92 protein-coding genes, 1 tRNA gene, 2 pseudogenes, 1 riboswitch and 1 other annotated feature (2 of these 97 only partly in view) are annotated in these 115,343 nt (G+C 50.5%); of the genes and pseudogenes, 77 read left to right on the top strand and 18 right to left on the bottom strand.

Annotated features, from left to right (window positions below):
- Nucleotides 1-238, top strand: the 3' end of a protein-coding gene (locus MHH78_RS09040; protein WP_341167193.1) for an RQC-minor-1 family DNA-binding protein. Its footprint begins 569 nt before the window's first position; the window shows 238 of its 807 coding nt (coding positions 570-807); its start codon lies off the left edge, out of view; it ends in the stop codon at nt 236-238.
- Nucleotides 231-617 (top strand): hypothetical protein, encoded by a 387-nt coding sequence (locus tag MHH78_RS09045; protein WP_076086483.1) that lies wholly within the window; start codon nt 231-233, stop codon nt 615-617. The genes MHH78_RS09040 and MHH78_RS09045 overlap by 8 nt, the downstream gene beginning before the upstream one ends.
- Nucleotides 618-2,211: 1,594 nt before the next feature.
- Here the strand turns inward: MHH78_RS09045 and MHH78_RS09050 are convergent.
- Nucleotides 2,212-2,285, bottom strand: a tRNA-Arg gene (locus MHH78_RS09050).
- Nucleotides 2,286-2,438: 153 nt separating this feature from the next.
- On the opposite strand from MHH78_RS09050, the gene MHH78_RS09055 reads away from it, so the two are divergent.
- The 5 genes from MHH78_RS09055 to ispG all read left to right on the top strand — a co-directional run bounded on the left by MHH78_RS09055 (nt 2,439) and on the right by ispG (nt 8,225).
- A complete protein-coding gene (locus tag MHH78_RS09055) occupies nt 2,439-3,368 on the top strand; it encodes a hypothetical protein (protein ID WP_076079371.1) in 930 nt (309 codons plus the stop codon).
- 95 nt (nt 3,369-3,463) lie between these two features.
- Nucleotides 3,464-4,807 (top strand): trigger factor, encoded by a 1,344-nt coding sequence (tig, locus tag MHH78_RS09060; RefSeq protein WP_076079372.1) that lies wholly within the window; start codon nt 3,464-3,466, stop codon nt 4,805-4,807.
- A gap of 282 nt (nt 4,808-5,089) precedes the next feature.
- Nucleotides 5,090-5,680 (top strand): ATP-dependent Clp endopeptidase proteolytic subunit ClpP, encoded by a 591-nt coding sequence (clpP, locus tag MHH78_RS09065; RefSeq protein ID WP_036726029.1) that lies wholly within the window; start codon nt 5,090-5,092, stop codon nt 5,678-5,680.
- A 12-nt stretch (nt 5,681-5,692) separates the two neighbouring features.
- Nucleotides 5,693-6,949 carry an ATP-dependent Clp protease ATP-binding subunit ClpX gene (gene clpX, locus MHH78_RS09070; RefSeq protein ID WP_036697574.1) on the top strand — a complete coding sequence of 419 codons (1,257 nt, stop codon included), beginning with the start codon at nt 5,693-5,695 and terminating at the stop codon, nt 6,947-6,949.
- Between the two features lie 130 nt (nt 6,950-7,079).
- Nucleotides 7,080-8,225, top strand: coding sequence for a flavodoxin-dependent (E)-4-hydroxy-3-methylbut-2-enyl-diphosphate synthase (ispG, locus tag MHH78_RS09075; RefSeq protein WP_341170299.1), 1,146 nt, complete (start codon nt 7,080-7,082; stop codon nt 8,223-8,225).
- A 91-nt stretch (nt 8,226-8,316) separates the two neighbouring features.
- Here ispG and MHH78_RS09080 read toward each other — a convergent pair whose 3' ends face one another.
- The 4 genes from MHH78_RS09080 to MHH78_RS09095 are packed head-to-tail and all read right to left on the bottom strand — an operon-like array spanning nt 8,317 to nt 12,367.
- The gene (locus MHH78_RS09080; protein ID WP_341167194.1) at nt 8,317-9,414 is read right to left on the bottom strand and encodes a GerAB/ArcD/ProY family transporter; all 1,098 of its coding nucleotides are present in this window, start codon (nt 9,412-9,414) and stop codon (nt 8,317-8,319) included.
- Between the two features lie 34 nt (nt 9,415-9,448).
- Complete coding sequence (locus MHH78_RS09085; protein ID WP_076079373.1) at nt 9,449-9,658, bottom strand: hypothetical protein; 210 nt, start codon at nt 9,656-9,658, stop codon at nt 9,449-9,451.
- On the bottom strand, nt 9,655-10,863 hold the full coding sequence (locus MHH78_RS09090) for a Ger(x)C family spore germination protein (protein WP_076079374.1): 1,209 nt from the start codon (nt 10,861-10,863) through the stop codon (nt 9,655-9,657). Before MHH78_RS09090 ends, MHH78_RS09085 begins: the two co-directional genes overlap by 4 nt.
- Before the next feature lie 40 nt (nt 10,864-10,903).
- Nucleotides 10,904-12,367 carry a spore germination protein gene (locus tag MHH78_RS09095; protein WP_143803723.1) on the bottom strand — a complete coding sequence of 488 codons (1,464 nt, stop codon included), beginning with the start codon at nt 12,365-12,367 and terminating at the stop codon, nt 10,904-10,906.
- A 188-nt stretch (nt 12,368-12,555) separates the two neighbouring features.
- On the opposite strand from MHH78_RS09095, the gene lonB reads away from it, so the two are divergent.
- The 24 genes and pseudogenes from lonB to MHH78_RS09215 all read left to right on the top strand — a co-directional run bounded on the left by lonB (nt 12,556) and on the right by MHH78_RS09215 (nt 39,892).
- Nucleotides 12,556-14,265 (top strand): ATP-dependent protease LonB, encoded by a 1,710-nt coding sequence (gene lonB, locus MHH78_RS09100; RefSeq protein WP_341167195.1) that lies wholly within the window; start codon nt 12,556-12,558, stop codon nt 14,263-14,265.
- Nucleotides 14,266-14,682: 417 nt separating this feature from the next.
- Nucleotides 14,683-15,186, top strand: coding sequence for a hypothetical protein (locus MHH78_RS09105; RefSeq protein WP_076079377.1), 504 nt, complete (start codon nt 14,683-14,685; stop codon nt 15,184-15,186).
- A gap of 250 nt (nt 15,187-15,436) precedes the next feature.
- Nucleotides 15,437-17,842 (top strand): endopeptidase La, encoded by a 2,406-nt coding sequence (gene lon / locus MHH78_RS09110; protein WP_341167196.1) that lies wholly within the window; start codon nt 15,437-15,439, stop codon nt 17,840-17,842.
- Nucleotides 17,843-17,854: 12 nt separating this feature from the next.
- Nucleotides 17,855-18,520 carry a ribosome biogenesis GTP-binding protein YihA/YsxC gene (gene yihA, locus MHH78_RS09115; RefSeq protein ID WP_341167197.1) on the top strand — a complete coding sequence of 222 codons (666 nt, stop codon included), beginning with the start codon at nt 17,855-17,857 and terminating at the stop codon, nt 18,518-18,520.
- Between the two features lie 30 nt (nt 18,521-18,550).
- Nucleotides 18,551-19,138, top strand: a complete 588-nt coding sequence (locus MHH78_RS09120; RefSeq protein WP_341167198.1) for a non-ribosomal peptide synthetase module — start codon at nt 18,551-18,553, stop codon at nt 19,136-19,138.
- 101 nt (nt 19,139-19,239) lie between these two features.
- Nucleotides 19,240-20,022: a tyrosine-protein phosphatase gene (locus MHH78_RS09125; protein ID WP_341167199.1), complete on the top strand. Its 783-nt coding sequence runs from the start codon at nt 19,240-19,242 to the stop codon at nt 20,020-20,022.
- An 86-nt stretch (nt 20,023-20,108) separates the two neighbouring features.
- A complete protein-coding gene (locus tag MHH78_RS09130) occupies nt 20,109-22,130 on the top strand; it encodes an S-layer homology domain-containing protein (RefSeq protein ID WP_341167200.1) in 2,022 nt (673 codons plus the stop codon).
- Between the two features lie 92 nt (nt 22,131-22,222).
- Entirely contained in the window at nt 22,223-23,005 is a 783-nt protein-coding gene (locus MHH78_RS09135; RefSeq protein WP_341167201.1) for a YveK family protein, read from the top strand.
- Nucleotides 22,986-23,672, top strand: coding sequence for a CpsD/CapB family tyrosine-protein kinase (locus MHH78_RS09140; protein ID WP_209876903.1), 687 nt, complete (start codon nt 22,986-22,988; stop codon nt 23,670-23,672). Before MHH78_RS09135 ends, MHH78_RS09140 begins: the two co-directional genes overlap by 20 nt.
- Before the next feature lie 41 nt (nt 23,673-23,713).
- Nucleotides 23,714-25,546 (top strand): polysaccharide biosynthesis protein, encoded by a 1,833-nt coding sequence (locus tag MHH78_RS09145; RefSeq protein ID WP_341167202.1) that lies wholly within the window; start codon nt 23,714-23,716, stop codon nt 25,544-25,546.
- Between the two features lie 23 nt (nt 25,547-25,569).
- A complete protein-coding gene (locus tag MHH78_RS09150) occupies nt 25,570-26,250 on the top strand; it encodes a hypothetical protein (RefSeq protein WP_341167203.1) in 681 nt (226 codons plus the stop codon).
- A gap of 2 nt (nt 26,251-26,252) precedes the next feature.
- On the top strand, nt 26,253-27,305 hold the full coding sequence (locus MHH78_RS09155; protein ID WP_341167204.1) for a stalk domain-containing protein: 1,053 nt from the start codon (nt 26,253-26,255) through the stop codon (nt 27,303-27,305).
- A gap of 109 nt (nt 27,306-27,414) precedes the next feature.
- Nucleotides 27,415-28,041 (top strand): sugar transferase, encoded by a 627-nt coding sequence (locus MHH78_RS09160; protein WP_341167205.1) that lies wholly within the window; start codon nt 27,415-27,417, stop codon nt 28,039-28,041.
- Between the two features lie 120 nt (nt 28,042-28,161).
- Nucleotides 28,162-29,013 carry a glycosyltransferase gene (locus tag MHH78_RS09165; RefSeq protein WP_341167206.1) on the top strand — a complete coding sequence of 284 codons (852 nt, stop codon included), beginning with the start codon at nt 28,162-28,164 and terminating at the stop codon, nt 29,011-29,013.
- A 25-nt stretch (nt 29,014-29,038) separates the two neighbouring features.
- Nucleotides 29,039-30,304 (top strand): O-antigen ligase family protein, encoded by a 1,266-nt coding sequence (locus MHH78_RS09170; RefSeq protein ID WP_341167207.1) that lies wholly within the window; start codon nt 29,039-29,041, stop codon nt 30,302-30,304.
- 43 nt (nt 30,305-30,347) lie between these two features.
- Nucleotides 30,348-31,343 carry a glycosyltransferase family 2 protein gene (locus tag MHH78_RS09175; RefSeq protein WP_341167208.1) on the top strand — a complete coding sequence of 332 codons (996 nt, stop codon included), beginning with the start codon at nt 30,348-30,350 and terminating at the stop codon, nt 31,341-31,343.
- The gene (locus MHH78_RS09180; protein WP_341167209.1) at nt 31,330-32,457 is read left to right on the top strand and encodes a glycosyltransferase; all 1,128 of its coding nucleotides are present in this window, start codon (nt 31,330-31,332) and stop codon (nt 32,455-32,457) included. Before MHH78_RS09175 ends, MHH78_RS09180 begins: the two co-directional genes overlap by 14 nt.
- A gap of 61 nt (nt 32,458-32,518) precedes the next feature.
- Nucleotides 32,519-33,556, top strand: a complete 1,038-nt coding sequence (locus MHH78_RS09185) for a glycosyltransferase family 2 protein (protein ID WP_341167210.1) — start codon at nt 32,519-32,521, stop codon at nt 33,554-33,556.
- A complete protein-coding gene (locus tag MHH78_RS09190) occupies nt 33,553-34,740 on the top strand; it encodes a polysaccharide pyruvyl transferase family protein (RefSeq protein WP_341167211.1) in 1,188 nt (395 codons plus the stop codon). The genes MHH78_RS09185 and MHH78_RS09190 overlap by 4 nt, the downstream gene beginning before the upstream one ends.
- A 62-nt stretch (nt 34,741-34,802) precedes the next feature.
- Nucleotides 34,803-36,344 carry an oligosaccharide flippase family protein gene (locus MHH78_RS09195; protein WP_341167212.1) on the top strand — a complete coding sequence of 514 codons (1,542 nt, stop codon included), beginning with the start codon at nt 34,803-34,805 and terminating at the stop codon, nt 36,342-36,344.
- 3 nt (nt 36,345-36,347) lie between these two features.
- The gene (locus MHH78_RS09200) at nt 36,348-37,760 is read left to right on the top strand and encodes a Coenzyme F420 hydrogenase/dehydrogenase, beta subunit C-terminal domain (RefSeq protein WP_341167213.1); all 1,413 of its coding nucleotides are present in this window, start codon (nt 36,348-36,350) and stop codon (nt 37,758-37,760) included.
- Nucleotides 37,761-37,910: 150 nt separating this feature from the next.
- The gene (gene galE, locus MHH78_RS09205; RefSeq protein WP_341167214.1) at nt 37,911-38,900 is read left to right on the top strand and encodes a UDP-glucose 4-epimerase GalE; all 990 of its coding nucleotides are present in this window, start codon (nt 37,911-37,913) and stop codon (nt 38,898-38,900) included.
- 213 nt (nt 38,901-39,113) lie between these two features.
- Nucleotides 39,114-39,242, top strand: a pseudogene (locus tag MHH78_RS09210) (dTDP-glucose 4,6-dehydratase); the annotation flags it as partial.
- 65 nt (nt 39,243-39,307) lie between these two features.
- A complete protein-coding gene (locus MHH78_RS09215) occupies nt 39,308-39,892 on the top strand; it encodes a YdcF family protein (protein ID WP_341167215.1) in 585 nt (194 codons plus the stop codon).
- Nucleotides 39,893-40,106: 214 nt separating this feature from the next.
- On the opposite strand, the gene MHH78_RS09220 is transcribed toward MHH78_RS09215, so the two are convergent.
- A complete protein-coding gene (locus MHH78_RS09220) occupies nt 40,107-40,802 on the bottom strand; it encodes a nuclear transport factor 2 family protein (RefSeq protein WP_341167216.1) in 696 nt (231 codons plus the stop codon).
- Nucleotides 40,803-40,976: 174 nt separating this feature from the next.
- Between MHH78_RS09220 and MHH78_RS09225 the strand changes: the two genes are divergently transcribed.
- The 6 genes from MHH78_RS09225 to MHH78_RS09250 all read left to right on the top strand — a co-directional run bounded on the left by MHH78_RS09225 (nt 40,977) and on the right by MHH78_RS09250 (nt 49,798).
- Nucleotides 40,977-41,903: a helix-turn-helix transcriptional regulator gene (locus MHH78_RS09225; protein WP_341167217.1), complete on the top strand. Its 927-nt coding sequence runs from the start codon at nt 40,977-40,979 to the stop codon at nt 41,901-41,903.
- Nucleotides 41,904-42,074: 171 nt separating this feature from the next.
- Nucleotides 42,075-43,475: a helix-turn-helix domain-containing protein gene (locus tag MHH78_RS09230; protein WP_340994163.1), complete on the top strand. Its 1,401-nt coding sequence runs from the start codon at nt 42,075-42,077 to the stop codon at nt 43,473-43,475.
- A gap of 444 nt (nt 43,476-43,919) precedes the next feature.
- Complete coding sequence (locus MHH78_RS09235; RefSeq protein ID WP_341167218.1) at nt 43,920-45,281, top strand: helix-turn-helix domain-containing protein; 1,362 nt, start codon at nt 43,920-43,922, stop codon at nt 45,279-45,281.
- A gap of 165 nt (nt 45,282-45,446) precedes the next feature.
- The gene (locus MHH78_RS09240) at nt 45,447-45,599 is read left to right on the top strand and encodes a hypothetical protein (RefSeq protein WP_155991469.1); all 153 of its coding nucleotides are present in this window, start codon (nt 45,447-45,449) and stop codon (nt 45,597-45,599) included.
- Nucleotides 45,600-45,676: 77 nt separating this feature from the next.
- The gene (locus tag MHH78_RS09245) at nt 45,677-47,461 is read left to right on the top strand and encodes an aminopeptidase P family protein (protein WP_341167219.1); all 1,785 of its coding nucleotides are present in this window, start codon (nt 45,677-45,679) and stop codon (nt 47,459-47,461) included.
- A 147-nt stretch (nt 47,462-47,608) separates the two neighbouring features.
- On the top strand, nt 47,609-49,798 hold the full coding sequence (locus MHH78_RS09250) for an S-layer homology domain-containing protein (protein WP_341167220.1): 2,190 nt from the start codon (nt 47,609-47,611) through the stop codon (nt 49,796-49,798).
- 91 nt (nt 49,799-49,889) lie between these two features.
- On the opposite strand, the gene MHH78_RS09255 is transcribed toward MHH78_RS09250, so the two are convergent.
- The 3 genes from MHH78_RS09255 to MHH78_RS09265 are packed head-to-tail and all read right to left on the bottom strand — an operon-like array spanning nt 49,890 to nt 54,981.
- On the bottom strand, nt 49,890-53,060 hold the full coding sequence (locus tag MHH78_RS09255) for a hybrid sensor histidine kinase/response regulator (protein ID WP_341167221.1): 3,171 nt from the start codon (nt 53,058-53,060) through the stop codon (nt 49,890-49,892).
- Between the two features lie 54 nt (nt 53,061-53,114).
- A complete protein-coding gene (locus tag MHH78_RS09260) occupies nt 53,115-53,987 on the bottom strand; it encodes a DMT family transporter (protein WP_341167222.1) in 873 nt (290 codons plus the stop codon).
- A gap of 25 nt (nt 53,988-54,012) precedes the next feature.
- Nucleotides 54,013-54,981 (bottom strand): metallophosphoesterase family protein, encoded by a 969-nt coding sequence (locus tag MHH78_RS09265; protein WP_341167223.1) that lies wholly within the window; start codon nt 54,979-54,981, stop codon nt 54,013-54,015.
- Nucleotides 54,982-55,616: 635 nt separating this feature from the next.
- On the opposite strand from MHH78_RS09265, the gene MHH78_RS09270 reads away from it, so the two are divergent.
- From MHH78_RS09270 to MHH78_RS09280, 3 genes are all read left to right on the top strand, one after another.
- Complete coding sequence (locus MHH78_RS09270) at nt 55,617-55,934, top strand: transposase (protein ID WP_076086950.1); 318 nt, start codon at nt 55,617-55,619, stop codon at nt 55,932-55,934.
- Nucleotides 55,935-55,945: 11 nt separating this feature from the next.
- Entirely contained in the window at nt 55,946-56,806 is an 861-nt protein-coding gene (locus tag MHH78_RS09275; protein ID WP_340827831.1) for an IS3 family transposase, read from the top strand.
- A 572-nt stretch (nt 56,807-57,378) separates the two neighbouring features.
- On the top strand, nt 57,379-58,149 hold the full coding sequence (locus MHH78_RS09280) for a DeoR/GlpR family DNA-binding transcription regulator (protein WP_341167224.1): 771 nt from the start codon (nt 57,379-57,381) through the stop codon (nt 58,147-58,149).
- Nucleotides 58,150-58,234: 85 nt separating this feature from the next.
- On the opposite strand, the gene bglX is transcribed toward MHH78_RS09280, so the two are convergent.
- Complete coding sequence (bglX, locus tag MHH78_RS09285; protein ID WP_341167225.1) at nt 58,235-60,400, bottom strand: beta-glucosidase BglX; 2,166 nt, start codon at nt 60,398-60,400, stop codon at nt 58,235-58,237.
- A gap of 29 nt (nt 60,401-60,429) precedes the next feature.
- The gene (locus MHH78_RS09290; protein WP_341167226.1) at nt 60,430-63,780 is read right to left on the bottom strand and encodes a GH36-type glycosyl hydrolase domain-containing protein; all 3,351 of its coding nucleotides are present in this window, start codon (nt 63,778-63,780) and stop codon (nt 60,430-60,432) included.
- Nucleotides 63,781-64,188: 408 nt separating this feature from the next.
- On the opposite strand from MHH78_RS09290, the gene MHH78_RS09295 reads away from it, so the two are divergent.
- The 5 genes from MHH78_RS09295 to MHH78_RS09315 all read left to right on the top strand — a co-directional run bounded on the left by MHH78_RS09295 (nt 64,189) and on the right by MHH78_RS09315 (nt 69,728).
- The gene (locus tag MHH78_RS09295) at nt 64,189-65,124 is read left to right on the top strand and encodes an ABC transporter permease (RefSeq protein ID WP_340950604.1); all 936 of its coding nucleotides are present in this window, start codon (nt 64,189-64,191) and stop codon (nt 65,122-65,124) included.
- Between the two features lie 27 nt (nt 65,125-65,151).
- A complete protein-coding gene (locus MHH78_RS09300) occupies nt 65,152-66,048 on the top strand; it encodes a carbohydrate ABC transporter permease (RefSeq protein WP_341167227.1) in 897 nt (298 codons plus the stop codon).
- A gap of 77 nt (nt 66,049-66,125) precedes the next feature.
- Nucleotides 66,126-67,700 (top strand): DUF3502 domain-containing protein, encoded by a 1,575-nt coding sequence (locus MHH78_RS09305; protein WP_341167228.1) that lies wholly within the window; start codon nt 66,126-66,128, stop codon nt 67,698-67,700.
- A 65-nt stretch (nt 67,701-67,765) separates the two neighbouring features.
- Complete coding sequence (locus MHH78_RS09310) at nt 67,766-68,788, top strand: LacI family DNA-binding transcriptional regulator (RefSeq protein ID WP_076079409.1); 1,023 nt, start codon at nt 67,766-67,768, stop codon at nt 68,786-68,788.
- Nucleotides 68,789-68,831: 43 nt separating this feature from the next.
- The gene (locus MHH78_RS09315; protein WP_341167229.1) at nt 68,832-69,728 is read left to right on the top strand and encodes a sugar phosphate isomerase/epimerase family protein; all 897 of its coding nucleotides are present in this window, start codon (nt 68,832-68,834) and stop codon (nt 69,726-69,728) included.
- Between the two features lie 72 nt (nt 69,729-69,800).
- Here the strand turns inward: MHH78_RS09315 and MHH78_RS09320 are convergent, their stop codons facing one another.
- On the bottom strand, nt 69,801-69,980 hold the full coding sequence (locus tag MHH78_RS09320) for a hypothetical protein (protein WP_341167230.1): 180 nt from the start codon (nt 69,978-69,980) through the stop codon (nt 69,801-69,803).
- Between the two features lie 237 nt (nt 69,981-70,217).
- Between MHH78_RS09320 and MHH78_RS09325 the strand changes: the two genes are divergently transcribed.
- The 13 genes from MHH78_RS09325 to MHH78_RS09385 all read left to right on the top strand — a co-directional run bounded on the left by MHH78_RS09325 (nt 70,218) and on the right by MHH78_RS09385 (nt 84,301).
- Complete coding sequence (locus MHH78_RS09325; protein WP_341167231.1) at nt 70,218-71,405, top strand: hypothetical protein; 1,188 nt, start codon at nt 70,218-70,220, stop codon at nt 71,403-71,405.
- A gap of 657 nt (nt 71,406-72,062) precedes the next feature.
- Nucleotides 72,063-72,380 carry a hypothetical protein gene (locus MHH78_RS09330; protein ID WP_341167232.1) on the top strand — a complete coding sequence of 106 codons (318 nt, stop codon included), beginning with the start codon at nt 72,063-72,065 and terminating at the stop codon, nt 72,378-72,380.
- A gap of 116 nt (nt 72,381-72,496) precedes the next feature.
- Nucleotides 72,497-73,276: an SDR family NAD(P)-dependent oxidoreductase gene (locus MHH78_RS09335; protein WP_341167233.1), complete on the top strand. Its 780-nt coding sequence runs from the start codon at nt 72,497-72,499 to the stop codon at nt 73,274-73,276.
- Nucleotides 73,277-73,571: 295 nt separating this feature from the next.
- Entirely contained in the window at nt 73,572-73,904 is a 333-nt protein-coding gene (locus MHH78_RS09340) for a DUF3139 domain-containing protein (protein ID WP_341167234.1), read from the top strand.
- 129 nt (nt 73,905-74,033) lie between these two features.
- On the top strand, nt 74,034-74,300 hold the full coding sequence (locus MHH78_RS09345; RefSeq protein WP_076079418.1) for a hypothetical protein: 267 nt from the start codon (nt 74,034-74,036) through the stop codon (nt 74,298-74,300).
- 248 nt (nt 74,301-74,548) lie between these two features.
- Nucleotides 74,549-75,712, top strand: coding sequence for a GntR family transcriptional regulator (locus MHH78_RS09350; RefSeq protein WP_341167235.1), 1,164 nt, complete (start codon nt 74,549-74,551; stop codon nt 75,710-75,712).
- 249 nt (nt 75,713-75,961) lie between these two features.
- On the top strand, nt 75,962-77,248 hold the full coding sequence (locus tag MHH78_RS09355; RefSeq protein ID WP_341170300.1) for a glycoside hydrolase family 125 protein: 1,287 nt from the start codon (nt 75,962-75,964) through the stop codon (nt 77,246-77,248).
- Between the two features lie 49 nt (nt 77,249-77,297).
- On the top strand, nt 77,298-78,599 hold the full coding sequence (locus tag MHH78_RS09360; RefSeq protein ID WP_341167236.1) for an ABC transporter substrate-binding protein: 1,302 nt from the start codon (nt 77,298-77,300) through the stop codon (nt 78,597-78,599).
- Between the two features lie 75 nt (nt 78,600-78,674).
- The gene (locus MHH78_RS09365) at nt 78,675-79,562 is read left to right on the top strand and encodes a carbohydrate ABC transporter permease (protein ID WP_341167237.1); all 888 of its coding nucleotides are present in this window, start codon (nt 78,675-78,677) and stop codon (nt 79,560-79,562) included.
- Between the two features lie 33 nt (nt 79,563-79,595).
- A complete protein-coding gene (locus tag MHH78_RS09370; protein WP_341167238.1) occupies nt 79,596-80,483 on the top strand; it encodes a carbohydrate ABC transporter permease in 888 nt (295 codons plus the stop codon).
- 44 nt (nt 80,484-80,527) lie between these two features.
- Nucleotides 80,528-81,604, top strand: a complete 1,077-nt coding sequence (locus tag MHH78_RS09375; protein ID WP_341167239.1) for a glycoside hydrolase family 76 protein — start codon at nt 80,528-80,530, stop codon at nt 81,602-81,604.
- A gap of 19 nt (nt 81,605-81,623) precedes the next feature.
- Nucleotides 81,624-82,682 (top strand): glycoside hydrolase family 76 protein, encoded by a 1,059-nt coding sequence (locus tag MHH78_RS09380; protein ID WP_341167240.1) that lies wholly within the window; start codon nt 81,624-81,626, stop codon nt 82,680-82,682.
- Between the two features lie 56 nt (nt 82,683-82,738).
- A complete protein-coding gene (locus tag MHH78_RS09385; RefSeq protein ID WP_341167241.1) occupies nt 82,739-84,301 on the top strand; it encodes a glycoside hydrolase family 76 protein in 1,563 nt (520 codons plus the stop codon).
- A 111-nt stretch (nt 84,302-84,412) separates the two neighbouring features.
- Here the strand turns inward: MHH78_RS09385 and hpt are convergent, their stop codons facing one another.
- The 3 genes from hpt to MHH78_RS09400 are packed head-to-tail and all read right to left on the bottom strand — an operon-like array spanning nt 84,413 to nt 87,078.
- The gene (gene hpt, locus MHH78_RS09390; RefSeq protein ID WP_076079431.1) at nt 84,413-84,940 is read right to left on the bottom strand and encodes a hypoxanthine phosphoribosyltransferase; all 528 of its coding nucleotides are present in this window, start codon (nt 84,938-84,940) and stop codon (nt 84,413-84,415) included.
- 30 nt (nt 84,941-84,970) lie between these two features.
- On the bottom strand, nt 84,971-86,485 hold the full coding sequence (locus MHH78_RS09395) for an IMP dehydrogenase (protein ID WP_341167242.1): 1,515 nt from the start codon (nt 86,483-86,485) through the stop codon (nt 84,971-84,973).
- A 32-nt stretch (nt 86,486-86,517) separates the two neighbouring features.
- A complete protein-coding gene (locus MHH78_RS09400; protein WP_076079433.1) occupies nt 86,518-87,078 on the bottom strand; it encodes a phosphoribosyltransferase in 561 nt (186 codons plus the stop codon).
- 124 nt (nt 87,079-87,202) lie between these two features.
- Nucleotides 87,203-87,305, bottom strand: a riboswitch (purine riboswitch).
- Nucleotides 87,306-87,636: 331 nt separating this feature from the next.
- On the opposite strand from MHH78_RS09400, the gene hemA reads away from it, so the two are divergent.
- From hemA to ypfJ, 12 genes and pseudogenes are all read left to right on the top strand, one after another.
- Nucleotides 87,637-89,028: a glutamyl-tRNA reductase gene (gene hemA, locus MHH78_RS09405; protein WP_076079434.1), complete on the top strand. Its 1,392-nt coding sequence runs from the start codon at nt 87,637-87,639 to the stop codon at nt 89,026-89,028.
- 5 nt (nt 89,029-89,033) lie between these two features.
- Nucleotides 89,034-89,858 (top strand): cytochrome c biogenesis protein CcsA, encoded by an 825-nt coding sequence (gene ccsA, locus MHH78_RS09410; RefSeq protein WP_076079435.1) that lies wholly within the window; start codon nt 89,034-89,036, stop codon nt 89,856-89,858.
- Nucleotides 89,859-90,210: 352 nt separating this feature from the next.
- Nucleotides 90,211-90,858, top strand: a complete 648-nt coding sequence (locus MHH78_RS09415) for a precorrin-2 dehydrogenase/sirohydrochlorin ferrochelatase family protein (protein ID WP_076079436.1) — start codon at nt 90,211-90,213, stop codon at nt 90,856-90,858.
- A 609-nt stretch (nt 90,859-91,467) separates the two neighbouring features.
- A complete protein-coding gene (gene hemC / locus MHH78_RS09420) occupies nt 91,468-92,412 on the top strand; it encodes a hydroxymethylbilane synthase (protein ID WP_341167243.1) in 945 nt (314 codons plus the stop codon).
- A 91-nt stretch (nt 92,413-92,503) separates the two neighbouring features.
- Nucleotides 92,504-94,051: a uroporphyrinogen-III C-methyltransferase gene (cobA, locus tag MHH78_RS09425; RefSeq protein WP_036726083.1), complete on the top strand. Its 1,548-nt coding sequence runs from the start codon at nt 92,504-92,506 to the stop codon at nt 94,049-94,051.
- Between the two features lie 142 nt (nt 94,052-94,193).
- Nucleotides 94,194-95,192 (top strand): porphobilinogen synthase, encoded by a 999-nt coding sequence (gene hemB / locus MHH78_RS09430; RefSeq protein WP_341167244.1) that lies wholly within the window; start codon nt 94,194-94,196, stop codon nt 95,190-95,192.
- Nucleotides 95,193-95,216: 24 nt separating this feature from the next.
- The gene (hemL, locus tag MHH78_RS09435; RefSeq protein WP_200869542.1) at nt 95,217-96,518 is read left to right on the top strand and encodes a glutamate-1-semialdehyde 2,1-aminomutase; all 1,302 of its coding nucleotides are present in this window, start codon (nt 95,217-95,219) and stop codon (nt 96,516-96,518) included.
- A gap of 125 nt (nt 96,519-96,643) precedes the next feature.
- Nucleotides 96,644-97,369 (top strand): annotated as a pseudogene (locus tag MHH78_RS09440) (RluA family pseudouridine synthase); the annotation flags it as partial.
- Nucleotides 97,370-98,011: 642 nt separating this feature from the next.
- Nucleotides 98,012-98,413 (top strand): IS200/IS605 family transposase, encoded by a 402-nt coding sequence (gene tnpA / locus MHH78_RS09445; RefSeq protein WP_143803733.1) that lies wholly within the window; start codon nt 98,012-98,014, stop codon nt 98,411-98,413.
- A 6-nt stretch (nt 98,414-98,419) separates the two neighbouring features.
- Nucleotides 98,420-99,493 (top strand): IS200/IS605 family element RNA-guided endonuclease TnpB, encoded by a 1,074-nt coding sequence (gene tnpB, locus MHH78_RS09450; protein WP_341167245.1) that lies wholly within the window; start codon nt 98,420-98,422, stop codon nt 99,491-99,493.
- 433 nt (nt 99,494-99,926) lie between these two features.
- On the top strand, nt 99,927-100,478 hold the full coding sequence (locus tag MHH78_RS09455; RefSeq protein WP_036725930.1) for a hypothetical protein: 552 nt from the start codon (nt 99,927-99,929) through the stop codon (nt 100,476-100,478).
- Nucleotides 100,479-100,672: 194 nt separating this feature from the next.
- Nucleotides 100,673-101,533 carry a KPN_02809 family neutral zinc metallopeptidase gene (gene ypfJ / locus MHH78_RS09460; protein WP_341167246.1) on the top strand — a complete coding sequence of 287 codons (861 nt, stop codon included), beginning with the start codon at nt 100,673-100,675 and terminating at the stop codon, nt 101,531-101,533.
- 259 nt (nt 101,534-101,792) lie between these two features.
- On the opposite strand, the gene MHH78_RS09465 is transcribed toward ypfJ, so the two are convergent.
- The 3 genes from MHH78_RS09465 to MHH78_RS09475 form a co-directional block, all read right to left on the bottom strand.
- On the bottom strand, nt 101,793-102,695 hold the full coding sequence (locus MHH78_RS09465) for an IS3 family transposase (protein WP_341167247.1): 903 nt from the start codon (nt 102,693-102,695) through the stop codon (nt 101,793-101,795).
- Nucleotides 102,696-102,730: 35 nt separating this feature from the next.
- Complete coding sequence (locus MHH78_RS09470; RefSeq protein WP_339310606.1) at nt 102,731-103,045, bottom strand: helix-turn-helix domain-containing protein; 315 nt, start codon at nt 103,043-103,045, stop codon at nt 102,731-102,733.
- Between the two features lie 290 nt (nt 103,046-103,335).
- Complete coding sequence (locus tag MHH78_RS09475) at nt 103,336-104,577, bottom strand: GGDEF domain-containing protein (RefSeq protein WP_341167248.1); 1,242 nt, start codon at nt 104,575-104,577, stop codon at nt 103,336-103,338.
- Between the two features lie 195 nt (nt 104,578-104,772).
- Here MHH78_RS09475 and MHH78_RS09480 point away from each other — a divergent pair, with 195 nt between their 5' ends.
- The 7 genes from MHH78_RS09480 to MHH78_RS09510 all read left to right on the top strand — a co-directional run.
- Nucleotides 104,773-106,194: a glycosyltransferase family 4 protein gene (locus MHH78_RS09480; protein ID WP_341167249.1), complete on the top strand. Its 1,422-nt coding sequence runs from the start codon at nt 104,773-104,775 to the stop codon at nt 106,192-106,194.
- A 135-nt stretch (nt 106,195-106,329) separates the two neighbouring features.
- Nucleotides 106,330-107,694 (top strand): LysM peptidoglycan-binding domain-containing protein, encoded by a 1,365-nt coding sequence (locus MHH78_RS09485; RefSeq protein ID WP_076079443.1) that lies wholly within the window; start codon nt 106,330-106,332, stop codon nt 107,692-107,694.
- Between the two features lie 199 nt (nt 107,695-107,893).
- Nucleotides 107,894-108,556 (top strand): stalk domain-containing protein, encoded by a 663-nt coding sequence (locus MHH78_RS09490; RefSeq protein ID WP_051478057.1) that lies wholly within the window; start codon nt 107,894-107,896, stop codon nt 108,554-108,556.
- 92 nt (nt 108,557-108,648) lie between these two features.
- Nucleotides 108,649-108,933 (top strand) — a binding site (T-box leader).
- A 159-nt stretch (nt 108,934-109,092) separates the two neighbouring features.
- Nucleotides 109,093-111,729 carry a valine--tRNA ligase gene (locus tag MHH78_RS09495; protein WP_076079479.1) on the top strand — a complete coding sequence of 879 codons (2,637 nt, stop codon included), beginning with the start codon at nt 109,093-109,095 and terminating at the stop codon, nt 111,727-111,729.
- Between the two features lie 5 nt (nt 111,730-111,734).
- A complete protein-coding gene (locus tag MHH78_RS09500) occupies nt 111,735-113,111 on the top strand; it encodes a bifunctional folylpolyglutamate synthase/dihydrofolate synthase (protein WP_341167250.1) in 1,377 nt (458 codons plus the stop codon).
- Between the two features lie 7 nt (nt 113,112-113,118).
- Nucleotides 113,119-114,495: a UDP-N-acetylmuramate--L-alanine ligase gene (gene murC, locus MHH78_RS09505; RefSeq protein ID WP_076079445.1), complete on the top strand. Its 1,377-nt coding sequence runs from the start codon at nt 113,119-113,121 to the stop codon at nt 114,493-114,495.
- A 226-nt stretch (nt 114,496-114,721) separates the two neighbouring features.
- Nucleotides 114,722-115,343, top strand: partial view of a glycosyltransferase family 4 protein gene (locus tag MHH78_RS09510; RefSeq protein WP_341167251.1) — the 5' portion only. Its footprint extends 560 nt past the window's final position; 622 of the gene's 1,182 nt are visible here — the first part of the coding sequence; its start codon is at nt 114,722-114,724; its stop codon lies off the right edge, out of view.

Consider the following 115,343-nt stretch of genomic DNA (forward strand, 5'->3'; position numbering starts at 1 on the left):
AATTGCAGACCTTAGAATGCGCTGCAAGATGGATGAAACAGCGTGGCAGCAACTGCTGGAGGAAAGAGCGCAATTGCTTATTATACGCCCGCGTGATCATGTTTTGCTGGCATGTCAGGAATGCGGGGAGCCGTTTGTGTTCGATCACCTTGATTTTAGCTGCTACCGGGCAGATGGCATTTATTTTCCGGAGAAGTGCGGGCGTTGCAGGAATACGGAGGACGGCATGCATGAATAGGCAGGAATTGAACAAGAAAGTGGGCGAAATTGTTAAGAAGCTCATTGCAGGAAAGGGCGTTGTCGCTCCGTTGGAAGTCTTCCTCAGACTTGGAGCAGTCAGTCCTGAACAGGTAGAAGAGTGGCGTCTGGGCAAAGTTCCTTATCTGGAACGGGTCCTTCGCGGCAACCTGTCGCAGTTCAACTTCATCCTCTCACTGATCCGTCAGAAGGCACGGGAGCATGAACTGAAGCCATCTCACACCGTTTATATGAAGTGGGGCAAGGGCCCCAAGCGTCCGCTTCGCTTCTCGAAGACCGGAGATCCAACCATGGAACAGCGTTATTCGACACATTATGTAATAACAAGCTCTGCGGACAGGCGTGATCCGCCGGAATAAGGGATCTCCAGTCCGCATAGTACGTGCACTGTTCGCTGTTACTCCGGCATCCTCCCCAGGTAGCCGGTTCAACGTGGACAACAAAGTGAACGAATAGAATGTAGCCACCAGCAGAGCTATCCGGACTGAGGGTACGCTATTCGTCGAAAAAACCAACTTTTCTGTCTTAAACGGACTCAGAGGACGTTAAACTGTGCATTCGAGCAGGAAATGCGGAGAAACAGGTTACTTAACGGCCATTGAGTCCGCATGGCCCTGCGGATAGGCGTGATCCGCCGGAATAAGGGATCTCCAGTCCGCATAGTACGTGCACGGTTCGCTGTTACTCCGGCATCCTCCCCAGGTAGCCGGTTCAACATGGACAACAAGGTGAACGAATAGAATGTAGCCACCAGCTGAGCTATCCGGACTGAGGGTACGCTATTCGTCGAAAAAACCAACTTTTCGGTCGTAAACGGACTCAGAGGACGTTAAACTGTGCATTCGAGCAGGAAATGCGGAGAAACAGGTTACTTAACGGCCATTGAGTCCGCATGGCCCTGCGGATAGGCGTGATCCGCCGGAATAAGGAATCTCCAGTCCGCATAGTACGTGCACGGTTCGCTGTTACTCCGGCATCCTCACCAGGTAGCCGGTTCAACGTGGACGACAAAGTGAACGAATAGAATGTAGCCACCAGCTGAGCTATGCGGACTGAGGGTACGCTATTCGCCGAAAAAACCAACTTTTCTGTCTTAAACGGACTCAGAGGACGTTAAACTGTGCATTCGAGCAGGAAATGCGGAGAAACAGGTTACTTAACGGCCACTGAGTCCGCATGGCCCTGCGGATAGGCGTGATCCGCCGGAATAAGGGATCTCCAGTCCGCATAGTACGTGCACGGTTCGCTGTTACTCCGGCATCCTCCCCAGGTAGCCGGTTCAACGTGGACAACAAAGTGAACGAATAGAATGTAGCCACCAGCTGAGCTATGCGGACTGAGGGTACGCTATTCGCCGAAAAAACTAACTTTTCTGTCTTAAACGGACTCAGAGGACGTTAAACTGTTCATTCGAGCAGAAAAAGCGGAGAACCGGGTTACTTAACGGCCCCTGAGTCCGCATGACCCTGCGGACAGGCGGGATCCGCCGGAATAAGGGATCTCCAGTCCGCATAGTACGTGCATGGTTCTTATTCCTCCACTACTAAAGAATGAGGGCGGGTCTGTGAAGTTCATTTCCCGCTCAAACAGCGGAGAGGACGGAACGATTGTGGAAAAGCGATAGCGTTCGTCTCCGGATTTTTACCGATTAGGGAAATAAATAAAATCTGGAGACAACAGCGATTGTAACAACGGTCCGTTCGCGCAGCGTTCACCCAAGCGACAAAAGAACATCCCGCTCAAAATAAAAGGGGGTTCTCATCCCCCGGACGACAAAACAGCCCTCCCGAAGGAAGGCTGTTTCTATGACGTCCCGGAAGGGATACAGCCAAAATTCGGCTGATTGCGAAGTAGTGCTATCGAAGCGTATGCTCCAACGTCCCCGGCTGTCGCCAAGGGTTCTCATCCCCCGGACGACAAAACAGCCCTCCCGAAGGAAGGCTGTTTCTATGACGTCCCGGAAGGGATTCGAACCCCTGACCGTGCGCTTAGAAGGCGCATGCTCTATCCAGCTGAGCTACCGGGACATGGACACTGACTTAAAAGCAAGCAAAAATTATGTTATCATACATAGTTAACTTTTTCAACTTGTTTTTTTGAAACCGGGCAGGGATATGCTATAATCTACAATTGATTAAGGTTCAGAAGCGATTACAGTTCGGAGAAAAGGAGGTGCCCTCATGAATCAATTCAATTCCCCCGCCAAAGAAAACATCGTGCTGTTTCCCAAGACCCTGGATTACTACCAGATTCAGCTCACAGTTATGCTGGAGAATGAACGTTACGGGGAAGCGATGGAGCTGCTGCGTTTTTTGCTGCAGTGCCAGGGACAGGAAGAGCGGCACTACGAGGAATGGCGGTCGCTGCTGGAATGGCTGGTGGCGGCCTTCCCCTACGCGGCGCAGGGCGGTGACGGGGACGATGCCCCGGATGCGGAGGAGATGGATCTGGGGGAAGAGGACATGGCCCGGATTCTGGCCAGATCCAAGCTGGAGGAGGATGCGGAGTACCCGGATAAGCTGCTGAAGCGGGTGATGAACGAACCGCTGTCTGAAGCGACAGTGCTGGCGCTGGAGCAGCTCTCCTACCTGGAGGGGAGCGGGGTGGATGAAGCGCTGACCGGCTGGCTGCAGCAGGCTGAGGTGCATCCGCTGCTGCAGTTCCGCACGCTGCAGACGCTGCGGCGCAGAGGGGCTCAGGGGGCAATCAGGCTGAGCCGGGGCCATGAGGCCGCTGAGGTGGAGATCGAGACCGTACCGCTGCAGAACGACGAGTTCCCGCCGCAGATCAGCCAGGTGCTGGAACGGGTGGCGGAGCAGGCGGAGGTGCATGAGCCGACGCTGTATTATTTTGCCCAGGAGCTGTGGGGGCAGTTCGTCATGTCCATCTACGGGACAGCGGATTACCGCAAGCTGCTGGACGGGGAGTATTCGCAGCTGGATATTTGGGCGGGGGCCCTGCACCAGATGGTGTCGGAGAGCCTGAACGGGAACCGCAAAGAAGAGGAAACACGGGGGATGTACGGCATCACCGATAGCATGCGCTTCCAATTTGAGGGGGCCTACCGTTCGCTCAGGGGATTCGTGAAGAGTTCTCTACTTGATAAATAAAGTAATGTTGTATATAATATAGTGGTTATTCTGTGCGTGAAATGTTGGACTATTTAAGTAAACATGTAACCTATTTTTGGAGGGAAAAGTATATTATGAAAGCAACTTGGGAAAAGATAGAGAAGAACCTCGGAGTTCTTGAAGTCGAAGTAGAAGCAGACCGCGTAGCTGCAGCACTCGACAAAGCCTTTAATAAAGTGGTAAAGAAAGCAAACGTACCTGGATTCCGTAAAGGTAAAGTACCGCGGCCGATTTTTGAATCCCGTTTCGGTGTTGAAAGCCTGTATCAGGATGCTATCGACATTCTTCTTCCTGAAGCTTACGGCGAAGCCGTTGAACAGACTGACATCTTCCCTGTAGACCGTCCTGAAGTGGACATCGAGCAATTCGCCAAGGGCCAGCCGTTCATCTTCAAAGCGAAGATCACAGTTAAGCCAGAAGTGAAGCTGGGCGAGTACAAAGGTCTGGAAGTACCAGTACAGAAGGCGGAAGTCACTGACGAAGAGCTGAATGCTGAACTGAAGCGTCTGCAAGAGCGTCACGCTGAGCTTGTTGTCATCGAAGAAGGAGCAGCAGCGAACGGCGACATCACAGTAATTGATTTTGACGGTTCGGTTGATGGCGTTCCATTCGAAGGCGGACAGGCTGAGCGTCATTCCCTGGAGCTGGGCAGCAATTCCTTCATTCCAGGATTCGAAGAGCAGGTAGTGGGCATGTCCACTGGAGACTTCAAGGATGTTGAAGTAACCTTCCCTGAGACTTACCACGCTGCTGAACTCGCAGGCAAAGCTGCTGTATTCAAAGTGAAGCTGCACGAAATCAAGCGCAAACAGCTTCCTGAGCTGGATGATGAATTCGCCAAGGATGTTAGTGAATTCGACACTCTCAAAGAATACAAAGCAGACCTGAAGGCACAGCTCGAATCCCGCAAGCAGGAAGAGCTGAAGAGCGTTCGTGAATCCGCGGTAGTTGACGCAGCAGCAGCAAATGCTGAAGTGGAAATTCCTGAGGCCATGATCGCCAGCGAAGTGGAGAACATGGTTCGTGACTTCGATACCCGTCTCCGCCAGCAGGGCATGAACATGGATATGTTCCTCAGCTTCTCGGGCCAGACTCGTGAAGACCTGCAGGGACAAATGAAGGGCGATGCTGAGAAGCGCGTTCGTAACAACCTTGTTCTGGAAGTTATTGCTAAGGAAGAGAAGATCGAAGTGTCGGAAGAAGAAGTTACGCAAGAGCTGGCTACTATGGCTGAAGCTTACAAGCGTACTCCTGAAGAAATCCGCAGCATTCTGGCAGCCAACGGTTCCCTGAGCAGCCTGAACGATGAGATCTCCCTGCGCAAGACCATCGAATTCCTCGTTAGCAACAGCGTGGAAGTTGAAGCTCCGGCAGCACCTGCAGAAGAAGCGGCAGCAGAAGAAGCAAAGGCTGAGTAAGCTTCAATCCTTTACCTAGAACGGCTATCCATTAGCCTCCATAGAGATTTGATAAGGCACGTAAGTTTTTGTTACGTGCCTTATTTTTATCGGGGGCCGGGCGTTTAGTAGTACATATCATGAACCCTTCAATTGGCATTGTCCGTGGAATTGCGTTATAATGGCATGCACATGAACAATGCGGTTTAGGGACCCAGTGAATAAATGACATCCCGCTTTGAACGTGTTAAAATATTTCTGAAACGGAAAGACTAATCTGTATAGAGAAAAGAGGTTGGTGGCATGAGTCTGGTACCAATGGTTGTGGAAACGACAAGCCGGGGAGAACGCTCATACGATATCTATTCCAGATTGCTCAAGGATCGCATCATCTTCCTGAGCAGTGCGATTGACGATGATGTCGCCAATCTGGTTATTGCGCAGTTGCTGTTCCTGGCAGCAGATGACCCCGAAAAAGACATTCACTTGTACCTCAACTCGCCCGGTGGTTCTGTCACAGCCGGCATGGGTATATATGATACGATGCAATATATCAAACCGGATGTTTCAACGATTTGCGTAGGGATGGCAGCCAGTATGGGATCATTGCTCCTGACAGCCGGAGCGCCCGGCAAGAGATATGCGCTGACCAACAGCGAGGTTATGATTCATCAGCCGCTTGGCGGCGTTCAGGGGCAGGCGTCCGACATCTGGATTCATACCGACTGGATTCTCAAGACCAAGGCGAAGCTGAATCAGATTTATGTAGAGCGCACAGGTCAGCCCCTTGACAAAATCGAACGGGATACAGACCGCGATAACTTCATGAGCGCGGAAGAAGCGAAGGAATACGGGCTCATTGACCAGGTACTCTCTTCACCGATCATATCTTAAAGGGGTGGTAAGATGTTTAAATTTAACGATGAAAAAGGACAATTGAAATGTTCCTTTTGCGGCAAATCACAAGAGCAGGTTCGTAAGCTCGTAGCGGGACCTGGCGTTTATATATGTGACGAATGCATCGAGCTGTGCACGGAGATTGTGGAAGAGGAGCTGGGCCACGAGGAAGAGCTGGATATGAAGGATATTCCGAAACCGAAGGAAATCCGTGATATTCTGGATCAATACGTTATCGGCCAGGAGCAAGCGAAGAAATCGCTCTCCGTCGCTGTATACAATCACTACAAGCGTGTGAACAGCCAGAGCAAGATTGAAGATGTGGAGCTGACGAAGAGCAACATTCTGCTGCTCGGACCTACAGGCTCCGGTAAGACCCTGCTGGCGCAGACGATGGCGAAGATCATCAACGTGCCTTTTGCCATTGCAGATGCCACTTCCCTTACGGAAGCCGGTTATGTGGGTGAAGATGTTGAGAACATTCTCCTGAAGCTGATTCAAGCGGCTGATTATGATGTGGAGAAAGCCGAACGCGGCATTATCTATATAGACGAAATTGACAAGGTAGCGCGTAAATCCGAGAACCCGTCCATTACCCGTGACGTATCCGGTGAAGGCGTTCAGCAGGCGCTGCTGAAGATTCTGGAAGGTACAGTCGCTTCAGTTCCACCGCAAGGCGGACGCAAGCATCCTCATCAGGAATTCATCCAGATTGATACTACGAACATTCTGTTCATCGTAGGCGGTGCCTTCGACGGCCTGGAGCAGATGATCAAGCGCCGTATCGGCAAAAAAGTCATCGGCTTCAACGCTGCGGTTGAAGGACAGAAGGACCTCAAGGCCGGTGAATACCTGTCCATGGTATTACCTGAGGATCTGCTGAAGTTCGGTCTTATCCCAGAGTTCGTCGGCCGTCTGCCGGTGATCTCGACCTTGGAGCCGCTTGATGAGAGCACCCTGGTACGTATTCTCTCCGAGCCTAAGAATGCGCTCGTGAAGCAGTATGTGAAGCTGCTGGAGATGGATAATGTAGCTCTGAAGTTCGAACCGCTTGCTCTTGAAGCGATTGCGAAGGAAGCGATCAAGCGCAACACCGGTGCCCGTGGACTGCGTGCCATCATTGAGAGCATTATGCTTGATGTGATGTACGAGGTGCCTTCACGGGATGACATTAAGGATTGTGTCATTACCGAGCAGGTTGTTAAGGAGAAGTCCCTGCCGGAGCTTAGTCTCAAGAAGGATAAGAAAAAAGAAGAAAGCGCGTAAGCCAGGCTTAAATAACCGGGCCTGACACGGCTTAACAATACAGCTCAGGGTCTCCACTTTCTCCCGCACACCCCGCATGACCTGCGGGGGCGGGGAGGGTGGAGCTTTGATCGTTATGGGGGAGAAAATCATGTTCCTGAGACACCAGACCCGTTCCGTCAATGTTGGCGGAGTGATTATCGGGGGTAACAACGAGGTTGCCATCCAAAGCATGTGTACGACCAAGACCGCTGATGTGGAGGCAACCGTGGCCGAGATTCTGCGGCTGGAGGAAGCCGGCTGTCAGCTCGTGCGTGTAACGGTCAACAATGAAGAAGCGGCAGCAGCGATTAAGGAAATCAAGAAGCAGATTCATATCCCGCTCGTAGCGGATATTCATTTCAATTACAAACTGGCCCTGCTGGCGATTGAGAACGGCATCGACAAGGTGCGTATCAATCCCGGCAATATCGGACGCCGTGATAAGGTGGAAGCTGTCGTTAAGGCCTGTAAGGAGAAGGGGATACCGATCCGTATCGGGGTTAACGCCGGTTCACTGGAGAATCACCTGCTGGAGAAATACGGTTATCCTACTCCGGAGGCGATGGTTGAGAGTGCCTTGTACCATATCGGCATTCTGGAGGAGCTGGACTTCCACGATATTATCGTATCGCTGAAGGCATCCGATGTGCCGATGGCCATCGAAGCCTACCGCAAGGCAGCGGAGGTCATTCCTTATCCGCTGCATCTGGGGATTACCGAGTCCGGTACTCTGTTCGCCGGAACAGTGAAGAGCTCGGCCGGGATCGGCGCGCTGCTCTCCATGGGCATCGGCAGTACAGTGCGGATCTCCCTGAGTGCTGATCCGGTGGAGGAAGTGAAGGTAGCGCGTGAGCTGCTGAAGACCTTCGGTCTGATCTCGAATGCGGCAACTCTGATCTCCTGCCCGACCTGCGGACGCCTGGATATTGACCTCTTCTCGATTGCGAACGAAGTGGAGGAGTACATCTCCAAGCTGAAGGTGCCGATTAAGGTATCCGTCCTCGGCTGTGCGGTGAATGGTCCGGGGGAAGCCAGAGAAGCAGACATCGGCATCGCCGGTGCGCGCGGAGAAGGGCTGTTGTTCCGTTACGGCAAGATGATCCGCAAGGTGCCTGAGGCGGAGCTGGTCTCCGAGCTGAAGAAGGAGATTGACATTATTGTGGAGCACTTTGAGGCGACTGGCGAGATTCCCGGCCGTAGTCATGCCGGACTGGCTCCGGCGGTAGTTGCCGGTAACCCGGAGAGCAGCAATTAACTGAACTCATTCTAGTCACTAGGTTATATACATGTAGCGCCCGGCCACAGCGGCCCTGATATCATCAGGGCGTCTGCGGCCGGGCGTTTTTTCATACGTTTTTTCGGAAGAAGACCTTCTTAAGCAGGGTTGTTACATAGACCAGGGAAGGGATCAGCACCAGGAACAGGAAGGCGAATTTCCCCCATACCGTGCCGATAATGTTGTTGACATAGACAGTATTGATATAGGTGCTCCAGGCGATGATGAGGAACAATACCGCCAGCGGATAAATTAGATGTCCAGGAGACTTGACCCGGAAGACGGTCTGAATTCCTTTCAGAATGGAGAGGTAGAGCAGTGAGATTTTGATGAAAAAGGTTAATACCCAGATGGTGATCAGTATGCCCTCAACGCGCTGCAGGATGTTCCCGATATTGATGGTTTTGGCCAAAGCGAAGGCAGGAAAGGTACTGTTCTCCGTCTGTTCAATGCCCAGGATAAGGATGCTGAGCAGCACGATCAGGAGCAGCGCGGCACCGCCTGTAATCGTACCCCAGAGGAAGGCCTTCTCCCCGCTTGACCGCTTATGGACCAGAGGCAGGAATGTCATCATTACGATAAGCTCCTGAAACATAGCCGCCTGACCCCCGGCCTGGAAGACAGGACGGATGCCACCCTCCAGAACAGGCTTGATATGATTCCACTCGATCTGGGGGATCAGGGTCAGCACAAGGATCAGGAATAGAAACACTACCCACGGAAAAAGCAGCTCCCCCAATCTGGCGAGGATGATCACTCCCATACTGGCACTCATCACCGCAGCGAACAGGAACGCGATCTGGATGGCCTCAATCGGGGTCTCCGGCATGATCTCACTGGAAATGAAGAATCCGAGGTCGCCCAGCAAAGTGCCGGTGAGAATGAAGAAATAGAACAGATACAGCAGGGAGATTATTTTACCGGGCCACTTGCCGAAGGCAGCTTCATGAATCTCAAAGAGATGTCTGCCAGGGTGAAGCCGGGCAATGAACAGATACAGCACCACCATGATGAGGTTGATCATAAGGCTTGCGAGCGAGGCGATCCAGGCATCTTCTCTGGCGGTATGCGCAAGTCCGCTCGGGATGACCAGAATGGAGGTGCCGATGGTTAAACCGAATGTCATGATGTAGAACTGCCTTGGGGCAATACCGGTATAGCTCTTCACCTCTAATTCTCACCTCCTGTACGCACAAAAGTATTCAGAGCAGCAGCTCCATGATGCTGCGGACCCAGTCGAGCGGTCTGAACTGGGGCAGCTTGGCCTGCTCTGCTAGAACGGCCATGACGCTCAGAGTCCAGATCCCATAGTAAATGGTGGCGTCCCGGACCGAGCGGAGCTTGAGGATGGCCGGGGTTTGCAGGAATAAGACAAACAGCAGGAAGCACAGCAGCAGCAGACTCCAGTTCATTTCTCCTCAAGCTCCCTTCGGAGCGGCTGGATGACCGAGCCTATGCGCCGGATCACCACATTGGACTGAACATGGACCTTAACCGTCTTGAAGCTGTCCTCCCAATGCTGGCGGTACTCCTTCCACAGATGGGGGTAGTGCCGGTGCAGCGCTTCTCCGAAGCCGAAGATATCCGAATTGTACCGCTGCTGGATCACTCGGATATCACCGGACAACCGCTCATTGTAGCGCTTCTCCAGATTCTTCTCAATACCCTCGATGCTGGAGGGCTTGTTCAGATCCAGCGTGCCCTCCACGGTCGTCAGATTTCCTTCTATGTTCAGCCGCACAGTGAATGCCGGTTTGTCCTGTTCATTCAGTCTGATCTTTATTGAGGTGTCTGCACGGGTAACAATGAATCCCGCAGTGCCGCCATCCGGGGCAGGAACATTTCCAGCCGTGGAATCCACGTTGTTCAGCGTATAATTGACAGTCTTGCTAAGCGGTTCTCCCAGCCATCCGACCAGCTTGTCTTTTTTGAATACAGCAATCCCGGCGTGCTCGATCAGCGCCTTCGGGCTGATGCTCCGTACATTCTCGGTCGTCTCTGCGTCCTGTACCTCTCCTTGTAACTGTACCCCTGACATGATCGGATTAGAGCCGCCGCGTTCAAGCTCGGTAATGAATTGCTGTAGCGTAACCTTCCCGGTGGCTGCCCATTTCTTATGGGAGACCAGAATCGAAGAGTACAGGGAGTTCGCCGGAATATGCTCGAAGGGCGTGATCACCTCCAGAATCTTTGAAGCTTTGGCATTCTTAGCTACGAGCAGATAAAAGTCGGTACGAAGCTGATTATCGCGTGAGATGTAATCCAGCGCATCGCTGACCCCGCTGCGGGCCAGCGCTTCCCCGAACACAAGCACGCGGATATGAGACAGGTATAACATACGGGGGGTTAAGCTGAGCATCCGCTGCAGGGCATCGGGGACGGTCTTGCCTACCGACTTGTAGGTAGCGACAGGTAGGCTTCCGGAGGAGGCACCCTTCTGGTTGCCGGCTTCGCTGGGATTCATAACCTGAACAGTAATCGCATAGCCTTCCGGGTCCAGATCAATCCCGAGCGCCATGACCAGAGCGAGATCATTCAGTTCCTTGCGGCTCCAGCATCCAGTTAGCGGCAGGAGACTCAGGAGCAAGAGAAGCGTAACTATGCGTCTTCCACGCATCAGGCAGCATTCCTTTCCAGTATGGATTCGCATATTTCCCCTAATTGCGTCCGAAATACTTCTTCATCCCGCGCCGCGAGACACGGATGAAGGTATCCTTCTGGCTCTGCCAGCGCATAGGGGCCAAGGAGGTCATGTAAGGAACGCCCACCGAGTCCAGGCTGCACAGATGCAGACCCAGCATAATCATTGCGATAATCATCCCGTACAGGCCGAAGGAAGCGGCAATCGCCATCAGCACAAAACGCAGCATCCGTACAGAGATTCCAACATTGAAGGCCGGCAGCGCGAAATTAGCAATGGCTGTGATAGACACCACGATGACCATAGCGGCTGAGACGAGTCCGGCATCGACAGCAGCCTGGCCAATAACCAGCGTTCCGACGATAGAGACGGACTGGCCGATCGACTTGGGCAGCCGGATACCCGCTTCGCGGAGAACCTCGAACGTAATCTCCATGATGAATGCTTCAAGGAAGGCCGGAAAGGGAATGCCCTCGCGCTGTCCGATCAGACTGATCAGCAGAGTGGTCGGAATCATCTCCTGATGAAAAGTAGTGATTGCGATATAGAAGGAAGGAGTCAGCAGCGCAACGGCGAAGCAGAAGTACCGGAGCAGCCGCACCAGACTGGCAAAATCACTCCGCTGATAATAATCCTCGCTGGACTGGAAGAACTGGACCAGCAGCGCAGGAACTACGAGTACGAACGGAGTGCCTTCGGTGAGAATGGCGATACGCCCTTCCAACAGTGCCGAAGCCGTAACATCGGGACGCTCTGTATTATAAACGGTAGGGAAAGGGCTATAATGCTTATCCTGAATGACCTCCTCGATATAATTGCTCTCCAGCACGCTGTCCAGTCTGGCCTTATCCAGCCGGCTGCGCAGCTCCTGCAAGACGACGGGGTCGGCATTGTCTTCTATATACATCACAGCTATATTGGTCTGTGTCTGTTCACCGAGCCTTCGCTCTTCAATGCGCAGCTTCGGGTTATGGATTCTCCGGCGGATCAGAGCGGTGTTCTCCCGCAGGGATTCCGTGAAGCCCTCGCGCGGCCCCCGCACCACGGATTGGGATACGGCATCTTCTACCGCACGCTGCTTCAGCGCTTCTGTACCGGCAGACAGCGCCACCCTGCTCCCTTCAATGAAGAGAATGGTGTTGCCGGACAGAATTTCATTCTCAGCTTCTGTATAGTTGCAGATCTCCCCCACCTTGCCGAGGGTAAGTGTCCGTTCCTGCAGCAGCTTAAGACAGGTCTGCGGATGGAAGTCGTCCATCTCATGGAACAGATTGGCATCCTCGTGGATGGCCTGGATCAACTCCCGCGGCTCCGACAGTCCTTCAATAAATATGATTACAGCGGACAAGGGGCCGAGCGAGATGAATCGGTAGATGATATCTGCGCTTTTGCCCATGCGGGCTTGCATTCCCTCAATCACGGAGGACAGAGATTCCGGCAGCTCCTCCTGCGGCGATTCTGCCTGTTCAAGTGGTGTCATGTGCATTCGCCTCCTGTTGTTCCGTATAGTCTTTCCGATTGTGGGAATCGTATGCAATTGAGGGACAACGAGGGCGGCGCTGGCTCTGTTTTTTTGGCGCAGGCGTTTACTAATGAGTGAAACGGCTATACTACCTAGTAGTAGTTGAATACAGGATAGATAGACGGAAGGATACAGGAGGGTGACCTATGGAACTAAGTATATTGCTGATGGTCGTGCAGCTCTTTTTCGCGCTGGTCATCGGCGTTTATTTTTGGAATCTGCTGCGGGGACAGAAGACCAATAAGACAGCGGTGGACCGGGAATCACGCAAGGAGCTGGACAAGCTGCGCAAAATGCGGATGATCTCACTGACCAAGCCGCTCTCGGAAAAGACGCGTCCGGCCTCCATCGACGATATCGTCGGACAGAAGGACGGGCTGCGCGCCTTGAAGGCCGCGTTATGCAGTGCCAATCCGCAGCATGTCATTATCTATGGCCCGCCGGGTGTGGGCAAGACGGCAGCGGCGCGGGTAGTTATGGAAGAAGCGAAGAAGAATGCGTTATCGCCATTCAAACGCGATGCCAAATTCACCGAGATCGACGCCACTACGGCGCGCTTTGACGAGCGCGGAATTGCCGATCCGCTGATCGGCTCTGTGCATGATCCGATCTATCAGGGTGCGGGGGCCATGGGGGTGGCTGGTGTTCCGCAGCCTAAGCCGGGAGCGGTAACCAAGGCGCATGGCGGCATTCTGTTCCTCGATGAGATCGGCGAGCTGCATCCGATTCAGATGAATAAGCTGCTGAAGGTGCTGGAGGACCGCAAGGTGCTGCTGGAGAGCGCCTATTACAACTCTGAGGATAACAATACGCCTGCGTATATCCATGATATCTTTCAGAATGGCCTGCCTGCCGATTTCCGGCTGGTTGGAGCCACTACAAGGTCGCCGGACGAGATCTCGCCTGCGCTGCGTTCGCGCTGCATGGAGATTTATTTCCGTCCGCTGCTGCCGGAGGAGATTGCCGTGATCGGACGGGATGCCGTCCAGAAGATCGGGCTGAAGCCAAGCCCCGAAGCGGTCGAGGTCGTGCAGCAGTATGCTACGAACGGCCGCGAGGCGGTGAATATGATTCAGCTGGCTGCGGGCCTTGCCTTGACCGAAGGCCGGGATACGCTGAGCGCTGCGGAAGTGGAATGGGTCGCCAGCAGCAGCCAGCTGCCGCTGCGGACGGAGCGTAAGATACCATCCGCCCCACAGGTCGGACTGGTCAACGGCCTTGCCGTCTACGGGCCCGGCATGGGCACACTGCTGGAGATTGAGGTCTCAGCCGCGCCAGCCCTTAACGGGCCGGGCAGGCTGAATATCACCGGGGTAGTCGATGAAGAGGAGACACGCGGAGGCTCGCGGACTGTGCGGCGCAAGAGCATGGCCCGGGGCTCGATTGAGAATGTGCTGACCGTCCTGCGCTCCATGAAGCTGGAGCCGGATAAGTATGACCTGCACATTAACTTCCCCGGCGGGACGCCGATTGACGGCCCGTCCGCCGGGGTGGCCATGGCGGTGGCCATTGTCTCCGCCATCCGGCAGCTGCCGGTGGACAACACGGTGGCGATCACCGGGGAGGTCGGCATCCATGGCCGGGTGAAGCCGGTGGGCGGTGTGGTCGCCAAGGTGGAGGCTGCCTTCCAGGCGGGAGCAACGACTGTGCTGATTCCGAAGGAGAACTGGCAGTCGCTGTTCGCCGATCTCGGCGCGCTGCGGGTGATCCCCGTGGACACGGTGGAGGAAGTCTTCCGCCACCTGTTCGGCACCGATACGGCGGACATCAGAATGCCCGCCGTATCCGGCGAGACGTTCTCCTCGTCGCCTTCGCTGCTGAAGGCGGATGCTTCGGGGGAGAGTCTGCCGGGATAGTGGACGGCTGAACATTGTTTACATGAAGGGAAGCCTCCGGAATCTCTGCCGGGGCTTCTTTTTGCCGAGAATTTATAGGCTCCACACGATCCTGAAATAGTAGTTGGATATTCTCCACTTGCTGATGAACGATAGAGCCCTGCTACAATAGGAGTTGGAAAAACAGCACTTAAATCCACCCGTTTCCCCCACAGTTGCTATAACCAACAATATTAGATGCTGTTTTTCCAATTACTTCAGTCTATCCCTCAGAAACGGGAGAATTAAGACACCTTTTTCCACTTGCTTGTTGATCTTGCTGATATGATATAATTATTAGATCAGTGTGTGGAGATATTAGTCTGCTTGACCGGCTAAAAATATATGTCTCAGGATACGTCTACCCTCTGAAATACTGTGTCAATGGAGATGACGTACATGCACGGAGAGACAAGACTGCCTAGAAACGCCAAGGAAGGTATTTTATTTTTACTCATTATTTCGATCCTATCGGTCAACACCATTGCGCCTGTGATTGTGGGACTGGAACTCGGGTTCAGCAAGGAAGTATATCTGGATACCCTGAAGGTCATTCCCTTCATGTGGATAATCGTCGTTCTGCTGGTGAAGCTGGTTGCCGGACCTCTGGTTGGCATCGTAATGCCGAGATTCATAGGACGCACCGATGGATTTAATGCCAGGGTTCTATTGAATATTGTACTGAATGTCACCGTATTATCCATACTGCTGTCTGTGATCGGGCCCTGGGTCGGCATGAGACGGATAAGCCTGGAGCCCATTAAGAACTTCCTTCACATCTGGCCGAGGAACTTCGGTGTAGCCTTCTGGATTGAACTGCTAGTGGCGCAGCCGATAGCCCGATTTGGTATGAAGCTTCTTCATGCCAGACAGGACCGCAAATCTGAAGGGTTCCAGGTATAGGGTATAACCGGACAGCCTGCTCTGCAAGACCATAATTCTGAAGGACGTCCGCAGGACGTTCTTTCTTTGTATGCAGACGGGCTTCCTCTGAATCCGGCAAACGGGATAGTCCTCTGAAGTTCAGCGAATACTAAAGGGCGACTATGCCAATAACGCCAATTGCGGACACGGGTTGTTGGTGTTTTCATGCGGCTTTTGTTAGAATGAATGCATATGACACTACTTATGAACCATGGGAGGTGCGAAAGCGATGATACAAAATAAATCCAAAGGTCGTCGTTTTCCTTTATTACCGCTTAGAGGTCTTCTTGTATATCCCAGTATGGTTCTGCATCTGGATGTAGGCCGTGAGAAGTCCGTCCGGGCACTAGAGAAAGCTATGGTTGAAGATAATCTTATTCTCCTCTGCTCCCAATCGGAAGTTAATATTGAGGAGCCGGGGCAAGAGGATATATTCCGCGTGGGTACGGTGGCGAATGTGCGGCAGATGCTGAAGCTTCCCAATGGTACGATCCGTGTGCTGGTGGAAGGCGTAGAGCGGGCTGAGATCATTCATTATACGGACAACGAGGAGTACTACGAGGTGATGGCGCGTGAGCTGCCGGAGCAGGAGGATGTGGACCAGGAGAGCGATGCCCTGATGCGCAGCGTACTGAGCCAGTTTGAACACTACATCACTTTATCCAAAAAAGTAACTCCAGAGACACTTGCTGCGGTCTCCGATATCGAGGAGCCTGGGCGGCTGGCGGATGTCATCACCAGTCATCTGGCGCTGAAGATCAAGGACAAACAGGAGATCCTGGAGACCATTGACGTCAGCAAACGTCTGGAGAAGCTGCTCGATATTCTCAATAATGAGCGCGAAGTGCTGGAGCTGGAACGCAAGATCAGCCAGCGTGTGAAGAAGCAGATGGAGAAGACACAGAAGGAATATTACCTGCGCGAGCAGATGAAAGCGATCCAGAAGGAGCTTGGCGAGAAGGAAGGCCGGGCCGGTGAAGCCGATGAGCTGCGCACCCAGATGGAAGAGAAGAATCTGCCGGAACGGGTGCAGGAGAAGATCCTGAAGGAGATCGACCGTCTGGAGAAAATGCCGGCAAGCTCGGCCGAAGGCAGCGTCATCCGCAACTATGTGGATTGGCTGCTCGGTCTCCCCTGGAGTGAAGCCACGGAAGATGATCTGGATATCCGCAAGGCGGAAGAGGTGCTGGACGCAGACCACTACGGTCTGGAGAAGCCGAAGGAACGGGTACTGGAATACCTGGCCGTGCAGAAGCTGGTCAAGGGTCTGAAGGGGCCGATTCTGTGTCTGGTAGGTCCTCCGGGCGTCGGCAAAACCTCGCTCGCCCGCTCCATCGCCCGCTCCCTGAACCGCAAGTTCGTCCGCATCTCGCTGGGCGGCGTGCGGGATGAAGCCGAGATCCGGGGTCACCGCCGCACGTATGTCGGCGCAATGCCGGGCCGGATCATCCAGGGGATGAAGACGGCAGGCAGCATCAACCCGGTCTTCCTGCTGGATGAGATCGACAAGATGGCAGCGGATTTCCGCGGCGATCCGTCGGCGGCCCTGCTGGAGGTGCTGGACCCGGAACAGAACAATACGTTCAGCGATCACTTCGTAGAGCTGCCGTTCGACCTGTCGAACGTCATGTTCGTCACTACGGCGAATGCCGTGCATAACATTCCGCGTCCGCTGCTGGACCGGATGGAGATGCTGTTCATTCCCGGCTATACGGAGCTGGAGAAGCTGCAGATTGCCAGCCGTTATCTGCTGCCGAAGCAGCGCAAGAGCCATGGCCTTGCGGAAGAGCAGCTGTCCATCGGAGACGATACGCTGCTGAAGATTGTCCGCGAGTACACCCGCGAATCCGGGGTGCGGAATCTGGAGCAGCAAATTGCTGCCCTCTGCCGCAAGGCGGCGAAGCAGATCGTCTCGGAAGAGAAGGAGCGCGTCAGCATTCTTCCGGAGGAGATCAAGGATTATTTGGGAGCCTCCAAGTTCCGTTATGGAATGGCTGAGCTGGAGGATCAGATCGGTACCGTTACCGGGCTGGCCTGGACAGAGGTTGGCGGCGATACGCTGCTGATTGAAGTCACAGTGGTTCAGGGCACCGGGAAGCTGACGCTGACCGGACAGCTTGGCGATGTAATGAAGGAGTCGGCGCAGGCCGCCTTCAGCTATACCCGCTCGAAGGCGGAGGAGCTGGGGCTTGCCCCTGATTTTCACGAGAAGAACGATATTCACATCCATATTCCCGAAGGTGCGATTCCCAAGGACGGCCCGTCCGCAGGGATTACAATCGCCACGGCGCTGATCTCCGCGCTCACCAAGCGTTATGTCTCCAAGCATGTGGCCATGACCGGCGAGATCACGCTGCGCGGCCGCGTATTGCCGATCGGAGGCCTGAAGGAGAAGTCCCTGGCCGCCCACCGTGCAGGCTACAAGAAGATTCTTATGCCGAAGGACAATGAACGCGACCTCAAGGATATTCCTGAGAGTGTCCGTAATGATGTCGAGTTCGTGCCGGTATCCCATATGGACCAGGTGCTGAAGCACGCGCTCGTAGATCATGCAGAAGACGTTAACACCGGCTCAGACTCAGATACAGATACAGATACAGAAATAAGCATTGAAGCGCCCAGTAGTGTGCATTAGAAAGGAAGTCTTATGAAAGTTAACAACGCCGAATTTATTATCAGTGCCGTAGGCCCTGACCAATACCCTGTGGATGCCTTGCCGGAGATTGCTCTGGCAGGGCGCTCCAATGTAGGGAAGTCCTCTCTGATCAACCGCATGATTAACCGCAAGAATCTGGCCCGCACCAGTTCTACGCCGGGCAAGACGCAGCATATGAACTATTATCTTGTGAATGAGAGCATGTATTTCGTTGACTTCCCGGGCTATGGCTATGCCAAGGTCTCGAAGACACAGCGCGCCTCCTGGGGCAAAATGGTCGAGAAGTACATGGCGGAGCGCGAGACGCTGAAGATGGTCCTGCTTGTCGTGGATCTGCGCCATCCGCCGACAGCCAATGACAAGATGATGTTTGACTGGCTGAAGCACTACGATCTGCCGCTCTGCGTAGTGGCTACCAAAGCGGACAAAATTCCGAAGACCCGCTGGCCGAAGCATATCAAGGTAATGAAGCAGGAGCTCGGTGTGCTGCCGGGAGACAGCTTCATTGCGTATTCATCAGAGATTGGACTTGGCAAAGACGAATTATGGGAACTTATAGATAGACATACTCTACCCACCGAAGAAGGGCTTCCGGCAGAACCGGATGATCAGGATTCCGGGGATGAACCGCAGCACGAAGCGCCTTCCGAGACTTAAGGGTTTGTCATTAAGAATTGAGGGATGTTTATGGCTCAGCGTCTGGCAATGGAATATGTGAATGCAACGATGCAAATGACCGAATTTCAGCTGAACCAGTTTCTGCTGACCGCGGATACCAGCTATATCAGTCACCGTGTGAAGGTACTAGGCGCGGGCGAACAGGAGATTGTGCTGGAGGAGGCCGGAGGCGAGGAGGTCCATCTGTCTTTTGAACGCAAAGGCGGCATCTATATGGGTTCCTTGTCCTGCAGGGTGGTGAATCCTCATCTGATTAATGCAGTCCGCAAACTATTCTTCATGTATAAGGGCTCGGGGACCGTAAACCGGATTTATAAGGATCTTACAATGATGTACTACTATGAAGGCGGCTCGGTGCGCCGGATCTCGGAAGTGAGGCCGGGCGGCACCAAGCTGATCTATCAGCATAAATATTCAGTGGCAGAGATGCTGGCTGTCTACAAGCGTCAGGACGTAGAATGTGAGATTGAGCAGCTCCGGCAAGAGATTGATAGACTGCTCGATATGCGCAACCGTAGTCAGCAAGAGGCAGTAATTAAGGAAGTCGATGAGAGACTTGCAGAGGCGGCCGGCCGGCTATTCCGACTGGAAGCATAAATGATATTGTTTTAAAATTTGGCAATCATTTCCTAGTGAAATGGTTGTATTTTTTTGCGAAAACTATACATATCCTCTACGAAAGGACCGATAAACAACATATGATAGATATCCATAGCCACATTCTACCCTTCATGGATGACGGAGCCGCTGATTACGACGCCGCTCTCGCCATGGCGCTTGACGCCCATAACGATGGTATTACAACTGTAGTGGCTACCCCCCACCATGCGAACGGAGTCTATATGAATCCGGCCCCGGAGATTGAAGCGGCGGTGCGGGTGCTGAATGCGAAGCTGAAGGAGGCAGGCAATCCGCTGGTCGTGCTGCCGGGGCAGGAGATCCGGATCTACGGAGAGCTGCTCGATGATCTGGAGCGCGGACAACTGCTGACGCTTGCCGGTTCCCGGTATATTTTGCTGGAGATGCCCTCTTCGCGGGTGCCCCGCACGATGGAAGAGACCTGCCATGAGCTGGTCATCCAGGGCATGGTGCCGGTTATCGCCCACCCGGAGCGTAATGCGGAGGTTGCTGCCGATCCGTCCAAGCTGCTGCGTTTAATAGAGCTTGGTGCTATGGGACAGGTTACCGCACAGAGTATGGCCGGCGTCTTCGGGAGTAAGCTGCAGAAGCTGTCGCTCGAATTATGCCGCCAGCATGCCGTGCATATTATTGCATCAGATGCGCATGATTCTGTGCATCGTCCCTTTGGATTAAGCGAAGCTTATGGAGTGGTGCAGCGGGAATTAGGAGAAGATTCAGTCGACTTTTTTCAGCAAAATGCGCGCGATATCCTTGCAAATAAAGAGATTATTCGAGTTAATTCTATTCAATCTAACAGCAAACTTCATAGATTGTTCGGATTTTTTTCTCGTAAAGGGTGACCTTCTGTGTCATTAATGGTAGAATGGGTATTACTGGATTCTTGCACTATTATTAATACAAATACATACCAAGAGGTGGATGACAAGTGACTTTGAAGAAAAAATTAGCAGTATCTACACTAGCAGTAAGCATGGCAGCGGCATCCGTTGCCGGATTCCCGTTCAGCAGCAAGGGGCTGGCTGAACATTTTGGAGTGAGTACAGCTTCCGCAGCAGCGGCAACTAATGCAGAGGTGAAGGCGAAGGTTGAGAAGATTTATGCTCAGCTTACAGAGACTGAGAGACAGGCACTTCTTGCTTATGAACAGGAAGCAGGCAATATCAGCGCTGAAGTTTTCGAACAGATTTTCCAACCAGTACTTTCCAAGCTTGCCTTAGAAGCTGATGATCTTGCAACTGCCCATAAGGCTTTCACAAGTGTATCCAGTGTAGTCTACGATGTGTATGACAAGGATTACACTGCAATTAAGGATATCCGTTACAATGTGGATAACGTGGCCCTGTTGAAGAAGATTGCGGACAAGGCTGGCGTAAAGAATCTTACAGCTGACGATTTCACTAAATTCCTGTTCAGCATTGAAGCTGAACTTGGCGCAATGATCAGCAGTAAGTCCACAACTGATTTGTTGAACCTGATCGCTAATGCTTCCAGCACTGATGATGCTCTGAATACATTGCTAGATGAAGCCATTACCAAGGTTCTGAATCACCACACAGTTGAAGGTGGCTTGACCGTAAGCCAGGTAGTGTACAACCTTAACATTACTCCTGGAGATATTAAGCTCAGTCTGAAGAACCTGAAGGATACCATCCCAACAGCTAAGCCAGCAGTGAAGGCTCTTGCGTTAGCTTATGTGAGAGCTTACCTTAACGATGGCGGAACTACTGAGCCTGGAACCCCTGGCGGCAACAATGGCGGAAACGGCGGCGGTGGCGGCACAGTAACTGCTCCGGTTACGAACCCTACAGCTACACCAGGTCTGTACGATGTATCTAAGCTGGTAACGGTTGTAGGCGATAAAGCAACCCTGAAGCTTGTAGATGCTGACGTACTGAAAGCCTTTGATGCACTGGTTGCTGCCAATGCTGGTAAGACAGGTCTTACCCTTACCCTGGACCTGGGTACAGTAAATGCGGCAACGGTAGAAGTGCCATTGTCCAAAGCAATTATCGAAGCAGCCAAGGCGAAAGGCATTGCCAACATCGCCATTACCTTCAACGGCTTGACCGTAACGATTCCGGTAGGACAGTTCAGTGAAGCTATTGCACTGACCACTTCCACTGTAGCAGATACAACCGTAACTTCCTTGTCCAGCATGAAGCTGGCATCCAGCGTATATGACTTCGAACTGACTGTGGGCGGTGTGGTTACAACCACTTTCAAGGAGCCAATCATCATCAAGCTGCCGCTTAAGAATACAGAAGGCCTTGACCGTGAACTGCTGTCCGTTGCGAAGGTAGTCTACGAAGAACTGCAATACCAGGGTGGTGTTGTAGACGGCGAACATATCATTGAACCGCGTCCTGTCTTCTCTTCCTATGCTGTACTGGAGAACAAAGTCAGCTTCAAGGATATTGCCAGTGTACAAGCCTGGGCTGGAAGACAGATTTCAGTCGTAGCAGCCAAGGGCGCTATTGAAGGCGTAGGCAACGGCAACTTTGCTCCGAAGAACAATGTAACCCGTGCAGAATTCGCCAAGATGCTGATCCGCGCACTGAACCTGGAGAACAACTCCGCGAAGCAGAGCTTCGGCGATGTAAGCTCCACTGCCTGGTATGCTCCTTACGTAGCTGTTGCTGCTGAGAAGGGAATCATTACTGGACGCAGTGCAGCCCAGTTCGATCCTAATGCAACGATTACCCGTGCTGAGATGGCAACGATGATTGCCCGTGCCGTGAAGTCGCAGAAGCCAGATGCTGCAACTAGTGTCAGCTCCCTGAGCCAGTTCTCCGATGCAGGCAAGATCGCTGCTTCCCTGAAAGACGGAGTAGCCTTCGCTGCCAGCAATAACCTGGTTATCGGTAACGCCGGCAAGTTTAATCCCAACAACACAGCTACACGTGCTGAAGCTGCAGTGATTATCTACCGTACGATCAACTTCAAGTAAGTAAATAGTATTGTGGAGAGCCTCCTCTCGTCGTTTAGAGAGGAGGCACTTTTTTAGGATATAGGGTATAAGAATTTACAGCTTGGAGGGAAATGCACTTGTCAGCACAAGAATTGGATTTGCGCGATTATTTCCAGATTGTCAGGAAGAGACTGTGGATGATTATCAGCATTGTTATCGTGGCTTGTGTTCTTGCCGGGATCTACAGCTTATATATCAAGAATCCGGTCTATGAAGCTTCAACGAAGATCATTGTTAATCAGACGCCTACCCAAGCTACGGCAGCACAGCTGGATCTGAATCAGATCAATACCAACATTCAGCTGATCAATACGTACAAGGAAATTATCAAGACTCCGGCGATCCTCGATGTTGTGGCTAAGAACTACCCGCAGTTCGGGATTACGGCAGAGGAAATGCTGAAGAAGGTTAACGTGAGTTCTGTAAATAATACGCAGGTGATGACACTTGTCGTTCGAGATAATTCATACGAGAGAGCCGCAGAGATCGTGAATGCCATATCACTTGTATTTAAGCAGGAGATTCCGTCCTTGTTCAACGTACAGAATGTGTCCATCCTCAACGAAGCCAAGCTTAATCCGCCAGTTGCACCCGGACCGGTAGAGCCGAATGTGGTCATGAACCTCGCCATTGCTTTTATCGTATCCCTGATGATTGGTCTGGGGATCGCCTTCCTGCTGGAGTATCTCGATGATACGCTGAAGACAGAAGACGACATTAAGAAATACCTGGGACTTCCGACTATAGCTATGATTACCCGGCTGGGGCAGGAAGAGACCAAAACCACCGGGCAGCAGGTTCAGACACAGAGCAGAAAGGCGGGGGAACTTGAGCATGTCACAGCAGCCAAATAAACAACGTCATCTGATCACCGTGACCAACCCGCGTTCGCCGGTATCCGAAGCCTTTCGGGCACTGCGCACGAATATAGATTTCTCCTCTGTAGATGAACAGATCCAGATTATTATGGTCACTTCTTCCGGACCGGAGGAAGGGAAATCAACCGTTACTGCTAACCTGGCCGCTGCGTACGCGCAAGCGGATAAGAAGGTGCTGCTGATCGACGGTGACTTGCGTAAGCCTACAGCGCATAAGACTTTTACACTGAGTAACCGGTATGGGTTGTCCTCCTTGCTCTCGCAGCAAGCGAATCTGTCCGATGTGATTCAGGAATCCGGTGTGAACAACCTGTATCTGATGACATCCGGCCCGATTCCTCCGAATCCTGCGGAGATGATGGCCTCCAACCGGATGAGTGCAGTGCTGCAGGAGCTGCGTCAGTTATATGATGTGATTCTGATTGATACTCCGCCGCTATTGGCCGTTACAGATGCACAGATTGTTGCCTCCAAGAGTGATGGCGTAATCATGGTGGTCAGCTACGGTAAGGTGAAGCGCGATATTGCAGCTAAGGCGAAGGCCAATCTGGACCGGGTCGGGGCCAAGATGCTGGGCGTGGTCCTCAACAATGTGAAGCGCAAGGCCAGCGAAGGCTACTACTATTACTACTACGGCAATTGAATTGTTTAATAGATAAAATGTTATTTTTGGAGGCACTGAAAATGACAGCGAAAACCAGAGTGTTGGTATTATTCATGATCGATGTTGCGATCATATGGTTCAGCATCGTGACGTCCTACCTGTTCCGGTTCTATAATGAGATTCCGCCGGAATATGTGGTACAGATGATCGTGTTCGGCGTAATCTCCACGGTGGCCATCGGGGGAAGCCTGGTCTATTTCGGACTCTACCGCAGAATGTGGCAATATGCCAGCATTAACGAGATTATCTCGGTCCTCAAAGCTATTGTAGTAGGATCAGTATTATCATATGCTGCTGCTTATATCATCCTGCCCGAGCGCGTGCCATTCAGCATAGAAGTCCGGTCGATGGAGACGGTTCTGCTGCTGGTGGGGGGCGTGCGTTTCTTCTGGAGAGTCTTCCGCAGTGACCGGAGCAATAATAAGAATACGGAGCTTCATACGCTTATTGTCGGGGCCGGAGATTGCGGAATCCTGATTGCCAAAGAACTGACGGGACCTTCCTTCGCGGGCACCCGGCTGGTTGGATTCATTGATGACAGCGCAGATAAATATCACCTGTCCATTCTGGGTGTACCTGTACTGGGTAACCGTTATGATATTCCGCGGATTGTGAAGGAGAAGGAGATTCACGAGATTATTATCGCGATGCCATCGGTCTCCAGAACCCAAATATCCGAGATTATTAATCTGGCCAAGGCTACAGGCGCGAAGCTGAAGATTATTCCGGCACTGAATGACCTGATCGCCGGCAAGATCTCTGTCAAGAAGCTCCGCGATGTCAGCGTAGAGGATCTTCTGGGCCGTGAGCCGATTGTTGCAGACATGAACAGTATTCTGGGCTATGTTCATAACAAGACCGTACTGGTTACGGGCGCAGGCGGTTCGATCGGATCAGAGCTATGCCGCCAGATCGCTCCTTTTGCACCGGACAAGCTGTTGATTCTAGGACACGGCGAGAACAGTATCTATACGATTGAGATGGAGCTGCGCAAGAGCTTCCCTTACCTGGAGATCGTGACCGTAATTGCTGATATTCAGGACCGCACCCGGTTAATGGATGTATTCCAGAGCTACAAGCCGCAGGTGGTCTTTCATGCAGCAGCACATAAGCACGTTCCTCTGATGGAGCGCAACCCTTCCGAAGCCATCAAGAATAATGTCTTCGGGACTCGCAATGTAGCCGACTGTGCGGACATGTATGGTGCAGAGCGCTTCGTGATGATCTCTTCCGACAAGGCCGTGAACCCGACCAGCGTCATGGGGGCTACGAAGCGGATTGCCGAGATGTATGTACAGAGTCTTAATGTAACAAGTCCTACCAAGTTCTCTGCGGTACGATTCGGTAACGTACTAGGCAGCCGGGGCAGCGTCATTCCCGCCTTCAAGCAGCAGATTGCAGCAGGTGGGCCTGTCACCGTAACGCATCCCGAGATGGTCCGGTACTTCATGACTATTCCCGAGGCGGTTCAACTGGTGATCCAGTCCGGTTCCTTCGCGAATGGCGGAGAAGTCTTTGTTCTGGATATGGGTGAACCGGTTAAGATCCTGACGCTTGCGGAGGACCTCATAACACTGTCCGGTTACGAGCCTTACAAGGACATCGACATCACCTTCTCAGGCATCCGTGAAGGCGAGAAGCTATATGAAGAACTGCTGACCGATGAGGAGAACCTGGGTTCCACTCAGCATGACCGGATTTTCATCGGCAGACCTAATGTCTTCACCCGGAGTCAAATGGAGCTTGAATTCAAACGATTGGAACGGGTTATCACCGAAGATGCAGAAGCCATCCGCGAAGTGATTAACCAGATCGTACCGATGCAGCCAGTCATCCAGGCAGCCATTAGCTAATTAGAGATGTGGAGGTACCTGAAGTGAAAAGATGGAAAAAAGTATTGATCTGGACGCTGTCGGTCATCGTGGTGTTAGGGGTTGGCGGGCTATTCGCGGCCAATTATGCTGTCGACAAGCTGATGAACTCCATGGCAGGCGGCTTCGATGTGGAAGCTGGTAATACGCCCAGTGTCCCTCAAGGACAAGTGATTGAGCCTGTGGTAGCAGATAGTGATCCGTCTGCGGAGCCAGCAGCTTCCGCTGATCCGGCTTCAAGCTCTACACCAGATAGTACGCCTGCAACCAGCGGGACCGGAGATCAGACTGCTAGTGGTAAGGACAAGCCTGCCAATACAGATAAGCCTGCAAGCACTCCGGCTCCAACACCTGCGGGTGTGGATGGACTAGCCCATATTTCAACGGATAAGGCCAAGGAAGTTCAAGAGAACGTAACGATCACAGATAAAGCGAATGTGGCAGGCATCGTAGCCAAGCAGCTCAGTGTATCAGATATTAAGAGATTGCAAGAGTTAGCCCAAGGCGGACTAACCAATGAAGAGAAGCGGGAAGCCCGCAGTATTATCCTCGGCAAGGTCACGGAAGAGCAGTATAACGAATTAGCTCAGATTGCCAAGAAGTACGGCGTTAGCCAAGGCAAGACCCGGGATCAGATCCTGGCTGAAGAAGAAAAGCTTAAAGCCCAAGAAAAAGGAAGTGAATAGGCATGTTCAAGATCAAGATTTCAGCAGCAGCACTTCTGAGCGTAGCCTTAATGGGCTGTGAGCCCCTGACAGCATCGGCCCCGGTTACCACCGTAGCGGCAGCTACTCCTGTAGCAACTGCAACAGCAGCGCCTCTCAAGGCGTCCAATTCTATCAAAGTACAGAATGTGGATGTAACCATGCTATTCGATGGTGTAGCCCTACAGCCGCCAGCCGGACAACATGTGTTCATGTACAATAACACGACCTATGTCCCTTTGCGCTTCATGTCCTATGCCCTGCAGAAGAGCGTAAGCTGGGATGCCAAGAACCTGAAGGTAACCGTAGCTGAGCCAAGCGGTTCAGAGATGGTAGTCATTAAGGAATACTTGATGAATGCGACTTCCAGTCCTTCTTTTGCAGCCAAGAATATTACGCTGAACAACGTTAAGGCAAGTTATGTATTTAGCGGGAGTACGAAGGCATTGCCCCAAGGCCAGTCCAGTTATCTGCTGAACGGCTCGATCTATGTCCCCCTAAGATTCTTATCGGAATCTGTAGGAAATTCCATTAGCTGGAATCCAAAAACAAAGACCATTACTGCAAATTCCAAGAACTACGAAGAAAATACGGCTTCTGCGAAACCAACCGACAAGGGTCCTAGCCCATCTGCAAGCCCGACTCCGGCACCAACAGCAACCCCAGCGGCTGAACCAGGTGGAGCAGCAGGCGGTTCAGGATCGGCAGGAACAGGGTCCGGTAAGGTCTCTTATGAGAGTATTACCAGTGACACCGAAGCGAAGCTGAGCGCGCTACAGGCACAGAGTACATCTACATTGTTAGCAATTGCCTTTGAATATGTGGGTGCTACAGATGCAGCAACCAAGCAAAGTATCAAGGCCAAAGGGCTAGAGCAACTAGCTTCTTTCAAAGCCTCATTTAACAGTATAATTGCTGACGCTGAACAAAAACTAAACACTAATGGATATAGCACAGCTATTATTGCGCAGTATAGAGCGGCCTTCGAGGCTGAGCTAGATAAGGGAAGAGCCGCGGCTGAGGGTATGGGGAAATAATAGGCGTTGAAATAGCCTTAATATCAGAACAAACGTGGTTTACAGTTGTAGGATGCATTCTATTCAACCGTAGCTGTAAACCATAGTATCTCAAGGACAAGGTGAACGTATGAAGCCTTATATGATCGTAAAACAAACTTTAGATTTCATATTGGCTCTAATTGGAATGCTCCTGTTATGGCCTTTTTTCTTGATTATCGCCTTGGTAATCAAGTCCACATCTAAAGGACCTGTTCTATTCCGGCAAAAGCGGTTAGGCAGGAACAAGAAAGAATTCTATATTCTTAAATTCAGAACCATGCGCACAGATACACCAAGTGATATGCCTACACATCTGCTGCAAGATCCTGACTTCTTCATCACCAAAGTAGGCAAATTCCTCAGGAAGACAAGCCTCGATGAGCTTCCTCAGATTATAAATATTCTCAAAGGTGACATGAGCATAGTAGGCCCGCGCCCTGCGCTGTGGAACCAATATGATCTGATTGCAGAGCGAGATAAGTATGGAGCGAATGAGATTAAGCCTGGTCTTACCGGGTGGGCGCAGGTTAATGGGCGGGATGAACTACCGAATGAAGTGAAGGCTAAATTTGATGGTGAGTACGTAAGAAGGTTGGGCTTTAATATCGACGTAGAGTGCTTTTTCGGTAGTATTATTACTGTTCTTAGAAGGGACGGGATTGTTGAAGGAAGAAGGGAGTTAGAGGAAAAAGTTGTTGATAATTTGAAATATTAATAATTCTTTTAATGAACTTTTTTTCAATGTTGTTTTATTGAAGTTTTTTATTAATTTTCAAACGAGAAAGATTAATAAAGTTTGATTTTATTATTAGTATATTAAGGAGACAGATTCAAAATGCTAAGAAATAACTATAAAAAAAATGAAGATTTTAAGCTTAGTGTATTGATGTCTGTATATCATAAAGAAAAACCGAATTATTTGAAATCTGCGATGGATAGCATTTTAGTAGAACAATCACAAAAACCAGATGAGTTTGTCTTAGTAGTTGATGGACCTATTGATGAAAAATTAAACTCTATAATAAAAGAATATGAAGAAAAGTTTTTAGGCGTTTTAAGGGTTTTTAGACTTAAAGATAATGTAGGGTTAGGAAAAGCACTGAATTATGGGTTAAACAAGTGCAGGTATAATTTGGTGGCCAGAGCAGACAGTGACGATATAAATGATCGAGAACGTTTTAAATTGCAGTTAGATAAGTTCAAAGCAAATAGCTCTATTGATGTTTTAGGGACATTTATAGATGAATTTGATGAAGAATACAAATTCCCTATTAACAAAAAAAAAATGCCAGTCATTCATAATGAAATTCGTGAGATGGCGAAAATTAGAAACCCGATTAATCATATGTCAGTGATGTTTAAAAAACAGGTTATTATTGATGCTGGAGCATATAAACATCTTCCTTATTTAGAAGATTATTATCTTTGGATTAGAGTTTTACAAAATGGTGGGAAATTAGAGAACTTAAATAAGTATCTTGTACACGTAAGGGTAGGTAACGGAATGCTATCTAGAAGAAGTAATAAAGAGTACATCCCGAGTTGGAAATACTTAAATAACCATATGAAAGAAAATGGGTTTATCAGGCGATCAGGTTATTATAGAAACATGATTAATATATATGCTTTTATTTATATGCCTATCCCATTAAAAAAAACTGTTTATAAGTTATTCTTAAGAAATTGAAAATGTTAGGATGTAGGTGGAATTTGTGACAATAGCTATTCTTATTATTATATTATTATCTTTTTTTTTGATTTTTGTATTTTTAGAAAAACCTAAAATTATTCTATATTTAATTCCGATTGTTATACCATTTAGATTTACACTTGCTAATATTGGTAATTTTGATGTTAGGCTTTCTGATGCAGTATTCATATATTGGATTGTTGTTTGGAGCTTATTGCTTCTGGTGCGAAAAGTTAATTTAGAGAATTTTATAACTCAAAGAAAAATAATTATTTTTTTATTTTATTCTGCTATATGTACATTGTTAGGTGCAGTAAATGGGATGAATTTTTCAAGTATTGCAGAATTGCTGCGATTGTTAATAATTGTGATAACTGGAGTGTCAATTACTACAATAATAAATGATGATGAAACTATAAATTCCTTTTTTAGTTTTTGGAGTATTGGGAGTCTTGTTAGTTCACTTTATAGTATAGTGTTTTTTTATGTTAATGGATTCAGAATTCAACAGTTTATTGGAATTATGAACTCCAGCGTTAAAGATTTTTACGAGTTTAAATTTGCGAGTTCTTCTTTGTTTGAAGACCCTAATAATTTTGCTTCATATTTAATTGTAGGTTTGTTTATATCTTACGGTCTACTTAAGACTAAGAAGAGCTTTTTATCAAATAAGCAGTTGAAAATTATTATATTTGTTCAATTACTTGCTTTTATTTTAACCTTATCAAGGGGCGCTTATATTGGACTATTCGCTGCAATTATCATCAACATATTCTATATTAATAGAACTTCTTATATGAGAATAATTAAGTCGATAATATTATTTGTATTATTTGTAATGGCGATTTTGTTTATTTATAAAATTTTTTCTCAAGATTATTCTGCAATGAGTAGACTTGGATTATGGCGTGTTGGTTTAGATATGACATTATCAAATCCACTATTTGGCGTAGGTTTAGGAAATTTTCCTATTTACTTTTTTGACTATTTGAAAACTAATTTACTTATTGTTAATCCTTATACTCATAATTTATTTTTAAAGGTAAGTTCAGAAACTGGTGTAATAGGCTTGCTCTTGTTTTTAAATATATTTATTGGACCGTTGAAATATATTACGAAAAATCATTTTTTTAGAAAAGACGAAGATGTATTATTGAGATATCTGATACTAGGATTATTAGCTTTCTTAGTTCAAGGAGTAAGTGTAGAATATTTTACATCCAGGCATTTTTGGATTTTAACGAGTTTAATTCTTTTGAAATTGAATGGAAAATTTCAAACTAGATGAAAATATTAATAAAAGGTGAAGTGTTAGAAAAGGAAGGATTACAATGGAGAAAATCTCAGTGCTTTTGCCTACCTATAATGTTGAGTCGTATATAGCAGAAGCTCTATCAAGTATATTAAATCAAACATATGAAAATTTAGAAATAATAGTAGTTGATGATTTTTCTACTGATAATACTTATAGCATATTAGAAGAATTCTCGAAAAAAGATGAAAGAATAAAATTATATAGAAATAAATCTAATATGAAGATTTGCTATACCTTAAATCGTGCTTTCGAATTTAGTAGTGGAGAATATATTGCTAGAATGGATGGGGATGATGTTTCTGAATATGATAGATTTGAGAAACAAATAAATTTTTTGAGGAAAAATACAGAAATAGATTTAGTAGGACTTAGCATTGTTTCCATCAATCAGCAAGGCATTGAATTGAGTAAAGTAAGATATATTGAATCAATTAGGCTTCTTAGAAAGGCTTCTCTGTTTTCAAGTCCTGTATCACATATATGGATGGCAAGAAGAAGAGTATATCAAAAATTAGGTGGGTATAGAGAAATACCAAGTGTTGAAGATTATGATTTTCTTTTAAGGATGCTATCTTTTGGCTATCAGTTTACTAATTTAAGTGATTATTATGGTTATAAAGTTAGAATCAGAGATGGAAATACTGCTAGTACAGTTGGAATAAAGCAAAGAAAAGCGTTTGAATATGTTCGTGCTCTTTATTTTGAAAGAAAGAAAAAAAATGGTGATGACTCTTTTACTGAAAAAAGCTTTTTTGATTATGTTAAGTTTTCGGAGCCTGAAAGAAGAAGATATGAGGATTCTTTAAGGCTATTACAAGCGGGAATAAGTCTAAGGTCAAACAATAACTACTTGTGGTTTATATATACTGTCTTAGCCGCTTTTAAATCAAAACATCAGTTTAAGTATTTAGTTAGATCTTTTATAACTAGGGTCCTAGTTAAGTTCGACAAAGTTTACTCTCAAAAAAGAGTAAAAAAAGGTAAGGAGTTTTCTCTATATGAAGAAGATTAAAGTACTTTATATTGTTTCGACTTTAGACAAAACCGGACCAATAAATATCTTATACGGAATTGTAAAAAATATAAACATGAATTTATTTGATTTGAATATTATTACATTGGCTTCGGAAAATAAAAGCTCTCGGAAAGAAGATTTTTTAAACCTTGGAATTAATATAAAGCAACTTAATTTTTCAAGAGTGAAGATGTGGATTTTTGGACGAAAATCCTTATTTAATATTATTAATAATATTCAACCTGACATTATTCATAGTCATGGCTTTAGAGCAGATAAATATAGTGCCCAATATAGTGGTGTTTCAACCTTTACTACCATACATAACTATCCTCATATCGATTATTTAGCAGAATACGGAAAGTTAATCGGGACAATAATGTATAAATTACAATTGAAATATATAACGAAGATACAATATCCTATTGCATGTTCCAAATCAATATCTCAAGAGTTGAAAGAGAAATTTAATCTGTCCACATATAGTATACCAAATGGAATTAATATCGAATTATATACCTGTATTTTAGATAATTCTGGAAGAATAGAATTAAAAAAACAACTTAATCTGCCTCTAAATAAAAAGATTCTTATTAGTGTAGGTAATTTAAACGAAAGGAAAAATCCGCTTTTTTTGATTGAATGTTTTTTAGAGTCTTCACTTAAAAAAGATTATTGCTTAATAATATTAGGAGATGGAGTGTTGGCAGAAAAGTGTAGGGAAATAGCTAGTGAAAATATTTTATTAGTTGGTAAGGTTGATAATGTACGAGATTACTTAGCTATATCCGATTTGTACATATCTTCATCTAAAGCGGAGGGTTTACCAAATTCTGTGTTAGAGGCTATGTCCATGGAAATACCAGTTGTTATTTCTAAAATTCCTCCGCATGAAGAGATTTTAGAATTTAGTAATGAAGCTGGAATACTATTTGAATTAGAAAAAGGTGAGTTGGTGAGAAAATTAAACACTATAGATAGTATGGATTTTGAAAAAAGTGGAGCAATGTCAAAATTAATTGTTGAAAAAAACTATAGTGATAAAAAAATGAGTCGCCAATATGAAAAAATGTATTTAAGAGCTTTAAAAATAGAAGGTGTCGGGCAATAATGATGAAACGTTTCAGGAACGAAGATTGATTTTTTAATCATCTTCATAAAGGAGAATTTAATTGAAAGAAAATATAGTGAGTATTATTATTCCAACTTATAATCTTGAGAATTGCATTGAAAAAACTTTGGAATCTATAATTAATCAAAGTTCTTATAATTTTGAGATAATATTAGTTGACGATGGATCTACAGATAAAACAATAGAGAAAGCTTTTGAAATAATGTCTAATCACCCAAAGCTAAGTTATAAAATTATAAGTAAAGAAAATGGAGGTGTGAGCTCTGCAAGAAATAGAGGATTGTTAGAAGCTTCTGGTAAATACATATTATTTTTAGATGGTGATGATTTGATCTCTAAAAATTTAGTACAGGAAATAAACAAACGCAAAGATACTAATTCTGATATTTTGATATGGAAATATAATACAGTGTCTGAAGACAATAAATTGTTAGTAGAATACTCGAAAAAATTTAACGAAGTTTCTAACACTATGACTGGTGTAGAAGCCCTGAATTCTATAATACTCCAAAGGGAAATGTGGATATGGACTGGGAGTGCTGCATATAGTAGAGAATTTTTATTAGATTCTAAAGTTTGTTACACGGAAGGGTGTAGAAATGGAGAAGATCAAGAATTTACTTTTAAAGTATTAGCAATTGCTAAACATATAACATTTATTAGTGATGTTCTTTCTTTTTATGTTATCAGAAATGCATCAGTTACTAATAGTTACAATATTAATTGTTTTGATGCAATTTATGCACTATATAGAACTAATGAATTTTTGGAAAATATTAATAAAAATCATTTATTTGATGTCATTAAAAAAATAAAAAATAGTTATTTAATTGAAAGCTATATTTTTAATTTTGATTCATGTTTAAAAAATAATAGAAATATCAAAATTAATGATTTGTTTAATGATATTGAGAAAAATTACTTTGGATTAAATCAAGATATTTTTGCTCTAATTCAAAAATATAGTGGTGAAAATAAGGTTTTAAGTATGAAATTAAAATTACTTATGTTTTCTCCGAAATTATATCATGAATTTATCAAAATTTACTTCACAGTGAAAAGAGGCTTGAAAAGATGAAAGTTTATATTTATAACTGTTCAAATACTTTTAATTATGGATCAATGATGATGGGAGAAAACTTCATTAGTTATTTTAATGAAATTACAAAAAGCAAAAATACTTACTATGTAGAAACTGAAAATGAGATAAATGTTTTAAGACTAAGAGAAGCTTCAGGAATAGAAGAAATAATAAAAGTTAATTTAGGTTCATTATTTACAGAAAATATTAGAAAAATTAATTATTTTTTAGCATATATTAATAACAAAAGAATTTATACAGAATTGGCTAATGAAATCGATTTAGTTGTGGTTTTAGGTGGAGATGACTTTACAGAAGATTATGGATGGAAAGGGCCAGTTATTAATGCATTGAAATTTAACTTACTTAGAAAAAATGGGTTGAAAGTAATAATGCTAGGCCAAACAATGGGGCCCTTTTTATCATTTAGAAAACTACTAATGAAGCATCTATTAAGTGGTGTTGATAAAATTTATCCAAGGGATTTAATTACATACAAATATCTTTGCAATAACTTGGGGCTGAAAAATATTGAAATTACGGATGACTTGGCTTTGTTACCCTTAAACAAGCAAGAATTAAAACCAAAAAGCAAAGAATATATAACCTATTGCCCAAGTGAATTGATCTACAGGTATTCAAAAGAGGGTGCTAGGAGGGAATGGGTAGAATATAATCTTTTTATGATCGACACTATTATAACTATGTACCCAGAAAAAAAGATAGTATTACTTGCGCATGTCTTAGTCCCAGTAGAAGCAGATGATCGTATTATTGCTAAAGAGATTTACGACCTAATAAAAGATAAATATAAAGATAGAGTGATTCTTGAAATTTCAGAAATGTTCCCATACGAGGTTAGGAATTACATTCAACAGTCTTATTTTACAATTTCAAGCAGAATGCATCCTGCAGTTTCTTCAATACAAAGTGAGATTCCAGTAATCACTCTTTCTTATAGTTCAAAGTATTGGGGAATAATTGGTGAGCGTTACGGTTTAAGTCAATACATTATCGATGTTAGACAATTGGATTATAGTGAAATGAGACTAAGTTTCATTGATATTGTCAAAAAAATTGAATTGAATTATAAAAAGATACAAGAGCAAATGAGCAAAAATAATAAACAAGCTATTAATAGCATTTATAAAACTTTAAATGAAATCGCAAAATTAAAATGATATGGATTTTTATATTTAGAAAATTAATAAATGCTTATCTTCTATTGAAAGTAGTTGTTTGAATGAATTCGATTAAAAATGGAGTTATCTTATCTTATTTATCACTTATTTTTACTATTTTAGTTGCACTATTATATACTCCAATCATGATTCGTTTATTAGGACAATCTGACTATGGGCTTTATGCTCTTATAGGTTCTGTTGCTGCATACTTTAGTATTATGGATATGGGATTAGGGAATGCAATTATAAGATATACTGCGAGAAATAGAGCAGTTGGTGATAAAGTAGCAGAATCTAAGCTCAATGGAATGTTTTTGATTTTATATTCCTTACTTGGGGGATTCGTACTTATAGCAGGATTTATATTTTTAAACAAAGTCGATAATATTTTTGGTTCGAGTCTTACTTTGGTTGAAATAAAGAAAGCAAAGATAATGATAATAATACTAATAATAAATTTCGCAATATCATTCCCATTAGGTGTATTTGGTTCAATAATGCAAGCTTATGAAAAGTTTGTACCAATAAAACTTACCGTAATAGTTCGTACTCTTTTAACACCACTTGTTACCATACCATTACTATATCTTGGCTATGGGACTGTTTCCATGGTTCTCATTACTACTCTTGTTAATATTATGTGTTTGTTATTTAGTGTGTACTATAGTTTTAAATATCTAAAAACCAGATTTTATTTTGGAAAGATTGACTATCAATTATTAAAAGAGATACTCATTTATTCTTTCTTTGTTTTTTTAGGAGTGATAGTCGATCAAATATATTGGAATACAGATCAATTTATTTTAGGGATCGTTGCAGGAACTATACCAGTTGCAGTTTATGCAATTGCAATGCAATTTATTAAAATTTATATGCAATTTTCAACTTCAATTAGTGGAATGTTTTTACCTAGAGTTTCTATGATGGTGGCAAACGAAGCTAGTAGTTTAGAACTGACCGAACTAATGGTGAAATACGGTAGGTTACAGTATATTATTATGTCATATATATTGAGTGGATTTATTTTATTTGGACAACCTTTTATTAATATGTGGGCAGGGATTAATTATAGGGATGCTTATTATATAATAATTTTAATAATGCTGCCCCTCTCAATTCCTTTAATTCAAAATGTTGGAGTTTCAATTTTATATGCTAAAAACTTACAAGGATTTAGATCTTTAATATTAATAACTATAGCGATACTAAATGTAATTATATCACTACCATTAGCAAAGGAATTTGGAGGAATTGGTGCTGCTCTAGCTACTACAGTTTCTTTAATAGTTGGAAATATTGTTTGTATGAATATATATTATCATTACAAAATCGGTATAAATATGAAGAATTTTTGGGTGAATATAATTTTAATGTCTGTCCCAGTATTAATAGCAATGTTTATTGGTGCAGGAATTAACTACATGATTGAGGAGAGGGGGGTATTTTTCTTTTCCTTGAAAGTATTATTTTTTTCTATTGCATTTGTTAGTTTGATGTGGTCTTTAGGATTTAATAAATATGAAAAGAATCTTGTTCTATCTATCCTAAAATCATCAAAATTACTATTTTTTTTAAAAGACGCAACTCATAAGGAAGTGTAAAATGTGAATGATTCATTCAATGAATTAATGAATACTGTTGTTAAAAATGATTATTGCATTGGGTGTGGAGTTTGCGCTAGTTTAATAGGTTCACCTTTTGTAATGGCTTTAGATAAGGAAGGGAAATTTAGCCCACTTATAAAGGAAGATAGTTTTCAAGGTGAAGACGTAAAAATTAATCCTTTATTAGTATGTCCTTTTTCAAATAGTAGTAAAAACGAAACAGTTGTTGGAAAAGAGTTGTTTAGTAAATATCAAGGAATTAAGAATAATAAATATATTGGGTATTATACTCATAACTATGCGGGGTATGTGAAAGTAGGTGAGTATAGGAAGAATGGAAGTTCTGGTGGAATGGGAAATTGGATTGCTGCTCAACTTCTTAACCATAATCTAGTTGATGCTATCATTCATGTGAGATCTGATGATTCATCCAATAAGCAACTGTTTAAGTATCAAATTTCTTATAGCAAAACTGAATTAAGTAGTGGTGCTAAGTCTAAATATTATCCAATTGAAATGTCTCAAGTTATTCAATTAGTGAAAGAAAACAAAGGTAGATATGCTTTAGTCGGTATACCATGTTTTATAAAAGCTATTCGTCTATTGGCAGAACAGGACGAAATAATTAAAAATAGAATTAAATTCTTTATAGGACTGGTATGTGGCCATTTAAAAAGTGATATGTTTGCAAAAACTATAGGTTGGCAATTAGGGATAGAACCAGATAACTTAACTAATATTGATTTCAGAAAGAAAATAATGGGAAGAGCTGCTAATGATTATGGTGTCGAAGTAAGAGGTTTGGAAAAGGATGAAAATATAATAACAAGTTCACCAATTAAAGACTTATACACAACGAACTGGGGACACGGTCTTTTTAAATATAATGCGTGTGAGTTTTGTGATGATATATTAGCAGAAACTGCTGATGTTACGGTTGGTGATGCTTGGTTACCGGAATACTCAAATGATAGTATGGGTACTAATATTGTTACAGTTAGAAATCCAATTATAAAGAAGATTTTAGAAGACAATATAGACCAAATTCATATTGAAGAAATCCATCCAAAAAAGATTTATAAATCTCAATCTTCTGGAATTCGTCATAGAAGACATGGCTTGGCTTATCGATTATATTTAAAAGATCAAAATAATGAATGGAGACCTGAAAAGAGAGTTACGCCAAATAATAAATTGAGTTTAAAAAGAAAAAAAATATACGAGAAAAGAATGACGCTCTCCAAAGAAAGTTTTAATGCATATAGTGAAGCGAAATATGAACGAAACTTTAATAAATTTATAGATTATATGGATCCTATTATTAAGGAATACAATCAAATGATATCAACGCCACCTGTAAGAAAATGGTTAGGAAAAATTAAAAGAGAGATTAAAAGCTTAATTAAAAGGTAAGATGATTTTTTGTAAGGTTAAAATAACTTTTGAAGTAACTTTATTTACAAAAAAAATTAGTAATATCAATAAAGGCAAATATATTATCAAAATTTCATTTTGGGAGATTAGCTTATTCAAAATAAGAAATTAAAGGGGCTATTCAAGATAATGAATATATTAGTTACTGGTGGCGCCGGTTATATAGGTTCCCATACTTCCATTAGTTTATTAAATGCAGGTCATTCAATTATTATTGCCGACAATTTATCAAATAGTAAAATAGAGACTATAAGTAGAATAGAGGAGATAACTAATAAATCAGTGATTTTCTATCAAATTGATGTTACTGATGAAGATTCAGTAGAAAGGGTTTTTAATACACATCAATTAGACGGAGTAATTCATTTTTCTGGATTAAAGGCAGTAGGGGAATCTGTTGAAAAACCTTTAGAATATTATCACAATAATATTGTGAGCACCATAGTTTTAAGTAATATGTGTTTGAAATACGGTGTGAGAAAACTCGTGTTTAGTTCTTCAGCAACTGTATACGGACAAAATGTAGTTCCATTTGCAGAGTATATGGAACTGTTACCAACGACAAACCCTTATGGAGCAACTAAAATCATTAGTGAAAGGATCTTAACTGATGTAGCAAATGCTAATTCTGATTTAGCTATTTCATTATTGAGATACTTCAATCCTGTGGGTGCTCATGAGAGTTGTTTAATAGGAGAGGAGCCTAATGGTGTTCCCAATAATCTTATGCCTTACATAACAAAAGTGGCAAGAGGGGAGTTAAGCGTTCTTAAAGTTTTTGGTAACGATTACGATACAGTAGACGGAACTGGTGTGAGAGATTACATTCATGTAATGGATTTAGCAGAAGGGCATCTAGCAGCTCTTGAGAAATTAGACAACGGTGTGAATATCTATAATCTTGGTACGGGAAAGGGAACATCAGTGCTCGAAATGATAAAAAAATTTGAGGAAATCAACCGAATACCAGTTCCTTATGAGATAGTAGATCGCAGAGTTGGAGATATCGCTTTATGCTATGCAGATGCTTCAAAGGCAAGAAGAGAGCTTGGGTGGGAGACGAAAAGAACTATCGAAGAGATGGTAAGGGATACATGGGATTTTGCAAAAACACTTTAACAATTACTATATAATTCGAATATATTCATCCGTCGTTTTCCCCCATAAGGTATTTAACTAACGATTTAAATTAATTAAATAATTCATTCTATTTTAATCACAACAGCATACGTTTGGTTCGAAGTTCTTCAACTGTACTTTCTTTAACTGATAAGTGGTAAGTGACCAATTTATACATCTAGGATAGGATGCGATGATGATAAGTTACCTATTAGTAAGCTGGAGAGATTGGGCTGGAAGCCTACGTACACATTCGAGACCGGGATCGCCCAGACCATCCAGTGGTATACCGAGAATGCAGAGTGGTGGGAACAGATTCTTAGCGGCGAGTACCGGAATTAGCTATGGGCCGTAACTTAAATAGAACTAAGATGGGCAAGCGCAGAAAAAGAGTTCTCTTTCTGTACTTGCCTGTTCTGTTAATAGTCGTGCTGTTCCTGTGTGCGGGACGCTTCCTTCCTGTATCCGAGGCTCCCAAGCAGGCGGATATCATCATCATCCTCAGCGGCGGGGGAGGGCGGGTGGAGCAAGGGGTTAAGCTGTATGAAGAAGGCTACGCACCGCAGCTCCTGCTGTCTAACGCTAAGGAGATCACTGGCTCCGCTGGCGACATGCGCCAAACCGCTCTTTCCTTGGGCATCCCGGAATCCGCTATTCTGACGGAGGACGCTGCCGAGAGCACCTACCAAAACGCGCAGCTCACGCTACCGATCATGCAGCAGCATGGCTTCAAGTCGGCGATTGTGGTGTCGTCGGATTTTCATATGCGGCGGGTGAAGTTTATCTTCGATCATGTGTATAGGAAGTCGGGGATTGAGCTGACGTATATCGGGGCGGACTCGGGCTATAACGCGAAGGCGTGGTGGAGTGACCGGTATAGCCGGAAGACGATTTTTAACGAATATATTAAGATGATTGGCAATGCCTTCGGCTATAATGGCCCGGAAGCGAAGGAATCGCTGGAGCAGATTAAGCGCTGGTTCCGCAGGTAACGGGAAGACCAGGACCGGCAGAAGTGAAGCGTGGGAAACAGCAGAGGCAGCGGCTTCGCAAATGTGATATCGAGACAACAGAGACCTTATGAGACTAGTGTGTGTACGTAAATCATTTGGAATGTCAAGTTACTATGCAAACAAGAGCAGGTTATCTTTTCGATAACTTGCTCTTGTTCTTGATTTACCTTAATTTAATTCTCCACCATCATCTTTATACACCTGACACTACGATATTCAAGGCTTTGATTTTCCCGTTATTAAGCTTGAAGCGGAAATCCAGTGGAATTGGACTGCCTTTGAAATTACCTGAAATAGTGGCGGTGACCACCGTTTCGTCATTTTTCTCCGCACAATTGGTGATTTCAGTCCTACCCGCAGCGTCCCTGTTAGCCTTCACAATAAACTTGCTGATAACTTCAGGACCATGAAATTCTTCTCCATTGTCAACTAATATGGCATCCTCTGCAAAGCAGTTAGCGAGAAGGTCACCGTCAAAGATATCTGAGGCATGATAATAGGCTGCAATAGGCTGCGGTAAAGGAATTGCTCTACTGTTAGAGGAAAGAACATTGTGCAGGCGTGTAATTTTATCCCCTTCCACAGTAAAATGAAAATCAAGATAGAGGGGGTCCGGTAGTCCGGTTTTGTCGTAATTTCCGTCTGATTTTGCGGTAACAACGATTTCCTTGGTATGCTCAACAACATTTTTGATTTCCAGTCTTAAGCCTACTCCGAAATAGTCGTGGTCGCTCCACTCTTTGATAGCGGTTTTCCCGTGATATTCTTTGCCGGCGTCAAAAACAACGGCATCCTCGGCAAAGATCGAAAGGAAGGCCGCGGGATCATCTGTATTGGTCGCATGAAAATGTTCCACAACCGGTTGGGGTAATTGAATTTTGTTTATCATAATCATCATTCTCCTTTATAATGTGCGGACAACGCCGCAGTCGATTGTACACTTCTTAATATAAAGGACAAAACCTGACAACAGTCCCTCTGGTTTTGTGTTAATAAATATGTCAATATGACACACTGGTGTCGTGTTTAGAACGATATACTGTACTTGAATTGAGGTGCTTTAATGCAGATCAGCAGACTTTTCGGCATTGTTTATTACTTACTTGAGAAAAAAGAAACTACGGGGAAAGAGCTTGCTGACCGTTTTGAAGTATCGGTTAGAACCATATATCGCGATATTGAGACATTAAGCAGCGCTGGCATACCTATCTATACGAATCAAGGCAGAGGCGGCGGAATCCTCATTCTTGACAAATTTATACTCAATAAGTCATTACTTTCTGAAAAAGAACAGGATGAAATACTGCTCGCCTTGCAGAATCTATCAGCTGCGCGGTATCCGGAAATTGAGACTATTCTTTCGCGATTAAGCAGCCTTTTCAAAAAGAGTGATGTTAATTGGATTGAATTGGACTTCTCACACTGGGGAAGTGATGAACGAAACAAAGAAAATTTCATTGCACTAAAAATGGCAATTATAAGCAAACATATTATTATATTCGAATATTTTAATACCTCAGGTGTGAAAAGCTTGCGCAGGGTTGAGCCGCTTAAGTTGATTTTCAAGGATAAGGCATGGTATTTGAAAGCGTATTGCTATGATAAAAGGACATACAGAACATTCAAAATATCCCGTATGGCTAATATTGAAATCACTGAAGAGGTTTTTGAGCAAGAGACATCAGTGGAATCTGCGGCTGAAGCGACAGATAATCATTTACAGAAATTTATTGATATTCGGTTAAAAATCTCTCCGGCGGGAGCGTATAGGATATACGATGACTTTAGTGAAAAAGAAATAACAAAACATGAAGATGGATCTTTTACTGTTATCGCATCCATGCCCGAAGGAGATTGGCTTTCAAATTATTTTCTCTCTTATGGCCCGATTATTGAAGCGATGGAGCCTCAAAGTCTACGGGATGCTGTTATGAGCAAGATAGAGGTGATGATGGGAAATTTGAATCGAAAGGGTGGCCCTGCCTTATGAGACTACTAGAGTCTCTATTTTTTTGCCCTCATATGGCAAACGGGTTGCCTGTAGTTCACGGATTAGACTAATCTGTAGTACTCTATGTTATTGACCATTGGTATAATGTGACATATTATTACATCTATACAACAAACAATAATTTTTGGATTCCAGTTAGGTGGTGTTTGCGTGGTCTCTACTACTAGAACGATGATTCGCGATCTATTAGCGTTGTATTTGTCGCAGAAGGGAATGTCTATTCATCAATTCTCCATACAATCCGGAATTAATTCAGGAACGCTCAGCCGGATACTTAGTGGTCACCAGCCCATTGCGATGAACCATCTGGAGCGAATTACCAAGGCAATGGATCTGCCGGAGGATCATTTCTATAGCTTATACGTGGATGAATGTTTCTATTTCTCGTCACCCACCTGGCGGCGTCTGCGGCCTTTTCTTGTGCGATCGGCTGAACTGGGCCGTCTGGATTGCGTTGAACAGGTGGTTCAGAATCTGCTGGAGAATCTGGTCTATGCCCCCATGCTGTTCGAAGTGGCTGAAGGACTGTTTCAAGAGGGGCTGTGGCAAGCTGCCGAGTTACTGTATAAGAATGTGAGTGTCAGTGAGAAGTATCAGAATTCCGAGAGACTGGCGATATGCCAATACCGTCTGTTCCGTATCGCCATTGGTGATGACCAGACGCGGAATTTACAGGCTGCGCACCTCTTCGAATGTTACCTGGACCGGCTGGATGAGGCGGATCAATTGGATGGATTGAAGCATCTCGCTCATGTATATGTTTCGCTGCATAAGTGGCATAAGGTGGATGAATTGATGCAGCAAATGCAGCAATTAGCGACTCTTCGTTATAATCTTCAGAGGCAGCCGAACCGCAGAGAGAGTAACGAGAAAAAAACCGAGAAACCTCTGTACTTCTATATCCTGTACGCGCAGCTTATCCGTTCAGCTGTGTGTAAGGAATTGGGAGATTTCAATTCGGCATTAGATTGGGTGTCCCTCTATATGGATGGGAGCTGGATACAGGAGGACAATGAAGAGGTGAAGCGGACTATGGCTCAGTTCCAGGAGTGGGGTACCGCAAACAGACTGCTCTATCAGGTGCTGGGAGGACAGTCCGAAGTACTCTCAGCATATGTCGAATATATTTCTCACCGACCAGATGAGATATTCATAGGGATATACAATATTATCTTGTCGGCTAACCGTTATGACTGGAATGTTGATTCTATTCTGGAGCGATTTGCTGCCTATATTCCTTACCGGACGTATTCTACAGAATTTGGCGATTATAACCGGCAGGTTATGTTGGACCAACACACTCAATTCCTTGCTGAAATGGCCACCTATTATTTACATAATAAGCGTAAAGAAGGTATTGGATTCATCCTGCAAAGTTTGGAATCGTCTGCTAGAATTAATAATGAGAGCAATATCATCAAATGTGTTGATCTGTTCGAGCAGCATCGGTATCTGGCAGATGAAGAAGAGAAAGAGCAATACAAACTTCTAATTAGAGAGGTGCAGGACTCCCATGAAAAGAAAATTTATCATTCTTCTAGCTTCCTGTAGTCTGGCTATTGCAATTATTATACCTTTTGGTACAACTGACCCCGTAGCAAACACCAGTACTCAAAGTCTTATTCAAATTATGAATCACGGTGTAGGTGGCGGTTGATGCTTACCGGGCAGCAAATACATTAAATATTAAGATGATTGGCAATGCCTTCGGCTACAATGGCCCGGAAGCGAAGGGTTCGCTGGAACAGATTAAGCGCTGGTTCCGCTGATAAGGCACGACACCTTTGCGATGACAGAGCAGGTTCTACCGGGACGACAGAGACCTTATGAGACTACTAGGGTCTCTATTTTTTTGCGATCATGGCAAACCGCTTGCCCATAGTTCACGGATTATACTAATCTGTAGTATTCTAAATTATTGACCATTGGAATAATGTGACATATTATTACAACTATAAAACAAATTATATTGGATTCCAGTTAGGTGGTGTTTGCGTGGTCCCTACTACTAGAACTATGATTCGCGATCTATTAGCGTTGTATTTGTCGCATAAGGGAATGACTATTAATCAATTCTCGGGACAATCCGGAATTAATTCAGGAACGCTCAGCCGGATACTTAGTGGTCAGCAGCCCATTGCGATGAACCATCTGGAGCGAATTACCAAGGCGATGGATCTGCCGGAGGATCATTTCTACAGCTTATATGTGGATGAATGTTTCTATTTCTCATCACCCACCTGGCGGCGTCTGCGGCCTTTTCTTGTGCGCTCAGCTGAACTTGGCCGTCTGGATTGCGTTGAGCAGGTGGTTCAGAATCTGCTGGAGAATCTGGTCTATGCCCCCATGCTGTTCGAAGTAGCTGAAGGACTGTTTCAAGAGGGGCTGTGGCAAGCTGCCGAGTTGCTGTATAAGAATGTGAGTGCCAGTGAGAAGTATCAGAATTCCGAGAGACTCGCGATATGCCAATACCGTCTGTTCCGTATCGCCATTGGTGACGACCAGACGCGGAATCTACAGGCGGCGCATCTCTTCGAATGTTACCTGGACCGGCTGGATGAAGCGGATCAATTAGATGGATTGAAGCACTTGGGTCATGTCTATGGTTCATTGGATCGGTGGCATAAGGTGGATGAACTCGCGAAGAAGATGCAGCAATTAGCAACTATTCGTTATAATCTCCAGCGGAAGTCAAACCGTAGAGAGAGTAACGAGAGAAAACCTGAGAAACCCCTGTACTTCTATATCCTGTACGCACAACTTATCCGTTCAAATGTGTGTGAGCAACTAGGAGACTATTCAGCGGCATTAGATTGGGTATCCCTCTATATGGACGGAAGCTGGATAAAGGAAGACGATGAAGAAGTGAAGCGTACTGTGGCTCAATTCCAGGAGTGGGGGCTCGCAAACAGACTGCTTTATCGGGTGATGGCAGGAAAATACGAGACTCTCTCTGAATATATTGAATTTATCTCCCACCAGCCAGATGAGATATTTACAGCATTATACAGTATTGTTTTGTCGGCTAACCGCTACGATTGGAATGTTGATTCTATTCTGGAGCGTTTTGCTTCCTATATTCCTTACCGGACAAATCTTGAAGAATATGGGATTCTTCATAACAAACAAATCATAACCAACCAATACACCCAATTCCTGGCTGAATTAGCAGCCTATAATTTAAATAACAAGCGCAAAGAAGGGATTGGATTCATCCTGCAAAGTTTAGAATCGTCAGTTAGAATCAATAACGAGAGCAATGTAATCAAATGTGTCGATCTGTTTGGGCAGCATCGGAATCAAGCAGATGAAGAAGAGAATCAACAATACAAAGTTCAAATTGGAGTATACCTATAAATCAATGGGTTCACTGGAGCGGATCAAGCGCTGGTTCCGCAGATAAGGCGATTTTGGGAAACTGGTGGTAACCTTAAGGCTCTCCTTCCACAATGCGACAAACAAACCAGGTATCCCGGTCTATAATTAGGGACAAATCTATTTATAGTCTGGGAGAAATGGACCATGCCTAATTATTATTTTAGGGAAGTGTGGACACCGTTACGCTTGTTCGGGATCAGATTCTATCGGGATGACCAGGACCGGCTGTGGGTGAAGAAGGGGAAGCAGCGGCGGAAGCTGGTACGGAAAGAGGATAATGAGACGATGGAGACCTGAGGGTCTTCATCTTTTTTTATTGGAAATGCAGGTGTATGATGATTCAGTAGACTAGATAGAGAGAAGGAGTTGCGGATATGTTGCCTAAGGAGAAAGTACATAAGTTAAGAGAATGGATGGCGGAGCGCGGGATAGCGGCCTGTGTGGTATTGAGCGGGGATGCGCACATCAGTGAATATGAGGGGGAGCACTGGAAAAGCCGCCGCTGGATTACCGGGTTCACCGGTTCCGCCGGAACGGCTGTGATCACGCTAACGGATGCTGGCTTGTGGACGGATGGCAGGTACTACATTCAGGCGGAGCGGGAGCTGGAGGGCTCGGGCATCCGTATGTTCCGTATGGCTGAACCGGGCGTCCCGCAATGGGATGAATGGCTGGCCGAGCAATTGCCGCAGGGCGCACGTATGGCGGTAGACGGCAGAACGTTGTCCGTATCCGCTATGAAGGGCTTGCAGGCCAAGCTCGCGGAGAAAGGGATTCAGACGATTACAGACCTCGACCCGGTAGGGGCGATCTGGACGGACAGACCGGCCATTCCGGCCGAGCCGCTAATGCTGCATGATGAACAATATGCGGGCCTCAGCCGGGTAGACAAGCTGGCGCAGGTTCGGATGGCCATGAAGCGTCAAGGCGCTGATTATTATGTGCTGTCCGCGCTGGATGATCTGTGCTGGCTGTTCAACATCCGGGGACGGGATATTCCGTTCAATCCTTATGTGACTGCTTTTGCCATAGTAGGGGTACATAACGCAATATTGTTCGCCGGAGGACATAAGGCCACCCCGGAAGATAAGGAGACGCTGGCCCGGGATGGCGTGGAGATCAGGGAGTATGATGACATCCTGCCGTTCCTGCATACGCTCCCGGAAGCGGCTTCCGTGCTGTACGATCCGAATAAAACCGGATATAGTCTGGCGGCTGCGATCCCGGACTCCGCTCGTATCATTGAGGCAGCGGGTCTCGTGGTGGCACTCAAGTCGCTCAAGAACGAGGTGGAGATCCGTAATATCCGTGATGTCTATTTGAAGGATGCCGTAGCCCTGGTTGGAGTGTTCAAATGGCTGCAGGAGACGGTTCCGCTCCGTCCGGTGACTGAGCTTGAAGCCGATGAGAAGGGGCTGGAGCTGCGCCGGCAGCAGCCGTTATTCGCTGAGCTGAGCTTTTCCAGTATCTCTGCCTACGGCGCGAATGCTGCGATGATGCACTACTCGCCGTCCGCCGACCATCCGGTAGAGCTGGAAGCCAGAGGCCTGTACCTGCTGGATTCGGGCGCTCATTTCCTGAACGGGACAACGGATATCACCCGCACGCTGGCGCTTGGCCCGCTGACGGATGAGGAGAAGAGAGATTTTACACTGGTGCTGAAGTCTGTGATTGCGCTCTCTACGTCCAAATTCCTCTACGGCTCCACCGGATCTACGCTCGATATTCTCGCCCGCAAGCCGATGTGGGATAATGGCCTGGATTATAAGTGTGGAACCGGACATGGTGTGGGCTATTTCTCCAATGTGCATGAAGAGCCGCAGCGGTTCAGCTTCAAGCCGAATGAGGTCCGCCTGGAGCCTGGGATGATTATTACGGTAGAGCCGGGAGTCTATAAGGAAGGCCGTCATGGTATCCGTACGGAGAACACGCTGCTGATTACGGAGGATGTGACTACGGAGTTCGGAAGATTCCTGAAGTTTGAAGACCTCTGTTATTTGCCGATAGATACTCGGGCGATTGAGCCGTCTATGCTAAGCAGGGAGGAGCTGGATTGGGTGAATCATTATCATACTGAGGTGTACGATAAGCTGGCTCCGCTGCTGGATGAGGAGCACCGGGCTTGGCTGAAGCGGGAGACAGCGGCTTTGGTGTTGTGAGGAAAATTTTTTATATCTTAGGAACTATTACCTTGGTACTAATTGAGGTATAATTGTCTCTGCGAGTCTAGCAGGCTGCTCTCTTAGGATAGTAATAGATGAGTTGATGGCCGGGGCTGCTTACTATGGTTGGGGGCGATGAGTGTGATGGCGAGAAGATGGAGAGTAGTATCGGCATGGGTGATGCTGCTGAGTATGCTGTGCGGGGGAGTGGCTAGTGCGGCAACGGTTGTGCAACAGACGTCGTCTTATGTATTCGTGGATGTGAAGACAACGTACTGGGCCAATGAAGCGATACAGAGTATGGCGAATCAAGGCATTATTACGGGGAACCCGGACGGGTCCTTTAAGCCTGAAGCGGCAATTACCAGAGAACAGTTAGCCAAGCTGATTACGTTGACCTTTGGACTTGATTTGGTCTCGGATGGAACGCAGACATTCTCGGATGTGGCTCCCTCCTCCTGGGCTTATAAATATGTAGAGGCGTCCAAAGACTATCTCACCGGATATTTTCCAATGAAGGGCAAGCCGTTCTTCGATCCTCAGGCGAGTGCTACACGTGAAGATGTGGCGGTTGCCTTGGTACGTGCGATGGGGCTGGACACCGAAGGGGTAGACGCTGACGAGGTGCTGCGTTACCGATTCGATGACTATGAGGATGTGACCCCTCAGCTGGCGAAGGAAGTAGCGGTTGCTGTGGAGAATAAGCTGATTCAGGGCTTCCCGGACGGAACCTTTGGGCCGACGAGTCCGATTAACCGGGCTTCTGTAGCTACTTTGCTGTACCGTGTGCTGAAGTCCTCCTATACTACCGCTACCCAGGATGTGAAGCTGGACGTACAAGTTCCGGCGCAGGTGTCAGACAGAACGGTTAAGCTTACGGGCAAAGTGAATGCGGACGCCAAGGTGTACATCAACGATGAAGAAGTAGAAAATGTGGATGGCTCTTTTGCCGAGGCATATGATCTGGATGGGGGAGAGAAGGTCTACGAATTCGTCTTCAAGGCGGTTCTGCCGAACGGACGCTCGAATACAGTTACGAAGCAGGTGACCTATCAGACCTCTGGGCCACAGCTTACGGTGCAGGCTCCTGAGACGTCCAATCAGCTTACAGCTAAGATTACCGGTAAGGTGAAGGACAGCGGTGACACGAATCCGCAGGTTACAGTTAATGATAAGACGGCCTACGTATCTTATAATGGAGAATTCAGTGCGGATGTGACGCTGAAGGAAGGCGTTAACAAGATTGTCGTGACCGCAGTCAATAAAAATGATAAAAAAGCGGTAGTCGAGAAGCAGATAACTGTTACCCTGGGCGGACCGGTGCTGACGCTTGATCTGATCCCGGAGACCAGCAGCAGCAAGACGATTACCATAAGCGGGAAGGCAACCGACAAGAACGACAGCTATCCGAAGATCTACATGAATGATCAGCTTGTAGGCGAATACGGCTCCTTCAACAAGACGGTAACGCTGAAAGAAGGGGCGAATACGTTTAACTTCAAGGCTACGAATAGCTTGGGCAAAAGCTCAGCGGTTATTACCAAGGTAATCACTTTTAATGTAGACGGCCCTGTGCTGACGCTCGATCTGATCCCGGAGACCAGCAGCAGCAAGACAGTAACCCTAAGCGGGAAAGCGACTGACAAGAATGACAGCTACCCGAAGATCTACATGAATGATACACTTGTAGGCGAATACGGCTCCTTCAACAAGACAGTAACGCTCAAGGAAGGAGTGAATACGTTCACCTTCAAGGCGGTTAACAGTCTGGGTAAAAGCTCGGCCGTTACCACCAAGACGATTACTTTTGCAGTGGACAGTCCGGTGCTGACGCTTGATCTGATCCCCGAGACGAGCAACAGCAAGACGGTTACCTTAAGCGGGAAGGCAACCGACAAGAATGACAGCTATCCCAAGATCTACATGAATGACGAACTCGTAGGCGAATACGGCTCTTTCAACAAGACGGTAACGCTCAAAGAAGGAACGAATGACTTCATCTTCAAAGCTACGAACAGCCTGGGTAAAAGCTCCGAGCCTGTGACCAAGACCATTACGTTTAACGTGAGTGAGCCGGTGCTGAAGCTGGACTATATTCCTGAGACGACTAAGACGAAGCAGCTTACCTTGAGCGGGAATGCGACAGACGCAAATGACAGCAGTCCCAAAATCTATCTGAACGACGAACTGGTCAGCAGCTATGGAAGCTTTTATAAGTCGGTGACGCTGGCTGAGGGCAGCAATACGTTCGTATTCAAGGTGACCAACAGCTTCGGCAAGGTGGTTACGGTTGAGAAGACGGTGGTTTATACGCCGGAACCTGACAAAGAGTAGATTATAAGGCTCACAACAATAACCCGCAGCTCTGGAGTCTCCTCCTGAACTGCGGGTTATTCATGCTGCCGTTATGGAGCAGGCGGGCGGGTCACTCCCGCCTCCGCTCAGGAATCACAAAGGATACTGTAGTGCCAACTTCGGGCTGGCTGCGGATGACGAGACCTTCGCCGTAGAGCTGGGTCAGGCGGCGATTGGTGTTCAGCAGGCCGATGCCGCGGTGGGCCCGGAAGGTGTCGTCGAGCAGACGGGCCACCTGTTCCCCGCTCATGCCCTTGCCGTTGTCCTCCACTTCGAAGGAGGTGTATCCCTTCTGGCGGTGAATGCGGACCTGGAGCTTGCCTCCGGCTTTGCGGCTCAGCAGGCCGTGTCTGACGGCGTTCTCCACCAGCGGCTGTAGGGTGAGCGGAGGAAGCAGCAGCTCGATGCCGGGATCAACCTCCCATTCGATCTGCAGACGTTCCTCGAAGCGCGCCTTCTCAATGAAGAGATAGGATTCTACCAGCTCCAGCTCATGGGAGAGTCCAACGAGCTGCTGCGAATTCATATAATCGAAGCTGATGCGCAGGTAGGAGGAGAAGGCTTCTCCGAGATCGCGCATCTTCGGCTGGTCGAATTCACTCAGCGCCATCAGCGCGTTCAGCGTGTTGAACAGGAAGTGCGGCTGAATCTGTGCCTGCAGGTAAGCTGCCTCCATCCGCAGGCTCTGGTTGATAGACTGCTTCAGTCCGGTCAGCGAGCGGACCCGGTACTTCAGCTCCAGCGCGTCCACCGGCTTGGCGACATAATCGTTGGCCCCGGCCAGGAAGCCGGTATAGATGTCCGCTGGCTGGTTGCGGGCGGTGAGCAGCAGGATCGGCAGCTCCGAGAGGGAGAAGCGCTGCCGGACGATCCGGGTTAATTCATATCCGGACATATACGGCATCATCACATCGGCGATCAGCAGATCCCACGGTTCGGTGCCAAGCAGCTCCAAGGCTTCCCCGGCGCTGGTGGCGGTGACCAATTGATAATGCTCTGCCGAGAGCATGCTGGAGAGCACCTTCAGATTGACCGGATCATCATCGACAGCCAGGATCAGAGACTTGGCCGACTGAGAGGCGTCCTGTATCTGCGGCGGAGCCGTTAACTCTATAGGGACTGTGAGATTGATGATATCCGCCTGCTGTAATAACAGCCGGCCTTCCTCAAGCAGCAATCCCTTTAGATCCGGGTGGTCCGGCTGCCTTGCGGCGGCTGGCTCCTGATCCGTCATCTCCCGGGCCACGGCAGAGGAAGCCAGCGGAAGGGTGAAGGTGAACACCGAGCCTTTACCCGGCTCTGAATCAACCGTGAGGTCTCCTCCGTGCAGCTCGGTCAGCTGCTTGCTGATGCTTAAGCCGAGACCGATGCCGCCGCCGTCTATGATGCCTTTGCTGCCTTGCTCATACGGCGAGAAGATCCGCGCCTGCGTCTCCTTGTCGATCCCTGCTCCGGTATCAGCTACGCTGATCCATGCAAGCTTGCCGTCGGCTGCAGCAGATACGGTGACCGTTCCGGCCTGCGTGTACTTGATGGCATTGTGCAGCAGGTTATAGAGGATCTGTACAATCCGCTTCTCATCCCCCCAGACCGGCGGCAATGAAGCGGGAAGCTCATTACGCAGCTGGAGCCGTTTGCCTTCAATCATGAATTCGAACATTCCCAGCACGCCTGAGACCAGTGAACTCATGGCCAGCGGCTCCCGCTGGAGAATAATCCGCTTCTCCTGCAGACGGGTCACATCGAGCAGATCGTTAAGCATTAGGGACATTCTGCGGCTGATCGTAATGAGCAGCTCCAGATCCTTAGAGCTTTGTTCGTCCAGCGAAGCTTGCTCCTTGGAGGCTACGGTCTGGGCAATGCTGATGATGCCGTGCAGCGGTGTCCGCAGCTCATGGGAGGTATTCGCCAGGAACTGGTCTTTCTTCTGGTCGCTCTCCTTGAGCTGCTGGTTGAGCAGGCGGTTCTCCTCTGCATTGCGGAAGTACCGCTTGAACCAGTAGGAGGAGAAGCCGATAATGGCGGCAATGACATCTATAGGATAATACAGGATACTGCCTTTGGCATTCGATTCCATGGCCCCGCTAATGACGCTGGAGCCGATGGCGGCGGCGGCAAACAGCAGGAAGAAGGAATCCTGTTCCTGCCGCATGACCATCCGTCCGATAGAATAGATTACCCCGACTACTGGAAGCAGGTAGAGGACGGAGAAGAAGGGTCTGGCATAGACCACGTAATGTGCCGGTAAGATCAGAACATAGGCGGTATAGAGCAGCAGAACCAGCAGATAGATTTTGAACAGCCAGCCAGGACGTTCGTAGGTAGAGAAGCTGCGCGTCAGCAGCAGCATGAACAGCGATAGCGCAGGATAAGCCAGCAGTTTGAGCTTCAGCGCCCATGTATAGTTAATAGGGAACCAGAGCAGCAGGATCGTATCGTTATCGGCTACAATGGTAGTTGCTACTGCCAGCAGCAGGAGGAAGAAGAGCAGGAATGACCGCTGTCGCCGGTTAAAAAAGAATAAAATCCCCGCATACAGCGCATGCAGCAGCATGATCACGAAGGTAACCAGCTGGAAGCCGATCGAATACATCCGTTCAGTATCCACGGCTGCCTTGGAGCCGAACCGGATCGACCGGACAATCCCGCCCTCCAGCGGATGGTCGTAGTTGGCGGCCCGGACAAGGAGGACAATCTCCTGCCTTCCCGGCTCGTCGTAGGCTGCGGTGTAAGAGACCGCCTTAGGGATATAGTCCCCGCTGCTTACGGCCAGCTTCCCGAAGCTGGTCTCTCTCTGCTCGTTAATATCGATGCTGGAGGTGGCCTGAATCCGCTGAATCCAGAAGCCGTAAGGCTCATTCTGTGACGGATCTATAAGGATACGCAGCTTGTATGTGCCATAGCCCAGAGAGGATTGCTCCCCTTCCGGGAAGCCGCTGCTCCAGTCACCTGGAACCTTGACGAAATGGGGGGCGGCCGCAGCCTGTCCGGCGGAATCCTCATAGCCGAGGAACTGGCCGGGATAGAACTCCCATTCTCCATCCAGCTGAATGGACGGAGAATGCTCGAAGTCCCAGCCCCGCATATCCAGTACCCCTTGCTGTGCCTCGGGATGCTCAGACGCTGTATTGGCATTGAACCACAGATAGCGCAGACTGATCAGAATGGTTAGATAGAGAAGCAGCAAGAGAGCCTGCTTCGGGTTGAATCTGGCTTTGGCCTTCATTAGGTGTGTACTCATCGAGGTTGTCTTCATCATACGGTTTCAATTCGACATCTGTGATCCTTATCCTGCTTACCCCCAGATGCCAATTAGCAGAATTCCGCAGAAAATGACGACCGAGCATATCATCCGCCGCACGCCCTGACGCTCCTTCAAGAGAAGCACACCTAGGAGAGTAGCAAATATGGTGCCGATCTCTCTCAGCGGGCTGATATGGGCGAGCGGTGCCTGCTGAAGTGCGAACAGGAACAGCAGATAGGAGCCCGGATTCAGCACGCTGCCCAGCAGAATGGTGAACTTGTTGCGGCGCCACTCTTCAAGCAGCTTCCGCGATCTCAGGACCGCAGGGGTCAGTCCGGCAACGAAGCCGATATTGGTCACCTCAAGCAGCGCGAGCGGAGACATATGCTGAAGGTTCAGCTTATCGACGAATACGTAGCAGGTGGTGCATAATCCTACGCAGAGGGCCATGAGTATCGGTGTATAGTAGCCTAAGGGGGTGCCGGGGTCGGAGGAAGCCGGGAGTCTTCTTCTTGCGCCGATTCCGCTGAGGACAGCGAAGCCGCCTAGCATGCAGCAGATCCCGATCCAGCCGTAGACAGACAAGGATTCCTTCAGGAAAATAACGCCGATCAGCGGAATAAGCAGCGTGCTTGTCCCCCGCATCACCGGGTAGATCTGGGACAGGTCGCCCATCTCATAGGTTATGGATAACAGCCAGGAATATAAGGCCTGCAGCGCCACAGACAGCAGCAGCAGGGCGTAAGCACCGGCGGCCAGCGGCTGTGTCCACAGCTCGATAAGCAGGACCGGGAGCAGCAGCACCGTGGAGACCATCATGATCGACCACAGGAAGATACTTTTATTCAGGCTTCTTTTGGTGAACATGCTCCACACCGCGTGGCACATTCCGGAAGCCAGCACCAAAAGAATTGGCAGCAGCATGGATAGTCAACCCCTCAGGAAGTAGTTAGTGTTGTGAATCGGCAGCAGAGAGAGGCGTATGGGCAGGCTGTTCAGTGCACCGGGAGCCGTCTGCCAGCCGGAGCCAGGTGTCGAAGGACGGATGGTCCTGCTCTAGACGGATGATGCGCGCGCCCCGCTTGAGGTTGTCGTGCCCGTAGGTATTATAGCCGGTTGCCCGGCCATAGCTGAGGCGGATGCCATGCAGCGTACCGGTGAAATCATTGATATGGTCATGTCCGCAAAAGGTGCCCGCCACATCGCCCATCTCTACGAGCGTAGCGAATAACCCTGAATTCAGAACCGGAGCACAGACCCGTTCATACTTATGTCCATAGCAGACCTGGGTGTTCCACATCTCGTCATATTCGGGCAGCGGGATATGGAAGAACGCCAGTGCAGGCCGCTTCGCCTGATCTTCTCCGGGATTCAGCCGCGCAGATTGCTCTGCCAGCCAATCCATCTGGTTACGCCGGACCCAGCTATACCCGGGAATCTGCTCCAGCGGAGAGTAGGCACCCGTATCGAGCATATAGAGGATGGCTCCCGCATGATTGCCCGAGCCTTCAATCTCCAGGACGTAATTGCTTGAACCGGCAAGCTCCGCCGGACCAGCCTCAGCCAGACAGTGCGGAGACTCCTGCGCAATCTCCATCAGCTCGCTGTAGGTCACTCCGTTCTCCGTGTCATGGTTGCCGAATACGAATGCCCAAGGCACACCGGAATTCACTACAGCAGCCACTGCATCGCGGAAGGCCTGCTGGGGGTCCTGGCAAGGAAGCTCGCCTTCACGGACTGGCCCCGTATAGATCGTATCTCCTGTGAAAATAACCAGGTCCGGCTGCTCCGCATTCAGCACCAGCTCCATCAGCTCCCGGGTCTGCTGATCCTCTGCTCTTCCATCCATCCAGTGGAGGTCGGTGAACTGTGCAATGGTGAAGGTGCCGTCTGGCCGAAATGATAATTTACTGTTCATGCGGGAAATCCCCTCTCTTGTCAATCCGATTATGGGTTAAGCGGTAAGGCGTGTGGTGATGTAATAGTGCGTGTTTGTTGATTCAATGTGTTGTTGATTCGTGTTTCTTTATGTTGTTTCATGTTGATTTTAGGCTCGGATGGTTATTCTGTCAAGCTTCATTTCGTGCTGGTTGTATTCTCTGCAATAGAATTAGCACGAGATTAGGCAAAAGCTCATTCTGCTGTAGTTCATACATTAGATTTCACTAATATAGCTTCAAAACCTCCTCTTAGCAGAATTCTAGTGTACAAAGTGCAGCAGAGGCCATTTTTCGGACGATTTTGGAGTAATCTGCTGTATGAAGTACAATGTGTGCTAGACCTACATAGCTACCAAGGATATTTCTGTGGTAGGGGTCTCGCATTGACAAGTGGAATTCAGATTCATATACTGGTGAAAACAACATCAATAAACTAGAAACAACATTTTGACTAGAGATACCCAACATACATTTGAGTTTACTAAGTAGTACCTTATCGTATTTTAAAATAGTGGAGCAGACGCAATACCCCTTCAAATTGCAATTAGAATAAAAAGTGGACGCCACGTTAAGAGACACTGGATAATAGGCTTAACGAAGGAAGGTGTCCAATGTGGGGGAACGACGGCAACGATACAATGAAGAATTCAAGAAGCAGACGGTGAAATATGTGCAGGAGCAGACCAAGAGTATTGGGGATATCTGTGAGGAGCTGAATATCCCCAAGAGTACGATTCACCAATGGATCTCTCAGTACCGCCAATTCGACCAGGAGGCCATTCACCACCCGGAGAAAATGCGTCAGATCGAACAGACGCTTAAGGATGCCGAAGCGGAGAATCACCGCAAAGAACGTGAAATCGAGGACCTGAAAGAAGAGCTGGCCATTCTAAAAAAGGCGCTGCACATCTTCAGCAAAGAAAAGAACTAAGGTTCCAGTTTATCGAAGATCACCGCTCGGATTTTCGATTGGAGAAGATGTGCAAGGTCCTCAAGGTATCCCGAAGCGGGTACTACAAATGGCGTACGGCAGAGCAGCCGGTACGACTCGAGCGAAAAGAGAAGCTGATTCAGCGTATTCGGTGGTATCACCAGGATTCAGGGGGCACCTACGGCAGCCCAAGGATTCATCGGGAACTCCAAAGGGAGGGCTGGAAGGTCTCCGAGCGTACCGTCGGCCTCTTCATGCGCGAGCAAGGGATACGTTCGTGTATGGCCCGTAAATACCGGGTCACGACCACGGACTCGAATCACGATCTGCCGATTGCGCCCAATGAACTCCAGCAAGACTTTTCGGCCACAAGGCCAAATGAAAAATGGGTGGCCGATATTACGTACATTCCGTGTCGTCAAGGCAAACTCTATTTGGCGAGTATTCTGGACCTGTATACGAAACAGATTGTCGGGTGGAAGCTCAGTGACCGGATGACCACGGATCTGGTTCTAGGCGCCCTCCAGCAGGCCTACAAGGCGAAAAAGCCTGGGAAGGACCTGATACACCACTCCGACCGAGGATCTCAGTATGCCTCCAAGGACTACCGGAAACAGCTCCAAACCTATCGCATGAAAGCGAGTATGAGCCGCAGGGGCAACTGCTACGATAATGCTTGTATAGAAGCGTTCCACAGCATTCTGAAGCGCGAGTTGATCTACAGTCATCCGAAGTTTAAAACCAAGGAAGAGGCCTACCAAAAGCTATACTGGTATTTGGAGTTGTTTTACAACCGCAAGCGTTCCAACAGTACTCTGGGATACATGTCGCCAGTGCGTTTTGAGCAACTTTACTACCAGACAGTCGTTTAATTGGCGTCCACTTTATTGACAGAAGAGCAAATTACATCTTTTTTCCAAGCGGGCCTTGTTCTTCAGGGGCGTTTGGCTTAGCGTACCGGACTGAGGTGCTCTTATTTGGGAAGAAAGTCGCCAATTGGGCGAGTAACGGACTCCACAGGCCTTATCCTTTGCACTTCAACTCCGAAACGTCTCATAGAGAGACTATAAGGTCCACTGGGTCCGTTAAGCCGCAAAAAGTGGCGTTTTCGCGGGGATAAGATCTCTCCGGTCCGTTAGATTTTGGGTTTTATTCTGATGCTCTACTAGTTCGCGCAAGCAGAATGTATGTTGTTTTTCGCATACATTGGTCCTGGTTACTTTCGCGCAAGCAGAATGTATGTTGTTTTTCGCATACATAGGGCCGGTTTACCTTCGTGCAGCAGCCGTCACCGGATTTCTCCCGCAAGAAGTGGCTGAATCAAGGGAATCTGGGACAACAGCGGCTGGAGGGGCAACTATTCTCTGGTGTCACGGCCAATCCCATCATAGAAAAAATAAAAGTACAATCTATATAAAATCCACAACGATAGGAGGAAGCAAGGATGTCGCTGACCTATGAAGAACGCAAGCACACGATTCTGTCCCAGCTGGACCTTGAGGGCAAGGTACAGGTGCATTTTCTCGCGGAGCGGTTCGGGGTGACGACGGAGACGATCCGGCGCGATCTCGACCGGCTGGAGAAGGAAGGGCGGCTGCGCAAGGTGTACGGGGGAGCGGTGCGAATCCGCTCGGAGAATCATGAGCCTACGTTCATGAAGCGCGCCCAGATGCATCTGCCGGGCAAGCAAGCCATCGGCAGGCTGGCAGCTTCACTTATTCAAGATGGCGAGACGGTCATCCTCGACAACGGGACAACGACCCTTGAGATTATGCGAGCGCTTAAGGACCGTACACAGGTGACGGTGATTACGAACTCTGTTCCCGTGCTGAATTGTGCGCTGGAGCAGTTTGCGGGGAGGGTTATTTTTGCCGGGGGTGAGGTGAATGCAGGGTATCAGGCGGCAGTAGGGGGCACCGCGCATGATCTGCTGGGGCAGTTCAAGGTAAATAAGGCGTTCATCTCTGCCGGAGGGATCTCGCTCTCGGAGGGGATCACCGACTACCACCTGGAGGAAGCCCTCATCTCCCGCAAAATGATGGAGCGGGCCGAGGAATCCATTCTGGTCGCGGATCATTCCAAATTCGGCATCACTACCTTTGCCCAGATCGCTCCGCTCGAGCATATCTCCATGGTGCTGACGGACAGCGGCTGCTCTGCGGAATGGAAGGATACCTTTGCCCGGCTGGATATCGAGCTGCTGACCGGGGTGTAACGCAGAGCTATGCAATATAAATAGCGCCAATCCTTACACTTATGAAGTGTAGGATTGGCGCTATTTGTTATGTCTATGGGTAGGGTCAGCCGATCCAGATCCGCTGCGTGCTATGGTCGCTGGAGCTTGCGCCGAGCATAATATCGAAGTCTCCAGGCTCGAACACGAGCTGATCATCCTGGCCATAGAACATGAGCATGTCTCTGGTGATCTCGAAGGACACCGTCTGCTTCTCATGCGGGGCCAGGGTAATCTGCTTGAAGCCCTTCAGCTCTTTGCCGGGACGGACCACACTTGCGGTAACATCGCGGATATAGAGCTGAACGGTCTCCTTGCCGGTAACCTCCGAGGTGTTCTCCACCTGGATGGAGGCAAGCACCTTGCCGTCTGCCGCAGCTTCTACCGTAAAGCCGCTGTAGGCAAACGTAGAATAGCTCAGGCCGTAGCCGAAGCAGAACAGCGGATCATTCGGAATATCCAGATAGCGGGTTACATAACGCACATTTGGATACTGGGGATCATAAGGGCGTCCCGTCTGATAAGCGTTATAGTACACCGGAATCTGTCCCACGGAGTAAGGGAAGCTCATGGAGAGGCGTCCGGACGGGTTATAATCGCCGAACAGCACATCTGCAATGGAATTTCCCGACTCGGTGCCGAGGAACCAGGCCTGTACCAGCGCGTCACTTGATTCAAGCACTGGCGCAAGCTCCAGCGGGCGGCCGCTGAACACAATGGTGACCACCGGCTTGCCGGTTGCCTTGAGGCGGTGGATCAGCTTCTCCTGATTGGCGGACAGCCGCAGGCTGGCCTTGCTTCCGCCTTCCCCGGTATCCTGCTGATTCTCGCCGACTGCGGCCAGAATGACATCGCAGTCCTTCAACTGCTCGTAAGCCGCTTCAGAAGCATCCTCCACATCGAATACACCCTCCAGCATGCTTCCCAGCTCGCCGGTCATGGCTGTGAGCAGGTCCGCTGCCGGGATTTTGCCCGTGATGCCCGTGTATAGGGAGACCGCAGGGTCTTTCTCGGTACCGGCCCAGCCGCCAAGAACATTGATTGAGGTTGCGAAGGGACCGGCGAGGCCGATCTTCATGCCTCGCTTAAGCGGCAGGACTCCGCCTTCGTTCTTCAGCAGAACGATCGAGCGGGCGCCCATCTCGCGTGCCGCCTGAAGGTGCTCAGGACTTGGCTTATCTGCTTCATCAGCTGCAGGGTCGGCATCCTTGAACGGATTGTCGAACAAGCCTAGGGCGTCCTTAAGCTCCAGTACCCGGGTAACCGCTTCGTCGATCAGACGGAGGTCGAGCAGCCCTTCCTCAATCAGTGTAGCAGCGTGGTTCAGATAGTGGGTGGACATCATCTCGATATCCAGTCCCGCTACCAGGCTCTTCAGGGCAGCTTCACGTCCGTCTTGCGCTGCGCCGTGGGGCACCAGCTCGTTCACGGAGTTGAAATCGGCGATGGTTACGCCATCGAAGCCCCATTCCTCGCGGAGAATACCGCGCAGGAGCTTGCTGTTGCCGCTGGACGGAATGCGGTCAATGGTATTGAACGCAGCCATCACCATAGCGACACCGGCATCTACTGCCGCCTTGTAGGCTGGCAGATAGAACTCGCGGAGCACGCCGGTGGACATGTCCACCGTGTTATATTCACGGCCGCCTTCAGGCGCGCCGTAGCCGGCGAAATGCTTCACGCAGGCAGCGATCCGCCCCGGCTCCTTCAGATCCTTGCCCTGGTAGCCCCGGACCATGCTCTCAGTCACCCGGGCGTTCAGGTAAGGGTCCTCACCGGAGGTCTCCATGACCCGGCCCCAGCGCGGATCACGCACGAGGTCGGTCATCGGAGAGAAGGTGAGGTGAATGCCGGCGGCAGCGCTCTCCCGCGCTGCTACCTCAGCGAACTGCTCACAGGCATCAAGATCGAAAGAACAGCCCATGGCGAGCGGAATCGGCAGAATGGTCCGGTAGCCGTGAATGACATCGGCCATGAAGATCAGCGGGATCTTCAAACGGCTGGATTCCAGATGCCGGGTCTGCAGCTCAATGACATTTCGTGCGCCGATTCCGTTCAGAACGCTTCCGATGCTTTTGATCACCTGCGGCTCGATATTAAGCTCTTTGAATGGACCCGTCAAATCCACGGTATCATCCAGACCCCAATAGTATGGACCAAGCTGGGTAAGCTGGGCTAACTTCTCGTCTAGTGTCATATCGTTCACGAGATCCTGGATAAACGGTTTAGTCATGGCTAACTCCTTCGTAAGCGTACTGAAAGTTATTGTGTTACATAGATATGCAGCTCATCGCCGGGCAGGCTCAGCAGGTGATTCTTGGCAATGCTTACCGCGCCCGGGCGGTATGGATTCGGTAGTACCTGACCGGTAACAGCAACGCCTGCTGCCTGCACTTCCGGGGTGCGGGCCTCACCTGCGCTGAAGTGATAGACGAAGGTCATCTTCTTGCCGAAGCACTCATAAGTGAAGCGCAGCCCGTCAAGAGTTGCCGGGAGTACCGGGTCAATGACCAGTTCTTCTTCACTGAAGCGGATACCCAGAACTGCCGAGATAAGCTGATTCAGGTAGATCCCGGGACCGCTGGAATACAGGCGCCAGCCGCCCTTAACCTCTACGCTGCCGTCACGCAGCTGGTCGAAGTTCTCCTGATAGCTGTAGCGGTCAGGGAAGTCGCCGTCCGAGCTGCTGAAGTACATGTTGCTCTGGCGCAGCTGGGCATTCGGCACGCTCTGCCGGATATTGATCGGGTTGATCTGGAACAGGCCGTCCCAGGCACGCTTCGCTTCGCCCAGCTTGGCGGAAGCTTCAATATAGCGGATATGGGCATGTACATATTGCAGGCTGATCTCACGGCCGACGCTGGCTGCTTGCTCCGCACGGCGGAAGATGGTGCTTACGCCGCCTTCATAGCGGGCAGGACGGTCCATCAGGCGCACTCCATCCGGGCAGTTCAGATGCTCGTCGATCAGGTGCAGGTTCTCTGCCGCCTGCTCCGGAGTAACCAGCTCCGCAATAATACTGCGGGTCATCGGCAATAACCGGTAATGAATGCCGGTCTCTGTATCCAGCGGGTGAAGCATATAATCAATGCTGCCGTCCTCCTGGAAGTAAGCGAAGCCGGCAATGACTCCATCCTTGATCAGGAGGGTGCGGAACGATTCCTTCATCTCTTCGGCCATAGCAGACAGGCTGGCGGAGAATTCAGGATCGGCAGAAGTCACCTGAGACAGATTGCGGATCACCTGGAAGGCGAGCGCTACCGTCCATGCACTTACCAGCTTGGTCTTCAGTGCTTCATTCGCAGGTTGAAGGGTATCATCCCAGTCGCCGCCTGCATAATTGATCAGGGCTGTGCCCGGCACGAAGCGTTCACGGATGGTCTCTACCGCAGCCTTGACATGCGCAAGGACTGTTTCGGTCTGCTGGCTTGGCTGAGCATCCGCCAGATGGTGATAACCGATTTCTTCCTGGAGAATCGAGTAGTCTCCGGTAGCCATGATGTAATCGCTGATGCATTTCAGCGGCCAGAGCACCACATCGCCATGCCATTCATGGGCCTGGACCGGATGCTGGTCGAACATGAACCATTGCGGCCATTCCTTGCTCTCCCACAGTTGATGCGAGTAGATCTTCAGCAGAACATTGCGGGCCAGCTCATAGTGCTGGGTCATCAGGAAGTATTCCATTGGTCCCTGGCAGACATCGCGTGTACCCCAGGCTGCTCCGCCCGGCTGTTCAAGGCCGTGCGGCATGAGGAAGTGGGTCATCGCATTATGGGTGTACCACCATGCCGTCTCGTTCAGGATATCAATCCGGGACTGCTCTGTGCCATCCAGCTCAAGCTGGAAGCCGGAAGTGAACGAAGCATAGAATTCGTTATACTGTGCCTGCTCCTTCTCCAGTGTGTAAGGGGCCGTCAGCGGAAGAGCCTCTGCTGCTGTAAGTCTGCCCTGAATCACAAGCTGGAAGCCGGAGGACTGCGTTACCGACAAGGTGAGCAGAGTGCCGTTACGCGGCTGTTTGTCGGCAAAGAACATCCGGTCATCGCTGTACGTATATGCGGTTCCCGGCAACTGGATATCGAAATGCAGGCCCGGATAAGGAAGCTTCTGGAGGGACGCTTCATCAGGAAGCAGACGCAGGATGCCGTCCTTCTCTTCCACCCGTACCGGGTGCCGGAATTCATGCTCGCCCATAACCAGCTGGTTCGTGATCAGATAATCATAGGATTTGCCCAGCTTCGACTGTACCTGAAGCGCGACATCCGGCTGGCCTGCTGCTGCGATCGAAGTAACGGTCAGTACATCGTCTTCCAGCTGATAATGCCATTTCGCAAAATTCACGCCCATCTCGTAAGCCGCCGGCAGTGTAAGAATCCGGTAGACCCCGTCCATGCGGACATAGATCCGCTGACCGCTGTTCCGCTGGATATTCAGCAGGCCGCGCGGCGTGGAGAGCCCTTTATGGAAAGAGGTATTCCCCACCACAGTCTGACCGTTGAAAATACCGTACATATAGTTAGTGGAGGAGATCAGGTTGTTGTCTACCTGCTTGTCGCCCAGCAGGGAGGTGATAATATGGCCATGCGGACGTTCCACCAGCAGCTCCTTAGGCTGCAGAACCACATGGACATGCCCGTCTGTGAAGAAAGAGAGCAGCTGGCCGTTCTCCATCTCTTCAAGCTTCCGGTTAGGGAAGGCAGCATCAATCTCGGCCTGTGACCACTGTGGGGAGACATAAGGCTTGCCGATGTCGTCACTCAGCACAGGAACATCCCGGCTTGGCACGGCTTCCTTGCTGCTCCAGTCGATCTCTGCATAAGCTGCCTGCAGCTCAGCCTGGAATTCAAGCCCGGTTACAGCAGCCGGATGATTCGGACGGAACAGGCCATAGAAGGCGAATTCAACTGGAGCCGACAGGACCATAGTCTCGGTCTGGAGTGCGGTATAAGCCAGCTCGTATTGATAATTACGGTTCTGCAGATTGCCGTTCAGCGCCTCCGGCACATAGCTTCCTTTATAGGAAATGCCGAAGAATTGCATACCATCGGTGGAATAGCCTACAGCCCGTGAACCGACTACACCCTGCTGGAGATACGGGAAGTCCGTTCCCTGCGGCTGGTTCTGGCGCGAGCATACGGCGTAGCCCTGCGGGCCTTCCCAGATGCTGTGATCCAGATATTGGCTCATATACAGCTCATTAGCGAGAATGCCGCCTTTGTCTGCAATGCCCACATCCTGGCCATACACTACATCTACAGTCTCACCGTTGCCGGAGAGCTGGAGCTGCCAGAACCAGATGCCGTCCTTGGCCGGTGCGAAGGTAACGCGGTAGCTGATTGCTTCTATAGAACCTTCAAAAATCAGTTTGTCATCGGTACGGGACAGCGTGGAGCCCGACTTAATACCCAGCAGCGGATAGCTCTGGATTCCTTGCTCCGTATATACGCGCAGATAGATATTATTGGAAGAGCCGTCTGCCGGATTACCCTGGAACAGATTAATAAGAGTGGAGCCCTGCGTGAATTCAAAAATATCTCCTGTAGGCAGGAATGTATACGACAGGTCATCCCGGGTTAAGGTAATCATGTTCATTTGTTGTTTGAATATCATATCGAGCCTCGCTTTCCAGTGCTTAAGTTAGGACATGAAATCGATCAGAACGGGGGAATTCATCATCAGATGTCACAAAAAAGGGCTGACATGTCCATGTAAAGAATAAATAGAAACGTTTCCATAGGCGATACATTTCGAGTTTAGACTTTTGACTGAAAAAAGTCAATTATCTATAAAAAAAACGCCTTTTCATCTATTATGAACAGCAAAATGTAATTTTATTACTTGTTATTTAAAAATAAAAAATGTTTGACAGCGTATACAAGGAAGGAGTATGCTCTGAGCAAGGGGAAACACAAAGAAATAATGGAAACGTTTCTATATGGTCGAAAAGGGTTAATTAGTTGCAGTAGAATGCTTAATTAGTTGCAGTGGAATGCAATGTTTAATTTGGAGGTGGGTTCATTGGCAAGATTTGTACAATCGGGCGGAAATGTTGTCCGGGAATTAGTGAAGAACAAAGTGCTGTATCTCATGCTGCTGCCTGTCATTGTGTATTTTGCTGTGTTTCATTATGCGGTAATGCCTGGCGCGTACGTTGCATTCGTAGATTACAAGCTCAACAAAGGGATCTTTGGCAGTGACTTTATCGGACTCAAGAATTTTGAGTTCCTGATTCAGAACGGAGACCTCTGGAATATCACCAAGAATACTTTGCTCTACAATCTGGTGTTCCTTGCACTGGGTAACATCATCCAGATTGTATTTGCCATCATGCTGTCGGAGATTGCGGGCAAGTGGTTCAAGAAGATCTCCCAGTCGGTTATTCTGCTTCCGAATTTCATCTCGATGGTTATCGTCGGCGTGTTCGCGTATAACCTGTTCAATTTCAACTCCGGGTTTATCAATACGATGCTTACCAGTACGGGCTTAGACAAGATTGAGTTCTACTCCGACGCTGGAATCTGGAAATACATCATTGTAGCGTTCAAGATCTGGGCAAGTACCGGTTACGGTATGATTGTCTATCTGGCAGCCGTTACGGGAATTAACCATGATCTCTATGAAGCAGCTTATATGGACGGCGCCACTACCTGGCAGCGTATCCGTTATATGACCCTGCCGATTCTGAAGCCAACCTTCATTCTGCTCCTCCTGTTCGGTATGGGCGGAATTCTCAAAGGCTCATTCGACCTCTTCTACAATTTGATTGGAACAAACTCCGTGCTGTATCCGCAGACGGATATTATAGATACTTATGTCTTCAGGTCGCTCGTGGGACAATTTAACTTCTCCATGGGTGCTGCTGTTGGCTTCTACCAATCCTTATTCGGTCTGGTTCTGGTGCTTGTCGTTAACTTTATTGTGCGCAAGGTTGAACCGGACAGCGCGTTGTTCTAAGACAAGATAAGAAACAGGGGTGTTAATATGGCAAGTAATACTATTAAACAGGATTCAGGCAGCATTTTCATTAAGGTGATCAGCTACATTTGCATCTCCGTATTTGCCCTGTTCTGTGTGTTTCCTTTTGCGCTGATGATTTCATCCTCCTTCATGAATGAGCAGGAGATTATCCGCGAGGGGTACAAGCTGATTCCGAATGAGATTTCTTTCAAGGCCTATGAATTGTTGCTCAGTAACTCCTCCAAGCTGGTGGATGCTTATCAGGTAACGATCTTTATCACAGTCGTCGGTACGGTGCTCGGGCTGTTCATGATGTCCATGGCCGGATTTGTCCTGAACCGCAAGGATTTCAAATACCGTAACTTCTTCTCCTTCCTGATCTATTTCACCACCTTGTTCAGCGGAGGATTGATTCCGACTTACATTCTGATGGTTAAGCATCTGCACCTCAAGGACAATCTGTTCGCCATGATCCTGCCGGCGGTGGTAGGGGCGTGGTCGATCTTCCTGATGCGTAACTTCATGAAGGCGATCCCGGATTCCCTGTATGAATCAGCGACGATTGACGGCGCAGGCGATTTCCGCATCTACTGGCGGATCTTCATGCCGCTGGCGGTTCCGTCACTGGCAACGATCGGACTGTTCTCGGCACTGGGCTTCTGGAATGAGTGGTACAACGGAATGCTGTACATGGACACTCAGAGCAAGTTCCCGCTCCAGTACTTCCTGCAGCGCATGATCAACCAGGCGAATATGGGCAGTCTCATCAACTCGGGGGCGGTCATTAATACAGCCGATCTGCCGACCCAATCGATCAAAATGGCTACAGCCGTGCTGGCCACAGGCCCGATCATTCTCCTGTATCCATTCATTCAGCGTTACTTCGTAACCGGTCTTACGGTCGGTGCTGTCAAGGGTTAATGGACGCCTGCTTATTGTAGGGTGTTTGTTATAGATGCAAAAACCATAATATAGAAAAGAAAAGGGAGGCTTACCGAATGAAAGGTAAAAAGATTGCTTCTTCTCTAGCCGCTGTCCTCATGCTTACTGGAGTGCTATCCGCTTGTTCGTCAAGCAATAATGCAAATGGTGGAAATACAGGCTCATCGAACACTCCATCCACTTCCACTAATTCCGGAGGCGTAGACACTTCTAAGGAAGCGAAGCTGACGTACTACCTGTGGGGCAGTGAGGGAGTTACCAATAAAGACATTCTGGCTGAGATTAACAAGAAGCTTAAGGCCGATCTGAATACTACGCTTGAAATCAAATATATTGACTGGGGTGACGTAGCGACCAAGTATCCGCTGCTGTTCGCTTCCGGCGAATCGTTCGATCTGTCGCATGCTTCTCCGGGTGCTCCTGTGTCCTACTACACCCTGGCTACTGAAGGCGCGCTGACTGACATTACCGACATGCTGGACAAGGTAGCGCCTAAGCTGAAAGCGGAGATTCCAGAATCCTCCTGGCAGAACACGAAGGTGGATGGCAAAATCTACGGCGTACCGAGTCTGTTCAGCGAATATACGCCTGCCGGTTATGCTTATCGTACCGATCTGCTGAAGAAATACGGTATGACTGAAATTAAGACAATCGATGATATGGTTAAATACATGGATAATGTGGTTGCCAATGAATCCTTCCCACCAATTAACGGTAAGGCTGAGGATGCACAGAACATGTACAGAATGCTCGTAGATACTACAGGCATGTGGCTGAACGCACCTGGTATCTCGCTTAATGAATTGAACCTGGTCACTAAGAGCCCAGAGGATTACAAGACTGTATTCCATCCGGCCTTCACTCAGGAATTCGAGGATTGGGCTGTGAAAATGCGTGAGTGGGGCGACAAGGGCTACTGGGGCAAAGACGTTCTGTCCGCTTCCCTCGGCAGCAAAGACAACTTCAGAGCCGCGAACTCTGCGGGTTATCTGACTCATGCCCAGGACTGGATCGGGCAGTATGGCGGAGATATCAAGGCGCTGCCTAATTCTCCTACAGCCTTCTATACTTTTGCTGAAGCCAACAAGAAAATCAAACGTAAGATGGGTGTAGACAACTCGACAGTCATCAGTGCGAACTCCTCTAACCCAGAGCGTTCTCTGATGGTTATTGAGAAATTCATGACGGATGAAAGCTACTACAACCTGATGCAGTACGGTATTGAAGGCAAGCACTACGTTATTGAAGATGGTGTCAAGAAACAGCCCGCAGGCTTCAATGAAAAAACAGACGGCGGCGGCTTCTCGGCTTGGTCGCTCAGAAACGACAAGTTCGTGATTCCTAGTGATACTGAGAATCCGGTCCGTAAAGACCTGTTCGCTGCATGGGATAAAGAAGCGATCGATGATCCGTACAACGGCTTCAGCTTCGACCCGGCTAATGTAACTACCGAAATTGCTTCAATCTCGAACGTGAATGCACAGCTTGGTATTCAGCTCATGCTGGGTAAAACAAATAAAGATCCAAAAACGGCTGTAGCAGAATACCGCGATCAGCTGAAAAAAGCAGGAGTTGACAAGGTCATTGCCGAAGTAGAGAAACAATTGGCAGAATTTACACCTGTTAACTAAAAGAATGTATAGGTTACAGGGGAGCTATATTTTATAGCTCCCTTACCTATAAATGGGGGAGTAGAGTGGACGTAAACATTAAGGATATCGCGAGGATATCCGGTGTCGGCATCTCAACAGTATCCAGAGTCATTAATAATAAGGGGCTGGTGAGCGATGCCACCCGGGAGAAGGTTCTGAGTGTCGTCAAGGAATATAACTATATTCCCAATTCCAATGCCCGAAATCTGAAAACAACCCAATCCAAAAATATTGCACTTATGGTTAAAGGGATTACTAACCCGTTTTTCTCCATTATGATTAAGGAGATTGAACGTCAGGTCAATCTGCGCGGCTATCCGTTTCTCATCCATCAGGTAGAGGACGGCACCGATGAGATCAACGCTGCCATTCAGCTGGTGAAGGAGAAGAATCTTAGCGGAATCATTTTCATGGGCGGTACCTATAATCACTCCGAAGAGAAATTCAAGCAGTTAACGGTTCCATTCGTACTCACGACCATCACTACCTCACAGGAAGTGGACCCGTCCATCTTCTCAAGCGTAACGATCGATGAATCCAAGGAAGCTTATAAGGCAACCTCATATTTAATTTCGCTTGGACATCGAAACATCGGCTTTCTCGCCAAATCTCCTTTACTGGAAGACACCACAGGCAGCCGCCGCCTTCTTGGCTACAAGATGGCGCTGGAAGAACATAACATACCTTATCATTCGGGATTCGTAGAGGATTGTGAATACAGTCCAAGCTCGGGCTTCAACGCTGCACGCAGACTGCTGAACCGCGACAGAACCGTAACTGCTATCTTTGCGGCCTCCGATACGATTGCGATCGGTGCGGCCAAAGCTGTGCTTACCGCAGGCTTATCTATCCCCGATGATATTTCGATCATCGGCTTCGACGGTATTGAGATGGCCGAATACTATCATCCTGCGCTGGATACGATCAGCCAGCCTGGCACCGAAATGGCACTGTCCAGTGTGGGCGTGCTGTTCGACCTGATTACCAAACATTCCTCCCATCAGCATATTGTCTATGATGCGGTATTGCTCAAGCGTGGCTCTTGCAAGATGATTAAGGGCCGGTAACAGCAGGGCGTTGACTATAAAACTAACTGGAGTTGACAAAATCATGCAAGATTCACTAAGAATAGGGACGCTTGTACGCGGCGGCGAAGCCGTCCAGGTCATTCCGCAGATTGTGGAGCATGGCTTCGAATCCTTTCAACTGAATTTCTGGCAGACGGTTGGCGATACCGATCTGGTGGAGACGGCGGCACGGATTCGGGAGCTGGCTGCTGAACATCACTTCGTGATCTCATCTGTCGGGATCTATGGTAATCCGCTTGGCGGCGGGCCGGAGGCTGAGACGGAGGCCACCTTGGCGGGCTGGGAGCAGCTGATTGAGCACGCTCACTTGTTCGGGACGGACATTATTGGCGGCTTCACCGGACGGCTGCCCGGCTCGTCGATTGACGAATCGCTTCCGAGATTCGCCGAGGTGTTCGGCGAATTGTCGAAGCGGGCGGCAGATAAGGGTCTGCGGATTGCTTTTGAGAACTGTGCGATGGGCGGGAGCTGGCAGAAGGGTGACTGGAATATCGCCCATAACCCTACAGCTTGGGAGAAAATGTTCAACGCCGTTACGGCAGACAATCTCGGGCTGGAATGGGAGCCTGCCCATCAGCTCACCGCGCTGATTGATCCGATCCCGCAGCTGCGCAAATGGGTGGATAAGATCTTCCATGTCCATGGCAAGGATGTGACGATTGCCTGGGACATAGTCAAGGAGTACGGAATTCATGGTCCGAAGCCTTATGTGTGGGACCGGACGCCGGGCTTCGGGGATACGAACTGGACGGATATTATCACCATTCTCCGGCAGAGCGGCTATCAGGGCACGATTGATATTGAAGGCTGGCATGATCCGGTCTACCGGGACGAGCTGGAGATGACAGGCCAGGTCCATGCGTTGAATTACCTGAAGCATTGCCGGGGCGGCAGTATGATACCCAATCCGGTTGTATGAGTATACAAGAAAGACCTCATGATTCACATCTGCGGATGTGGCCTTGAGGTCTTTTTGGTTGTGGTTATGTGATTAGATGAATCGTTTGATGGTCCAATAGGGGACGGTGAAGGTCCCTTTATTCGTTTCAATATGCAGTGCATTTGCGGAATGATCGATTTGGCATACTCCGGTGTACGTTTCTCCGCTGATCAAATGCACGCGCTGGCATAGATTGGAGAGAAGTGCATGCTGAATATCCTGTTTAATCATAGCGTTCACTTCCTCCTTGAATGCAGTATGCTTGTAAATCTCTGTACTTATTATTAAACACGAATAGGAGATTTTAACAGCAAAAATGGTTACAGTTTTGTACCATTTCTTATTTACATTCGGATAGATTTTCGGATAGATTATTATAATGTGAATCAGAAGCTCTGGTTACAATATTCATATGCCTTCGGAGTGGCATTCTGTGGAGAGGGTATATATATGTAGGAGGTGTTACCGATGAATAGAACGACCAGATTACAGCAGATAACCGTAACTCTTCTTACCGCAGGTCTGCTTACCCTGTCAGGCTGGGGAGCGGCGGCTTTCCCGGTTCAGGCGGCGGCAGCTTCGGCCGCGGCACCGGCTTGCGGGACTGGAGATCACGGACTGCTTCAGGATTTGCAAAAGGCACATAGCGGAGCTGACAGCATTCCGCTTACCTTCTCGGATGTGGAGTTTCTGAACGCGAATATCGGGCGCGCAGCCGGGAACGGCTTCCTGATTGGAACCTCGGACGGCGGCTGCCATTTCCAAAAGATCTATGAAGGACAGTGGAGCTTCCAGCAGATTGATTTCCCGGATAATGTTCACGGCTGGGCGCTTGCCGCTGTTAAGGACGGACAGGCTAAATATCTGTTAAGAACGGCAGACGGCGGCTCTACCTGGACAAGGCTGTCGAACCAGGCAGTAACCTTTGAACGGATAGAGTTCTTGGACAGCAGCCAGGGCTTCGGCTACAACCGCGCATCTACATATTATACGAAGGATGGCGGAGAGAGCTGGAGTCTGATCAAGACGCCTGCCAACACACGCGGTGCGGAATTCACCAGCCGGAATAACGGCTGGGCTGTGGTAGTTGTTCCGGGGAGCGGCTATCGGGTAATGAAGACAACTAATGGCGGAGCAGCCTGGAAGCAGGTACTTAGCGCCTCCACCCCTGAGGCGAATTATGGACAGATCTACGCCAAGGGCAGTCAGGTGTATGCGCTGCTGTACGGCGGGGCCGGCATGTCGCAGACCTCTTATTCCCTCTACGGCAGCTCTAACTCCGGCGGCAGCTGGACCCGGGTGATTGCCCAGGAGACCGCAGGCGGCGGTCCGGCTCCGGGCAGCGGCGCAGCCGTAGCGAAGAAGGGCCCTGCTTCGGGTACCCCCGGCAATATGGTGCTGATCGGCAAGACAACGGCTTTCCTGACAGGTTACCAGCCGGCGGCGGAAGAAGTGGGCGTTGGGTTTACCAAGAACAACGGCCGGAGCTGGAAGAATCAGAAGGCGGTTCCCGGATTCGGGGGAATCATCTCGTTCACCGATCATAATCAAGGCTGGCTTGCAGTGAGAGACCTGAACAGCTCGACACTTTATGTAACGAAGGATGCAGGTGCTACCTGGACAGCCAAGTTTTCTTTTGAGACGGCAGGGCGGTAGGTTATCCGTAAGATAATGGCGAATGACGCAGGAAAGAATGAATGACGAAGATGAATGACAAAAGACAAATGACGAAGGTCAAAGGCAAAGACAAAGACGGGTCTTCTCCCTATGGGGGCGGGCCCGTCTTGCTTGTTGTAATAGGAGCAATCGGCCCACGCGCCGCTCGCCGTCCCGTTGTAATCGGTTTTTCGATTACATTCGGCCCACGCGCCGCTCGCCGTCCCATTGTAATCGGTTTTTCGATTACATTCGGTCTACGCGCCGCTGGCCGTCCCGTTGTAATCGGTTTTTCGATTACATTTGGCCCACGTGCCGCTCCTCGTCCCGTTGTAATCGGTTTTTCGATTACATTCGGTCTACGCGCCGCTCGCCGTCCCATTGTAATCGGTTTTTCGATTACATTCGGTCTACGCGCCGCTCGCCGTCCCATTGTAATCGGTTTTTCGATTACATTCGGTGCTCGCAAGCAGGCCCGGCCTGAATGTATGCGAAAAACAGCATACGTTGTGTTCGGCTGAAACGATACCGTCCTTTTAAATGGACGGTATCGTTTCTATTGTGGTGCAGCAGAAGGACAGGTATTGTGGAGAATAACGTTTGCTTTGGTGTAATACTTGTGACTAGCGGGTAATGGGATAGCATAGGGGGTGAAGCATGATTAGACCTGTGAGAATACTTTGGATCAGCGCTATTGTGGTGAACATTGTAGGCTTGGCTCTCTTTGTCCTGCTGACGAGCCCGGGGTTCAGCCAAGGGTTTATCCTGGATGTTGTAAATATAATGCTGCTCCAGATATTAGGCATCCCCTCTGCGGTTTTGGTTGTTGCGTTGCTTCTTCTGTTGAAGTACACAAGGAAACCGCCAGGCTGGGCGGGGTACATAGGAATCTTCATCATGATAGGGGCACTGCTGTGGATTGGGGGATATTTTCTGCTTTTTGCAAGGCTGATGCTATTCGAGAACGTCCGGTAAAAATAATACTTTACTGATCGTTCTCGAATGTGCTAATATGCTGGTACGAGGCAGATTATTTTTTTGACTATAGTAGAACGAACGGTCTCAAATGAAGCAGATGAGGAGTGTTAACGATGGGGAAGCTTGACGGGAAAGTTGCATTGATTACTGGAGGAAATAGCGGGATAGGGCTGGCTAGTGCCAGGCTATTTGTGGCGGAAGGCGCAAGAGTGGTCATAACCGGCCGTAATCCGGTATCCCTGCAGGCGGCGGTAGAAGAGCTGGGTGCGGAGCATGCAGTTGCTGTCCAGGCGGATGCGACTGATCCGCAGAGTGCGGTGAAGGCTGTGAATGCAGCAATAGAGGCCTTCGGCAGACTGGATGTGGTCTATGCGAATGCAGGAATCGCGGGCTATACACCGCTGGGCAGCACAGAGCTTGCCACCTTCGAGGAAGTGCTCCGGATCAATGTGACCGGTACCTTCTTCACCGTCCAGGCTGCACTGCCTCATCTGAAGGCCGGAGCCTCCGTCATTCTGACTGGCTCCGTGTTAGCCAAGGCCGGAAGACCCGGCAATTCTGCCTATGCCGCCAGCAAGGGAGCGGTCAGCAGCATGACGAAGGTGCTGGCTTCCGAGCTGTCTCCGCTGGGCATCCGGGTCAACAACATCGCGCCCGGCGTAACGCGCACTCCGATCTGGGGAGAGTCGGCGATGGATAACTGGAAGCAGGTCGAGGCAGGCATGGCACTGTCAATTCCGCTGGGCCGCGCGGGTGTACCCGAAGAGATCGCTAAGGTAGCGCTGTTCCTGGCCTCCGAGGATTCGTCATATATCCAAGGCGCAGATATCGCCGTAGACGGCGGTGCAGGCAGCTCGCCGCTGGGCGCACCGGTATACCGCCAGAACGCATAAGGATGCAGAGTGGCGGGAAGAGTGGCAGAAAGAGTGGCAGAAAGAGTGGCAGAAAGAGTGGCAGAAAGAGTGGCAGGAAGCACCTTGAGGGGTGCTTTTTTGCGTTAAGAGTGAAGCAAGGGCAAAAAGAGTGGGAGTTCACTGATTTCACCGGACGCAAGCTGAAAGAGTATATGAGTAGTCCGAAATGTATGTTTGCCGGCATTCACCAGTGTGATAAAATGAATTGAAACATGTAAAAATATGTTATTCTCACTCTGAGCTAAAATCCTATCTTTGAATGGAGGTTATCCGCATGAGGCTTACTAACCGGGGGACGATAATAGCTCTGCTGGTACTCGTTGTTGTAGCAGGAGGGATCTACCTGTCGCTAACGGGATTACCCTATAAAAGAAGTCACATCGCTAATGAGGTCAGAGCATACCTGATTCATACCAGAGCGTATCCCGAAGCAGATATTCAAGAGATCCGAGGGGTCTATAGCTTGAAATCGGGCGATTATGAAGCGGTGGTACGCTATAAGGATGAACCTAATCAGAACTATACCTATGCCAAAGTGAATGGAGTGTTTAGACTAGTCGGAGTCAGCAGCATGAGCGGAGGACATATAGATGAGACTTTTTATTGAAGATTAGATTCCAATAAGAGGTAAAAGGTCTGTGTTGTCGAATAAAAGAATAGATATACAGAGTGAAAAGTTCGCATGTAAGGCTAGTGTTGTGTAAACGCTCACAATAGATGCAGGAGGCGAATCAGGATGGACGGAAGCAAGTCGTTAATTTATCAAATTCTCAAGACGATTGAAGAGGGCAAAGAACCGGTACTGGAGAACCTGGAGGGTGTGACGGTCGGGGGCTTCCACAGTGCACTCGAACAGATTGTGGAGAACAAACTGGCGAATAACATCAGCTTCTCCCTCAGCGGTAAAGGTAAGAAGGCGGTCCGCGTCGCGAATACAAGCGGCTCTAAACTGACTGCGCAAGGCGTTAATTATATTCATGTTCAGGACAGCCGCAGCTTCTAGCTCATCCTGATCTTGGAAGAACCGATACTACCCGAACACCCGCAGACGGGACAAATCACTCCTGCTGCGGTTTTTTGTTGTAAGCAGAAAGTGGGCTACATTAGTCTTCGGAACAACCGGGCAATTGAATTCTGTTAATAATAGGAATCAGAATGCTCATGAGCCGACCCGGATCGACATTTTTAATATATCATGATATATTATTATGTATGATACCGAAAAATGAACGTCAGGGGACCAGGAACGTTATGACTGAATCAACCTCTTCCAAGCCGATGTATGAGAAGATCTTTGATGAAGTGAAGGAGAGCATCCTTACAGAGGCTTATAAACCCGGCGAGCGGGTTCCTTCCGAGAAAGAGCTGGCCGAGACCTATAGTGTCAGCCGCATAACCAGCAAAAAAGCACTTGAGATGCTTGCCGCCGAACGGCTGATCGTCCGTAAGCCCGGCCGCGGCTCGTTCGTGGCCGATGGTTCCGCTGAGCAGCCAGACCCGGGGATGAGCCTTACAGCCCCGGCTGTGAAGAATATTCGTGCCAATGAGAAAACAATCGGCCTAATCATCACGGACTTTGGCAACAGCTACGGGACGGGGCTGATCTACGGGATGGAGCAGGCCTCGCGTGATAATGACTGCTTTCTGGTGCTGCGCAGAACCTTCGGGGTTCCGGAGAATGAAGAGCAGGCGATCCAGAAGCTGCTGAATCTGGGTGTGGACGGTCTGATTATTTTCCCGGCCCAGGGCGAGTATTTCAATGCGGAAATTCTGAAGCTGGTCATCGGACGTTTTCCGCTTGTGCTGGTAGACAGACATCTAAAAGGAGTAGCTGCGGCCTCCATCAGCACCGATAATCTGCAGGCGGCCCTTGAAGCGACGGAGTATTTATTTGACCTCGGGCATACGCATATTTCGTTTCTGTCTCCGCCTCCCGTGGACACCACTGCGGTTGAGGACCGGATTGAAGGCTCCATTCAGGCCCATGCCCAGCGGGGAGTCGTGGTTGACAAGGAGCTGTGGGTCAGCGATTTGACCTCGACGCTGCCGAAGTTTTTTAATACAGATAATATTGAACGGGACATCTCGCGGCTGGTAGCCCATCTGCAGAGCCATCCGTCAATCACGGCGTTATTTGCCATTGAATACAATATCGCGCTGCTCGCGAAGACTGCGGTGGAACGTCTGGGACTGCGTATCCCTGAGGATATCTCCATTATATGCTTCGACAGTCCGCCGACTCATCTGGGCAGCGGGTATGCCTTCACCCATATGCGGCAGAATGAAGAGGAGATGGGCCGGATGGCCCTGGAGAATGTGCTCAGTATTATGAACGGCCAAGCGGTTCCCCATAAGGTGATGCTGGAGGCTGAGCTGGTTCCCGGGAATTCGACCGGCCCTGCCCGTAACAACTAGCTGTTATAATCCGAGAACCCATTCCGCCGGACATTCCGCCGGATGGGTTTTTTTGCTGTGTCCAAAGTGATCTGTTTCCGGCCTGAAGCTTAAGCTTGCAAGTTAGCCTAGTCTAGTCAATATCAGTGTATTTCATATATTAATATATTATTATCTAAAAATACATATTGACATATCATTTACATGCCAATATACTCATTTGTGAAAGCGCTTCATTAATTACAGAGGAGGTCATTCCGATTGAAAGCGATGAAGGAAACACCTGATTCCCTGCAGGAGCTGGCTGGCCGTGTACGTCAAAAACTGCCCAGCCATCCGCACCTGGCAGATATGTTTGAACAGTGTATGCTCAATACCTGGAACACAACGATACAGCGCAACCCGGATGGAACAACCTTTGTCATTACCGGTGATATACCGGCCATGTGGCTGCGGGATTCCACCGCACAAGTCCGTCCCTTCCTGATCCCAGCCTCCGGGGATGAAGAAATCGCTGGCATGATTGAAGGGCTTATCGCACAGCAATTCGCCTATATTGCCCTTGATCCCTATGCGAATGCATTCAACCGGGAAGCGGATGGACGGGGTCACCAGGAAGACAAGACGATGATGAGTCCATGGATTTGGGAACGGAAATACGAAATCGATTCCCTCTGCTATCCCATTCAGCTAAGCTATCTGCTATGGAAAAACACCGGGCGGGTCACGCAGTTCAATTCAGCGTTTGAAGCCGGAGTGTGGCAGATTATTAAATTGTGGATCAGGGAGCAGAATCATGAGAGCGGTTCCGATTATGTTTTTGAACGCGTGAACTGTGTGCCAACCGATACACTTGTCCGCGACGGCAAAGGTTCTATAACCGCCTATACCGGAATGACCTGGTCAGGCTTCCGCCCAAGTGATGATGCCTGCGAATACGGTTACCTGGTGCCTGCCAATATGTTCGCCGTCGTTGTCCTGCGGTACGTCAGCGAAATCGCATCTGATGTGCTTGGCAACCTGGAGCTTGCACAGGCGGCGGAAGATCTGGCTGAGCAGATTGACGGGGGGATCCGGCGGCATGGCATTGTGCAGCATCCTGAATATGGCCCGGTCTACGCCTATGAGACCGATGGCCTGGGAGGGGTGAACCTTATGGATGACGCCAATGTGCCCAGCCTGCTGTCCATTCCTTACCTTGGCTATGCGCCTGCAGATGATCCGGTGTATCTCAACACCCGCAAGCTTATTTTAAGCCGGACCAATCCTTATTTCTATGAAGGCAAAGCCGCAGCGGGTATTGGAAGTCCGCATACCCCTCCGCATTATATATGGCCTATCGCCTTGGCGGTTCAGGGCATGACCTCCGGGAAGAGGGAGGAGCAGGAGGCTCTGCTTGAGCTGCTGGAACAGACGGATGCCGGGACCGGATTCATGCATGAGGCTTTTCATGCGGATGATCCGCAGAGGTATACCAGACCCTGGTTCTCCTGGGCCAATATGATGTTCTGCGAGCTGCTGCTTATGCGCTGCGGAATTGAGGTGAAGCGAGGCTGAGCAGCGTTGGCTCCTATAACAGACAAATACAAATTAAGGGGATGAAGCAATGAGAAAAGGATGGGTTACGGCACTTTCGGTGATGATGGTCGCTGCCTTGGCGGCTGGCTGCAGCGGCAATTCGGGAAAAGAAAGCCCTGCAAATGACGGCAAAGACGGAAGCGGCAGCAGCGGGAAGAAGACGGAGCTTACGTTCTGGGGCGACTGGGGCGGTGAAGGCCAGAAGCAGTTCGAGACCATGGTGGATGCCTTCAACAAATCACAAGACAAGATTCATGTGAAATATGTGCTGCAGCAGGATATGATCACCAAATTCCTGACGGCGGCTACGAATGGCGGTGCTCCCGATGTGCTGTTCTGGGACCGCTGGCGGACCTCGCTGTATGCTCCCAAGAACGTGCTGCATCCGGTGGATGAGTACTTAACACGTGACGGCATTTCAAAGGATGATTTCTACAGCGAGTCATTGACTGAGCTCTCCCATGACAATAAGTTATACGGACTTCCACTGACCGTTGATGCCCGGGCCTTATTCTACAATAAGAAGCTGCTGGACGATGCAGAGCTTCAGCCTCCGGCTACCTGGGATGAACTGGAGCAGGCTGCCGCCAAGTTGACCAAGTGGAACGGCGACAAGCTGGAGGTGGCAGGCTTCTCCATGGGCGATCTTGGCCTGTTCAATATGTATCTCCAGCAGGCGGGCGGCCAGATGCTTACGGAGGACGGCAAGACCAATTTCAATAATGAGCAGGGCAGACAGGTGCTGGAATTCTGGGACCGCCTGATGAACAAAGACAAGGTGTATAAGGTTGGCTTTGAGCTGGGGCTTGGCGAAGGGCAGGATGCCTTCGTTACAGGCAAGGTTGCCATGCTCTATTCCGGCCCCTGGATGCTCAGTACCTATAACAAATACGGTAAAGATCTCGAATATGGCATTGTACCGCCTCCTGCCGGGCCGAACGGAGACAAGGGCAGCGTGATGGGCGGATTCGGACTCGTGATTCCGGAGGGCTCCAAGCATCATGATGAGGCATGGGAATTCATTAAATGGTGGACCGCCAACAAGGAAAATGCCTTGATGTGGGCCAAGACCAGCCTGAATCTTCCGGGCTTCAAGCCTTCGATGGAAGATCCGTTTTTCCAGGATGACCCGCAGTGGAAGCCGTTCCTGGATACGCTGGAATTCGCCAAAATCCGCCCGACTCATCCCGGCTATTCCGTAATGGAGACCGATGCGCTTGCGCCTAATCTTCAGCTGAACCAGCAGAATAAGCAGAGCATTGAAGACACGCTGAAGAAGGCTCAGGAACAAGGCGACAAGATGCTGAAGGATAACGCAGTCGTTAAATAGTCTGCCCTGTACCGTAGGGAGGCAGCGCCTCCCTGCTGCCATGGAACCTTGCCGGAGGATGAGAGGGGGAGTTGTATGGTTTCCATGAGAAAAGTGGAACGGCACGAAGCCCGGACGGCTTATGTATTCATTACGCCAACGGTGCTGCTGTTCACTGTGTTTACAGTGATTCCTGTAGTGATGGCCCTGTATTTAAGCTTCACCAACTATGATGTACTAAGCCAGAATGACTGGGTCGGCCTGGACAACTACCGCCGCCTGATGGAAGACAGTCTGCTGTGGAAGACATTCAAGAATGTGTTCTTCTACTCGATTATTTTTGTTCCGCTGAATATTATCATTTCCCTCCTGCTGTCCATGCTGCTGAGCAGGGCGTGGCGGGGCGTCAAGCTGTTCCGCACCTTCTATTATCTGCCCACGCTGACCTCGGCTGTAGCAGCGGCAACCGTATGGATCTGGCTGCTGCATCCGGAATTCGGTCTGGTGAACGGCTTGTTGTCCTATGTGGGCATTACCGGTCCTGCCTGGCTGTCCGAGACAAGCACGGCGATGCTGTCCATTGTAATGCTCACTCTCTGGCAATCGGTCGGCTCCAATATGATTATTTATCTGGCCGGTCTGCAGGGGGTCCCGGATTATCTCTATGAATCGGCACGGCTGGACGGGGCGAACAAATGGGCCAGCTTCCGCTACATCACTTGGCCGCAGCTGCGGCCAACGACCTTCCTGGTCAGTACGATGGCGATAATCGGTGCGCTGCAGCTGTTTGACCAGGCCTTTGTGCTGACGCAGGGCGGTCCGGCCAATGTGACGAAGACTCCGGTCTACCTAATCTATCAGCAGGGCTTCAACCAGCTGCAAATGGGCTATGCCTCGGCGCAGGCTTTTGTGCTTGCTGTAGCCATTCTTATTTTCTCGCTGATTAATATGCGGGTCTCCAAAGCGGAGGAATCGATCATTTAGGGGCAGCTTGTCCAGGAAAAGGAGGTTTGCAGGATGGGTGTTACTGGCGGTTCGGCCTTGAAGCAGGGCCTCTACAAGCTCATTTTCTATATTGTATGTATCCTTATAGCGGTTGTTATGTTTCTGCCATTCTACTGGAGTTTGCTAACCTCACTCAAGCCGGATGATGAGATCTTTGCAATGCCGATTCAGTGGTTTCCGCAGCATCTGACCTTCGAGCATTACCGCAAAGCCTTTTCAACGGTGCCATTTGCTTTATTCTTCTGGAATTCGCTCGTGCTTGCTGTGTCGGGCGTCCTGGCTAACCTGTTTTTCGGATCGCTTAGCGGCTATGCCTTTGCGAAGCTGAGATTCAGGCTGAACAAGCCGGTGTTCCGCGTGCTGCTGGCGGCAATGATGATTCCCGGCATTGTGACCATGATCCCGACAGTGTATGTGATGCGCCATATTCCGTTTGCCGGGGGTAATGATCTTTTGGGCGGGGGCGGCAACGGGCTGATGAACTCCTTCTGGGGCATCATTCTGCCCGGGGCATCTGGGAGCTTCGCGGTATTCTTCATGCGGCAATTTTTTCTGACGCTCCCCAGCGACATGCTGGAGATGGCCCGGATTGAGGGCTGCGGGGAATTTAAAATTTTCTGGCGGATTTATCTGCCGCTTACCCGCCCGGCGCTGGCGACCTTGAGCATCTTCACCTTCCAGGCCGGCTGGAACAGCTTCCTGTGGCCGATGATTGTGCTGAATGATCCGGACAAGGCGACGATTCAGATGGGCCTGCAGGCTTTTTCTTATAATTTTCAGACGGATTACGGGCCGATGATGGCCGGGGCGCTGGTGGCGATTCTGCCGATACTGGTGCTGTTCCTGGCGCTGCAGCGTTATTTTGTACAGGGGATTGCCTTCAGTGGCATCAAAGGCTAAGTCAGCTGCCGATGGCAAATCATTTACGGGGAGAGAGACACCATATGAAGCAAATAGAGCTTGAACAATGGACGAAACGGGCGGACTCGGCGCAGGAAGCGCTGGATGAATTCTTTTGGAACGAAGCCATTGGAATGTATGACATTGAGACACCTTGTCCGGAAGGCGCATGTAATACGGTCTTTCATTATTGGTGGATGGCCCATGCCGTGGATGTGCTGGCCGACGGCCTGCTGCGGACTGGGGTTGCTAAGTACCGCGAACGACTGTCCGCTCTACATGCGGGACTGCTCCGCCGCAACGGCGGCGTGTGGCCCAATGAGCTGTACGACGACATGGAGTGGATGGCCCTGGCCTGGCTTCGCGCATATCAGGCAACCGGAGATGAGCTGTACAAAGAGACGGTTCTTATCCTCTGGACGGATATCAGAACTGGCTGGAACAGCCATTCAGGGGGCGGCATCGCCTGGCAGAAATCGCAGCTGGATTACAAGAACACTCCGGCTAATGCACCGGCTGCCATCCTTGCCGCCCGCCTGTATCAGGCCTTTGGAGATCCGCAGGACCTGGAGTGGGCACATACGCTGTATAACTGGCAGCAGTCCCATCTGGTGGACCCGGAGACGGGCTTCGTCTGGGATGGAATGAACCGTACCGGTGACGGCAGGATCGATAAGGATTGGAAATATACGTACAATCAGGGTGTTTATATCGGTGCGGCTATCGAGCTGTACCGGGTTACCGGGAGCCGTGACTATCTGGAGGAGGCCCGGCGCACGTTCGGCGCAGCGGTCAACGAACTCGCTGGCCAGCATTCCAGCATGCTCCCGGATGAGGGCGGCGGTGATGCCGGTCTCTTCAAGGGCGTTCTGGTCCGCTATGCGGCAGAACTGGCACAGGCCGATCAGACAGACGGAGCTGTCGAGGCCTTCCTGCGCAGTAACGCAGAGCTGCTGTGGGACCAAGGGAGGGCGGCAGACCGGGTTCTGTTCGGACCCGATTGGGCTAAGGCGCCTTCAGGCGTTGTGCAATTGAGCACCCAGCTCAGCGGAATCAAGCTGCTGGAGCGGATGGCTGTGCTTGCAGGGACGGGGCAGCCGAGGGCTCAACCCTCATTTTAAAATAGGAGGAGGTGGGCTTATGGATCATTCTAACGGGACATCATCAGCAGAGAACTGGGCAGAACGTGCGGACTGGCTTCAAGACTCTCTCTGGCGGCACTACTATAATGTGGACAGCGGAATTATGAACCAATGGTATCCGCGAGAATACAGCAGGGCAGGCGACAATTTCTACTACTGGTGGCAGGCTCATGTCATTGATGTTCTGACCGATGCTTACGAACGGACGCGGGATTCCGGATATGCCGAACGCATCCGCGGCCTGAGCCGCAGCTTGAAAACCTATAACGGCGGGACGTTCAAGCATAATTATTATGATGATATGGAATGGACTGCCCTTGCGCTACTGCGGGCGCATCAGGCTACGGGTGAAGCGGAATATCTGAATGCTGTACTTGAATTATGGGCGGATATTCAGACGGCCTGGAATGAGCACTGCGGGGGCGGCATGGCCTGGAAAAAAGATCAGCTGGATTACAAGAACACGCCGGCGAATGCCCCGGCCGCTATTCTGGCCGCCCGCCTATACTCGCTGCTGGGGCATGAGGAGGATCTGAACTGGGCGATCCGGATTTACCGCTGGAACCAGGCCAATCTGGTTGACCCTGACACCGGGTTCGTATGGGATGGAATGAACCGGCAGGGCGATGGGCAGATCGATTACGACTGGGAATTCACTTACTGTCAGGGCGTGTTCGTGGGAGCGGGGATAGAGCTCTGCCGTGTCACCGGCGATTCCGGCTATGCCGCAGATGCCCGCCGGACCGCTGAGGTCTGCTTAGACCGCTTATGCCATTCTGAATCGCTGCTGCTGCCGGATGAAGGGATTGACGACACCGGATTGTTCAAGGGAATTCTGATCCGCTATCTGGTACAGCTGGAGCAGCATTTCCCCGGAAATGACCGGGTCCGTGAAGTTATATTGGCCAATGCCCGGACGCTATGGGGGCAAGGGCTGGACCGGACGCTGGGGCTGTGCGGACCCTCATGGGAGCAGGTTCCCGGGCTGCCGGTACAACTCAGTGTACAGCTCAGCGGTCTGATGCTGCTGGAGGGAGCAGTCAAGCTTGATCATTAGCCCATTGCCGCCTGACGGTTGTGGACTGGATGTACAAATGAAGGGGGTACCCGGAAATGTTCACCTGGAAGAAAATAAGAAGTGCCGCTGTTCTCTGTCTGTTGTCCCTGTCTCTGGCTGTACCGGCTCCCGGTGCACGAGGTACGGCAGAGGCATTCACCGTCTCTAACGCTGATGCTGCAATGAACTCATTTGTGCAAGTATTCTATGATTCTTCCGCCAAATACTTCTATACCAACAGTGATCATCTGATTCATTCTGAACATGCTCACGGGCCGAACGGGGGACTCTACACCGATTTCTGGTGGGAGGCACAGCTCTGGGAGACCGTAATGGATGCCTACGAGCGCACGGGCAGCAATGTCTACCGCACGATGATCGATGAGATCTACACCGGATTCAACGCCAAATACCCGGATATGATGACGAATCCGTTCAACGATGACCTGGGCTGGTGGGCGCTGGCCTGCGCAAGAGCCTATGAACTGACGGGAACGACGGAGTATCTGAACCGTGCCAGCTTCCTGTTTGGCCAAATCTACAGCGAATGGGACAGCACATACGGTGGCGGGATCTGGTGGAGAAGGGACGCCCATGTCCCGGGCCAGGCCAACGCCCAGAAGAATATGGCCACGAATGCCCCGATGGTCATGACCGCAGTCAAGCTGTATAGTGCCTACAATGATCCTGCTTATCTGACCAAGGCTACACAAATCTATAATTGGACCAAATCCACCCTGGTCAATGGCAGCAAAATCAATGATCATATTGAAGGTGCAGGCAGCGGTATCGTTAAGGATTGGGACTTCACTTACAATTACGGAACGTTCCTGGGGGCGGCTGTGTCCCTGTATCAGGCTACCGGAACTGCCGCCTACCTTACGGATGCCAATAATGCAGCCGGGTATGCCGTTAATAAAATGGTTTCCGCCCAGACTCTGTTGTATGAAGGGGAGAATGATGCCGCGGGCTTCAAAATGGTCTTTGCCCGCAATCTGAACCGTCTCCGTACGCTGGGCGGACAGTCGCAATACTTAAGCTTTCTTCAGCAGAATGCAACGCAGGCCTGGAATCACCGCCGCATGAGCGACGGAATCATCGGCAGCGACTGGCTGCGTAATACGGGCACTTCCTATGTGCAGAGCCTGGCCGCTGCTGCGGGCGCTTCCATTCTGCAGCTCGTTCCCGCTGACGGCTACACCGGGTACATTGCGGGCAACGGGGCTTATGAAGCGGAGAATGCCGCGCGGACGCTGGTCGGCGGAGGCGGGATGATCAATGAGAGCACCAATGCCGGCTTTACCGGAAGAGGGTATGTCGGGGGCTGGAACACAAGCGGCACCTCCATTGATTTCTATGTCAACCAGAATGCAGCAGGAACCAGAACTGTCACCTTCCGCTACGCGGCGGCGGCAGGCAATGCTTCCCGCTACGTGAAAGTGAACGGCGTGGTTACTACCTCCAATCTGGTGTTCAATTCCACCTCCAGCTGGAGCGCATACGGAACGGTATCCGTCGCGGTACCGCTGAACGCAGGCTCGAACACCATTCAACTCGGGTATAACAGTGCGCTCGGAAATACGAACTATCTGAATGTTGATTTGCTGAGCGGGCTTTGAATTTTTCAGGATAATTTTAGGGGGAATGGACCAAAAAACAAAAAGCAGCGGTTCTCCAATAATGGGAATCGCTGCTTTCTTAACGTTTGAAGCTTTTGGGACAGCCCCGTATTAGTCCCCGGTCTCTACGATCCAGACCTCCGGCAGATTGCGGTACTGCTCGGCGTAATCCAGGCCATAGCCGACGACAAATTCGTCCGGGATGTCAATCCCGCTGTAGTCAATGGGAACATCGACGAGGCGGCGGGAAGGCTTGCTGAGGATGGTGCAGATACGCACGCTTGCCGCCTCGCGCAGGGCGAACAGCTCCTTCAGATGCTGAAGCGTCAGGCCGGTGTCGATCAGATCCTCGACTAGCAGGATATGCTTGCCGCGGATATCCATGTCGATATCCTTCTTGATCGTAATGACGCCGGAGGAGGTAGAGCTTGCCCCGTAGCTGGACACCGACATATAGTCGACGCCGACCGGGAAGGTGATCTCACGCATCAGATCAGACATGAAGACGGCCCCGCCCTTAAGAATGCCGATAAGCACCAGTTCCTTGCCTTCGTAATCGCGCGATATTTCAGCGCCCAGTTCCTGTACTCGCTGCTGCAGTTGGTCCTTGCTGACCAGAACTTTGGTAATTTGGGTCATGGTTGACGCTCCTTATGGGTTAGGATGTGATCACGAGGAGGATCTGTCCTTTTCCTTAAGCATAACATCATGTGCGCCTCCTTCAAAGATCGTTGTCGAGGAAACCAGGGTAATCTTGGCCTTCTGCTGTAGTTCCGGGATGGTCAGCGAGCCGCAATTGCACATGGTGGACTTGATTTTGCTGATGCTGAGATCGAGATTGTCCTTAAGCCGTCCCGCATAGGGAATGAAAGAATCCACGCCTTCCTCGAACTCCAGCTTGCTCTCCTTATCGGCATTGCCGAAGTCATAACGCTGCCAGTTGCGGGCACGGCTGGAGCCTTCGCCCCAATATTCCTTCACGAAGTTCCCGCCGACCAGCAGCTTGCGTCCGGGGCTCTCATCGAATCTGGCAAAATAGCGCCCAAGCATCACGAAGTCAGCGCCCATCGCCAGCGCCAGCACAATATGATAATCATGGACAATCCCGCCGTCCGAGCAGATGGGGACATAGATACCGGTCTGCTCGTAATATTCCTGGCGGGCCGCCGCCACTTCGATGACAGAGGAGGCCTGACCGCGTCCGATCCCTTTTTGCTCGCGGGTAATACAGATGGAGCCGCCGCCGATGCCGACTTTGATGAAATCCGCTCCTGCCTCTACGAGGTACAGGAAGCCTTCCTTGTCAACAACATTGCCCGCACCGACCTTCACGCTCTCCCCGAAAGTCTCCTTAATATAATGGATGGTCTCCGCCTGCCACTCCGAGTACCCGTCAGAAGAATCGATGCACAGGATATCTGCCCCCGCTTCCACCAGCGCTGGCACACGCTCCTTATAATCCCGCGAATTAATTCCTGCGCCTACAATGAGCTGCTTGTTGTCGTCATGCAGCTCCAGCGGATACTCCTGATGGCTGTCATAATCCTTGCGGAAGACCAAATGGACGAGATGGCCGCTGGCATTAACAATCGGCAGGCAGTTCAGCTTGTGATCCCAGATCATGTCGTTCGCTTCTGTCAGCGTGATCCCTTCTTCGGCGTAGATCAGTGAAGCAAGCGGGGTCATGAACTCTGTAATTGGGCAATCCGGCGGGAGGCGGTTCTCGCGGTAATCCCGGCTGGTGACGATGCCCATCAGTCTGCCTGTCGGTTCCCCGTTGTCTGTGATCGCAATGGTGGAGTGGCCGCTGCGCGCCTTCAGCGCCAGCACATCCTGAAGCGTGTCTTCCGGGCGCAGGTTGGAGTCGCTGAGGACGAATCCTGCTTTGAACTTTTTGACCCGGCGGACCATTTCGACCTGCTGGCCGATGGACTGGGAGCCGTAGATGAAGGAGATGCCCCCGCTTTTGGCCAGCGCAATCGCCATGTTGTGGTCGGATACCGCCTGCATTACCGCCGAAGTCACGGGGAGGTTCATGGTCAGTGCGGGAGTCTCTCCCCGGCGGAACTTGGTTACCGGTGTGCTAAGATCCACATTGCCGGGTATGCAATCTTTGGTGGTCAGACTGGGTACCAGCAGGAACTCACTGAAGGTTCTTGAAGGCTGCTCGTAATAAAAAGCCATGGCTTGTCACTCCCCTGCTATTTTTTCACAACTCATACCTGGGACAGAAATCTGACGGGTACTCCAATGTCCGCTTCCAGTTGCTTGTAATGCTCTCCTTTGGCCAGAATCGCCTGCACGCCGACAAGCTCTATGCCCATCACGGACAACTGAGCAGCAATGCAGCGGATCGTAGCGCCGGAACTGATCACATCATCCAGCAGCAGCACCCGGTCACCGGCGGAGAAGCCGTCAAAATAAATATAATTCTCATTATACGCCGTCTCGCGTCTCACACTAACCTCATAATTCTCGTACAGCTCAGTGCTGAGGCGCAGAATATTCATCGGCTTCATCAGCTTATAGGCAGCCAGCATCCCCCAGGTATGACCGCCGGGTTCAGGGGAGACAATGTAATCAAAATCGGGAAACTGCTCCGTTACAGCATCCGCCAGATTGTGAGTGATTTCACGGATTAGCTCGGGGGCAATGTACGTACCGCGTTCTCCGAAGGGGTAGAGCTTGAAGTCATAGGCGGTGTCCTTATTCTTGTAGATTCTCACATTTCTGGCCTTACGAATCGATTCACTTAAGCTTGCGTAGGAAGCACTCATTTGCCCTCACTCCTTCTATTATAATGGATGCCAAAAACCCCAGGCTAAAGGAGGCGCAGTCCAAAGCAGGATACATCAGCGTAGAAAAGCACGGTTTCGCCCGTGAGCTCACGCTGATACATCCAGCAGGGGGCTGGCCTCTTGTAGCCTGGGGCAATTTACGGTTGCCTGTAGATACGCCCATTCCGGATTAACGGGCTTATACAAGAGAGGTTTGAAGGGGGATAACTGACGCGGTGTTAACTTAGGGACGGAGAATCAGGCCATTTTCGCTACGTATGTTACAAAAGTTAACCCATATCATTTGTTATATGCTATCATCCGTAATAAAGTGTGTCAATATTTCATCATTGTGTTATATTAAATGACTTAAATACTTGTTTATAATAATTATTATCTGCAATTCATAAATAGTTCAAAGGTTTTGTTAAAAGCCGTATTTTGATGTGATATACTTAACACAGCGATTTGAGATCTTGTGATATTGATACTAATATTTGCTGCTAAGCAGTAACAGAGCCTACACCAATGAATATAGATTAGGATGGTGAACAAGCGATGCATATTGTCGTCGTTGGCCTGAATTACCGTACGGCTCCCGTAGAGGTGAGGGAACAGTTCGCTTTTGCCGAAAAGGATCTGCCTGCTGCGCTTCATCAGCTGCTGCAGACGAAGAGCGTTCTGGAAGGGGTCGTTGTCGCCACCTGTAACCGGACGGAAATTTATGTGGTCGTGGACCGCCTTCATATGTGCGGATATTTCATCCGCAGCTTCATGGAGCAGTGGTTCGGAGTAAGAAGCGATGTATTTACGCAACATATGTATATATATGAAGACGAGCAGGCGATTGCCCATCTGATGCGTGTCACCTGCGGTCTGGATTCCATGGTGATTGGCGAGACGCAGATTCTGGGTCAGGTGCGCAGTGCCTTCCTGACGGCTCAGGCGGAAGGGGTTACCGGAACCTGGTTTAACCGGCTGTTCAAGCAGGCGGTGACGCTCGGCAAGCGTGCGCATAGTGAGACCTCGATTGGTGAGAGCGCGGTGTCGGTCAGCTATGCGGCCGTGGAGCTGGGGAAGCGGATCTTTGGCATGTTCACCGGCAAAAGAGTGCTCATTCTCGGCGCCGGCAAAATGAGCGAGCTGACGGTGAAGCATCTGTACAGCAGCGGCGCGGCGGAAGTGATTGTCGCCAACCGTACCTTGTCCCGTGCTATCGAGCTGGCCGAGAAATTCTCGGGTAAGCCCAGCACGATTGAAGAGGCGCTGAAGTCTCTGGATGAAGTGGATATTGTGATCAGCTCTACAGGTGCAGACGGCTATGTGCTGACGGCTGCCCAGGTAGCCGAGGGCATGAAGCGCCGCCCTTCACGGCCGCTGTTCATGATCGACATTGCTGTGCCGCGCGATATTGACCCTGCTGCTGCCAGTGTGCCGGATGTATTCCTCTATGATATCGATGATCTGGAAGGCATTGTGGAGAGCAATCTGGAGATGCGCCGCAGTGAAGCTGCCAAGATCGAGGTTATGATTGAAGGCGAGATGGCGGATTTCCAGCAATGGCTGAAGACGCTGGGCGTCAGACCGGTGATCCGTGCGCTGCAGGACAAGTCAAACGGAATATATGAAGAAACGATGGGTAGTCTGTTCAACAAGCTGCCTGAGCTGGATGAGCATCAGCGCAAGGTGATCCGCCGGCTGACCAAGAGCATTGTCAACCAGATGATGCATGATCCGATCAATGTGATCAAGGAGATGTCCGGCGGCAAGCAAGGGAATGAAGCACTGGAGTATTTCACTCAAATCTTCGCCCTGCAGGAGCAGCTGGATGCAGGTCCGGCCGGTGAAAGTGTTGAACCGCTTGAGCGCAGCTCTGCTGAACGGCCCTCCGGCGGAGAGATCCGTGTGCCGGGAGCGGTGCTTACCCCAGCCGGTCTGCTGGGCGGGTGAGCCACATGCTGCTGAACGGAATATATGATGCCGCTCTGCTGCTATATGCCCTGAGCCTGCTGTTTGTTTTCTCGGATTGCCTTCGGCGCAATCCGGGCGGAAAGCGGCTGGGCACAGGGCTTCTTGCTGTTGTCGGCCTGCTTCAGCTTGGGGGCCTGGCCATCCGCTTCTCCCAGGAGGGCGGCTTGCCGATCTTTACGCCTTACGACTTCCTGTTCTGGTTCTCCTTCAGCATGGTGGTCACCTCGTTTGCGGTGGCCTATATGCGCGGCGGCGAGTTCACCGTCCTGCTGCTCAGCATGGCGGGCTTCAGTGTATTCCTGCTGAACCGGGTATGGCTGACGGCGGAGGATCATACGCTGCAGAGCTGGAGTGCGGTGCACGGGTGGCTGGCGATGCATGTGATTTTGGCGAATCTGAGCTTTGCCGCACTGACACTTGGGACGGTATTTGCGATAATGTATCTATTCCTGCATACGAAGCTGAAGAATAAGAAGTGGGATGACCGTGTCCGCAGGCTGCCCAGCCTGGAGACGATGGACAAATATTCCTACACGGCGATTCTGGCCGGAGTTCCGCTGCTGCTGGCCTCGCTTATTCTGGCGGGTCTGTCGATTGTCGCGGAAGAGCGGACACCGCTTTTTCAGGATACGAAGGTCCTGACTACGCTTACGGGCCTGGGTGTCTATATCGTCTACCTTGTGCTGAAGTTCTCCGGCCGCCGAAGCGGTACCGTCATGGCCCGCTGGGCGATTGCCGGGTACGGCTTCATTATTCTTAACTTCCTGCTGAATTCCTGGTCGGAGTTCCATGGCTGGGGCGGGGAGTAAGGGAACGTTGGTTTGGTGTGGCTGATAGTGTGGGGCGCGGATGATTGGTGTGGTTCGGGGCTGATGGTTGGTCGTTGGCTAATGGTGTAGTTCGAGGCTGATGGTGTGGTTCGAGGCTGACAGTGTGGTTCGGGGCTGATTGGTGTGGTTCGAGGCTGATTGGTGTAGTTCGAGGCTGATTGGTGTAGTTCGGGCTGATTGGTGTGGTTCGGGGCTGATTGGTGTGGTTCGAGGCTGATTGGTGTGGTTCGGGATGATTGGTGTAGTTCGAGGCTGATTGGTGTGGTTCGGGGCTGATCGTCACTGTGGTGCATTTAACATTAACTTCGCGATAAGAGCTGGAGTGAGCAGGATGAATAAATATTTGCCGATCCTGCTGGATGTGGAAGGCAGGCGAGTGGTGGTGGTTGGCGGTGGGGCGGTGGCTGCGCGCAAGGCCGTCCCGCTGCTGGAAGCAGGCGCGGAGCTGGTGGTGATCAGCCCCTCGCTCAGCGGGACGCTGGCTGCGATGGCTGATGAGGGGCGGCTGCAATGGATCAGCCGCCCCTATGCTCCCGGGGATCTCCAGGGAGCTGTGCTGGTCTATGCCGCCAGCGATAACAGGGCGGTGAACGAGGCCGTTGCCGCGGAAGCCCGGCAGCTGGGGCTGCCCGTTAATGTGGCCAGCCATGCGGAGGCGGGCACGTTCATTACGCCCGGCGTGCTCCGCCGCGGGCGCCTCACGGTTGCGGTCTCGACCTCCGGGGCGGGACCGTCTGCGGCTGCGGGGATTACGCAGCAGATTGCGGGGCTGCTCGGCGAGGAATACGAGCCGTATCTGGATTTCCTGCATGAGCTGCGGACGGCCATCAAGCAGCTGGAGCCAGCGGCAGAGAACCGTTCGCGGCTTTTGCGGCGGCTGGGGAAGCTGGATGTGTTGAATGAGCTGCGGCAGGGCACCTTTATACCATGGACGGCCGAGGAGATTGAGGCTTGGGTGGCGCGCAACCGGGAGGAATAGGGGGCTTAAGTGGCTGGGCCATCGAGACGAACAAAGCAAGGGCAAAAATGCCCTTGAATTCGGCCAAAGGCGCTCTGTGGAGCAAATTAGGTGTATAAATACACCTGAATTCGGCCGAAGCGGCTCAGTTGAGCAAATGAGGTGTATAAATACACCTGAATACGGGCGAAGCGGCTCAATCGAGCAAATGAGGTGTATAAATACCCTTGAATTCGGCCGAAACAGCTCAATCGAGCAAATGAAGTGTATAAATACACCTGAATTCGGCCGAATCAGCTCAATCGAGCAAATGAGGTGTATAAATACCCTTGAATTCGGCCGAAACAGCTCAATCGAGCAAATGAAGTGTATAAATACACCTGAATTCGGCCGAATCAGCTCAGTCGAGCAAATGAAGTGTATAAATACACCTGAATACGGGCGAAACGGCTCAATCGAGCAAATTAGGTGTGTAAATACACCTGAATTCGGCCGAATCAGCTCAGTTGAGCAAATGAAGTGTATAAATACCCTTGAATTCGGCCGAAACAGCTCAAGCGAGCAAATTCAGGGGTTAGGTACGGCGGCGGCGGCTGAAATAAGGGACTGACTTGAACAGGGGGAGTGGGCATGCGGAAGATTATCGTGGGCAGCAGACAAAGTGCGCTGGCTTTAACGCAGACGGGGCATGTGATTGCCGATCTGGAGCGGCTAAGCGGAGAGCATGGGTTTGATTTTACTTTTGAGGTGCATAAGATTGTGACCAAGGGTGACCGTATTCTCGATGTGACCCTGTCCAAAGTGGGCGGCAAAGGTCTGTTCGTCAAGGAAATTGAACAGGCGATGCTGGCGAAGGATATTGATATGGCAGTACATAGCATGAAGGATATGCCTTCCGAATTGCCGGAAGGCTTGATGAACGGTGCGGTGCCGAAGCGTGAAGATCCGCGCGACGTTCTGATCTCTAATAGCGGAGCGGGTCTGGAGGGTCTGCCGCAAGGCGCGCGCGTAGGCACAAGCAGTCTGCGACGCTCCAGCCAACTGGCTGCACTCCGGCCGGATCTGCTTATTGAGCCGGTACGCGGCAATATTGATTCGCGGCTGAAAAAGCTGGAGAGCGGCGAATATGACGCGATTCTGCTGGCAGCAGCGGGGCTGTCGCGGATGGGCTGGCAGGACCGGATTACGGCATATTTGCCGCCTGAGGTCTGCCTGCCCGCTGTAGGCCAAGGAGCACTCGGTATTGAGTGCCGTGAGGACGATGAGGAACTGCGCAAGCTGCTGGCGCTGTATAATGATGAGCGCACGGCACTCACGGTGACAGCGGAGCGGACCTTCCTGGGCGCCCTGAACGGCGGCTGTCAGGTGCCGATCGGCGCTTACGCGATCCTTGAGCCGGAAGGCGAAGCTGCAGGTCCGTCCATAACGTTAACCGGAATGGTCGGAACACCGGACGGCACAGTCATTCTGAAGGAGACCTGCACCGGCAATGATCCGGTGGAGCTGGGTTCGGAGGTCGCGCGTAAGCTGGTGGCCAGAGGTGCGGAGAAGATTTTGGCAGATGTAAGGGAATAAGGGGTAAGGGTTAGACAGGGAATAGTGTGCGTTGGGGAGAAGCTTATGCAGGCCAGAATCGCATGTGTAGAGGGATAAGGGGATGACGGAGATGGCGGGGAAGGTATATCTGGTAGGTGCAGGTCCGGGGGATGCGAAGCTGATTACAGTCAAGGGGCTGGAGTGTATCCGGAAGGCCGATGTGCTGGTCTATGACAGGCTGGCCAGTCCAAGGCTGCTGAAATGGATGAAGCCCGGCGGTGAGAAAATATACGTAGGCAAGCTTTCGGACCGCCATACGATGAAGCAGGAGGATATTAATCAGCTGCTGGTAGATCTCGCATTGGAGGGCAAAACGGTGGTGCGTCTGAAGGGCGGGGACCCCGTGATTTTTGGCCGGGTGGGTGAAGAAGCGGAGCTGCTGCGCAGGAATGGCATCTACTATGAGATTGTGCCGGGCATTACCTCGGCCATCAGCGTCCCGGCGTATGCCGGTATTCCGGTGACCCACCGGGAGGCATCGTCTTCCCTGTCGATTATTACCGGCCATGAGAGCCCGGATAAGCTGGATCATTCCATTCAATGGGATAAAGTAACGAATGCGACAGGCACGCTGGTATTCCTGATGGGTGTCGCCAAAATTGGCTACATCAGCGCCCAGCTCATGAAGCACGGACGTCCGCCGGAAACTCCGGTGGCGCTGGTGCGCTGGGGAACCCGTGCGGATCAGGAGACGCTGACCGGCACGCTGGCCGATATTGAGGCGAAGGTTACGGCAGCGGATTTTCAGCCGCCGGCGGTTATTGTGGTCGGTGATGTTGTGCTCCAGCGGGAGCACCTGATGTGGGTGGAGGCGCTGCCGCTGTTCGGCAAGCGCATTGTAGTGACGCGGGCACGCGCACAGGCAAGTGAGCTGGTGGACCGGATCGAGGAGCTGGGCGGCGAGCCGTATGAGTTCCCGGTCATTGAGACGGTGATGCAGCGGGATGCGGGCAAGCAGGCGGAGATCGCTGCGGCTCTTGGCGGGCTTGCGGCGTACGACTGGGTGTTCTTCACCAGTCCGAACGGCGTAGACTTCTTCATGCGTCATCTGACGCAGCAGAAGCTGGATATCCGCAGTTTGCACGGGGCGCGGCTGTGCGCTGTGGGACCGGGGACGGCTGCGGCGCTCGCAGAGCGCGGGCTGATCTCCGAGGAGCTGCCCGGACGCTTTCAGGCGGAAGGGCTGATCGAAACCTTCGGCCCCGAGCTTAAGTCCGGGCAGAAGGTGCTGCTTCCGCGCGGCGACCTGGCGCGTGAGTGGCTGCCGGCGAAGCTCGGGGAACTGGGGCTGGAAGTGACCGAGGTGGATACGTATGAGACGATTGTCACCGGGGAGGATGATATTGAGCTGGTTAAGCTGCTGGAGGAGAAGCGCATCCATGCGGTAACCTTCACCAGCTCGTCCACGGTGCGCAATTTCCTCGGCATTCTGAAGAGAATGGGCCTGGAAGATCCGCTGGAGTTGCTGGCGGGCGTCAAGATTGCCTGCATCGGCCCGGTTACCGAGCAGACCGCAGTCGAAGCGGGCCTCACTCCGGGACTGCTCCCGGAAGAAGCCACCATCGAAGGACTGGTGCAGGAGCTATGCCGCTGGAATGAATCGACGAGGCTGAGATAGCCTGTTCCTGCCGGATCTGTCAGCATTGTCTTTGAGCATTGCAAACGGGTCTGGCCTACTGGCAGCGATAACTTTAACATCTCAATACTGCTTAAGACGAATAGATGTGATTATATACTTACTGAACAGGAGGATACAACAAATGAGCTTTCCAATAACCAGACACCGCCGTTTGCGCGGGTCGGCCGGTATTCGCGGCATGGTGCGCGAGACCGTTCTGAATGTGCTGGATTTCATCCAGCCGATTTTTGTAACCTATGGAACAGGTGTGAAGAATGAGATCAGCTCCATGCCCGGCGTCTATCATTTCTCGCTGGATACGCTGAAGGCGGAGGTGGATGAGATTGCTTCCCTCGGCATTCCGGCGGTACTGCTGTTCGGTATTCCCGAGACGAAGGATGCGGTTGGCTCGTCCGGCTTCGCAGACGATGGCATTGTGCAGGAAGCCACGCGTCTGATCAAAAAATGGTATCCCGACCTACTGGTTGTCGCCGATACCTGCCTGTGTGAATTCACCGACCACGGCCACTGCGGCATGGTGCATACCCATACGGTGGACGGTGTGGTGCACGGGGATGTAATCAACGATGCTTCGCTTGAGCTGCTGACCCGCACGGCGGTCTCGCAGGCCCGGGCAGGGGCGGATATTATCGCGCCGTCCAACATGATGGACGGATTCGTGCAGGCGATCCGTGCCGGACTCGATGCGAATGGCTTCGAGCAGGTGCCGATTATGTCCTATTCGGTAAAATACGCCTCCGCCTTCTACGGCCCGTTCCGCGAAGCAGCGGATTCCGCTCCCCAGTTCGGCAACCGCAAGACGTATCAGATGGACCCGGCCAACCTGCGGGAAGCCGTTCGCGAAGCGGATTCCGATGTGCTGGAAGGCGCGGACATGCTGATGGTGAAGCCTGCGCTGGCTTATCTGGATGTCATCCGCACCATCCGCGACCAGTTCGATCTGCCGCTTGTAGCCTACAACGTCAGCGGGGAGTACTCGATGGTCAAGGCGGCTGCGCAGCAGGGCTGGATCGATGAGCAGGCGGTTGTGCTGGAGATGCTGACCGGCATGAAGCGCGCCGGAGCAGATATAATTATTACCTATTTCGCCAAGGACGCAGCCCGTTGGCTGTGCGGCTAGGATCAGGAACTGGAGGGAACAAGCATGGGCAATATGCCGTTGAACCGCCGGGAAGAGGCTTCCCGCATGGCTTTTGAAGAGGCAAAACAATATATTCCCGGCGGGGTGAACAGCCCAGTCCGGGCATTCAAATCTGTAGGATTGACCCCGGTCTATGTGGAGAGGGGCGAAGGCTCACGGATCTACGATATTGACGGCAACAGCTTCATTGACTACGTCTGCTCGTGGGGACCGCTGATTATGGGACATGCCCATCCTGAGGTGGTGAAGGCGCTGCAGGAGACTGCGGCCAGAGGGACAAGCTTCGGCGCGCCGACCCTGCTTGAGACCGCAATGGCCAAAACCGTGGTAGAACGCGTAGCCTCGGTGGACATTGTCCGCATGGTGAACTCGGGAACGGAAGCGACAATGAGCGCGATCAGACTGGCCCGCGGCTATACCGGACGCAGCAAAATCCTCAAATTCGAAGGCTCCTATCACGGCCATGCCGACAGCCTGCTGATTAAGGCCGGTTCCGGGGTGGCGACCTTGGGGCTGCCGGATAGTCCGGGCGTGCCGGAAGGTGTGGCCGTGAATACGATCACGGTACCTTATAATGACCTGGACGGGGTCAAAATCGCGTTTGAGCGTTACGGCAACGAAATTGCCGCTATCATCGTTGAGCCGATCGCCGGAAATATGGGCGTGGTGCCTCCGCTTCCGGGCTTCCTGGAGGGTCTCCGCAAGGTGACGACAGGGTACGGGGCGTTGCTGATTTTTGACGAGGTGATGACCGGCTTCCGTGTGGACCGGGGATGTGCGCAGGGGCTGTTCGGGATGGACCCAGATCTGACCTGCTTCGGCAAGGTGATCGGCGGCGGTCTGCCTGTAGGGGCTTACGGCGGCAAAAGAGAGATTATGGAGCAAATCGCCCCGTCCGGCCCGATCTATCAGGCGGGCACACTCAGCGGGAATCCGCTGGCGATGGCTGCGGGCTACAGCACGCTTGCGCTGCTGACCCCTGAGGTCTACACCCGTCTGGAGTCGCTTGGCGCGAGACTGGAAGCCGGGCTTAAGCGCAATGCGCAGGAGACGGGGATTCCGCTGACGATTAACCGCGTGGGCTCGATGGTATGTCCGTTCTTCACGGAGGAGCCGGTCATTAACTTCGAGACGGCCAAGACCAGTAACCTGGAGCTGTTCAAGCGTTATTTCGGCAAAATGCTGGATCAGGGCATCAGCGTTCCGCCCTCCCAGTTCGAAGGCATGTTCGTATCCGCTGCGCATAGCGAGCAGGATATTGACGATACGATTGCGGGCCATTATCAGGCCCTGAAATCGCTATGACGGCTGGACCGGAGGAGCTGTCCGGCCAGCATGGCGGCGGCGAGATCCAAGACGGAAGTGATGGCGCCAGCGGCCCCTTCGCGGGCGGCGGCAAGTGGACCCGGCGCGGCGAATGGCTGGAAGCCATGCCTGGCCGGGTCATTACAGCGGCTGCCGACAAGCAGGCCGCCATCGATGCCTGGCTGCTGGGCGTAGCCGGGATGCCAGCGAAGCTGCACGCCCGGCTGCGCCGCGAGAACGGCATCCAGTGGCGGGGCGACCGGCTGCGGTTGGCCCTGTTCCCTCACCGGGAAGCCGGAATAGAGCCGGTATGGCAGGAGGCTGCGGCTGAGGTGCTGTTCGAGGACGACTTCTGCCTTGTGGTCCACAAGCCTGCGGGTCTGGCGGTTCATCCGGACGGAAGCAGCACGGAAGTGACGCTGGATCATCTCGTAGCCGCGCATTATGCGGCCTTCGGCGGAGGGATTCCCGTCCGCCATATCCACCGGCTGGACAAGGATACTACCGGACCTGTACTGTATGCGAAGAACGAATACGCCCAGCTTGTGCTGGATGAAGATATGCGTGAGAAGAATGTATCCCGCCTGTATGCCGCGATTGTTGAAGGCGCAGTGCCGCCTGAGCTTGCGGTGATCGATGCTCCGATCGGCCGTGACCGCCATCATGCGGCGCGCAGGCGGGTATCCCCGGGAGGGCAGGAGGCGGTAACTCGGATTGTGGGACGCGAAGCCCTGCCCGGCGGGACTGTAGTGAAGCTGCAGCTGGAGACGGGCCGGACGCATCAAATTCGTGTCCACCTCAGCCATGCGGGGCATCCGCTCTTCGGGGACGACCTCTATGGAGGATCGGCCTGGCATACTGCGGGTATTCCTTCCGGCAACAGCCTTAAGGAGAAGCAGCCCCTTCGTTCGGAGCCTGGTCAGGTGAAATCTGCCATTACGGCCTGGTTCGAAGAGCAGGAGAAGGCAGGCCTTACCCCTGGTTTGCAAGTCCAAGGCAAGCAGCCGCCAGCTCCACCTTCGAAGCCGGGAGTCAAGGCGAAGCAGGAGAGTTCCGACCGGCAGGCACTGCATGGCGAGAAGCTGATTTTCGCCCACCCTTGGACCCGAAGTAAGATCGAGGTATCTGATCCCTGGCCGGAGGATCTGCGCCGCCTGCGCGAGCAAATCGGCGGCGTAGATCAGGAGTAGGCCATTACCTAATCGGCTCCGTGAAGTTAAGTAACTCCATAGATGCCATCCCCAGCCGGGCCGCGTTTCTCTGATATCTGGAGGATTGCGGCTCGGCTTTTTAGTTGTTGTTCAGTGCGACCTCCCCCAGCCGAAACATCGAACAAGAAGTGGATTTATGTTATTTAACCATAAGTTGACAGAATTCCCCTATCTTCTTTAAGTGGGGGATGAATGGAAACGGTCTAATCTACATGGATTCTAACCGCCTAAGATGCTATAATTAAAGTATTCGGTCGTATCTTGGAAAGGTCAGTGAAATTAATGAAATTAGACTCGAATAACCATTCAGTGTTCTCCCTTCACTTCCACCTTATTCTAGTAATCAAGTATCGTAGGAAAGTAATTACAGATCCAATATCCGAACGTCTGAAAGAGATATTTGCATACATTCAGCCTACTTACAATGTGACTTTGCAGGAATGGAATCATGACAGGGATCACGTTCACATCCTAATGAAAACTCATCCTAATACCGACATTTCTAAATTTCTCAACGCTTATAAGAGTGCATCATCTAGGCTGATCAAGAAGGAGTTTCCTACCCTCCGAAAATCACTTTGGAAAGAGGCTTTTTGGTCACGCTCCTATTGCTTGCTTACAACTGGTGGAGCGCCAATAGACGTCATTCAAAAATACATCGAAAACCAAGGTGTGAAAGGGTGATCGCCATTGCTGAAAGCCTACAAATACCGTATCTATCCAAGCCATGGGCAACAACACTACTTCGCTAAAGTGTTCGGATGCGTTCGCTTCATCTACAACAGAATGCTTGCAGATAAAATTGAACATTACAAGCAAACGGAAACGATACTCAAGAATACACCCGCACAATACAAAAAGGAATTCGACTGGCTGAAAGAAGTCGATAGCCTTGCCTTAGCGAATACACAACTGAATTTAGACAAGGCTTATAAGAATTTTTTTCGGGATAAGAAAACGGGATTTCCTAAATTTAAGAGCAAGAAGACGAATAATCATAGCTTCACAACGAATAACCAAAATGGAACAGTGGCTATAGAGGATGGATATCTCAAGATTCCAAAGCTAAAAACTAGCATCAAAATCAAGCTGCACCGCCCATTCGTGGGGCTGATCAAATCATGCACGATTTCAAAAACACCAACGGGAAAGTATTATGCTTCCGTATTGGTTGAAACGGATATCGTCCAGTTGCCCAAAATGCATACGAAGATTGGCGTTGATCTTGGGCTGAAAGACTTTGCTATGACTTCAAATGGCGAAATCATATCCAATCCTAAATACTTGCGTACGTCTGAAAAGCGATTAGCGAAGCTGCAAAAGGATGTATCGCGGAAGAAGAAGGGAAGCCATAACCGTCATAAGGCTAGGCTGAAAGCTGCCAAGTTACATGAAAAAATAGCGAATCAGCGTAAAGACTTCTTGCATAAAACGTCTGCCAAAATGATAAACGAAAACCAAGTTATCGTGATGGAAGACTTACGTGTAAAGAATATGATGCAGAATCACAAACTTGCAAAAGCGATTAGCGAGGTATCTTGGCGTATGTTCCGTTCGATGCTTGAATATAAGGCTCAATGGTATGGCAGAGAGCTTATTATTGCCCCTAAGCACTATGCAAGCAGTCAGCTTTGCTCCTGTTGCGGTTATAAGAACGCAGAGGTGAAGAATCTTGCCTTGCGAGAGTGGACTTGTCCAGAATGTAACGTGCATCATGATCGGGATGTAAACGCTGCTCAAAACCTACTGAAACTAGCAATGTGATATTGCAATGATTGGGCTAGGGACTAGCCTTTGAGCTTGGGTAAACTTGGAGCAGTAGCTTCATTGACCAAGAAGCCGCCACCTCTTAGGTGGATGGTAGTTCACTTTACGCACTATTACTCTCCAGAAAACGTTAAGTGGATTTAGGGCATCTAATTTTCTCAATATGTCCTATATGTTTATTTTCAGGTTATATAAGTGTTGTTGTTCCAACTGTTGCCGGATATTCGGTTAAAGAGAATTGCAGCTAATCTATGGAGGCTGACTGCTATTTTGGCAGCTTGGTCTCCAAATATCCCCTTTAATTTCCCTCTGCGCATTTACAATCCAGATATTTGCAGATTTCCAGTAACATTTGTAACTGACGGGCTTCCAATATATTGATAAAAATATTATGTAAGCGCAGTCTATTTGATGAACTGGGGGAATATTTGTGAAAAAAGTTACTAAGTTAATGCTCGTGGCCGGCATCTCGTTGGCACTTGTCGGGGTAGGGAACAGCGGCGCTCTGAACAATGTCACTTCGGCAGCGAGTGCACCGCTTAAGGTGGGCCGGGTGGAAGCGGCTGCCCATGGCACCAAATGCTTCACCGTAGCGGTTGCTGTAGTCCAGAATGGCGTAATCGTTGCGGCTTCGCTGGATGATTATCAGTTCCTGGGCACCGATGTAGCCACTGGCGTACCGAACTCGGACAAGGATTTTGGCAAGAATTACAAAGACCCTAATATGGTGCTGGCCTCCAAGAAGGCCAACGCCAAATACTACAGTGAGCACATGACGGAAGAAGCCAAATCGACAGTAGCCTATGACAAGAACCTGGCGGCTATCGAGAAATTCGCAACAGGCAAAACTATAAAATCCCTTGAAGCTACACTGACTAACAAAAGCAAAGAGCAAGTTGTTGACGCTGTAAGCGGTGCAACTCTGGTGGATACTCAAGGTTACCTGAAGGCCATTCTAAGTGCGGCCAAAGCTGCAAAATAAACAGCTGTTCCATCATTTAAACGATGTTAACCCCTTTATGGCTGCGGCTGTGGAGGGGTTTTGCTATGCTGTTTCCATTTGTCGACAGACCGGCTTCGCTGTTCAAGAGAGTGGCACCCCTGCAATTATGGGTATAACAGTAATAAGTACAAATACATCAGTATGCGCGAGTATTCATAACTGGGGGGAAGGCCATGAAATGGCAGGGTAGAAGAGGTAGTTCTAATGTGGAAGACCGCAGAGGCCGCGGCGGTGGAGGCGGGGGCAAGCTGATTGGCGGCGGAATCAGCGGGATTGTGATTATAGTGATTGTTACGCTGCTGAGCGGAGGGAATATCGGCGATATTATGGGGAATTTGACTTCAACGGGTTCGGGCACGAACTCAAGTGCCCCTTATGAACAGAGCGCCCAGGAGAAGGAGTTATCCGAGTTCGTATCCGTGGTGCTGGCCGATACCGAGGATGTCTGGTCCGATATCTTCAAGGAGCAGGGGATGACTTATCAGGACCCGACGCTTGTGCTCTACAGCGGCAGCGTGAACTCTGCCTGCGGAACCGCGAGCTCGGCCGTCGGCCCGTTCTATTGCCCGGGGGATGCCAACCTGTATATCGACCTCAGTTTCTATGATGAGCTGCAGCAGCAGTTCAAGGCGCCGGGTGACTTCGCCATGGCGTATGTGATTGCCCACGAGGTGGGTCATCATGTGCAGACGCTGCTGGGCGCTTCCGAGCAGCTGAATTCAGAGCGCCAGCGTCTCAGCGAGACTGAATTCAACAAGGTTCAGGTCCGCTTCGAGCTGCAGGCCGATTATTATGCCGGGGTGTGGGCGCATCATGTTCAGGGCCAGAATCTGCTGGAGGAAGGAGATTTGGATGAGGCGCTGACCGCGGCGAGCGCAGTCGGGGATGATACGATCCAGAAGCGCGCCCAAGGGTATGTGGTGCCCGACAGCTTCACACACGGAACCTCCGAACAACGCAAGCGCTGGTTCTACAAGGGGTTTAACTCCGGCACGATTGCCGGTGGAGATACCTTTAAGGCTGCTGAACTATAGCCGCCGGCATTCCGAAATAGGAACACTAAGAGCCGCCCATCCGCTTGACGGAGAGCGGCTCTTGTTCTTATTAGGGACATTATTATGAGGAGCCGTTTCTGCTCCGCCGGGAAGCTGGAATGTATGCCAAAAACAGCATACAATGTGCTGCCGCGCAGGCGCACGGACCAAATGTATGCCAAAAACAGCATACAATCGGTGCGCCCCCCTTATCCCGGAGTCCTCCGTATAAAATCAGCACTTGTCGTAGATATGCTCTTTATTTCGCTTTTTCTCTCGGCCAGAAGAAGCGGGAGCGGTCTTCTAGAGTCTGGACCCACTCCGCAAAGGTAGCTGGCGGCATGTTACGAAGGCTTGTATGCATTCTGCGATTGTTGTAGAAGTCCATGTACCGGTCCACGGCTTCATAGGCCTCTTCGAACGTCTCGAAGGCCTCTTTGCGGAACAAATCCCGATCGATATTACTGTGGAACGATTCAATAAAAGCATTTAAATCCGGCGTTCGAGGCGGAATGCGTTCATGGGTCATTTCCCAGCTTTCACACATGTCGCCAAACAGATGGCTGACGAACTGTGGGCCATTGTCGGTGCGGATCACCGGGCGTGCGCTGTCAGGGGCGCAGTGTTGCTCCATGGCGCGTCCCAGCGTCTGGCAGGCGTGCTTGGCTTCACACGACGATCCACGGTGGTAGCCGACGATGACACGGGTAAACACATCGATAATACTCAGGACAAAGAAATGCCTGCCCTGGCCCGCCACGTAACCGTACTTAATGTCCATCTGCCAGAGCTGACCCGCCCCTGTAATGACCCGGTTCTCCGGCAGCTTCCGAGGATGCTTAAAACGCTTGTGACGCTGCGGCTGCAGGATATCCAGCGCCTGACACAGCCGGTAGCTTTTCTTGTGATTGAGCCTCAGCCCGTGCTGGTTCCACAAGCACTTGGCCAGCAGTTTGTACCCGTACACGTGCTCCTCTCCAGCGATTAATTCCAGCAGCCATTCCTGGATTTCCTCGTCGCTAATCTTCTCTCCAGACTCGGTCAGGGAATAGCCGGGTACGGATCTTCCGCGCCCCTGGGGTACGGCCTGGGCATCCTGCTTCTTGCGTTTCTTACGGTCGTAATACGTAGACTCTGCTAGCCCCACGTGACGTAGTACCAACGCTGCGGTATTCCCCTGCTTAATGAACATGTCGGCTACCTCGATTTTTTCGGATAAGCAGGGGTTGGCTTTTTTAGCAGTTCACGCAGAATCTCGATCTCTAACTCCTTTTCGCCGAGGATCTTGACGGCCTTCTCGTATTTCTGCTCCACGTCCAGGAGGCGCTTCAGTTCCTCCACCTGCTCCTGGGGATACGGATGATCTTGTTCCCCATGGGTCTCTCGGTAGTCCCTCACCCACTGATTCACCGTCGATGGGGTCACCCCATACTTTCGGGCAACCACCGCTGCCTTAATGCCAGACAACACCTCTTGCGCTGCCTTCTCTCTTGTTCCTGTTAAGTGTCCCATACCGTTCATCCTCCTCCTATATCTAGTCTACATTTTTGTGGGGGAGGACTCCAACTTCTTTAGGGGGCTGTGGAGCAATGTGCTGCCGCGCAGGCGCACGGACCAAATGTATGCCAAAAACAGCATACAATGTGCTGCCGCGCAGGCGCACGGGCCGAATGTATGCCAAAAACAGCATACAATGTGCTTCCGCGCAGGCGCACGGATCAAATGTATGCCAAAAACAGCATACAATTTGGCGGGTTCTGCCCGTCCCTCCCACGCAGTTCCCCCTGCGCGGGAACATGTGCTTACGGCTGCACATCATTCCGGTAAGACAGACGGTTGCGGCCAAGCTTCTTGGACTCCAGCAGGAGCTGGTCGGCGTAGACATACCCTTTTTCCATAGAGGTCTTCTGGTCCGGGTCTGCCTTATAGTAAAAGAGTCCGAAGGATGCCGAATAGGGCACGCGGATGATCTGCTCCTCGAATTCTGCACTTACGGTGTGACCGTGAAGGCTGTCCAGAATCTCCTGAATCTGCGTCCTGCACTCCTCGAAGGTCTTGTCCCTTAGGAAGAGCGTGAACTCTTCCCCGCCGCTGCGGAACAGAATATCCTGCTCCTGCAGATGCTTCTGCAGCGTCTTGGCAAAATGAACAATGACCCGGTCACCAACGGCGTGGTTGTAGCTGTCATTGATTTTTTTGAACCGGTCGATATCCGCCACTACAATCCCGATGTACTCCCCGCCCTGGTTCAGCTCCTTCATCATCTTGTCCATATGCGCCCGGTTATAGGTTCCGGTCAGGAAGTCGCGGTAAGCCATCTGCTCGAATTTGTCGCGTTCATACTTGTGCTGGGCACTCTGCGACTTCGAATAGAACGAGATACTGACTACATAGTTGAGCAGGAACAGGGCGATCAGCATCTCCCATTTCTCCATTTGCAGCAGCCGCAGCAGCAGAGCATTACTAAGAGCCACCTTGCTGAAATCCAGCAGATTCCGGCTTCGGAACAGTAGGTTCCTCGCTTCCCGGCGTGTCTTGATATCTCCCGACAAGGCAAAGGTCAGCACCAGGAAGGTGGAGGACAGCAGGGTGGTAACGCAGACCACGAGCAGGAACAGCAGCCAGTATCCGAGCGGAAGCTTGTCCGCCAGGGGAGAGAGCGCCGTATACAGATAGTACGCAGCAGAGCCGCCCAGTGTGAACGAACCGATATTGTAGAAGGTATCCAGGAACTCTCCGGGATCGGCGGTTTTTGTTTTCTTTTTATAGAAATATACGATGAACCGGTATATAGTCTCGAACAGGAGCGTGCCGAGCGGACCGGCAAAAATCCCGAAGGAGGAGGTATAGCTGATGGCGTAATCGATCGTAGAATTCCCGCTCCGGGTTACTATCCGCAATTGGAAGTAGATGCTGGAGAAGATAGTGTATAGCAGCAGTGCTTTTATATAGGTAACGTCCAGGACTACAGCATGCGCGGGAATGAAGGCTATAGCCAGGGATGCGACAAATAGAAAAAGGTCAAATACCCTCGCTTTTGACATGTCGGAAATTTCCTTTCAGGATTTATACCGATTATACCCGAAAAGATGATTCTTGATTAAAAGATATTTTTGAAATTTGCAGAGAATGACCATATATCCCTTTCCGCCTGCCCGCAGCCTACATATACTATTCTGATTAGGGTGGAGCAGACTGCTCCTGCACCTAAATACATCTATAGCCGGGGAGAGGAATGCATGAAGATATTGCTGGTCACCTACTGGGGCCTCACCAATATGGGCGGAATTTGGACGTATATGAAGCAGCTGGCTGACAAGCTGGGCGAGCAGGGCCATTCCGTTACACTGATGGGCAGCCATGTGGAGAACAATACATTGTATTTGCTCAACCGGACGGAGTCTTTTGATAAAAAAGCCTTCTATTCGCTGCTGCTGCCCCAGCTTGATATCGGCCGGTTCCCCTCGCTGCATCTGGAGCATGGCATCTTCAGCTTTGAGCTGGGGCGTTACGTATTCGAGGGCGGCGCCGCTGTGCTGGGGCTGGAGGAATATGATGTCATTCATGCCCAGGACCCTATAGCCTCATATGCGATACGGCGGATCATGCGCCGTCCTGTTCCGCTGGTCGCAAGTGTTCATGGGGCATTGACCAAGGAGACCTACTATGAGTACAAGGGGCTTGAGCCCGGACTGACCCGGGAGGCCTATGAGCAGCGGCCGATCTGGAGCTATTTCCGCAGGCTTGAGACATTGGGTGCCCAGGCGGCTGACCAGATTCTGGTCTCTTCGGAGTGGATCGGACAGCTTACGCAGAGCCTGGGGGTCAGCCCGGACCGTATTCATACCTTGCCGTACGGGCTGGACCTGCATCAATATGCAGCCCGGGCCGCAGAGACGCCGCCGCTTCAATTTGCAGAAGGAATCCCTGTGATCATGTATGCCGGACGCCTTGAATATATCAAAGGCGTCCATGTGCTGATAGAGGCGCTAGGCATTCTGCAGCAGCGCTGTCAGCAGTGGATCTGTGCGGTGGCCGGAATCGGGAGCCTCCTGGAGGAGCTCATGGAGCAGGCCCGCCTGCTGGGTATCGCGGGGAAGGTCCATTTCACAGGGAAGCTTAACAATATTCCGGCTGCACTCCGGGCTGCCGACATCTATGTGCAGCCCTCACTCCAGGATACGCAGCCCTTCTCGGTTACAGAAGCGCAGCTTGCCGGGATCGCGCCGATTGTCGCTGGAACCGCAGGCATGCCGGAGATGGTCCGGCAGGGAGAGACGGGCTGGATTGTTCCTCCCGGAGATGCCGCTCAGCTCGCCCTGCAGATGGAGCAGCTGCTGGGGGATGAGGAGCTGAGAAGACGCACCGGCCTCCAGGCTAAGCACTGGGCAGAGCAGACCCGTTCGCTGGATGTCATGGCTGCGGGTACGCTGCATGTATACCAGAGAGCGGTCAATCTGCGGGCGGGCCGGCCGGGAATTCCGGATCATCTCCGGTTTGAGGAAGAACCGGGCGCGGGTGCGCTGCCGGCAGCTTTTCATCCGGCAGATGTGCTTAACCAGTGTGATCCGGGGAATCCGCTTGCCGTAACGATGCGTGTCAAGCTTCCGCAGCACTACTCTATTCCTGATGCACGTACGGCCCTTCCTCCCCTGGGATAGGCGCTGTCCGCAATTGAAGCGGCAAAGTTGTCATGCCTGCCTGATTGAAGCATATACATGTGGGGAGTAACATTTTGGGCTTATACTCTGGGCTTGTCTCAGGGATAGATTATGCCAAGAAGGAGGACATTTCCCGTGTTTGACCAGTCCCATGGCTTGCGGTTTGATATTTATGAACGCATTCACCTTTCGGAAGAGCTTCCGGGAATAGCAGAGCTGGAGGAAGTCGAGCTGGTTCCCGACATCCAGGTCATCCAGCGGGAGGACCGTGCCGAGCTGCACGGACAGCTGCTGCTCACCGGACTCTACCGGGGGGAGGATGACCTTACACAGCGTCTGGAGCATGCAATTCCTGTTGAAATCACTGTTCCGCTGACCCGGGTCAGCTCACTTGATGACATAGGGGTGGAGATCGAGAATTTCGATATTGATCTGCTGACGATGCGAACCGTCAACATTACCGGAGTGCTCTCGCTGCGCGGAATCGGAAGTGCAGATGTACAGCCGGCCTGGCAGCAGGAGGAATACACGGTAGCGTATTCGCCGGAGGCAGGAGACAGCAGGGCGGCTGAGGAGCAAATCCGCAATCCGGAGAATGACACCCTGTATGAGAATTCGCTCTGGACCTATGGCGAAGGGACTGCAGAGGGCTCTGCGGAAGATCAGAACTCCGCTGGTCCGGCTGAGGCAGCAGCTGAGCCGCTGTACGCGGAAGATACTTCTTACAGCCAGCCCGCAGCCTATCTCTCCACACCCCTGAAGGACAAGGAACCCAGAGTAAGGACCCATAGCCTGGATACGGCTTCTTCGGCAGGCAGCAAGCCGGCGGCTGATAAGGCCTCCGCTCACTTCCTCACCTCCAGAGAGAAGACGGCACCAGCGGCTGTGAACGGCTCGGTTCAGGAGGACACGACGCTTCAGACAGGCACCGCTGCCTTGAACACTGTGGATCATTGGGGCAATGCGAAGCTTCATGCCGTGTCGCAGCCGGAGCCGGTGCTTACCTCCGCTGCCAACGATGCTGCTGCGCTGTTTGAAGGGAACGAAGGAGGGGAGGCGGCAGAAGAGATCCAGGCCACAGACAATGAAGTCTTCCTGTCTGCGGAATCTTTGTCTCCCCAGGAGGAGAAGCAGGATCTCAAGGTTGCCCTTGGCAGCAAAAAAGAACCGGGAGCCGCCGAGCAGGAGCCACTCACCTTCTCCTCGCTGCTCAGCGCAAGCCGCGCCAACAGAGAGCAGGAGGAGCTGCTCTCGGGCAATATAGACTCTGTAGCGCAGGCTGTTCCTGAGGCAGGCAATGATACAGCGTGGAAGAGCCGGTTCATCGGCGGGATGGGCGGGACAGAGCTGTTCCGCAAGGTACGGCTCTGCATCGTGCAGCGGGAAGAGACGCTGGATACCATAGCCGAGAAATACCAGCTAAGCACCCGGGAGCTGACTATGTATAACCGCCTGTCCGGTCAGATTGTAGAAGAGGGACAGGTATTATACATTCCTTGAGATTGATGGTGTGCGGAGAATTCAGGCTTAACAGGAACAGCCCTTGCCTTACGGATGGGGCTGTTTCTGTTTCTTTGTGAAATCCGCTTCTGGTTTACAAACCGTTCAGCCAAGGGTAATAGTCACTACCGGCCTACATACATTACACATTCAGGCAGCTATGCGCTGGTACACTACTTCTGGAAGGATGATAACTCACATGAAGAGAAAAGTGGCAGCCACTGCGGCCGCACTAAGCTTGACGCTCACAGTCTCGGCCGGTGTCTACGCCGCCAGTAATCTGCAGGAGATCAAGGCGCTCCTGAACAACAAAATCGGGATCGTCGTGAACGGCCAGGCGTACACGCCCAAAGACGGCAACGGCAAAACCCTTGCCCCGATTACCTACAACGGCATCACTTATCTGCCTGTACGCTCCATCGGCGAAGCGCTGAACACTGCTGTTACTTACGATGCTGCAACCAGCCGGGTCATCATCGGTGATGCTGCAGCTCCGGCTGTCTCCTCCGGCGGCTCGTCCACTGGAACACCAGCAGATTCTGTGAAGCGGCCGAAGAGCCTGCCGGCGGATTTCCCGCTTCCGGCGGATGCGAAGATATTTGATCTGATTGAAGGCTCGGCGACCGGTAAGCCGTCCGCAACCTTCAGCTACCGTACGAAGCAGAGCCTGGAGACGCTCGGCAATACGTACAAGGACTATTTTGTACAAAAAGGGGCAACCTCCAAGTCTGAGGAAGTCTCCGCCTCAGCCTTCTCGATTATTGATGCCGGAAGCACATTCTCTGTTACGCTGGATGGCGCTCCCGGAACGGGCAGCCATCAGGGCTTCAATGTGGTTCAAGTGATCTGGAGCGGGGAGTAGGCATCAATGTACGTCTGCTGCGCGCCCTTTGTGTATATGCTGGTTGACTAGGGATTACACTGAATGTATTATTGAACTAAGTAATAACTAGCATAAAGACTGGGAACGGGAAGAGTAGGCGGTCAGCCCTTCAGAGAGCGGGATTATCATTGGTGTGAATTCCCGCAGGATGCAGCCCCCGAAGTCGCCCCGGAGTTGCCCTTCTGAGCTTGTCTTCATCATGAAGACGGGTTAGGATGCGGCCGGTTGCAGCCGTTACCCTGCATGAGTGTCGCGCTAAGCTTCAGGAACCTGTAAGGGAACTTAAGGCAGTGGTTTATTTTTTATTGGCGCGAAACAAAGGTGGTACCGCGAAAGAATGGCCTTTCGTCCTTTGAGACGAAGGGCCTTTTTGTATTCTCAGAAACCGCTAGCTACTCAATACATTTAACAGTGGAGGGTTAACAATGGCTGATAACAACAATGCAGCAGCAGAGCTGCCGAACGAACAGGAAGCGGCAGAAGCTACCGCTTCAGCTAATCACAAGCAGAGCGACATGCCGACTACATATGATCCGGGAGCGGCAGAGAAGAAATGGTATGCGTACTGGATGGAGAAGGGCTTCTTCGAAGCCGGCAAGCGGCCGGATGCGGAGCCTTACAGCATCGTGATTCCGCCGCCGAATGTAACAGGAATGCTGCATATCGGACATGCGCTGGATTTCACGCTTCAGGATGTGCTGATCCGCACCAAGCGGATGCAGGGATATGATACCCTGTGGCTGCCGGGTACGGACCATGCAGGGATTGCTACACAGACCAAGGTAGAGCAGAAGCTGCGCCAGCAGGGAATCTCCCGCCATGATCTGGGACGCGAGAAGTTCCTGGAGCAGGTGTGGGCCTGGAAAGACCAGTATGCAGAGACAATTCATGACCAGTGGGCTAAGATGGGCCTGTCCCTCGATTACTCCCGCGAACGCTTTACCTTTGATGATGGAATGAAGAAGGCGGTAAGCAAGGTATTTGTGGAGCTGTATCAGAAGGGCCTGATCTATCGCGGCAAGCGGATTATTAACTGGGACCCGGCTGCCCGTACAGCGCTGTCGGATATCGAGGTTGAATACAAGGAAGTGAACGGGCATCTGTACCATCTGCGTTATCCGCTGAAGGATGGCAGCGGCCATATCACGGTGGCTACCACGCGGCCCGAGACGATGCTGGGTGATACAGCGGTAGCGGTACATCCGGAGGATGAGCGCTATAAGGATCTGATCGGTAAGACGCTGATTCTGCCGGTTACCTTACGTGAGATTCCGGTTATTGCCGATGAATACGTAGATAAGGATTTCGGCAGCGGTGCAGTTAAGATTACACCGGCGCATGATCCGAACGACTTCGAGATGGGAGTCCGCCATAACCTTCCGCAGATCAACGTAATGGATGAAGGCGGAGTGATGAATGAGGAAGCGGGCGCTTACCAGGGAATGGACCGCAGCGACTGCCGTAAGGCCATCGTAGCCGACCTGAAGGAGCAAGGTGTGCTGATCTCCATTGAGGATCATGTACACCAGGTTGGGCACAGTGAGCGTTCCGGGGCCGTAGTAGAGCCTTATCTGTCCACCCAGTGGTTCGTCAAAATGCAGCCGCTGGCAGAAGCAGCCATCGCTGCACAGAAGGACGGTGACGGGGTCCACTTCGTGCCGGACCGCTTCGAGAAGACGTACCTGAACTGGATCGAGAATGTCCGCGACTGGTGTATCTCCCGCCAACTGTGGTGGGGCCACCGTATTCCGGCCTGGTACTCTGAATCCACCGGGGAGCTTGTAGTTGCACATGATGAAGAAGAAGCACGCCGCATCAGCGGGCTGTCCGACCTGAAGCAGGATGAGGATGTTCTGGATACCTGGTTCAGCTCGAACCTCTGGCCGTTCGCTACCTTAGGCTGGCCTGATCAGGACAGCAGCGACTATCAGCGTTACTATCCGAACAATGTACTGGTTACCGGCTACGATATCATCTACTTCTGGGTAGCGCGCATGATTTTCTCAGCCATGGAATTCACTGGCCAGAAGCCGTTCTCCGATGTGCTGATGCACGGACTCGTACGCGATGCCGAAGGACGCAAGATGTCCAAGTCTCTGGGCAACGGTATTGATCCGCTGGATGTTATCGAGCAGTACGGCGCTGACGCCATGCGCTATATGATTACTACCGGCAGCACAGCGGGCCAGGATCTGCGGTTCCGTATGGAAAAGGTAGAGCAGGCGCGTAATTTTGCCAACAAGATCTGGAATGCCTCCCGGTTCGCGCTGATGAATCTGGAAGGCGTAGCCTTTGAAGATATTGACATTACAGGTGAGCTTGGCACAGCGGACCGCTGGATTCTGCACCGCCTGAACGAAACTTCCCGCGATATTACGCGTCTAATTGACTCGTACGAGTTCGGCGAGACCGGGCGCCTGCTCTACAACTTCATCTGGGATGATCTGTGTGACTGGTATATCGAATTCGCCAAGCTCTCTTTATACGGAGCGGACGCAGCTGCCAAGGCCAAGACCCAGTCTGTTCTCGCTTACGTGCTGGACCGCACACTGCGGCTGATCCACCCGTTCATGCCGTTCATTACGGAGGAGATCTGGCAGCATCTGCCGCATCAGGGCGAATCCATCACCTTGGCCGAGTGGCCGAAGTACGATGCGGCGCTTGAGAATCCGCAGGCAGTATCAGAGATGAACCTGCTGATGGATATTATCCGGGCCGTTCGCGGTATCCGTGCGGAAGTGAATGCGCCAATGAGCAAGAAGGTCGAGCTGATTATCAAGGCCGGCAGCCAGGACACCCTGGACATTATTTCCCGCAACGACAATTACATCGGGCGCTTCTGCAACACCTCTTCCTTCGAAGCAGGCCTTGCGCCGCAGACGCCGGATAAAATGATGTCCGCCGTGGTTACCGGAGCGGAGCTGCTTCTGCCGCTGTCCGGTCTGATTGATATCGATCAAGAGATTATTCGTCTCGAAAAAGAAGTTCAGACCCTGAACAGCGAAGTGGAGCGTGTGGAGAAGAAGCTCAGTAATCAGGGCTTTGTGGCCAAAGCTCCGGCGAAAGTCATCGAAGAGGAACGGGCGAAGCAGGCGGATTATTCCGACAGACGTGAGAAGGTGCTGGCCCGTATTGCAGAACTGAGAGGATAACAGACATGGAAGAGATCACCCGGAGCGGCGCTGCCGCTCCCTTAAGTTCTTATACAGAAGCTGTAGACTGGATCAACAGCCTGATTCCTTTTGGAATCCGGCCGGGTCTGGAGCGGATAGAGCTGCTAATGGAGAAGCTCGGACATCCGCACCGGAAGCTTAAGTTCATTCATGTGGCGGGGACCAACGGCAAGGGCTCGACCTGCGCCTTTTTGACCTCGGCCCTTATTCAGAGCGGATATTCGGTGGGGACCTTCACCTCTCCTTATATCACGAAGTTCACGAACCGGTTCCAGTACAACGGGACGGATATTCCTGAGGAGACGCTGCTTGCGCTTGCCAATCAGCTGCGTCCGCTGGTCCGGGAGATTGCGGGCACTGAGCTGGGCTCACCGACCATGTTCGAGGTGGCGACGGCGCTCGCGATTCTCTATTACGGCGAAGTCTGTTATCCCGATGTAGTCGTATGGGAGACGGGGCTTGGGGGAAGGCTGGATGTAACGAATATTGTTACTCCGGTTGTGTCGGTCATTACCAATGTGGGACATGACCATACCGATGTGCTGGGAGATACGCTTACGCTGATTGCCGGCGAGAAGGCCGGGATTATTAAGCCGGGTGTTCCTGTAGTCAGCTGTGTGAGCCAGCCCGAAGCTGTAGCTGTATTGAAGGCCAAGGCAGTGGCTACCCGTTCGACACTCTATTTAGCCGGAGAAGATTTCAGCTATAGTAATGTTGAGCAGAGAGACGGCTGCCAGCACTTTACCTTCAATGGGCCATTCCGGGGAATTGAGCTGGATATTGCTATGAAAGGCGAGCACCAGCTGGAGAATGCGGCCGGGGCCATGATGACGCTTGAGGTGCTGCGGCAGTATATGGCCTTCATGCTGGAGGACGAGGATGTGCTGGAGGGCTTCCGGGGCACATTTTGGGCCGGAAGACTGGAGGAAGTGAGCGTCTCGCCCAGAATTATTCTGGACGGCGCGCACAATCCGGAAGGGGCTGAGAGCCTTGCGAAGAGCCTTCCACAGTTCCAGCCTTACGGTAAATTAAATTTGCTCATGGGGATGCTGGCAAATAAGCATCACGAGTCGTATCTCAAGCATATACTGCCTATAGTGGATACGCTCATCCTGACCGAACCCGATTTCCGTAAGAAGATGGACGCGGAAGATCTGCAGGCGATCGCAGAAAGTCTGCGGGATAAATATGCCAAGGAAAACTTGGAAATCATAGTAGAACGTAATTGGGGCCAAGCGCTGCAGAAGCTGCAGACGATCACAGCGGACGATGACCTCGCGGTTGTGTCCGGAACGCTGTATTTGATTTCTGATGTGCGCAGTACGCTTTTACGGCAACCCGATTCTGAAAAAGGCTGGTGACGAACTGTTGGATACTACTGAACGTGTGCATTTTATAGGGATCGGCGGCTATGGTATGAGCGCGATTGCCCGGGTGATGCTGGAGATGGGATATACAGTTACAGGCTCTGACGTAGCTGCCCAGGAGTTAACGGAGAAATTGATTGCCAAAGGTGCCAAGGTCTTCATCGGGCATACGGCGGAGCAGGTAAAAGGCGCGGATCTGGTCGTCTATTCCACGGCGCTTGCCGCGGATAATGTGGAATGGGTGGAAGCGGAGCGTTTGAAAATTCCGATTCTGCACCGCTCGCAGATGCTGGCCCGGCTGCTGAATGAACGCAAGGGCGTTGCAGTGGCCGGAGCGCACGGCAAGACTACCACCTCTTCCATGATTGCTCTGGTGATGGAAGACTGCGGCGTGGACCCTACCTACATTATCGGCGGGGAGATTATGAATGTCGGCACGAATGCCAAAGCGGGACAAGGGGAATTCGTCGTGGCAGAAGCCGATGAGAGTGACGGCTCGTTCCTGCAATACCATCCTTGGCTGGGAATCGTTACGAACATAGAAGCTGACCATCTGGAGAACTACGGCGGCGACTTCGGCAAGCTGAAGGATGCTTATGTTCAGTTCATGAATCAGCTGCGCGAGGACGGGACAGCTATCGTATGTGCGGATGATGAGAATCTGAAATCCCTGCTGCCTAAGGTAAAAGGTACAGTGATCAGCTATGGGATCGAATCAGAGACGGCTGATTATACAGCGACTGATATTGTTCTCGGCGACCGGCAGGTATCCTATACGATGAACCATGGAGCTGAGGTGTTAGGCCGGATTGAGCTCTCTATTCCCGGACAATACAATCTGTATAACTCTATGGCGGCAGTGATTTCCTGCCTGAAATCGGGCATTGCCTTTGAAGCCATTGCGGCTGCGATTGTGAAGTTCCACGGCGCCAAACGGCGCTTCCAGGTGCTGGGCGAGGTTGACGAGATTCTCGTCATTGATGATTATGCTCATCATCCCACAGAGATTCAGGCTACGATCAGCGCCGCCAAGGCAACCGGCAAACGCATTATCGCCGTGTTCCAGCCGCAGCGCTACACGCGTACCTTCTTCCTGCTGGATGCGTTCAGCCGTGCGTTCAGCGAGGCGGACGAAGTGATTATTACCGATATCTACTCCCCTGCGGGTGAGAAGCAGATTGAGGGCGTCACCTCCGCCAAGCTGGTAGAGCTGATCGTACAGAACAGCAACGCCGGTGCGCGGCATCTGCCGACGAAGGAAGCTGTGCTGGCAGATCTGCAGAACCGGATTGCTCCCGGTGATCTGGTCATCACCATGGGTGCAGGCGATATCTGGAAGGTCGGTTATGCACTGGCAGACAGCCTGAAGAACCGGTAAGATAGCATCGCATTGATTACAGAAACGGCTCCACATTCCTTTAATAGGGAGTGTAGGGCCGTTTTTTTGCATACGAAGTTACTATATTCCCTATAGAATCGCAGGATTGAGCGCCAGCTCGGCAGCGGGGAAGGAACTGCGTGGAGCACCCGAACTTGGGTAATAGATCCTAGATGTCCCGGGCAGTCCAGGGCGAATTGATCATTGGAGAGTAGGAGAAGAGGCCATGAAGGAACCGTTGCTATTCATTTCCGCAGAGAATCCATATCCGCAGGATAGCGGGGGCAAGCTGAGAACAGGCAATATTCTGAAGCTTCTGCAGGGCAAATATGAGGTGGAGCTCATCACCTATGCCAATCCCCGGAAGACAGGGACGCCGGAGGGACTTCCGTCACTTACAGTGTATGAAATAGAGCGTACGGTCAGCTACCGCAGAGCGCTTCTTCGTTCCCTCTATACCTGGCGGAACTGCTCGTATATGAGCCATGTCGATGTGGACATGAAGGCGAAGATTATGGAGCTCTGCAGCCGGAATTCCTACGGTCATGTATTTATTTCGCACAGCCTGCTGGGCTGCTGCATCGACATTGTACAGCGCTGCTTGCCTGACATTGTGATCATTACCGATGCGCATAATTTCGAGAGCGGACTGTCTGCACAGCTGGCAGGCGGCAAAAAGGGGATCGCCAAGGTCTACTATTTCCTTAATGCTATATGGACGCGCAGGGATGAGCTGAAGCTGATGGACAAGACTAATCTGCTGCTGACTACTTCGGAAGAGGATGCTCTGGCCTTCAAGGCACTGGCTCCAAGCCGGTCGCAGAAGGTTCATGTCATTCCCAATTTCA

This window comes from Paenibacillus sp. FSL H3-0333, assembly GCF_038002805.1.
Classification (GTDB): Bacteria; Bacillota; Bacilli; order Paenibacillales; family Paenibacillaceae; genus Paenibacillus_AQ; species Paenibacillus_AQ silagei.

Excerpts from the sequence above, each read along its gene's own strand:
- MHH78_RS09045 (WP_076086483.1), top strand. The coding sequence starts at position 231 with ATGAATAGGCAGGAATTGAACAAGAAAGTGGGCGAAATTGTTAAGAAG.
- MHH78_RS09055 (WP_076079371.1), top strand. The coding sequence starts at position 2,439 with ATGAATCAATTCAATTCCCCCGCCAAAGAAAACATCGTGCTGTTTCCC.
- tig (WP_076079372.1), top strand. The coding sequence starts at position 3,464 with ATGAAAGCAACTTGGGAAAAGATAGAGAAGAACCTCGGAGTTCTTGAA.
- clpP (WP_036726029.1), top strand. The coding sequence starts at position 5,090 with ATGAGTCTGGTACCAATGGTTGTGGAAACGACAAGCCGGGGAGAACGC.
- clpX (WP_036697574.1), top strand. The coding sequence starts at position 5,693 with ATGTTTAAATTTAACGATGAAAAAGGACAATTGAAATGTTCCTTTTGC.
- ispG (WP_341170299.1), top strand. The coding sequence starts at position 7,080 with ATGTTCCTGAGACACCAGACCCGTTCCGTCAATGTTGGCGGAGTGATT.
- MHH78_RS09085 (WP_076079373.1), bottom strand. The coding sequence starts at position 9,658 with ATGAACTGGAGTCTGCTGCTGCTGTGCTTCCTGCTGTTTGTCTTATTC.
- MHH78_RS09090 (WP_076079374.1), bottom strand. The coding sequence starts at position 10,863 with ATGCGTGGAAGACGCATAGTTACGCTTCTCTTGCTCCTGAGTCTCCTG.
- MHH78_RS09095 (WP_143803723.1), bottom strand. The coding sequence starts at position 12,367 with ATGACACCACTTGAACAGGCAGAATCGCCGCAGGAGGAGCTGCCGGAA.
- lonB (WP_341167195.1), top strand. The coding sequence starts at position 12,556 with ATGGAACTAAGTATATTGCTGATGGTCGTGCAGCTCTTTTTCGCGCTG.
- MHH78_RS09105 (WP_076079377.1), top strand. The coding sequence starts at position 14,683 with ATGCACGGAGAGACAAGACTGCCTAGAAACGCCAAGGAAGGTATTTTA.
- lon (WP_341167196.1), top strand. The coding sequence starts at position 15,437 with ATGATACAAAATAAATCCAAAGGTCGTCGTTTTCCTTTATTACCGCTT.
- yihA (WP_341167197.1), top strand. The coding sequence starts at position 17,855 with ATGAAAGTTAACAACGCCGAATTTATTATCAGTGCCGTAGGCCCTGAC.
- MHH78_RS09120 (WP_341167198.1), top strand. The coding sequence starts at position 18,551 with ATGGCTCAGCGTCTGGCAATGGAATATGTGAATGCAACGATGCAAATG.
- MHH78_RS09125 (WP_341167199.1), top strand. The coding sequence starts at position 19,240 with ATGATAGATATCCATAGCCACATTCTACCCTTCATGGATGACGGAGCC.
- MHH78_RS09135 (WP_341167201.1), top strand. The coding sequence starts at position 22,223 with ATGCACTTGTCAGCACAAGAATTGGATTTGCGCGATTATTTCCAGATT.
- MHH78_RS09140 (WP_209876903.1), top strand. The coding sequence starts at position 22,986 with ATGTCACAGCAGCCAAATAAACAACGTCATCTGATCACCGTGACCAAC.
- MHH78_RS09145 (WP_341167202.1), top strand. The coding sequence starts at position 23,714 with ATGACAGCGAAAACCAGAGTGTTGGTATTATTCATGATCGATGTTGCG.
- MHH78_RS09155 (WP_341167204.1), top strand. The coding sequence starts at position 26,253 with ATGTTCAAGATCAAGATTTCAGCAGCAGCACTTCTGAGCGTAGCCTTA.
- MHH78_RS09160 (WP_341167205.1), top strand. The coding sequence starts at position 27,415 with ATGAAGCCTTATATGATCGTAAAACAAACTTTAGATTTCATATTGGCT.
- MHH78_RS09165 (WP_341167206.1), top strand. The coding sequence starts at position 28,162 with ATGCTAAGAAATAACTATAAAAAAAATGAAGATTTTAAGCTTAGTGTA.
- MHH78_RS09175 (WP_341167208.1), top strand. The coding sequence starts at position 30,348 with ATGGAGAAAATCTCAGTGCTTTTGCCTACCTATAATGTTGAGTCGTAT.
- MHH78_RS09180 (WP_341167209.1), top strand. The coding sequence starts at position 31,330 with ATGAAGAAGATTAAAGTACTTTATATTGTTTCGACTTTAGACAAAACC.
- MHH78_RS09190 (WP_341167211.1), top strand. The coding sequence starts at position 33,553 with ATGAAAGTTTATATTTATAACTGTTCAAATACTTTTAATTATGGATCA.
- MHH78_RS09195 (WP_341167212.1), top strand. The coding sequence starts at position 34,803 with ATGAATTCGATTAAAAATGGAGTTATCTTATCTTATTTATCACTTATT.
- galE (WP_341167214.1), top strand. The coding sequence starts at position 37,911 with ATGAATATATTAGTTACTGGTGGCGCCGGTTATATAGGTTCCCATACT.
- MHH78_RS09220 (WP_341167216.1), bottom strand. The coding sequence starts at position 40,802 with ATGATAAACAAAATTCAATTACCCCAACCGGTTGTGGAACATTTTCAT.
- MHH78_RS09225 (WP_341167217.1), top strand. The coding sequence starts at position 40,977 with ATGCAGATCAGCAGACTTTTCGGCATTGTTTATTACTTACTTGAGAAA.
- MHH78_RS09240 (WP_155991469.1), top strand. The coding sequence starts at position 45,447 with ATGCCTAATTATTATTTTAGGGAAGTGTGGACACCGTTACGCTTGTTC.
- MHH78_RS09245 (WP_341167219.1), top strand. The coding sequence starts at position 45,677 with ATGTTGCCTAAGGAGAAAGTACATAAGTTAAGAGAATGGATGGCGGAG.
- MHH78_RS09250 (WP_341167220.1), top strand. The coding sequence starts at position 47,609 with ATGGCGAGAAGATGGAGAGTAGTATCGGCATGGGTGATGCTGCTGAGT.
- MHH78_RS09255 (WP_341167221.1), bottom strand. The coding sequence starts at position 53,060 with ATGAGTACACACCTAATGAAGGCCAAAGCCAGATTCAACCCGAAGCAG.
- MHH78_RS09260 (WP_341167222.1), bottom strand. The coding sequence starts at position 53,987 with ATGCTGCTGCCAATTCTTTTGGTGCTGGCTTCCGGAATGTGCCACGCG.
- MHH78_RS09265 (WP_341167223.1), bottom strand. The coding sequence starts at position 54,981 with ATGAACAGTAAATTATCATTTCGGCCAGACGGCACCTTCACCATTGCA.
- MHH78_RS09280 (WP_341167224.1), top strand. The coding sequence starts at position 57,379 with ATGTCGCTGACCTATGAAGAACGCAAGCACACGATTCTGTCCCAGCTG.
- bglX (WP_341167225.1), bottom strand. The coding sequence starts at position 60,400 with ATGACTAAACCGTTTATCCAGGATCTCGTGAACGATATGACACTAGAC.
- MHH78_RS09290 (WP_341167226.1), bottom strand. The coding sequence starts at position 63,780 with ATGATATTCAAACAACAAATGAACATGATTACCTTAACCCGGGATGAC.
- MHH78_RS09300 (WP_341167227.1), top strand. The coding sequence starts at position 65,152 with ATGGCAAGTAATACTATTAAACAGGATTCAGGCAGCATTTTCATTAAG.
- MHH78_RS09305 (WP_341167228.1), top strand. The coding sequence starts at position 66,126 with ATGAAAGGTAAAAAGATTGCTTCTTCTCTAGCCGCTGTCCTCATGCTT.
- MHH78_RS09315 (WP_341167229.1), top strand. The coding sequence starts at position 68,832 with ATGCAAGATTCACTAAGAATAGGGACGCTTGTACGCGGCGGCGAAGCC.
- MHH78_RS09320 (WP_341167230.1), bottom strand. The coding sequence starts at position 69,980 with ATGATTAAACAGGATATTCAGCATGCACTTCTCTCCAATCTATGCCAG.
- MHH78_RS09325 (WP_341167231.1), top strand. The coding sequence starts at position 70,218 with ATGAATAGAACGACCAGATTACAGCAGATAACCGTAACTCTTCTTACC.
- MHH78_RS09330 (WP_341167232.1), top strand. The coding sequence starts at position 72,063 with ATGATTAGACCTGTGAGAATACTTTGGATCAGCGCTATTGTGGTGAAC.
- MHH78_RS09335 (WP_341167233.1), top strand. The coding sequence starts at position 72,497 with ATGGGGAAGCTTGACGGGAAAGTTGCATTGATTACTGGAGGAAATAGC.
- MHH78_RS09340 (WP_341167234.1), top strand. The coding sequence starts at position 73,572 with ATGAGGCTTACTAACCGGGGGACGATAATAGCTCTGCTGGTACTCGTT.
- MHH78_RS09345 (WP_076079418.1), top strand. The coding sequence starts at position 74,034 with ATGGACGGAAGCAAGTCGTTAATTTATCAAATTCTCAAGACGATTGAA.
- MHH78_RS09350 (WP_341167235.1), top strand. The coding sequence starts at position 74,549 with ATGACTGAATCAACCTCTTCCAAGCCGATGTATGAGAAGATCTTTGAT.
- MHH78_RS09355 (WP_341170300.1), top strand. The coding sequence starts at position 75,962 with ATGAAGGAAACACCTGATTCCCTGCAGGAGCTGGCTGGCCGTGTACGT.
- MHH78_RS09360 (WP_341167236.1), top strand. The coding sequence starts at position 77,298 with ATGAGAAAAGGATGGGTTACGGCACTTTCGGTGATGATGGTCGCTGCC.
- MHH78_RS09365 (WP_341167237.1), top strand. The coding sequence starts at position 78,675 with ATGGTTTCCATGAGAAAAGTGGAACGGCACGAAGCCCGGACGGCTTAT.
- MHH78_RS09370 (WP_341167238.1), top strand. The coding sequence starts at position 79,596 with ATGGGTGTTACTGGCGGTTCGGCCTTGAAGCAGGGCCTCTACAAGCTC.
- MHH78_RS09375 (WP_341167239.1), top strand. The coding sequence starts at position 80,528 with ATGAAGCAAATAGAGCTTGAACAATGGACGAAACGGGCGGACTCGGCG.
- MHH78_RS09380 (WP_341167240.1), top strand. The coding sequence starts at position 81,624 with ATGGATCATTCTAACGGGACATCATCAGCAGAGAACTGGGCAGAACGT.
- MHH78_RS09385 (WP_341167241.1), top strand. The coding sequence starts at position 82,739 with ATGTTCACCTGGAAGAAAATAAGAAGTGCCGCTGTTCTCTGTCTGTTG.
- hpt (WP_076079431.1), bottom strand. The coding sequence starts at position 84,940 with ATGACCCAAATTACCAAAGTTCTGGTCAGCAAGGACCAACTGCAGCAG.
- MHH78_RS09395 (WP_341167242.1), bottom strand. The coding sequence starts at position 86,485 with ATGGCTTTTTATTACGAGCAGCCTTCAAGAACCTTCAGTGAGTTCCTG.
- MHH78_RS09400 (WP_076079433.1), bottom strand. The coding sequence starts at position 87,078 with ATGAGTGCTTCCTACGCAAGCTTAAGTGAATCGATTCGTAAGGCCAGA.
- hemA (WP_076079434.1), top strand. The coding sequence starts at position 87,637 with ATGCATATTGTCGTCGTTGGCCTGAATTACCGTACGGCTCCCGTAGAG.
- ccsA (WP_076079435.1), top strand. The coding sequence starts at position 89,034 with ATGCTGCTGAACGGAATATATGATGCCGCTCTGCTGCTATATGCCCTG.
- MHH78_RS09415 (WP_076079436.1), top strand. The coding sequence starts at position 90,211 with ATGAATAAATATTTGCCGATCCTGCTGGATGTGGAAGGCAGGCGAGTG.
- hemC (WP_341167243.1), top strand. The coding sequence starts at position 91,468 with ATGCGGAAGATTATCGTGGGCAGCAGACAAAGTGCGCTGGCTTTAACG.
- cobA (WP_036726083.1), top strand. The coding sequence starts at position 92,504 with ATGGCGGGGAAGGTATATCTGGTAGGTGCAGGTCCGGGGGATGCGAAG.
- hemB (WP_341167244.1), top strand. The coding sequence starts at position 94,194 with ATGAGCTTTCCAATAACCAGACACCGCCGTTTGCGCGGGTCGGCCGGT.
- hemL (WP_200869542.1), top strand. The coding sequence starts at position 95,217 with ATGGGCAATATGCCGTTGAACCGCCGGGAAGAGGCTTCCCGCATGGCT.
- tnpA (WP_143803733.1), top strand. The coding sequence starts at position 98,012 with ATGAAATTAGACTCGAATAACCATTCAGTGTTCTCCCTTCACTTCCAC.
- ypfJ (WP_341167246.1), top strand. The coding sequence starts at position 100,673 with ATGAAATGGCAGGGTAGAAGAGGTAGTTCTAATGTGGAAGACCGCAGA.
- MHH78_RS09470 (WP_339310606.1), bottom strand. The coding sequence starts at position 103,045 with ATGGGACACTTAACAGGAACAAGAGAGAAGGCAGCGCAAGAGGTGTTG.
- MHH78_RS09475 (WP_341167248.1), bottom strand. The coding sequence starts at position 104,577 with ATGTCAAAAGCGAGGGTATTTGACCTTTTTCTATTTGTCGCATCCCTG.
- MHH78_RS09480 (WP_341167249.1), top strand. The coding sequence starts at position 104,773 with ATGAAGATATTGCTGGTCACCTACTGGGGCCTCACCAATATGGGCGGA.
- MHH78_RS09490 (WP_051478057.1), top strand. The coding sequence starts at position 107,894 with ATGAAGAGAAAAGTGGCAGCCACTGCGGCCGCACTAAGCTTGACGCTC.
- MHH78_RS09495 (WP_076079479.1), top strand. The coding sequence starts at position 109,093 with ATGCCGACTACATATGATCCGGGAGCGGCAGAGAAGAAATGGTATGCG.
- MHH78_RS09500 (WP_341167250.1), top strand. The coding sequence starts at position 111,735 with ATGGAAGAGATCACCCGGAGCGGCGCTGCCGCTCCCTTAAGTTCTTAT.